The following is a 111403-nucleotide window of genomic DNA, read 5'->3' on the forward strand; positions in this document are numbered from 1 at the left end:
TTCAGGTCGACGACGACGTCGACGACACCCGGCAGCGCCTTCGCCCCTTCGGCATCGATCGAGGTGATCTTACCCGCCGGGAAGGTCGCGCGGACCAGAAAGCCGTAGGCGAGGTTCGGAAAATCGTACTCGGCCGAATAGGTCGCCTGTCCGGCGACCTTCAGCGGGCCATCGATCCGCTCGATCCCCTTGCCGATAATCCCCTGTACGGCTGAATCGAGCAGGCTTTGCTCGACCGGCTTGTCCATGCGCAGTGCGTTGGTGGTCATGCGGTCAACTCCCGCAGCGTCGCGATCAGCGTGCGCCGGGTCAGAGGGATCTTGAAATCGTTGCTGCCAAAGCCCTTGGCATCGCGCAGTAACAGGTCGGCAACCTCGCCGAACAGCGTGTCGGACGGTGCCTGTCCAATCAGCGCGTTCTCGACGGCGGTGTCGCGCCACGGCATGGGCCCAAGTCCCCCGAACGCCAAACGGGCCGAAGCGATCTTCCCGTCGTCGACCGAAACGATGCCGGCGACCGAGACCAAGGCGAACGCGTAGGAGGCGCGGTCGCGCACCTTGCGATAGGTCTGCTTGCCCGCCGGCGCCGGTGGCAGTTCGACATGGGTGATGAGTTCGCCGGCGCGCAGCACATTCTCGATATCGGGCGTGTCGCCGGGCAGGCGATAGAAGTCACCGATCGGAATACGCCGCCGCTCGCCATCACCGCCCAGCGTTACGATCGTCGCGTCGAGCGCGCGCATCGCCACCGCCATGTCGCTCGGATGCGTCGCGATGCAATGCTCGCTGGTGCCCAGCACGGCGAGGATGCGGTTGAACCCGTCCTGCGCGTCGCAGCCCGACCCCGGCACCCGCTTGTTGCAGCGTGCCGCCGTCTCGTAGAAATAATAGCAGCGGGTGCGTTGCAGCAGGTTGCCGCCGGTCGACGCCTTGTTGCGCAACTGCCCCGATGCGCCGGCCAGCAGCGCGCGGCTGAGCACTTCATAGCGTTCGCGGATGATCGGATCGGCCGCGAGGTCGGAATTGGGCACCAGCGCGCCGATCCGCACCCCGCCGCCATCGATCTCCTCGATATCGGTCAGCGGCAGGCGGCTGATATCGACCAGCCGTGCGGGCGTTTCGACCTGCAGCTTCATCAGGTCGAGCAGGTTGGTCCCGCCGGCGATGAATTTGGTGTCGCGGACCGCGCCTTCGCGCGTGGCGGCTTCGGCGCTGTCGGCCTTGGCATAGTCGAACAGTTTCATTCCGCTGCCTCCGCCTGTGCCGGTTGCTTGGCGTCGGCGACCTCGCGGATCGCATCGACGATGTTGGGATAGGCCGAACAGCGGCACAGATTGCCGCTCATCCGTTCGCGGATTTCGTCATCGGTGAAATCGGGATCGTCGAGCGTGGCGCTGACATGGCTCGGCCAGCCCTTCTCGACTTCGTCCAGCATGCCGACCGCCGAACAAATCTGCCCCGGCGTGCAATAGCCGCACTGGAACCCGTCATGTTTGACGAACGCTGCCTGGAGCGGGTGCAGCTTGTCAGGCGTACCCAATCCCTCGATCGTCACGATCTCGTCATCCTGATGCATCACGGCGAGCGTGAGGCAGGAATTGATGCGGCGGCCGTTCACCAGCACGGTGCACGCCCCGCATTGGCCATGGTCGCAGCCCTTCTTGCTGCCGGTGAGCGAGAGATGTTCGCGCAGCAGGTCGAGCAGGGTGGTGCGAATATCCACCTCCGCCTGATGCGGCTGGCCGTTGATGGTGAAATGCATGGGTCGGCGCTCCGTTGGTCAATGCGGCTAACGTTCGCGATCGAAACCGTTTCCTCTTGCGAAGGGATCGCAGATGCTGGGAATGATGTTGGCGGCGGTATTGGGAGCAGGTGCGATGGCAGACGAACGACCGCTCGACGCGACACCGATCGTGATCGCACACCGCGGCGCCAGCGGATCGCGCCCCGAACACACGCTCGCCGCGTACGAACTGGCGATCGAACAGGGCGCCGACTTCATCGAACCCGATCTGGTGCTGACCAAGGACGATGTGTTCGTTGCCCGCCATGAAAACGAGATTTCGGGCACCACCGACGTCGCCGACCATCCCGAATTCGCCGCCCGCCGTACGACCAAGACGATCGACGGCGAACAGGTCACCGGCTGGTTCACCGAGGATTTCACCCTTGCCGAATTGCGCACGCTGCGCGCGAAGGAACGCCTGCCCCAGCTTCGCCCCGACAACACCCGCTATGACGGGCAGCAGCCGATCCCGACGCTGGCCGAGGTGATCGCCCTCGCCAAGCGTGCCAGTGCGCAGACCGGGCGTACGATCGGCATCTATCCCGAAACCAAGCATCCCAGCTATTTCGCCTCGATCGGCCATCCGGTGGAGGCGCGCCTCGTCGCCGAACTGTGCGCCGCCGGCTGGGATCGCGTCGACGCCCCGGTGTTCATCCAGTCGTTCGAGGTGAACAACCTGAAGGCGTTGAAGAAGCTGACCGGCATCCGCCTGATCCAGCTGATGGATGCGGAGGGCGGCCCGGCCGACCGCGCCGTCGACAGCTATGCGACGATGGCGACCCCGGCGGGGCTTCGGACGGTTGCGACCTATGCCTTCGGGATCGGGCCGAACAAGTCGATGGTGGGGGCGGGCAAGCCGCTGGTCCATGACGCGCATGGTGCGGGCCTGCGCGTCCACCCATGGACCTATCGTGCCGAAAACACCTTCCTGCCCGAAGCCTATCGCGTACCCGGCGGTCCGGAAGTCCATGGCCGGGTGGGGCAGGAGATCGCCGATGCGGTTGCCGCCGGTGTCGATGGTTTCTTCACCGATTTCCCGCTAATCGGGTCGCAGAACCGCGACAAACCATATTGAAGGACGACGCATGCGATTGGGGTGGGTGATGCTGGCGCTGGCGCCGCTGACCGGGGGCTGTGTCAGCACCGTATGGAACGTCGCGACCGCGCCGGTCCGTGCCGGTGCGCAGGTGGTCGACTGGACGACGACCAGCCAGTCGGAAGCCGACCGCAATTACGGCCGCAAGATGCGCAAGAAGGAAGCCCGCGAAGGCCGCGAGATGCGCAAGGAAGAAGCGCGGCGTCGGCGCGAGCGCGACCGCGACGACGATTGAGTCCGTGCTATCGCGCAAGTAACGTCACCCCAGCGCAGGCTGGGGTCTCCCGATAGCAGGTCGGGACAGGAGCCGCGAAAGACCCCAGCCTGCGCTGGGGTGACGTAGATGTGGCGAGCCGAACCCTACCGATTGCCCGCCAGCGCCTCCGCCACCTTGCGCAGCACCACCAGCCGGGTCTGCACGCCATAATGGCTGCTCACCACCTCGACCGCGCGGCAGCCCGGTTCGCCCGGTACATGGCAACCCATGCCGTTGACCAGCCCGTCGCTCGCGCTCCAGATCGCGGTGGCGGGGACGGGCAGGGGGCGGCGGACCTCCTCTGCCAGCGCCAGCACCGCCGGATCGTCGACCGATTCACCGCTGATCCATTCGTACAGCCGCCAGACGTGCGTCGACCGCGCCGGCCCGGCATAGGGGCTGGCGACGGTCACCACCTGTTCGACCAGGTCGGGGCGGCGGTGCGCGGCGAAGCGCGCCATGATCCCGCCCAGGCTGACCCCGACCAGCGCCACCGGCCGCCCGCTCGCCTGCGCGACGGCATCGATCCGCGCGAACAGGTCGGCGCCGTCCGGCCCGATGCTGCGCTGCCCGAAATTGCGCCCCAATTCCCAGCCATGCGCATCATGGCCGAGCGCCCGCAGGTATCGGCGCAGGAGGGTGTTCGACCGGTCGCTGTTGAACAGTCCGGGCAGCAGCATCACCGGCTCGCCATTCGCCCGCGGCGCCCCCGCCAGCGCCCGTCGCCACCCGAACGGCACGCCGGCCAACGCGATCGCGGCACGCGGCGTTTCGATCACGAAGCGTCCGATCGGCGGCGGCGTGAGGCTGGTCATAGCCACGACGTAACCGTCACCGGGAACGGCGTCCACGCCCCCATCGGCACGCCTGCCGCCCTGAGCGCCGCACCGGTCCACGCATTGCAGGTGTTGACCGCGCTGTATCGCCCGCGCGCGACGTAGAAGGCATCGCTCGGGCCATAGCCATGCACCGGCTGCCCCTTGGCGAAGCTCGCACGGATGAACGCGACCAACCGCCGAAACTGATCAGGCGACAGCGTCACCGGATAGACGCCGGGCTCGCCGACCGGCTCGGGGAGATGCCCGACATGCATCACCACCGCATCGCTGCCGGTCGCGGCGGCAAGGATCGTGGCGGGCTTCACATCGGCCCATGTCGGCGTGCCGAGATAGAAGCCCCGCTCGCCCCAGCCGATCGACAGCCAGCCATGGCCGGCATAGCGCGGATCGGCCAGATCGCCCGCCCGTACCAGATCGTCGAACGACTGGCCGGCGGCATGTTTGGGCAGGACGATGCCGGTATGGATGCCATTATCCTCGACATAGATGCGGATGCCCCGTTCGGGCAGCATCGCGCTTGATCCGGCGGGAACCGCCCCGCCGATCAGCCCGGCCGCGAAATAGCCGAGCACGACCAGCAGCACGGCGCCGACCAGACCGCACAATCGAAGGGACCATTTCCGTAGCATCGTTTCCCATGCTACTATCTGTGGATGGCCAGCGATACCCATGTGCTCGACCGCCCGCCCGAGGGCGCCAATGCCGACTGGACGATCCCGCAGGGCTGGGACGCCTATAGTGCCGAGGATCACGCCACCTGGGACACGCTGTACGCGCGGCAGATGCAACTGCTGCCCGGCCGCGCGTCGGATGCGTTTCTGCGCGGGCTGGATGCGCTGAAACTGTCCGAATCCGGCATTCCCGATTTCGAGGAACTGTCGGACCGGCTGGAGGCGCTGACCGGCTGGCGCGTCGTCGCGGTGCCGGGGCTGGTCCCCGACGACGTGTTCTTCACCCACATGGCCAATCGCCGCTTCGTCGCCGGCAACTTCATCCGTCGCCCCGACCAGCTCGATTATCTGCAGGAACCCGACGTCTTTCACGACGTGTTCGGCCACGTGCCGATGCTCGCCGATCCGGTGTTCGCCGATTACCTCGCGGCATACGGCCGCGGCGGCCTGCGCGCGCTCGAACTGGGGTCGCTCAAGCAACTGGCGCGGCTCTACTGGTACACGGTCGAATTCGGGCTGGTGCAGGAGGCGGAGGGCTTGCGCATCTACGGCGCGGGCATCGTGTCGAGCGCCTCCGAAACCCGTTTCTCGCTGGACGATCCCAGCCCCAACCGGATCATGCTCGACCTCGCCCGGGTCATGCGCACCGATTACCGGATCGACGATTTCCAGCAAACCTATTTCGTCATCCCCAGCTTCGACGAACTGCTGCGCCTGACCGTCGAGACCGACTTCGCCCCGGTGTACGAAGCGATCCGCGACCAGCGCGAGATCGCGGTCGACGAAATCCTGCCCGAGGACATCGTCCTGACCGAAGGCACGCAGGAATATGCAAGGTCCTAAATCCTCCCCGGCACGGGGAGGGGGACCGCCGCGAAGCGGTGGTGGAGGGGGATCGCCTCGCAACGCGACCGCTCCGTGTGCCGACACCCCCCTCCACCAGCTTCGCTGGTCCCCCTCCCCGCGAGCGGGGAGGATTTTACAAATCCAACGCCCAGCCGTCGCGGCCCTTCGGATCGATCGGCCCGCTCGGCACGAACCGCGCCGCCCCCGCGCGCAACCGTAGCACGCTCCAGTCGCCGCGCCGGTCGACTTCCTCGAGCGTACAGCCGCACGCCGCATAGGCCGCGACCACATCCTCCCGCTGCGTCTCGAGCAGTCCCGCCAGCACGATCGTCGCCTCGGACGTGGCGATCGCCGCCACCTCGGGTGCCATCGAGATCAGCGGCCCCGCCAATATGTTGGCGATCAACAGGTCATAGGGCGCCGCCGCGGTGATCGCGTCGGACAGGGCACCGTCGGCGACCACCAGTTCGACCCGCTCTACCCCGTTCAACCGCGCATTCTCGGCGGTCACGTCGATCGCCACCGGATCGATATCGGTCGCGACCACCCGCGCCTGCGGCCACAATTCGCGCGCGGCGAAGGCCAGCAATCCCGTACCGGTGCCCAGGTCGATCGCATTGGCGAACGTCTCGCCCGCCAGCCCGTCGAGCATCGCCAGACAGCCGCTGGTCGTCTCGTGATGCCCCGTCCCGAACGCCCGCCCGGCATCGATCAGGAACGCCCGCTTGCCCGCCGGCACGTCCCCCACCTGCGCGGCGGTGTGGACATAGAATCGCCCGACCGACAGCGGCTCCAGCCCTGCCTGGCTCATCGTCACCCAGTCCTCGTCGCCCAGCGCCTCGATCCGCGGCGCCTGTCCGGCGGCACTTGGCACCAGCGCGGCGATCGCGGCGACGGCGGCATCGTCCGGCTCCGCCTCAAAATAGGCGTCCAGCCGCCACGTCTCGGTATCGTCCTCGACCGTCTCGGTCGTCATCAGCACCGGTGCGGGATCGATGCCGAAATCCTCGGCCGCGTCGATCGCCTCTGCCTCGGCGCGGGTGCAGGGCAGGGTCAGTTTCCAGCTCATCGGACATAGCTCGCGCCGTTGACGTCGAGCACCGCGCCGGTCATCGATTCGGGCGCCTCGGTCGCGCAGAAGGCCGCCATCACCGCCACCTCGTCGGGCATCGCCACCCGGCCGAGCGGAATGTCGGCAAGCAGCTTGTCGCCCCCGCGGCTCGCGACATAGTCCTCGGCCATGCCGGTCATGGTGAAGCCGGGACAGATGGCAAAGGCGAGGATGCGGTCCCGGGCATAGGCGCGGGCGATGGTCTTGGTCATCGCCACCATGCCCGCCTTGGCCGCGGCATAATGCCAGTGGGCGGGCGAATCGCCGCGGTGTGCGGCGCGGCTGGCGATATTGACGATCCGCCCCGGCATGCCCTGTTCCCGCCAGTGGCGCACCGCCAGCCGGCTGAGTTCGGCAGCCGCAGTCAGGTTGATGCGCAGGCTGCGTTCCCAGCCCGCGACCCACTCCGCATCGGGCCGGTCGATCGGGTTCGCCTCGAACACGCCGGCATTGTTGACGAGCACATCGATCCGCCCGTCCAGCCGGTCGAGTGCACGCGCCCACAGATCGGCGGGCGCGGCGGGATCGGCGAAATCGGCGGGCAGGTCGCCGCCGGTCGACTGGACGGCAAGGGTGTGGGCGTCGCGCAGCCGGTCGGCGATCGCCGCACCGATCCCGCGCGATCCGCCGGTCAGGAGAATATGGGCCATGCCGCCGTGTAGGCGGCAGCGCGCCGGGGGGCAACGGGCGGGGCGGCCACGCGGCGGGAAAGCCGCTTTCAAAAGCGCGTCGAGCGCCGCTACAAGGCAGCCGATATTCTTTCCGGGAGCCTCCATGGTCCGTTCGCCGTTCGCCGCCGCCCTGCTCGCTTCCACGATCGCGCTTCCCGCGCTGGCGCAGACCGCGCCTGCTCCCCGCGATCCCGGCACCGCGGCGAAGGTGCGCTACGACGTGTCGTTCCCGCAGGTCGCGCATCACCGCGCACGGATCACCGCGACCTGGACCGGGGTGCCGGCCGGGCCCTTGCGCGTGCAGATGTCGCGCTCGTCGCCGGGGCGCTATGCGATCCATGAATTCGCCAAGAACGTCTATGACGTCAGCGCCACCGATGGCGCCGGGCGGCCGCTCAAGCTGACGCGCAGCGACCCCTATGGCTGGAGCGTCGCCGGGCATGACGGCACGGTCGTCGTCACCTACACGCTGTTCGCCGATCATGGCGACGGCACCTATGCGCAGATCGACACGACCCACGCGCATCTGAACATGCCCGCCACCTTCCTATGGGCAGCCGGGTACGACGCGCAGCCGATCCGCGTCCGCTTCCAGAGCCCCGACCCGACATGGAAGGTCGCGACCCAGTTGCCGGAGAGCGATACGCCCGGCACCTATTGGGCGCCCAACCTGCAATATTTCATGGACAGCCCGACCGAGCTGTCGAACCACATGGTCCGCGAATGGCAGGAGGGCGGCAAGACCTATCGCCTCGCGCTGCATCACGACGGCAGCGCCGCCGACATGGACCGTTTCACCGAAAAGGCGAAGCGGGTGGTGCGCGAACAGATCCGCATCTTCGGCGCGCCCGCCCCCTATGATTTCGGCCCCTATACCTTCATCGCCGATTATCGTCCGTCGGTGGTGGGTGACGGCATGGAGCATCGCAACTCGACGATCATCACCAGCACGCAATCGCTGGCCGACGCGAAGGACGACCAGCTGGGCACGCTGGCGCATGAATTCTTCCACAGCTGGAACGTCGAGCGCATCCGCCCCGCCGAACTCGAACCGTTCGACTTCACCCGCGCGAACCCGACGCCGTCGCTATGGCTGGCCGAGGGCTTCACCAGCTATTACGGCCCGCTGTCGATCCGCCGCGCCGGCCTTGCCAGCGTCGACGAGTATCTGGATGAGATGGGGCCGATGCTGAGCGGCATCGTCAACAATCCGGCGCGGATCGCCGCGCGGATCAATGCCTCGCCGCAGGAGATGAGCCTGCGCGCGCCGTTCGTCGATGCGGCGCGTTCGATCGATCCGGTCGATCCCAATATCTTCGTATCCTATTACCCCTATGGCGCGATCATCGGCATGGCGCTCGACCTCGAATTGCGGCAGCGGTTCGCGGGCAAGAGCCTCGACGATTTTATGCGCACGCTGTGGACGCGGCATGGCAAGGGCGAGAAGCCCTATACCCCCGCCGACCTCCGCGCGGCGCTCGCCGAGACGACCGGGGACCAGGGCTTTGCCAATGCGTTCTTCGCGCGGTCGATCGACGGCAGTGCGCTCCCCGATTTCTCGCCACTGCTGGCACAGGCGGGGCTGGTGCTGCGCCCCGCTGCGCCGACCCGCGGCTGGATCGGGCGGACGGCGGCGAGCGACGAGGCGGAGGGGGTGACGCTGACCTTCCCCCCGGCGCAGAATTCGCCGCTGTTCACCGCCGGGCTCGACCGCGGTGACGTGATCGTTGCGCTCGGCGGGCAGGCGATCGCCAATGCCGCGGCGTGGAACGCGGCGGTCGGGGCGCTGAAGCCCGGCACGCCGACCGAACTGCGCTATCGCCGCTTCGGGAGCGAGCTTACCGCGACGCTGACCCCGGCGGCCGATCCGACGCTGGAGATAGTGCGCGGCGAGACCGTCGGGCAGGCGCCGACCGCGCAGCAAAAGGCGTTCCGCAGGAACTGGCTGGGCGCCGAATAACCATGCGGCTGTGCGCCGATGTCGGCGGGTCGTTCGTCGACATCGCCGCGTTCGACGATGCCGGCGCGATCGGCTGGCGGCGGAAAGTACCGACCCCGGTCGACGACTGGACGGCGTTCGTCGCCCTGTTCGCCGATGCGCTGGCGGCGGTGGCGTGCGATCGGGTGTCGATCGCCACCGCCGGGCTGGTTGATCCGCTGTCGGGCATCGTCACCAGCGCCAACATCCCCTGCATCGACGGGCGGCGGCTGGCCGCCGAACTGGGCGCAGTGCTCGCGGTACCAGTGCGGGTGGTGAACGATGCCGATGCCTTCGTACTGGCGGAGGCGGCGCGTGGCGTCGCGGCCGGGCACGACCGGGTGTTCGGCATCATCCTCGGCACCGGGGTCGGCGGCGGGCTGGTCGAACATGGCCGGATCGTGAGCGGCGCCGGCGGGATCGGTGGCGAATGGGGTCATGGGCAGGTCGTGCACGACAGCCGCACCGCACCGGGAGCCAATCCGGTGTTCGCCTGCGGCTGTGGCCTTGTCGGGTGCCTCGACACGATCGGCAGCGCCCGCGGGCTGGAGCGGCTGCACCGGTTTCTGCACGGGATCGATGCCGACAGTATCGCGATAACGCGCGGCGCGCAGGCCGGTGACCCGCTGGCGGCAGCGACGGTCGATTACTGGTGCGAACTGGTCGGCGGGCCGCTGGCGATGCTGCTCCACGCCATGTCGGCGACGATCGTCCCGGTCGGCGGCGGGCTGGCCAATGCCACTGCGCTGATCGCCGCGCTCGACGCGCGGGTGCGGGCGAACCTGCTGACCCCGGCGACGACGCCGATCGTCGTGCCGGGGCGGCTGGGTCAGGATGCCGGGCTGATCGGCGCGTTCGTCGCCGGGGCCTAGGTCTTACCGCCGATAGCCGGGGCGGTTGTTGCGGTCGCGCTTGTCGACCCGCACCTTGTACGCCAGCGCGTCGAAGCGGCGGTCGAGGTCGCGGCGCTCCTGCACCGACAGGCCGTTCGAGCGGCGATACCGCTGTTCGAGCTGTGCGATCTGGCGGAATTCGGCGCGCAGGTTGACGGCCTCGCGCCGGCTCAGCGCGCCGCTCCGTATGCCCTGGTCGATGCGGCGCTCGATCTGCGCCTGGCGCTGGTTGACCGATGGCTGCGCGGCGGCGGGCAGCGCGGTCATGGCGACGCCGAGGCCGGCGAGCATCAGTGCGAACTTCTTCATCAGTCTTCTCCTGTTCGAACCTCTTGGGCTGAAGCAGAAGATGGGGGCGCCATGTCGCAGGCGTTTGTCGCCAACGCCCGAAATTGTGTCGGATTGTCGCGGCGGCGACGGCTTCGTTCAGCTTGGCCGCCGGCCGCCCGCCTCAGATATCTTCTACCCCCCGTTCGAACAGCACGTCGCCCGCGCGCACCCGGTCGCCGGTCGCCACCCCGTCGGCAATGTCGAACGACGCCGGCACCAGCATCACGATCGTCGATCCATGTTCGAACCAGCCCATCTCCTCCCCCTGCGCGACCGGCGTCGCCAGCGTCGCGACCGGATCGGGCCGTTCGCGCAGCAGCCGGTCGGTGTCGAGAAAGGTCAGCCGGATCGCCGCGACCAGGATCGCCGCGACCGGCACCAGCAGCACCGGCGTCCCGTCGCCCAGCCGCAGCCGCACCGTCGCGCGTTCGTTGCGGCAATACAGCCGGTCGACCCGTTTCAGTGCCGGCGGATTGACGTTGAAACAGTCGCCCGGAAAATAGCGCACGCGTTCGACCACCGCATCCTGCGGCGCATGGAAGCGGTGATACATGCCCGCCGTCAGCCTGAGCGTGACGAACCGCCCGCCGATATAGGCGTTGCCCTCGCCCCCGGTCAGTTCCGCAATTGAATATCGTCGTCCCTTGGCCTGCACGATGCTGTCACTGTCGATCCGCCCGCTGGCGACGATGATCCCGTCCGACGGTGCCGCCAGTTGCTGCGCCTGCGCCCGGAACTGCCGCGCACCGGGGCGCAGCCGCCGGATGAACGCGGCGTGCAGCGACGGCCAGCGCGTCTCCGCCGCATCGGACAGGTCGACGTCGCAGAAGGCCCGCCACAGCGCGATCGACGCCCGCGCCACCAGCGGCTGCTCGATCTTGCTCAGCCACCCCATCGCCCGCGTGGCGCTGCGCCGCGGCAGCCAGTTGGTCAGCGCGTAATTGACCGATTCGATGTCGGTCAGCTTCGCGATCCAGCGGGGCAAAGCGGGGGCGGCGGGCGCAGGCGGCGCCGGGCGGATATCGTCCATGGCCGTCATCAATATTTCCCGATCGCGTCATATTCGCGTCAGTCATGACGCCACTCGCCATCGTCCTCGCCGCCGGCACTGCCGGTCTCGTCGCTACCAAGGGCCGCGCCCGTTTGGCCCTCAGCCGCGCCAAGCACGGCTCGCTGACCGGCCATGTCCGCTGGGGCCAGCGGATCGCGAGGGCGATTGCCTTCTACGACTATGACGACGTCCGCTTCTTCGCCGCCGACGATGCGCCTGCCGAGATCGCCGCAAAGCGCCGCGCCGGTTTCGACCGCCTGTCGGCGCTCTACGCGGCCCGCTTCGCCAAGACCGTCGCCGCGACGAAGGAACTCCGCGAGGGGCTGTCCGACCTGCAATTCACCGGCCGCTACCGCGTGCCGTTCCAGTTCAGCCGACTGGTCCGCGAACGCCTCGCCACCGGCGCCTTTTACGTATCGTCCTCGGGCGTCACTGCCACCGACCTCGACGGCAATGTCTTCTACGACCTCGCCGGTTCCTACGGCGTCAACCTGTTCGGCCATGATTTCTACAAGGAGTGTATTGCCGAGGGCAGCGCCCGCGTCGCCGATCTGGGGCCGGTGCTCGGCACCTATCACCCGGTCATCGCCGCCAATGTCGCCCGCCTGCGCACGATCAGCGGCATGGACGAGGTGTCGTTCCACATGTCCGGCACCGAAGCGGTGATGCAGGCGGTGCGCCTCGCCCGCTATCATACCGGCCGCCGCCGGGTGGTGCGCTTCGCCGGCGCCTATCATGGCTGGTGGGGCGATGTGCAGCCGGGCATCGGCAACCCGACCCCGGCCGACAATACGCTGACCCTGTCCGAACTGTCCGACCGCACGCTGCACGTCCTCGCCACCCGCAAGGATATCGCCTGCGTGCTGGTCAACCCGTTGCAGGCGATGCACCCGAACCGGGGCGCGCCGTCGGACGGCACGCTGATCGACAGCAGCCGCAGCGCGCATGTCGACCGCGCCGCCTATCGCGACTGGCTGGTGCGGTTGCGCGAGGTGTGCACCAAGGCCAACATCGTCCTGATCTTCGACGAAGTCTTCATGGGTTTTCGTCTGGCGAAGGGCGGCATGGCCGAGGCGTTCGGCGTGCAGCCCGACATGGTGACATACGGCAAGACGCTGGGCGGCGGCCTCCCGGTCGGTGCCGTTTGCGGCCGGGCCGACCTGATGAAGCGCTTCCGCCCCGAACAACCCGCCGACATCTGCTTCGCCCGCGGCACCTTCAACGCGCACCCCTATGTGATGGGGGCGATGGACGTGTTCCTCGAACGCCTCGACAGCGTGGAAGTGCAGGCGATGTACGCCGACGTCGACGCCCGCTGGGACGCGCGGCTCGCGCAGTTCAACGCGGCGATGGCGGCCGCCGACCTGCCGGTCCGCGCGGCCGGGATGCAGACGGTGTGGACGATCCTCTACACCCTGCCCTCGCGCTACAACTGGATGCTGCAATATTATGCCCGAGCGGAGGGCCTCGCGCTAAGCTGGGTCGGCACCGGCCGCCTGATCTTCAGCCTGAACTATGACGACGCGGCCTTCGCCGAGGTCGTCGCCCGCTTCGTGAAGGCGGCACAGGCCTGTGCCGCCGATGGCTGGTGGTGGAGCGCGCCCGGCACCACCAACAAGCTGCTGCGGCGACAGGTGCTTCGGGAAACGCTGGCGCGGCGGCTGGGGCGGAGATAGGCGACCCCGCCGCTATCGGTCGCGGGCGGTACAGGCCGCCTGCAACGCGTCGATGATCGCCCGGTTCGCCACCGGACCCGCCAGGTCCTGCGCAAGGCTGGTATAGCCTCCGCGGCGCAGCGCCTGCCGGATATGGTTCACCGAGATATACTCACCCGTCGCGGCGAGTTCGATCGCCCGGGCCAGCGCCGGGGTATCGCGGGTCATGCGATGCGGTCCGTCGGTTCAGCCGTTCCGCACCCACGGCGTTCGCACCACCGTGCCGGCCATGATCTTCTTGCCGAACGCCTTGCGCATCGTCTCGGCCGCTTCGTTGTTCTGCAGCACGACGCGCGTTCCGCCCGAATGCAGCGGCTCGATCGCACTGATCGACGCGGCGTGCTTGTTGCACAGCGCCACCACTTCGGCTTGTGCGATGCTGACATTCATCGCCCGCGAAGTCGTAACCGAGGGCGCAACGCCCCGTCGCCAATCGTCCTGCATGCAGATCCGTTCATTTTTTCGAGCATGCGGACCAGCCGGGTCACGCGGATAGGGTCGACCGGCCGGCGCCGGTAGCAGGGCCGTTCGACGGGTGTCGGCAGGCCGAATCCTATATGGGGTTCCGGCGTCGGCAAACCAGATGGTCGCGGCGGGTTTATGCTGTCCTACACGGGCAGCGACTGTCATTCTGTCGGTCGTTCTTTCTCTCCGTCCGACTGCCCCCGAAACGCAACGACCGGTCCGCTGATGCGCAAACCGGTCGCGAGTGTGAACTTAGTGAACTTATTCTGGAAAAGCGTTTGTTTTCAGTGGCGGGCGGCTTCCTGCAAATCGGTATCGATCCGCGCACCCTTCAGCAACTGCACCGGCGCTTTCCGATACAGGATGAAGTCGTTGAACGGATCGGTCACGATCTTCGTCGCCCAGACCAGCCCGGTCATCACGTCGCGCTGCACGAACAGCTGCACCACCCGGAACAGCAAGCCGCCGACCGCGAACGCCAGCCACAGCAGCGCCAGATGCCGCAGGAACCCGACAAACCCGACATGCGGTTCGAACACCCCGAAGAAGGTCGGATCGATCAGTAGCGGGATCGGCGTCGCCGCCCACAGGCCCATGAACACGACCTTGCGGAACAGATTGTAGCCGACCTTGATCTCTTCCTTGTGCGCATGCGTCGCCTGGTTCACATGGTCGTAGGTCTTGGGTTCGAAGAAGAAATGCCCCGATTGCCGCGCGGTCATCGCCACCAGCCAGCCGAGCAGGCTGGCGACCGCCGGGTCGATCCACACCACGACATAGGCGATCAGGAACGTCGTCGCGCTGACGAAGTGCAGCGCCTGGTTGATGATGCTGTGATGATAATAGCGATGATCGTCCCACCGCTGTTCCTTCAGCGCTTCCTTGAATCCGGGCATCGAATAAACCTCTGATGGAAAGGGGTTTTCAGGCGGTCGCGCCGAGCGCGGGCGTCGGGTGATTGTCCTGCGCGTCCGCCGCGCGCCGGAAACAGACCAGCGAGAAATGGCCGAGCGGCGGCAGCGGGCGCCGCTCGATCAGCTCCGCCTGCGGGTTGCGCGCCGCCCAGTCGCCATAGATCGACCAAGGAAAATCGGTCCGCCAGCCAAGCCGACTGGTGATCGGCATCAGCGCGCGTTCGATCTTGGCGCGCATGCCGGCTTCCGCGCCCAGTCGCGTCGCGATCACGATCATGCCGCCCGGCCGCACCACGCGCAGGAACTCACTCAAGGCGCGGTCGGGATGCGGCACCGCCGACACGACATATTGCGCGACGACCACGTCGAACGATGCGTCGGCGAAATCGAGCGCCTCGGCATCGCCGATCGCGATCCGCTCGACATGGTTGAGCTTCAGCCGGCGGACTCGGTCGCGCGCCTTGTCGAGCATCTGGTCGGCGATATCGATGCCGGTGATGCGGCTGTCATGACGGTAATGCGGCAACGAAATGCCGGTGCCGACGCCGACCTCGAGGATGCGCCCGCCGACCGTCTCGGCGGCATCGATCGCCGCCCGCCGCCCGCGGCGGAACACCGGCCCGAACACCAGATCATAGATCGGCGCCCAGCGATCATAGGCGCTCGCCACGCCGAGGCGGTTCAATTCCTGAGCCAATCCGAGAGTTTCCTTGTCCAGTGCCGCGCCAGGCTTGTCTGGCCAGCTAAAATGACGCCGGTCGATGACACGGCAATGTCGCGCCCATGTCAGCAAGGTTTCAGTTTGATGAGAATCGCCGTCACACGCGCGCAATACTATTGTCGCGCGACCTGGTTACAGCACCGCCATCGCAAGGACGAACGTCCGGTCCACTGGTGTGGAGAAATACGATGACGACGGCATTTGTATCCCGGAATGATCGACAGACTTCACCGGCATCGACCGTAAAGTCACTCGCCCGCAAGATTCCGGACTGGATCAACGACCCGCAAAGCTATCGTGCCGAGGGTCCGAAAAAGTCCTATCGCACCGTGTTCATCTCCGACGTCCATCTCGGCACGCCGGGATGCAGTGCCACGCAACTGGTCGACTTCCTCCATTCCTTCGAATGCGAGACGCTGTATCTGGTCGGCGACATCGTCGATGGCTGGCAGATCCGCCGCGGCTGGTACTGGCCGTCGAGCCATAACGACGTGATCCGTTCGATCCTGAAGTTCGCGCGCCGGGGCACCCGCGTCATCTACATCCCCGGCAACCATGACGAGGCGTTTCGCGACTATGTCGGTCTCGAGTTCGGCGGGGTCGAGATGGTCGAGGAGGATATTCACGAAACCGCCGATGGCCGCCGCCTGCTGGTGCTGCACGGCGACAAGTTCGACGGCGTGGTGCTCTATGCCAAATGGCTCGCCTTCCTCGGCGACCATGCCTATACCGCGCTGCTCAAGGCCAATAGCGTGTGGAACTTCGCGCGGCGCAAGCTCGGCCTGCCCTATTGGTCGCTGTCGGCCTATGCCAAGCACCGCGTCAAGAACGCGGTCAACTTCATCGGCCGGTTCGAGGAAACCGTGGCGCATGCCGCCGCCGAACACGGCGTCGACGGCGTGGTGTGCGGCCATATCCACACCGCCGAGATCCGCCAGATCGGCGACATCATGTATTATAACGACGGCGACTGGGTCGAAAGCTGCACCGCGCTGGTCGAGGATCATGCCGGCGCGCTGTCGCTGATCGACTGGCGTGCCGAGACCTGGGAAAAGGAACTGGCAATGGCGAACGGCAAGGCCGCCGATGCCGGCCGGGCGGTCGCCACCGCGTGAGGATCGCGATCGTCAGCGACGCATGGAGTCCGCAGGTCAACGGCGTCGTCCGCACGCTGCAAACGACGATCGGCCGCCTGCAGCAACGTGGCCATGTCGTCGAAACCTTCACCCCCGACGGTTTCGTCACCCGGCCCTGTCCCGGCTATCCCGAAATCCGGCTGGCGTTCGGCTGCGGTCCCGAACTCGGCCGTCGCATCGCCGCCTTCCACCCCGATGCGATCCATATCGCCACCGAAGGACCGCTCGGCTGGGCGGCGCGGCGTTGGTGCAGGCTGAAGGGCGCGCGCTTCACCACCTCGTTCCACACCAATTTCGCCGAATATCTGGCGATGCGCACCCATCTGCCCGCCGGCCTCTTCTGGCCGTTCCTGCGCCGTTTCCATGCCGCGGCCAGCGGGGTGATGACCGCGACTGCGCGCGTCGCCGGATCGCTCCACGACCATGGCATCGCCCATACCAAACGCTGGTCGCGCGGCGTCGACCTGTCGCTGTTCAAGCCCGATGGCGCCCGGCTCGACGTCGCCACCCTGCCGCGCCCGATCCTGCTCCACGTCGGTCGTATCGCGGTCGAAAAGAATATCGAGGCGTTTCTGGCGCTCGATGTGCCGGGCACCAAGTTGCTGGTCGGCGATGGCCCGGCGCGCGCCGACCTCGAACGCCGCTATCCGCTGGCGCAGTTTATCGGCGTGAAGCAGGGCGCCGGCCTCGCTGCCGCCTATCGCGCCGCCGACGTGCTGGTCTTCCCCAGCCGCACCGATACCTTCGGCCTGGTGATGATCGAGGCGCTGGCCTGCGGCACCCCGGTCGCGGCCTATCCGGTGCCGGGGCCGCTCGACGTGATCGGGCTGGATGGCATGGGCGGCGGCAGCGCGCGTATCGGCGCGCTCGACCCCGATCTGGCGACGGCCGTCGCCCGGGCACTCACCGCCGACCGCGACGCCTGTGTCCGCATCGGCACCCATTATTGCTGGTCGCACTGCACCGATCAGTTCGTCGACAATCTGGTCGATGCCGGCCTCGCGTCACCGGGGGTGGTGGCGACGGCATAGGCGCTACATCGCCTTCCATTCGACGATCGCCGTAGTCCCAGCACCACCGCATCGTCGACGTCGCGAAGGCCGCCGGGGCGGCGGACATATTGCACATCTGGTTGCAGCGTCAGGAACGGCGCGATCCGGTCGCTATAGGTCAGCTCGACCATCCCCTCCGCCCCGCTCAGCGCCGGTTCGCCCACCGGATTGGCGCGGCGATAGGGCGTGCTGAGATCGGCGCTGGCGATGCCGATCGACAATTGGCTGTCGGGCCGCGCGCGTATGATGCCGCGTCCGGTGACGCCGACCTGAAATCCGCCGGCAAAGGGCGTCGTCCGCCCGTCGGACAGTCCGGCGCGGGCAAAGGCGCGCCAATGGCCCGGCTGGTCAGCTTCCCCGGCCAGATCCTGTTCGATCAGCACGTACACGCCGTGCGACGCCGCCGTCCCCTCGGCCAGCGTCACGCCCGGCGGCGCGATGCGCGGCTGGCGGCGGCTATAGGCCCAGCCGCCGATGCCGATCGCGGTGGACCCGTGCAATCCGCCCTCGGTGACGAACAGCGTCGATCGCACCCGCCCGGTATCGGCGGTGCCGCGCGGTGCGCGGATCGCCACCGCCTGCACATAATGGCGTTCGTCGCCCGCGCGCAGGCGGACGGCCAGGTCGGTGCGTGGAAAGATCGACGGCCCGTTCGGCCCGGTCGCGGCCAGTTCCGACCCGATGCCGAATGCCGGCGCGATCAGGTGCGCGGCGGCCTCCCCCGAATAGAATTCGCTGTTCAGGTCGTATTTCCCGACCAGCACCGACAGCCGATCTCCGGCAAAGCTCTGCTGGAACCATGCCTGATAGAGATGCAGGTCGGGCGTTCCGACCTCGATATTGTCGATGCCCTGCAACGTGCCCGCCAAGTCGTTCGGCCGCCCGCCCAGATTGTTCAGCAGGCTGACGACCGCACTGCCGCCCTGCCACCCGGCCGCGCGATCGAGGTCGAGTGCGGCGATCAGGTCGATATTGTCGAGATAGCGCGCGCCCCGCGTCTCGCCCGCCGCCACCCCGACGACATCGCCCTTATAGGCGAAATCGATCGACAGCGCGGACGCCGGTTCGGTGTCCTGCGCGCGAACGGCGGTAGGAATGCTGGCAAGGGCGAGGGCAGTCAGGCCGAGGATCGTCGGGCGGAACATAGCGGTTGCTCCTGTCGGTAGGCGTCGCCACCCGCCCCCACGGGTGGCGATCTGCGCAATGGGTCAGGCGGCGTTGCGGAAGGCGGCGTCGTCGCCGTCCGGCCCGCCCTGCATCAGGTCGAGCGCGAAGCCGCGGGCGCGGGCCTGCTGGTCGGCGACCGAATTCGGCTTGGCCTTGGGCGCGGCGGCCGCCTTGGTCTTGGCTGGCTTGCGGGCGGCGGGGCGCTTGGCCGTAGCGACCGAGCCGGTATCGACGCGGAAGAAGGCGATGCTCGACTGCAACTCCTCCGCCTGTCCGGCCAGTTCCTCGGAGGTCGAGGTGATCTGTTCGGAGGCCGATGCGTTCTGCTGCGTCACCTGATCGAGCTGTTGCAGCGCCTGGTTGATCTGCGAAGCACCGATATCCTGTTCGCGGCACGCGGCGCTGATTTCCGACACCAGTTCGGCGGTACGACGGATGTCGGGCACCAGCTTGGTCAGCATCTCGCCGGCCTGCGCCGCTGCCTGCACCGTGTCGCCCGACACTGCGCTGATCTCCGCCGCCGCCGTCTGGCTGCGTTCGGCCAGCTTGCGGACTTCGGACGCCACGACCGCAAAGCCGCGACCATGTTCGCCGGCACGTGCCGCCTCGACCGCCGCGTTCAGCGCCAGCAGGTCGGTCTGGCGCGCGATTTCCTGCACGATGCCGATCTTTTCGGCGATGGTGCGCATCGCGCCGACCGCCCGTTCGACCGCCACGCCGCTCGCCTCGGCATCCTTCGACGACTGGCGCGCGATCTTTTCGGTCTGGGCGGCATTGTCGGCATTCTGTTTGATGTTGGCCGCCATCTGCTCCATCGAAGCCGACGCTTCCTCGGCCGCCGCAGCCTGTTCGGTCGCGCCCTGGCTCACCTGTTCCGACGAAGACGACAGCTGCTGGCTGCCGCTCGCGACATTGCTCGCTGCCATCGACGCATCGCCGACCACGCCGCGCAGCCGCTCGACCATCGACACCAGCGCATGGCCCAGCTTGTCCTGCTCCGACAGCGGAGTGTGATCGACGGTCAGGTCGCCCTGCGCGATCGTGTCGGCCAGCGTCGCCGATTTGCGCAGCGCGACCGTCATGCGGTTGACCGTGTCGACCAGATCGCGAATCTCGTCGTTGCTGGTCACATGGACGTCCTGGTCGAGGTCGCCGATCGCCACCGCGTCCAGCGCGACGGCGACACGCTTCAGCCCGCGCGACACCAGTTTGCTGATCCAGACCGCACCGGCAATGGCGATGGCGATCGCGACCGCGGCGATGGCGATCAACCAGAAGCGCGCATCGGCATAGACGACATCGCCTTCCTCGTTCGCCGCCTTCATCTCGGCCCGCTGCCGCGCCACCGTCCGGTCGACCAGCTCGCCCATTTGCACGGCCGAGGTCCGCGCCGCACCCAGCGAAATCTGTCCGGCTTCCAGATTCTTGTTCTGGACCGCCAGTTCGATCGCCTTGTCGGCATTCGCCTTGTACGCGTTCCACTGTTCGCGGATCTTCACATAGTGCTGAAGATCGGTTTCGTCGGACAGCGGCGGTGCGGTGGCGATCAGCTCGTCGGCGCGCGCCCGCTGCTGACGCAGCTCCCGCATCTGCGCCGCCATCATGTGCGGATCGTTGGTCAGCGCGAGGTTCTTTTCGGCGACGACCGCCGATGTCGACGCGTCGTTGAACTGCTGGATGCGGTCGAGTGCGGTGGCGGGATCGTCGACCAGCCTGCTCATCGAATCGTTGATCGCCGACATTTTCGAAACGCCGAGCGCGACGATTCCTGTCAACAACAGCAGGACGACCGCAAAAGTCGTTCCCAATTTCATCCTGATCGTTGCGCGCATGCCGTCTTTCCGATGTTGAGAATATGACATCGATCGTGCAGACACGTGTTTAACAATCGGTTGGGCGCGCGTTAGGATTGCCGACAGCAAGATTAACACTGCTCATCCGATTTGGCAGTTGCCGGAAATATTTGGAAATATTACCGCGGACGACATCGATCGTCGTTGCGGAAAAGGGTGCGTGGCCAACGGTTTGACGACCTGCCGTCCCGAACGCCGCAACCGGCGGCGCGGCGGAGAGGTTAACGCTACCACCGCCATCATCCCTTTGGTGGATGTCGAAAAAAAGGGGCAGCGTCCGCTGCCCCCGATGCTCGTCCCGTCCTCCGAACGTCGCCCGTCCAGTGGCGACCGCATGGCTCAGGCGGCGCGACCGAACGCCGCGTCGTCGCCGTCCGGCCCGCCCTGCGTCAGGTCGAGCGCGAAGCCACGAACCCGTGCCTGCTGATCGGCGACGGTGTTGCGCTTTCCGACCGGTTTGCGCGGCGCCGGTTTGCGCGCGGCGGGGCGCCTGTTCGCCGCCATCGATCCGTCATCGACCCGGAAGAAGGCGATGCTCGACTGCAACTCCTCCGCCTGTCCGGCCAGTTCCTCGGAGGTCGAGGTGATCTGTTCGGAGGCCGATGCGTTCTGCTGCGTCACCTGATCGAGCTGTTGCAGCGCCTGGTTGATCTGCGAAGCACCGATATCCTGTTCGCGGCATGCGGCGCTGATTTCCGACACCAGTTCGGCGGTCCGGCGGATATCGGGCACCAGCCGGGTCAGCATCTCGCCGGCCTGCGCCGCCGCCTGCACCGTGTCGCCCGATACCGCGCTGATCTCGGCGGCCGCCGTCTGGCTGCGCTCGGCCAGCTTGCGGACTTCGGACGCCACGACCGCGAAGCCGCGACCATGTTCGCCGGCGCGTGCCGCCTCGACCGCCGCGTTCAGCGCCAGCAGGTCGGTCTGGCGCGCGATTTCCTGCACGATGCCGATCTTTTCGGCGATGGTGCGCATCGCGCCGACCGCCCGTTCGACCGCCACGCCGCTCGCCTCGGCATCCTTCGACGACTGGCGCGCGATCTTTTCGGTCTGGGCGGCATTGTCGGCATTCTGTTTGATGTTGGCCGCCATCTGCTCCATCGACGCCGACGCTTCCTCGGCCGCGGCGGCCTGTTCGGTCGCGCCCTGGCTTACCTGTTCCGATGAGGCCGAGAGCTGCTGGCTGCCGCCCGCCACGCTGTTTGCGGCATTCGTCGCGTCGCCGACCACGCCGCGCAGCCGCTCGATCATATGGTTGGTGGTATCGATCAGGTCCTTGATCTCGTCGTTGCGACGAACGGTGATATTCTGGGTCAGGTCGCCGCTCGTCACCGTATCCAGCGCCACCGACAGCTGCCGCAACCCGCGCGAAACGATCAGGCTGACCCACAGCGCGCTGCCGATCGCGATCAGGATCGCGGCGATCGCCACGCCGATCAGCACCGACCGGGCGTTTTCATAGCTGCTGTTGGTCGCGGCCTTTGCCTCGCGCATCAGCGTCGTGTTCAGTGCGACGATACCCTCCAGATCGGCATACATCTTCTTGACGATCTCACGGCTGCGGGTGATCGAACGGTCGCCCGCCTGTGCCCGGTCACCGGCCAATGCCAGCGTGCGTACCTCGCGATTGGCGTCCTTGAACGCGTCCCATGCCGCCGCGATCGCCGTCCAGCCCGGCTTGGCGCGGGGCGATGCGTTGTTCAGCGCGTCGCCGATCAGATCGCCGGTCGCGGCGATCTTGGCGTCCGATTCCTCGTCCAGCTGCCGTACCAGCGCCATGTCGGGCGAAATCACCATGTTCTTTTCGAGGCGGATGACCTCGTTCAATCCGACCTGTACCCGCAACGACCGTACCTGTCGCGCCGCCGGACCGTCGATCACCTCGGTGATGTCGGTATTCATCTGGGACATGCGACTGACCCCGATCGCGACGATCGCGACCAGCATCGCGACGACGACGGCAAATGTCATTCCCAGTTTCGCCTTGATGGTCGAACGCATCTTTCCCTCCCGCGAATCATGATTTGCCGTGCGCCGCCCCCAGCGGCGCTTCGGATCACTTCGTCGTTTCGGGGTAGGAATGATTGATGTATTTTGTGTTGTCCGGTTGTTCAGGATTTTCCAAGGAGTCTTAATAGCTTCCGCCGATCGGGCCGGGGCCGGTCGCAACCTGCAGCCGAACCGGTGCGGCATTGGGCGCGCGGCATCAGCCAAGTCCCGAGGATCGCACGCAATTGTACGTTTCGCACCTCCGGTCGGCATGCCGCCGGTCCGGGTTCGATCCGTCCAGCCCAATCAAGGCGTTAACACGTAAAATCCGACATTCTTACTTTTCGTGGCTTTGTCATCCGCCTGCCGCTACCGATCGAGCAACGATATTGGGGATTGGCGATGGCTGGTGGATTGGTGGCACTGCTCGACGACGTCGCGGCGATCGCGAAGCTGGCGGCGGCGTCGCTCGACGACGTGACCGCGGCGGCCAGTCGCGCGGGGGCGAAGGCGGCGGGCGTGGTCATCGACGATGCGGCGGTCACCCCGCGCTATGTCGTCGGCCTGTCGCCGGCACGCGAACTGCCGATCATCGGCAAGATCGCGCTGGGGTCGCTGCGCAACAAGCTGCTGATCCTGCTGCCGGCCGCGCTGCTGCTCAAGGTGTTCGCACCCTGGGCGATCACGCCGATCCTGATGGCGGGCGGCGCGTTCCTGTGTTTCGAGGCGGCGGAAAAGATCCTTGCCCCCTGGCTCGGCGGGCATGCGACCGACGAAGCGGCCACCACCACCGACCCCGCCGAACTGGAGCGTGCGCAGGTCAGCGGCGCGATCCGCACCGATCTGATCCTGTCGGCCGAGATCATGATCATCGCGCTCAACGAACTGCCCGACATGGCGGTGTGGATGCAGGCGCTGGTGCTCGCGGCGGTCGGCATCGCGATTACCGTCGGCGTGTACGGCGTCGTCGCGCTGATCGTGAAGATGGACGATATCGGCCTCGCGCTCGCCCAGCGTTCCAGCGCCGCGGCGCAGGCGATCGGCCGCGGGCTGGTAAAGGCGATGCCGGTGCTGCTGAAGGCGTTGGCGCTGATCGGCACCGCGGCGATGCTGTGGGTCGGCGGGCAGATCATCGTCCATGGCATGGAGGAATTCGGCCTCGTCACCCTGCCGCACCTGATCCACGACACCGCCCACCACGCCGCCGAAGCGTTGCCCGTGATCGGCGGCGTCGTGAACTGGATCGTCAACGCCGCGCTCTCGGCGGTGGTCGGCATCGTCATCGGCGCGATCCTCGCCGGCGTGCTCCACATGATCCCGCGCAAACATTGACGGGCAGGGGAGGGTAATTCCTCCCAAATATAAAACCAAAACCGTTCGGTTCGAGCAGCTTCGAGCCTGTCGAGAAGCGCCCGTCGAGAACGCGCCACCGCCCCCTACAACCCCGCCGCCACCGCCACCAACGCCGCATCCATCGCCGCCGTCGCCGAAGCCCCCTCCGGCACGTCATTGGCGTACATCGCAAAGGTCAGCGTCTGCCCGCTGGCCGCGGTCATCGTCCCCGCCAGCGCCGACGTCCCTGCCAACGACCCGGTCTTGGCGTGCAGCCTGCCCTCCAAAGCCGTGCCCTTGAACCGTCGCGCCAGCGTCCCGTCGACGCCCGCGACCGGCAGCGTCGCCAGCCACGCCGCTCCCCAAGGTTGCACCTGTGCCCAGCCGAGCAGCGCGACCATCGCCCGCGGGGTGACCCGGTTATAGGTCGACATGCCCGACCCGTCGGACAAATCCCATGCCGTGCGCGGCACGCCCGCCAGCGTCATGATCGCGCTGACTTTTTTCAGTCCGTCGGCGATCGACCCGCTTCCCTCGATCGCGCCGACCCGGCGCAGCAGCAACTCGGCGTGCAGGTTCTGGCTGGCCTTGTTGGTCACCAGAATGTCGCCGCGCAGCGGTTCGGGCTGGGTCCGTGTCAACATCGGCGGCGAAACGCCACGCTCGACGACCGCCCCGTCCTCCGCCGCCCGGTACGGCCGGTGCCGCGCCACCACCCGCCCGGTCACCCGGACCCCCTTGCTACGTAACACCTTCGCCAACTTCCACGCGGCATAATGCGCCGGGTCGTCGATCCCGACCCGGATGCGCTCGCTCGTCCCCGCCGCGACCGTCCCAGACACCCTCAGCAGGTCGCTGCCCGGCATCCGGTCATAGGCGATGGCGGTGCGCGGTCCCACCGTTACCCGATTGTCGATCCGGTAATAATCCGAAGCGCTTACCACCGCTTTGCCGCCCTCGACCCCCACGGTCAGCGCCAGTTCGTTGTCGTCCAGCGTCAGTGCCGAGATACCGGTGCCGTAACGGGTGACGATGTTGTTCCACCCCATGCCCGGCGACCAGCGCTGGTCGGGAAAGGCACTGTCGTCGCCGATCACATCGCCCACCACCCGCGTCCGCGCCGCCACCGCATCGGCCAGCGTGGCTAGGCAATCGCTTGTGCAGTCCTCTGCCGACGACAGCCGCGCATCACCCGCGCCGACGAGCACCACGTCGCGCCCCTCGATCCGCACCCCCGTCCGCGCGCCGTCCGGTCCGTCGATATCGAGGTTGGCGAAGGCAGCGATGGTCGTGAAAATCTTGGTATTCGAAGCAGGTACGAAGCGCTGGTCGGCATCGATCGCTACGCGCTCCACGCCGCCGGCATCGCGCACCACTAGCCCGAAGCGCGTGCCCGCCGGTGCCTGTGCCAGCGCCGCACGCACCGCCGCCTCGACACCGGGATCGGGCGCCGCCGCCGTCAGCCACCATGCCGCCCCCGCCAACACCGCCCGCCCGTATCGCATCTGCCCTTCCTATGCCGCGGGCCTCCGCATCGCCAGCGCGAACGCCAGCACCACCGCGAACGCCACGCACGGTATTAGCATCGCCGTCTGGATCGACAGGATATCGTGGCTCAACAACCCCATAGCCGGCGGGAATAGCGCGCCGCCGATGATCGCCATCACGATCAGCGGCGCGCCCAGCGTCGCCTGCGGCCCGAGATCGCGGACCCCCAGCGAAAAGATCGTCGGGAACATGATCGACATGAAGAATCCGGTCAGTAGCAGCGCCCCGATCGCGACCATGCCCCCGGCCAGCGCCGCGACCAGCGTCAAGACGATGTTCGCCAAGGCAAATCCCGCCAGCAGCCGCGTCGCCGGGATCTTCTGCATCAACAATGTTCCGACCAGCCGCCCGGCGAGGAACAGTGTCAGGCTGATCGACAGCAGATAGGCGGCCTGCCGCTCGGGCGTCGCCGGGCTGACCGCTTTCACGAAGTCGACGAAGAAGCTCCACACCCCGACCTGCGCCCCGACATAGAAGAATTGCGCGACCACCGCCCAGCGCAGCGTCCGCACGCCGATCACCGATTTCAGGCTCGCCAGCGTGCTCCCGCGTGTATCGTGCGCAATATCGGGAAGACGGACGAGCGCGACCGCAAGGGCGATCACCACCACGACCGCGGCCAGCGCCAGATAGGGCAGCTGGACCATCTGTGCCTCGCTGGCCCGATAGGCTTCCAGCGCCGCCGGCGTCATCGCGTCGATCGCGGCGCGATCATGCTCGACCCCCGAGAAGATGAAACGCGCGCCGATCACCGGGGCGATCGCGCCGCCCAGCCCATTGAACGCCTGCGCCAAATTGAGCCGCTGTTCGGCGCGCGCCGGATCGCCGAACGCGACGATGTACGGATTTGCCGCGGTTTCAAGGAACGCCGCCCCCGCTGCCAGTACGAACAGCGCAGCCAGGAACCCGGCATATTCGCGCCACTCCGCCGCCGGATAGAACAGCAACGCCCCGGCCGCATAGAGCCCCAGCCCGGCGAGGATGCCGGCGCGATAGCCGAATCGCCGCATGATGATCCCGGCGGGCAGCGCCATCAGGAAATAGCCGAGATAGAAGACGAACTGGATGAACCCTGCCTCCGCCCGGTTCAGCGCCAGCGCCTTTTGAAACTGGCGGATCAGGATGTCGTTGAAGTTGTTGGCGATCGCCCAGAGAAAGAACAGGCTGACCACCACCGCGAAACCGACGCCGAAACCCGACGTGATGAAGCGATTCCCGCCGCGGTCGTGGGCGGCATCGGATGGCGGCGGGGCAGTGATCGTCGGGATCGGCATGGCTTCCTCTCTGCCCGGAAATTTCCGGGTTCATTCTTGTCGTTGTTAGCGTTAACGGTAGTCATAGACGCACGGTGATGCGTCCTAGATGTCAGGAGAGTCGGACAGTGACAGGCCCCACCCCCGCGTCGTGCGGACCGCTTATCATCCGCGACGCGCGCGTGATCGTCACCTGTCCGGGGCGCAATTTCGTCACGCTGAAGATCGAGACCGATCAGGGCATCTACGGCATCGGCGATGCGACGCTGAACGGGCGTGAATTGTCGGTCGCGTCGTACCTGACCGATCATGTCGTGCCTGTGCTGATCGGCCGCGATGCGCACCGGATCGAGGATATCTGGCAGTATCTCTATCGCGGTGCCTATTGGCGGCGCGGGCCGGTGACGATGACCGCGATCGCTGCGGTCGATACCGCGCTGTGGGATATCAAGGGCAAGGCGGCCGGGTTGCCGCTGTACCAGTTGCTCGGCGGCCGCTCGCGCGAGGGCGTGCTGGTTTATGGCCACGCCAATGGCGCGGACATCGAACAGACGGTCGAGACGGTCGGACGCTATCGCGAGGCCGGCTACCGTGCGATCCGCGCGCAATCGGGCGTGCCAGGGGTGAAGGGCGCCTATGGCGTCGGGTCGGGCGCGGGCAAGATCTACGAACCCGCCGATACCGCGCTGCCGCAGGAAACCCTGTGGTCGACGCCCGCCTATCTGCGCCATGCGCCGAAACTGTTCGAGGCGATCCGCGTCGCGCATGGCGAGGAGATCGAGCTGCTCCACGACGTCCATCACCGCCTCACCCCGATCGAGGCGGCGCGGCTGGGCAAGGCGCTGGAGGAATATCGCCTGTTCTGGATGGAGGATGCGACCCCGGCCGAGAATCAGGAGGCATTCCGCCTGATCCGACAGCATACCACGACCCCGCTGGCAGTCGGCGAAATCTTCAATTCGATCCACGACTGCCGGACGCTGATCCAGGAGCAGCTGATCGATTTCATCCGCACGACGGTCGTCCATGCCGGCGGCATTACCCATTTGCGCCGTATCGCCGATCTGGCCGGCCTGTATCAGGTCCGCACCGGCAGCCACGGCGCCACCGACCTGTCGCCGGTCTGCATGGGCGCGGCGCTGCATTTCGATACCTGGGTCCCGAATTTCGGCATCCAGGAATATATGGCTCATGCGCCGGAAACCGACGAGGTCTTCCCGCACGACTACCGGTTCGAGGACGGCTATCTGAAGGTCGGCGACACCCCCGGCCACGGCGTCGATATCGACGAGGCGCTGGCGGCGAAATATCCGTACAATCCCAAGCAGCTCCCCGTCGCGCGGCTGGAGGACGGGACGCTCTGGCATTGGTAGGGTGCGGCCTAGCCCGCTGTGCCTAGGCAGGCCGGATCGCATCATGCGTGGTCGGTCAGGCGGAAGATGCGCGTCATCGGCGTCCAGCGGCTGCCGTCGGTCGCCTGCGGCAGCGCGCGCTGGAACTGGCCCATCCGCGCCTCCCATGCGACGACATCCGGGTTGGCGAGGTCGGCGGCGGTCTTCGCCGCCGGGTCGAACGCCTCGGTCACCGTCATCGTCATCACCAGCCGGTTGCCAGTCCGGAAAATCTCCATTTGGGTGATGCCGGCATCGCGGATCGATGCCAGCACCGGCGCGGGGACATTGCCCGGCCGGTGCCAATGCTCGTACTCGGCGATGGCGGCGGCATCGTCGGCGAGGTCGAGGGTCAGGACGTGGATCATGCGTTCGACCATCCGCCATCGATCACATGCGCGACCCCGGTCGTGTAGGACGATGCATCGGAGGCAAGGTACAGTGCCAGCTCGGCAATCTCCTCCGCCCGGCCCAGCCGCCCCATCGGCTGGCGCGCGGTGAAGGAGGCACGCGCCGCCTCGGCATCGCCGGTCGCCGCCATGCGTTCCTCGAGCGAGGGCGACTGCACGGTGCCGGGGCAGATCGCGTTGCAGCGGATGCCCTGTCCGACGAAATCGAGCGCGACCGATTTGGTCAGCCCGATCACCGCCGCCTTCGACGCAGTGTAGACGAAGCGGTTGGGCACCGCGATGACATGGCTGGCGACCGACGACATGTTGACGATCGAGCCGCCGCCATTCGCGATCATCGCCGGCAGCAGCGCGCGGATCAGGCGATATTGGGCACGGACGTTCAGGTCGAAGCTGAAGTCCCAATCGGCCTCTTCGGTGGTCAGGATGGTGCCGGCATGGACGAAGCCGGCACAGTTGAACAGGATTTCGACCGCGCCGACCTTGCTTGCGAAGTCCTTGATCGCCTGTCCGTCCAGCAGATCGACGACATGCGCCTCGCAGCCGTCCAGCGTCGCCAGCGCCTCGGCATTAATATCGACCGCCAGCACCCGCGCGCCTTCGCGGGCGAACAGCTCGGCGGCGGCACGCCCAATTCCTTGTGCGGCGGCGGTCACGATGGCGGTCTTACCGGACAGGCGGGTCATGCGGTCTCCGAGGAAGGAACGGGGGCGTCGGCACGGACCAGACCTGCTTCGATCAGGTCGTGCCACAGGGCAGGGGGCAGGGGCATGGCGGCAAGCGCCACTGACTGGGCGACCTCGTCCGCATCGGCCATGCCGGGGATGACGGTGTCGACCGCGGGATGGGCCATGGCGAATTGCAGCGCCGCCGCCGCCATCGGCACGTCGTGGCGCATGCAAATCGCGGCGATCGCATCGATCCGGCGCACGATATCGGCGGGAGCCGCCTCGTAATTATAGCGCGCATCGCCGCCGGTGCCGGTGGCGAGAATGCCCGAATTATACGGCCCGCCCAGGATCAGCCGAACGCCCATCGCCTGACAGCGCGGCAGCAGCGTGTCGAGCGCGCCCTGTTCGAGCAGCGTATAGCGCCCGGCGAGCAGGATCGCGTCGAGCTCGACCCGATCCAGCAGTTCCTCGCACACCGCGATCTCGTTCACGCCGATGCCGATCGCACCGATTGCACCCGCATCGCGCAGGTCGCGCATCGCCGGGTAGCCACCGTCGAGAAACGTCGCCATTCGGGCGCCGGCATCGGCACCATGGGTCATCGCGCCCAGATCATGCGCCAGCAGCAGGTCGATCCGGTCGCGACGCAGCCGGTCGAGGCTTTCGTCGAACGAGCGCAGCACGCCGTCGCGCGAATAGTCGAACGCGCTCTCGACCGGTTCGGATGATACGAACCCCTGCCGTTCACTGGCGAGGTCGCGGTCGGGCACCGGTCGCAGCACGCGGCCGACCTTGGTCGACACGAACGCCGTGCCGCTCGGATCGCGCTCGGCTAGCGCCGCGCCCAGCCGCCGTTCGGACAGGCCGAAGCCGTAATGCGGCGCGGTGTCGAACGCGCGGATGCCGTAATCCCATGCCGCGTCGATCGTCGCCCGGGCGGCATCCTCGCCGACCGGACGATATAGATTGCCGATCGCCGCCCCGCCGAAGCCGAGCTTGGCTGTACGCTGCCTAACGGTCATTGCGTGTCCTCTCTTCGCGTATATTTGCGAAGAAACTTTCACCTGTCAAAACTAAATCAGTAAACGACGACCGATCGGATGCTCTCGCCGGCATGCATCAGGTCGAATCCCTTGTTGATCTCCTCCAGCGACAGGACATGGGTAATCATCGGGTCGATCTCGATCTTGCCGTTCATGTACCAGTCGACGATCTTCGGCACGTCGGTCCGCCCCTTCGCGCCGCCGAACGCGGTGCCGCGCCAGTTGCGCCCGGTGACCAGCTGGAACGGGCGGGTGCTGATCTCCTTGCCGGCCTCGGCCACCCCGATGATGATGCTGGTGCCCCAGCCGCGATGGCACGCCTCCAGCGCTTGGCGCATGACGTCGGTATTGCCGGTACAGTCGAACGTATAGTCCGCGCCGCCATCGGTCAGCGCGACCAGATGCTGGACCAGATCGCCGCCGACTTGCCTAGGGTTGACGAAATGGGTCATGCCGAAGCGGCGGCCCCATTCCTCACGTGCCGGATTGATGTCGACGCCGACGATCATGTTCGCGCCGGCCATCTTCGCACCCTGCAGCACGTTCAGCCCGATGCCGCCCAAGCCGAAAACGATGACATTGTCGCCCGGCGCGACCTTGGCGGTGTTGACCACCGCGCCCACGCCGGTGGTGACGCCGCAACCGACATAGCAGCTGGTCTGGAACGGCGCGTCCTCGCGGATTTTGGCGACGGCGATCTCGGGGAGAACGGTGAAGTTCGAAAAGGTCGAGCAGCCCATATAATGATAGATGGGCTGGCCCTTGTAGCTGAAGCGGGTGGTGCCGTCGGGCATCAGCCCTTTCCCTTGCGTCGCGCGGATCGCGGTGCACAGGTTCGTCTTGCCCGACAAGCACGATTTACACTGGCGGCATTCGGGGGTGTAGAGCGGGATGACGTGATCGCCGACCGCCACGCTGGTCACGCCCGCGCCGACCTCGCGCACGATGCCCGCACCCTCATGGCCGAGCACCGACGGGAAGATCCCCTCGCTGTCCAGACCGTCGAGTGTGTAGGCGTCGGTGTGGCAGATGCCGGTCGCCATGATCTCGATCAGCACTTCGCCGGGCTTCGGCCCTTCGAGGTCGAGTTCGACGATTTCGAGGGGGCGCTTCGCTTCGAATGCGACGGCGGCACGGGTCTTCATGGGGCGTCTCCTTGGGTCGTGCCGGCCTAGCGGGCGCGGACGGGGGTCGGCAAGGGGGCGGTGCTGCGCTAGGGAGCGTCGCCATGGTTTTGCGTTCGATCCTGCCCTGTGTCGCCCTGCTGCTGTCGGCCTGTGCCGGCGGCGATTATCGTCCGGTCAGCGATGCAGTGGTCAAGATCGGCACGCCCTACCAAGTGCGCGGCGTCACTTATGCGCCGGCGGCCGATCCGGCCTACGACATGCTGGGACTGGCGAGCTGGTACGGCAATGAGTCGGGCAGGCGAACCGCCAATGGCGAGCGGTTCCGTCCTGGCTGGGTGACCGCGGCACATACCACGCTGCCGTTGCCGAGCTATGTCGAGGTGACCGCGCTCGACACCGGGCGGCGCATTCTGGTGCGGGTCAACGATCGCGGGCCGTTCACCGGGCGCGGGCGCATCCTTGACCTGTCGCGGGGTGCGGCGGAGGCGCTGGGGGTGCAAGGGGCGGGCGTCGTGCCGGTTCGGGTGCGGGTGGTGACGCCCGACGAGCGCGACCGGGCGCGGCTGCGCAAAGGCAAGGGCGCGCGCGAACTGCCGCCGGTCGACGAGCGCACACGGTCTAATCTGCGCGCGCAGTTGCGGGCGAGCGGGCTGTAGCGCGGGCCAAAGTTCACGAAGTTCACACTCGTGCGCAGTGCGTGTCGCGCTGGTTTTGAGGGTTCGGCGGGGTCAAGGAGCGGCGGGTTTGGCGGACCCGGTGTGATCCTGACCGGCGGGCAAGGTGTAGGAAAGCGGTTATTTCGCCGCGGTCCGTTCGGCCTGCATTTCGGCGAGGTCCTTATCCTGTTTGGCGAGCACCGGCACGCCGAGCGCAGTGCGCAGGCTGTCGGGGATCAATTCGCGGTCATAGGGCTCGCGACTGGGCGGAGCGTCGTTCGGCCAACGCCACTGCGTACCGTATATCTGTTTCTGGCCGACATTCTGTAGGTAGCGGTCGAGCGTCGCAGCCGCGATCCAGCTCGCCTTGGCATTGCCGCGCGCGACCGCGGCAAGCGCCAACGAATGGGCGAGTAGATAATCCTCCGGCTTTTCGCCGTGCTGGAACACGAATGCGGCGGCGTAGTAATCGTCAGCGGTCGTCAGCTTGCCTTCGTCGAGCAGCGTTCGCGTACGGCTACGACGAGCAGCATCGTCGGCCCACATTTTCTCGACGAACGCCATGTCCTGCATCTTTGCGTGCGGGACGTTTTCGCGGATCGCCTGATCCTCGGCGAACAGTTTTGCCATTTCCGTATTGTTTGCCGGCGGCGTCTGGGCGAGCGCGGGAGTGGCCAGGAGCGACAGGGCGAGAAGATGACGCATGGGACCTCACCGGTTGGGAGGCGGCAGCGTGTCGCACGATAGGGCGCGCGTAAAGTGGATACGAAAAAGGGCGGCCCGTTGCGGGGCCGCCCTTTCGGTTTCTGCCAGCGCCATGGGCAAAGCCCATGGCGTCGAACGGGGCTTTGGCCCCGCCGGCCGCTCGCGCTGAGGATGCGCCTCGGTCCAGCTTCGCTGGACCTTGGCTCAGCGCGAGATCAGCGCGAGTAGAATTCCACAACCAGATTCGGTTCCATCTTCACCGGATAGGGCACTTCGTCCAGCGTCGGAACACGGTTGAAGGTGACCTTGGTGCCGTCGGCGCCGATGTACTCGGGGATGTCACGCTCGGCGAGGGTCTGTGCTTCGAGGACCAGCGCCATTTCCTGCGCCTTGGTGCCCAGCGAGATTTCGTCGCCGACATAGCAGCGGCGCGACGCGATGTTGCACTTCACGCCGTTGACGCGGACATGGCCGTGGCTGACCAGCTGACGCGCGGCCCAGACGGTCGGCGCGAACTTCGCGCGGTACACGATCATGTCGAGACGCTGTTCGAGCAGGCCGATCAGGTTCTGGCCGGTGTCGCCCTTCATGCGCGACGCTTCTTCATAGGTGCGCTTGAACTGCTTCTCGGTGACGTCGCCGTAATAGCCCTTCAGCTTCTGCTTGGCGCGCAGCTGGGTGCCGAAGTCCGACATCTTGCCCTTACGGCGCTGACCGTGCTGGCCGGGGCCATATTCACGCTTGTTGACCGGGCTCTTGGGACGACCCCAGATATTCTCGCCAAGGCGGCGATCGAGCTTGTACTTGGCGCTGGAGCGCTTCGACATGTGTATTCCAATGCAATTGCAGTAACGTTTGACCATCCACCAAGTGGACGATCGCGGCTCCCGGTATTCGCCGCCGGTCTCGCGACCGGGGCCACCGCTTCACCGGGAATGCGGGGCCGAATTGCGAAGCGGCGCGCCTAGCCGGACGGGGGGCGTGAGTCAAGCTGGACAAGCGGCGGGACTATCGCCACAGCGCGGGCCATGACGATCCTGCCCGGCCCCGACTGCACCACCATGACCGACGTCCGTGCCGGGGTCGACAGCCTCGACCGCGAACTGGTGGCGCTCCTGGCGCGGCGCTTCGCCTATATGGACGCCGCCGCCCGGATCAAGCCGGGCCGCGAGGCGGTCCGCGACGAGGCGCGCAAGGCACAGGTAATCGCCAATGCGCGGGCGGCGGCGGCGGAGGCCGGGGTGCCTGATGCGGTCGTCGCCGATCTGTGGGAGCGGCTGGTTGAGGCGTCGATCGCGTACGAACTGGCCCGGTTCGACGCGACGCGGGGGTAGGGGGCGGGCGGGCCGCTCGCGTTTTCTATCGTCCCCCGGGCTTGACCGGGACCTTGGCGAACGGCCGACTCTTCACCCTTTGCCGTACCCCCGCGCAGGCGGGGGTCCAGGGTCACAAACGCAAGCCGTTGTTTTGCTTAGCTCTGGACCCCCGCCTGCGCGGGGGTACGGAGTGCTTGATGGATCGGCTTGCGCTTCTCGCAAACGTCTCGGCTTGACCCGGAGCGACGCGGTGGGTGCGGCGGTCGCTGACCGCCGCCCCATATGGCTCAATGGTTGTCGCGCGGCAGGCCGCGGGTCTGGGCGATCTTCTGATACGCCTCCGCGCCTTCGAGGATCGCACCGGTCGCCATCTGCCCGACGACCGAACGCTGGATTTCCTGCCACGGGGTCTGCGACGCGGGATACTGGTAGCCGCCCGCCGCTTCGAGTTCCTGCCGACGTTGCGTCAACTCCTCGTCGGACAGCAGCACGTCGGCGCGGCCCTTGCCCAGATCGATGCGGACCCGGTCGCCGGTGCGCAGCAGCGCAAGGCCGCCACCCGCCGCCGCTTCGGGCGAGGCGTTGAGGATCGAGGGCGAACCCGACGTGCCCGACTGCCGCCCGTCGCCGATGCACGGCAGCGCGCTGACGCCTTCGGTGATCAGGTATGCGGGCGGACGCATGTTTACGACCTCTGCCGCGCCCGGATAGCCGATCGGCCCGGCGCCGCGCATGAACATCAGCGTTTCGGGAGTGATGCCGAGCGCCGGATCGTCGATGCGGTGGTGATAATCCTCCGGCCCATCGAACACGACCACCGGCCCTTCGAATGCTTCCGGGTCCGCGGGGTTGGAGAGATAGCGTTCGCGGAATTCGGGGCCGATCACGCTGGTCTTCATCACCGCCGCGTCGAACAGATTGCCCTTCAGCACGATGAACCCGGCCTCTTCCTTCAGCGGCTGTCCGAACGGACGGATGACCTTCTCATCCTCGATCACCGCGTCGCGGCAATTGTCGCCGATCGACTTGCCGTTCACGGTCAGTGCGTCCTCGGCGATTAGGCCCTGGCCCATCAGCTGGTTGACGACCGCCGGCACGCCGCCGGCGCGGTAATAATCCTCGCCCAGATATTCGCCGGCGGGCTGCAGGTTCACCAGCAACGGCACCTTGTGTCCCTGTTCCTGCCAATCCTCGATCGGCAGGTCGACGCCGATATGGCGGGCGAGTGCCGCCAAGTGGATCGGCGCGTTGGTCGAACCGCCGATCGCCGAATTGACCTTGATCGCGTTGTGGAACGCATCCTTGGTCAGAATGTCGGAGGGCTTGAGGTCTTCGCGGACCATGTCGACGATGCGCAGGCCGGTGCGATAGGCAACTTCCTGCCGATCGCGATAAGGGGCGGGGATCGCGGCCGAGCCGGGCAGCTGCATGCCCAGCGCCTCGGCCAGCGAGTTCATCGTCGTCGCCGTGCCCATCGTGTTGCAATAGCCGGTCGAGGGGGCGGAGGACGAAACGAGGCGGATGAATTCCTTGTTGTCGATCTCGCCTGCGGCCAGCATTTGCCGCGCCTTCCACACGATCGTGCCCGAACCGGTCCGCTCGCCCTTATGCCAGCCGTTCAGCATCGGCCCAACCGACAGCGCGATGGCGGGGATATTGACCGTCGCCGCCGCCATCAGGCAGGCCGGGGTCGTCTTGTCGCAACCGATCGTCAGCACCACGCCGTCGAGAGGATAGCCGTACAGCACTTCGACCAGACCCAGATAGGCGAGATTGCGGTCGAGCCCGGCGGTCGGGCGCTTGCCGGTTTCCTGGATCGGGTGGACCGGGAATTCAAGGACGATGCCGCCCGCTTCGCGAATGCCTTCCCGCAGCCGCTCGGCAAGCACCAAGTGGTGGCGGTTGCAGGGCGACAGGTCGCTGCCGGTCTGGGCGATACCGATGATCGGCTTGCCCGACTGCAGTTCCTCCTGGCTGAGCCCGAAGTTCAGATAACGCTCGATATAGAGCGCCGTCATGTCGATGTTGTCGGGGTTGTCGAACCAGGCGCGGCTACGCAGGGGGGGCATGTCGGTCATGAAAATTCCGGTGCAGCAAGTGGACGGACGAATGGGCAATCGCGGTGCAGGCGACGCGGACGGACGAACCGGGCGCGGACACGCGAGTCGGACATATTGCCCGTCATCTGCCTGGATCCTCCCCGTATCAAGCGCCGTTGACGCCATGCGTTGGCCCATATAGTCAGACAAAATCGAATTGGGCAAGCGACGCGACGGACCAAACCGTCCCGCCAGCCGTAAAATGGGAGAAGACGAGGATGCCGGCCCCAATATCCGCGCGCACCGGCGCGGTGCCCCAAGGCGCGTCAGGCGCCAGTTATGCGCCCGCGCTGACGCTGTTGGCCAGCCTGTTCTTCATGTGGGGGTTCATCACCGTCATCAACAACACGCTGCTGCCGCATCTGCGCAGCGTGTTCGACCTCAACTATACCCAGACCACGCTGATCGAAAGCGTGTGGTTCATCGCCTATTTCTTCGCATCGATCCCCTCGGCCAAGCTGATCGAGCGAATCGGCTATCAGAAGTCGCTGGTCATCGGCCTGCTGGTCATGGCGGCAGGCGCGCTGGGCATGGTGCTCGCCGCCAGCCTGCCTTCCTATGGCGTGACGCTGGTCATGCTGTTCGTGATCGCTAGCGGCATCACGCTGCTACAGGTCGCGGCCAACCCCTATGTCGCCGTGATCGGTCCGTCGAACACGGCGTCGGCCCGGCTCAATCTGGTGCAGGCGATGAACTCGGCGGGCACGATGCTCGCCCCGCTATTCGGTGCCTATTTGATCCTCGGCCGGTCGAAGGGCGGCACGTCGGAGGCCGGCACGGTGCTGACCCAGGCCGAACGGCTGGCCGATGCGCAGTCGGTGATCCTGCCCTATGTCCTCGTCGCGGTCGTGCTGGTCGTGCTGGCCATCATCATCGCCCGCTTTCCGCTGCCGGCGATGGGATCGGCGACCAGCCGCGTGGCGAAGGAAGAGCGCAAGAAGCATTCGCTGTGGAACCACCGCAACCTGGTGTTCGGCGTGCCGGCGATCTTCATCTACCTGATCGCCGAGATCGGCGTCGCCAACCTGTTCGTGAACTTCGTCAGCCAGCCCGATATCGCCAACGTCACCAACGAACTGGCCGGGCGCTATCTGACCTTCCTGTGGGGCGGCATGATGGTCGGCCGCTTCGTCGGCAGCTTCGTGATGCAGAAGGTCGACGCGGCGAAGGTGCTGGCGTTCTTCTCGATCGGTGCGTTCATCGTGATGCTCGGCGCGACGTTCCTGTCGGGGCCGGCGGCGATGTGGTCGCTGATCCTCGTCGGGCTGTTCCATTCGATCATGTTCCCGACGATCTTTACCCTCGGTATCAAGGGGCTGGGGCCGCTGACCGAGGAAGGATCGGGGCTGCTGATCATGGCGATCGCCGGCGGTGCGCTGGTGGTGGTGCAGGGCTGGCTGGCCGACAGATATGGCCTGCAATGGTCTTTCCTGCTGACCGCCGCGTGCGAGCTCTACATCCTGTTCTATGCCGTGTGGGGATCGAAGGTGACCAACCCGATCGACGACGTCCCCGCCGACACCGACGTCTTTGCATAAGGAATCCGTGATGACTCTCCGTCTGTTGCAGCGCGTCGCCCCGTCGCGCGCCGTGATCGCCGCGACCGACGCCGGTGCGCATATCGTCCCCGGCGTCGACAGCGTCCGCGCCCTCGCGCTGCGCGCGATCGATGCCGGCCACAGCATCGCCGACGAGATCGCGGCGCTGGGGCAGGGCGAGGCGGTCGACGTCGCCGCGTTGCTCGACGCCGGTGCGATCGGATCGCCGATCGATCATGCGGATCCGGCGCACGTCATCATGACCGGCACCGGACTGACGCATCTCGGTTCGGCCGAAGGGCGCGACAAGATGCACCGCGCCGCCGCCGAAGCCGCGACCCAGACCGATTCGATGCGCATGTTCCTCGAAGGCGTCGAGGGCGGCAAGCCGGCCGAGGGCCAGGTCGGGCAGCAGCCCGAATGGTTCTACAAGGGCGATGGCGGGCAGATGGTGGCGCCGGGCGGCGACTTCACCATGCCGCATTTCGCACAGGACGGCGGCGAAGAGCCCGAACTCGCCGGCATCTATGTCATCGGCTCGGACGGCACGCCGCACCGCATCGGCCTCGCGCTCGCCAACGAATTTTCGGACCATGTGACCGAACGCCACAATTATCTGTGGCTGGCGCACAGCAAGCTGCGTCAGGCATCGGTCGGCCCCGAACTGCTGGTCGGCACCCCGCCCGAGCATATCGAGGGGACGAGCCGCATCGTCCGGGGTGGCGAGACGATCTGGGAAAAGCCGTTCCTGTCGGGCGAGGCGAACATGTCGCACAGCCTGTCGAACCTCGAACATCACCACTTCAAATACGCGCTGTTCCGCCGGCCGGGCGACATTCACGTCCATTTCTTCGGCACGGCGACCTTGTCCTTCTCGGACGGGGTGCGCACGCAGGAAGGCGACATGTTCGAGATCGAAGCGGCACCGTTCACCCTGCCGCTGCGCAACCGGCTGACGCGGGCGGCGGAAGAAGCGGTCAAGGTGAAGCTGCTCTGACCTTCCCGCCGTCCGTTCGCTTCGAGCGGAGGTTCGAGCCTGTCGAGAACCGTCGTCGAGAAGGGGTTGCCGCGAACGGCCCTGTTCTCGACGGGCGCTTCTCGACTTCGCTCGAAGCTGCTCGAACCGAACGGATTAGTTGTGGCAATATCACCCCAGCAACGGTTCGATCCGGTCGAGCAGCGGAAGCTGACTCTTCAGCATCAGCGTCCGCGCCTCCTCGACCGGCATCCACCGTGCCGCATCGACCTCGGGAAAGGTGCGGCGGCGGCCGCTGCGCGGGGGCCATTCTATCTCGAACAGGATGCTGGTAATAGCGCCCGTATCGACATCCTGTTCGGCGGCGAAGGCGGAGACCGACTTGCCGCCCGCCTGCCGCACCATGCCGAGCGGTTCGAGCGGACCGGTGACGGTCACGCCAAGTTCCTCCGCCACCTCGCGGCGCGCAGCATCCTCGACCGCTTCGTCGGGTTCGACCTGTCCCTTCGGGATTTGCCACGCACCGACATGCCGCCGCGCCCAGAACGGGCCGCCGGGATGGACGAGCAGCACGGCGGGCGCGGGCGTTCGACGATAGAGCAGGATGCCGGCGCTGTGCTGTGGCATGAAGGGGTCCCCGATTTTCCGGGCGATCATATCCGTCGCCCCTGATTGATGGACAGACGCCGCTTCCCCATGTTGCGTTCCATCGATGCCGCAACTCGACCTCTTCGCCGCCGAACCCGCACTGCCCGGGCTGACCCATGCGTCGGCGTTGATGGCCGATAATGAACTGCCCGCGCTGGCGGCGGCGATCGATGCCGCGCCGCTCGCCCCCTTTCGGTTCCAGCAATGGACCGGGCTGCGGCTAACCGCGTCCTATGGCTGGCATTATGATTTCGAGCAGGGCCGGGTGGGGCGGGCCGAACCGATGCCCGACTGGCTGCTGGCGGTGCGCGCGCGGGCGGCGGCGTTCGCCGGGCTGCGGGCGGAGGCGCTCGTGCAGGCGCTGCTGATCCGCTACGATCCCGGTGCGGGCATCGGCTGGCACCGCGACCGGCCGGTGTTCGAGCATGTCGTCGGCCTGTCGATCGGCGCGCCGGCGACGCTGCGTTTCCGGCGGCGGCGCGAGGGTGGCTTCGATCGGTTCGCGCTCCCGCTGGTCGCGGGCGGTGCCTATCACCTGAGCGATGAGGCCCGCTGGGACTGGGAACATGGTATCGCACCGATGGCCGAACCGCGCTGGTCGATCACCTTCCGCAGCCTGACCGATCGGTTCGCACGGAGTTTGCGCGATGCGTGAGTTGAGCCTGCACGTCGTTGGCGCCGACCACCCCAATCGCGGCGGCGGCAATCGCCGGTTCGAAATCCTGCTATGTGCGCCCGGCGAGGCGGTGACGCTGGTCCCCGAACCGCGCAATCCGGTCGATCCCAATGCGGTGATGGTCATGAGCGCGCGCGGGGTGCAGATCGGCTATCTGACCGCCGACCGCGCGGCATGGATCGTCGGCATGTTGCGCAGCGGACGCGTGGTCGCGGGCGTCTTTCAGCAGGTGACGCCGATGGGCGCGGCGATCCGGGTGGCGTTCGACGGCGCGGTGCCGGCGCTGCCGGAACCGGTCGTGGAAGATCGCGACCCCGAGCCCGACTTCTGGCCCGACGAACTCCCGCCCGACGATTGAGCTTCGGGCGCTACCGCCCGATCCAGTGTTTGCGCACGAACCATGCGACGATGCCTGCGCTCATGGCGATGCACAGCCCGACGACCCCGGCGAACGCCCACGGTTCGTCGGCAAAGGGAATGCCCTTCACATTCATGCCGAGCAGGCCGGTGACGAAGGTCAGCGGCAGGAACACCATCGCCACGATCGCGATCTGGAGCGAGCGCTGGTCGAGCTGTTCGGCGCGCAGGTCGGTGAGCGTTTCGTGGATCAGCGCGGCGCGTTCGCGGATCGAATCGACCTCCTCCGCCATGCGCGCGGCACGGTCGGCGGCGGCGGCGAGGTGCAGGCGATCGTCCTGTTGCAGCCAGTCGCCGGGCAGCTGTCCCAGCTTTTCGAGCGCGGAGCGCTGCGGAACGAGGAAGCGGCGATAGCCGATCGCGCGGACGCGGGTGTGGGTCACGGCACGGCGCTGTTCGAAGATGCGGGTCGGGTCGAGCGCCTCCTCGCATTCGTCGAGCGTGTCGCCCAGGTCGGCGATCAGCGGGTCGAGCTGTTCGGTGATCGCGCTGGCAAAGGCGACGATCAGGTCGCCAGGATCGGCGACGTCACCCGCCTCGACCCGGTCGACCACGGTGTGGAACGCGGTCAGCTTGCGCCGGGTGACCGAATGGACCCGCCCGGCGCTGGCATAGAGCCGGACCGAGGCGAGCGGATCGGAACTGGTCAGCACATCGTCGGACAGGCCGCGCAGGTTGACGAATGCGCCCTTGCCGATCGCGTCGCAGCGCGGACGCGTCTCGACGGCGGTCAGCGGGTCGATGACGTATTCGGGCAGATGGGCATGGTCGCGCAGCCACGCGGCGACCGCGTCTCCCTCACCATGCAGGTGGATCCAAGTGAAGCCACCGGTCGTATCGACCGCCGCCAGCGGATCGACCGGAGTCACCCGGCCCCCTTCGATATGCCAGGCGCGACAGGTCATGCGAGGTCGATCGTCAGGCCGGGAAGCGGTTCGGCGGGCACCGGCCCCATGATCCGCACCGCATCGGCACGCGCGCGGTCGAGGATCGCGGCTGGCACGTCGGGCGCGTGATGGATGCGGTCGGCCTGTCCCAGCCAGCGGGCCTCGCGCAATGTCAGCTCGTCGGGATCGACGGAGCGCAGGCGAATGACCTCGACCCGCCCGGCGACCGGGGCGGCACCTTCGAGCCAGGCAGCCACGGCGTCTTCGGCATGCCGCACCATCGGATCGAGCGGACCACCGGCGGCGATCGCCGCGCCAATGGCTCGACGGCGGTCGCCTCCGTCGGGAAAGCGTGCACGAAGCGAAGCGCGGGCGGCGCCGAGTCCCTCGGCCAGTCGCCCGACCCCGGCGGGGAGGATCGCCTCCAGCCGCTGTCGGATCGCCGCCGCCAGCCCTGCCGATACGCCGCCGGTCGAGATCGCGATCAGGATCGGCGAGCGGTCGACGATCGCCGGCAGGGTAAAGTCGCAATCGGCGGGGCGATCGACCGCGTTGACCAGGATGCCGCGCACCTTCAGCGCATCGATCGCGGCGCGCGCTTCCGCATCGTCCTCGACCGCGACCACGGCGATGCGCGCGTCGGCGGCATCGGCGACGACGCTCAGCCCGCTGCGTTCGAGCAGGCGGCGCTTGGCGTCGGCGGCTTCACCCTCGCCGATCAGGATCACGCTGCGCCCGGCGGTGCGCAGCAGGACCGGCAGCCCGTTCACAGCCAGGGCGGCAGGCGGTCGGCCTGCGCCAGCGCCTCGATCGGCGGCCGTTCGCGCACCACCGCGAACTGTTCGCCCGACACCAGCACCTCGGGCACCAGCGCGCGCGAATTGTAGGTCGACGCCATGGTCGCGCCGTACGCACCGGCGGTCATGAACGCGACCAGATCGTCGGCTGCGACCACGTCCATCGCGCGGCCCAGCGCAAAGGTATCGCCGGTCTCGCACACTGGGCCGACAATGTTGGTCACGGCGCGCTCCCCGGTCGGGGTGACCGCGCGGATGTCGTGATAGGCGTCGTAGAGGCTGGGGCGCAGCAGGTCGTTCATCGCCGCATCGACGACGACGAACGGCGCGGTCGCGCCCTGCTTCACGCGGATCACGCGCGACACCAGCACCCCGGCATTGGCGACGATCAGCCGGCCGGGTTCGAACATCAGCCGCGCGTCCCAGCCCGCGGTCGCCCGCGCGACCATCGCGCCATAATCGGCGGGGGAGGGCGGCAGCGGCTTCGCCGGATCATAGGGGACGCCCAAGCCGCCGCCGAGATCGGCATGGGTAATGTCGTGGCCGGCGGCACGCAGGTCGCGGATCAGCGCGCCGACCCGGCCGAACGCGGCTTCGAGGGGCAGCAGGTCGGTCAGCTGGCTGCCGATATGCACCGCGACACCGCGCACCCCTATGCCCGGTAGCGATGCGGCATGGGCATAGGCGGCGGGGGCGGCGTGGTAATCGATGCCGAACTTGTTCTCCTTGCCCCCGGTCGAAATCTTCGCATGGGTGCCGGCGATCACGTCGGGGTTCACCCGGATGGCGATCCGCGCGACCTTGCCCAACGCGCAAGCCACCGCCGACAGCATGTCGAGTTCGGGTTCGGATTCGATGTTGAACTGGCCGATGCCGGCGTTCAGCCCCTGCGCCATTTCGTCCGCGGTCTTGCCGACGCCTGAAAACACGATCTGGTCGGGGTCCATGCCCGCGTCGAGCGCGCGGTACAGCTCGCCGCCCGACACCACATCGGCACCCATGCCGGCGCGGGCGAGCGTCGCCAGCACCGCCTTGTTCGGATTGGCCTTTACCGCAAAGGCGACCAGCGGCTCGCCCGTGCCCAGTCCCGCCACCGCATCGCGGAACACGCGGACATGGCGTTCCAGCGTCGCGGTCGAATAGACATAGACCGGCGTGCCGACCGCATCGGCGATGGCGGGCAGGCTGACATCCTCGGCATGGAGCGTGCCGTCGCGCAAGGTGAAGCAATCCATGCGCCCGCCTTTAGAACGGCCCGCGCGCAATGAGAATGGCCGAACGTGTCGATGGCCGTTGAGTCCGATCCGGAAAGGCCGGTGCCGTTTCCACGCAAGTGGATCAGCCCCTACCGCGCGACGAAGCCGATCATCTGTTCGACCATCAGCCGCAACTGCGTATCGGCCTTGTCGATCGCACCGTCCTCGACGGTGTTGATCGCGACCCCGATCGGGGTCGGCCAGCCGCGCAGCGCATGCGCCACGGTGCGCAGCGTGCCGAGCGTCGCCACCGCCGCCTGCCACCCCGCCGCCGTCGCGACCAGGCCGACGGGCATCCCGTCGAAATAGACGCGGTCGTCGCGGCGCAGCATCTCGACATGGTCGAGCGCATTCTTGACCAGCCCCGACAGCGTGCCGTGATAGCCCGGCGACCCGATGATGATCCCGTCGGCATCGCGCAGCGCGCGCAGGAACGACTGTATCCGCGCGTTGCTGCCCGCCGTTTCGGGTTCGTAGTTCGGAAAGTCGATCGCCGGCCCGGTCAGCAACGTAGTACGCGCGCCCAGCATCTTGGCATGGCCCAGCGCGCGTTCCAGCGCGGCGGCGGTCCCCGAAGTCGGGCGCAGCGTGCCCCCCAGCGCGACGATGTGCGGTTGCTTCATGCGCGCACCGCTAGCGGATCGGGCGCGGCGATGCCACCATCAACGCGGGCGGACCGCTTCCCACGCCTCGGCGATATCGGTCAGCGACGCGGCGGCATTCAGGAACGGCCGCGAATCCTGTCCGATGCTGGCGTTGACGATCTGTTCGCGCAAACCGGTATAAAGCCGCGACAGCGTCTGCGACAGGTCGCCGCCCTTGTCGAAATCGAGCCCGGCCTCCAGCGCGAACAGGATCGCGGTCGCGCGGGTCACGCGGTCGCCCTTCATCGCATATTGGCGGTTGTCGGTCGCCCATGCCGCGGAGCGGAGCGCACGGATCGCTTCCTCGTACAGCAGCGACACCAGGGCATGCGGGTCGGCGCCACCGGTGCGGGCGGCCAGGTCGACCGATCGATAGGTCTGGGCGGGATCGCCCGCCAGGGCGGTGGCATAGCGGGTCATTTATTCGCTCCGCGTCCACATCTTGATCTGGTTTTCCATGAAGGTCTGCTGGGCCTTGTACGCGGCGACACGGGCTTCGGACGCCGCGAACTGCTGCGTCATGCGGGTGGAGGTGGTTTCGGTCTGTTCGGCGACCTTGGCCTGTTCCTTGGCCAGCACCGTCTGCGCCTCGGCATAGCGCTTGTCGCTGGCGCCGAGGCCCAGCGTCGTGCTCTTGGCATTGGCGGCGATGCGGTTCAGCGCGGCGGGCAGGCTGGTGCCGGTGGTCTTGTCGGTGCCGGTGCCGGCCGCGAACATCGCCTCGACCGCATCGGGATTGGTGGCGAGCGCGCGGGTCAGCATGTCCTTGTCGACGCGCAGCGTGCCGTCATTGTTGGTGGCGATGCCGATCGACGCCAGCGTGGTAGGGCTGCCGTCCTTCGCGCCGGTCAGGTCGGCGATGCTCAGCTTCTGCAGCGACCGTTTGAGCGACTGCGCCGCCGGGTCGGCACGCAGGTCGCCGGTGATCGCATCGGTCGCCTTGTTCACCGATGCCAGCATCTCGTTATAGGCGGCGACGACATTGTTCACCGCCTCGGTCAGCGCCTCGGTCGGCTTGGACGACGACAGCGTCACCGGCCCGTCGGTGGTCACCGCCTTGAGTTCGAGGTTCACGCCGGGCTCGCCGGTCACCTTGTTCGACGCGCTGACCATCGGCACGCCGTCGATGCTGAAGACCGCATTGCCCGCGCGGGTCACGACGTCGGCGCCGCCATTGTCGGTGTCGAAATCGACGTTCAGCCGCTCCAGCCCCGGCACCGCGCTGCCGCTGGCGGGGGTCGCGGTCAGGGTGAAGGCCTGGTTCGCACCCTCGGTGCTGCGCAGCACCAGCCGCTGACCGTTGGCGTCGGTCACGACGCTGGCGGTCACCCCGGCCTTCGCGGCGGTGATCTTGTCGGCGACGCCCTGCAACGATGCGGCATCGCTGGCGGTGATCGTGATCGGCGGGATGGTCGTGCCGTTGGCGGCAAAGGTGCCGTCGGCCCCGACGCTGCCGAGTTTGAGTTGCAGCGTGCCGGTGCCGATCGACCCGGTCGTCGCGAACGTGTCCTTGGTCACCGCGACCTGCGGCGTGGCGAGGCGGGCGACGCTGACGCTGGCGTTCAGGCTCGCTACCTTCGATCCGGTCGCGACCGACACCTTGACCGCCGCGCCGCTGCTGCTCAGCTGCGTCGACAGCCCGCCGGTTTCGGCCAGCGTCGACAAGGCGCTGGCAAAGCTGGAAATGCCCGATTTCAGTTCGGACACCGCCGAGATCTGCGCGGTCAGCGTCTCCGACTTCTTGGTCAGCTGCGCATTCTTGTTGGCGAACTGCGCCTCGACCAGGCTCTGGACCAGCGCGGTCGTGTCGACGCCCGACCCGGCGCCCAGCGCGTTGGCAAGGTTGGGGGTCGTCGCCTTGGTCGTCGTGGTCTTGGGGGTGGTGGTCGACGCGGTCGCCGTACTGGTCGTGATCGCCATCGTGTGTTCCCCGCGCGAATGCTTACCCCATCAAACGGCACAATCGCCGGAATCTTTAGGACGCTTTAAGCGGAAATCTTGCCGTTTTCGTCGAAGCGCGCCTCGGGCGGCACGGTGACCGGCGGCTGGATGCCGCCCGCCTGCCGGTTGACGCCGAACACGAACGCCAGCACCGTCGCGATGGCGAGGTACAGGTCGTCGCGGATCTCCTGGCCCTGCTTGCTGGTGTAATAGACGGCACGCGCCAGCTGCGGATATTCGAGCATCGGGATCTTTGCTTCCGCCGCCAGTTCGCGGATCGCCAGCGCGGTCGCACCGCGTCCCTTGGCGACCACCACCGGCACCTGATCGCGCCCATGGGCGTAGCGCAGCGCGACGGCGAAATGGGTCGGGTTGGTCAGCACGACATGCGCCTCGCCCACCGCGGCCTTGAATCCGCCCTTCAGTATCTCGTGGCGGCGCTGGCGGATCTGCGCCTTCACATGCGGATCGCCGTCGCTTTCCTTATGCTCGTCGCGCACTTCCTGCTTGGTCATCTGCAGGCGCTGCATCCGCTGGAAGATCGCGAGCGGCACGTCGAGCCCGGCGATCAGCACCAGCCCGCCCGCCATCACGAACAACAGCGTCAGGAACGTGCCGCCGAGGTCCGAAATCGCCTGTTCGACGTTCGACGACACCAGCCCCATCGAGCTGACCGCCGCCGATTTGAGCATCACATAGCCGATCGCGCCGAGCAGGATGACCTTCAGCAGCGACTTGCCGAGTTCGATCCACCCCTGCGGCCCGAAGATGCGCTTCAGCCCCGAGGCCGGGTTGATCCGCGACCCCTTGGGCGCCAGCGCGCCGCCGTTGAACTTGATGCCGGTCAGCCCGGCTTGCGTCACGATGCCGGCGACGACCGCGAAGATCAGCACGCTGCCGACCGGCATCGCCAGCTTCCACCCCGCCTCGACCAGCGGGCGCCATGGCTGGAAATCCTCGACATCGGCACGGCCGAAGCGGAAGCTGGCGGTCATCACCGCCTTGCACGCCGCGACCAGCGACGGCCCGAACATCGCCAGCCAGCCGCACCCGGCCAGCACCACCAGCGCGGTACCCAGTTCCTTGGATTTGAGGATGTCCCCGTCTTCGCGCGCCTTGTCGAGGCGCTTCTGTGTCGGGCTTTCGGTTTTATCCTCGCTCATCCCAGCACCAATCGTTGTGCGGCGTCGAGCGCCTCCTGGACGATGACCAGCATATAGTCGGTCATCGCCGGCAGCGCGACGAACATTGCGACGACGCCGACGAACAGGCTGGCGGGCATGCCCACCGCGAACAGGTTCAGTGCGGGGGCGGAGCGGGACAACATGCCCATGACGAGGTTCAGGCAGAGCAGCAGGAACCCGACCGGCAAAGCCAGCAACAGTCCCGACAGAAAGGCGTAACCGCCGAAGATCGCGATATTCTCCAGCTTGGCGGGGGACAGCCACGCCGCCCCCGGCGGCAGCAGTTCATAGGATCGCACGATCAGGTCGATCAGGATCAGATGCCCGTCGAGCGACAGGAACAGCAGCGTCAGCAACACCGACAGGAAGGTGCCGAGCGCGGGGCTTTGCGCGCCGTTCTGCGGATCGACCATCGCCGCAAAGCCGATGCCCATCGACATGCCGATGACTTCGGCGGCGATCAACGGCGCGGCGAAGGCGATCTGCAGGACGAAACCGATGGCGAGGCCGACCAGCCCTTCGGCGGCGATGGCGAGGAAGGTGGCGAGCGAAAACACTTCCGTCGGAATGGCGAAGGCCTGCGCGTGCAGTACCAGCACCGCGATCGCCCCCGACAGCAGCACCCGCACCTGCACCGGCATCGCCACCGCGCCGAATACCGGCGCGACGATGAACGCCGCCCCGACCCGGACCATGGTGAAGAGCAGTGCCCAGAGCTGCGGCTCGACCGCGAGGCCGAAACCTAGCATGGGAGGATCTCCCTACGCCGTACCCCCGCGCAGGCGGGGGTCCAGGGCCACGAGCGCCAACGCCCGGTACCCTGGACCCCCGCCTGCGCGGGGGTACGCCATGCGGGAACGGCCCCCGTCATCGCCTACCGGACCAGATCCGGAATCCGCTCGAAGATACTGGTCGTGAAATCGCTCAGCAGGCCGAGGATCATGCCCCCGAACACCGCCAGGCTGATGCCGACGACCGCCAGCTTCGGCACGAACGACAGCGTCTGTTCGTTGATCGACGTCGCCGCCTGGATCATGCCGAGGATCAAGCCCGACACCAGCGCCGGGATCAGGATCGGTGCCGCGACCAGCGCCAGCACCCACATCGCCTCGCGCGCGACGGTCATGAAATAGCCCGCGTCCATCGGCCTAACTCACGAACGACGCGGCGAGGCTGCCCATGGTCAGCGCCCAGCCATCGACCAGCACGAACAGCAGCAGCTTGAAGGGCAACGATATGATCGTCGGCGACAACATCATCATGCCAAGCGACATGAGGACCGTCGCCACCACCAGATCGATGACGATGAACGGCAGGAAGATCAGGAACGCGATCTGGAACGCGGTCTTGAGTTCGCTGGTGACGAACGCCGGCAGCAGGATCGAGAAGGGCGTGTCGGCGGGCGAGGCGATCGGGCCGCTCTTCGCCATCTGCGCGAACATCGTCACGTCCTTGGTCCGGGTCTGCTTCAGCATGAAGGCGTGCAGCGGCAGGCTGGCATTCTGGATCATCTGCGTCGAGCTGATCTGGCCGGCGGCATAGGGTTTGATCGCCGACTCGTTGATGCGGCCGATCACCGGCGACATCACGAACAGCGACAGGAACAGCGACAGGCCGATCAGCACCTGGTTGGGCGGCGTCTGTTGCAGGCCCAGCGCCTGGCGCAGCACCGCCAGCACGATGATGATGCGGGTAAAGCTGGTCATCATCAGCAGGATGCCGGGCAGGACCGACAACAGCCCCATGATGATGAGGATCTGCAGCGACAGCGCCATCGGCGCGTCGTTCGCCCCGCCCAGTTGCCCCAGCGCCCGGTCGAGCGCGTCGGCGGCACCGGGGGCAGGGGCGGGGGCGGCCGGCACCCCTTGCGCCATCGCCGGCACCGCAAGGAACAGCATCAGCGCGACGCCGATCGCGGCGAGCACCAGTTCGAACCGCCAGTCCGCGCGCGCGCGCGACGGACGGGGAACCCGCAGGGGAGCGGTGATCCGCCCGGCCACCGCAATCGGCCTCGCCAGCCCGGTCACTTGTCGCCCCGGTCGAGCAGCGTCACGCCGTTGCGGCTGACCGACACCAGCAATTGCCGCCCCTGAAACTCCAGCACCGCGATCTTGGTGCCGGTCGATACCATCATCGTCTCGCGCACCTTGACCAGCCGTTCACCCTGGTTGCCGGGCATCCGCGCTTCGAGCCGGCGCCACAGATATAGGCAGCCGATCATCAGCCCGCACACCAGCGGCAGGAGGATGACGAGCTTCAGGATGTACGACCACATCATCAGCGGCTGACCCGCTTGTCGGGGCTGACCAGTTCGGTCATGCGCACGCCGAACCGGTCGCCGACGGTCACGACCTCGCCCCGGCCGATCAGCGTGCCGTTGACGAACACGTCGAGCAGTTCGTTGGCGCCGCGGTCCAGCTCGATCACGCTCGATTCGCTCAAGGCCAGCAGTTCGCGCAGGCTCAGCTGCGTCGACCCGATCTCGACGGTCAGGCGGACGTCGACATCCTGCAACAGCTTGAAATTGGCGGCGAGCGACGCTTCGGCGGGGAAGCCGCCGGTCATCTCGTTCATTGGAATTCCTCTTCGAAACCGGGGTCGATGGAGTTCAGCTTGATCGCGGCCTGCCCGTTGGCGGTGCCGACCGTGCCCGTGCCCAGCCGCCGGTTGGACACCCATACCGGCACCTGCGGCCCGAAATTGATCGGGATGATGTCGCCTTCCTTGAGTTCGAGCAAGGTGGCGAGCGACACGACCGGTTCGGCCAGTACCGACCGCACCGGCAGCTTCACGCCCATCACCGCGCGGGTCAGCCCCGACCGCCATTTCAAATCGGGTTCGCTGCGACCATGGACCTTGGTCGACAATTGCGGCGCATGGGGTTTGAGCGCCGCGACCGGATAGAGGATGTCGATATAGGTCGGCAGCATCGCATCGCCGACCTCGAGCGCGAAGCGGGTGGCGATCACCGCATCCTCGCCGTCGATCGCGCCCATCATCGCCGGATTGGCCTCGGGCGTGCCGGGTTCGAACGCGATGCCGGCCAGCGGCCCCCATGCCTCGCCGAGCGGCGCGGCGATGGCCGTCGCCAGCCGGCGCAGCATCGCTTCAGCGGCGGGCGAGAATTCGACCGGCATCGGATTGGGCGCCTCGCCGAACCCGCCGAAGAAGATGTCGAGCGTTTCGAGCAGGAAGGTGCCGTCGATGACCACGATCGCCGGGCTTCCCCCGGTCGACAGCGTCAGCGGCACCCACCCGGTCAGCCCGTGCGCGCGGCGCGCGGCGCAATAGCCCGCGAACCGGTCGACCTCGACCGGCTCGGCCCAGCTCTTGACCCCGCGCCGGAGCAACGGTTCGAACACCTGCCGCAGTGACCGCGCCATGCGGGCCGACAGGTGTTCGAGCGCACGCAGGTCGCCAAAGGGATTTAGGTTCGCCGCCCCCAGGCTCGGCGCATGCGACGCAGCCGCCGTACGGCGACTCCGTGCGCTGCCTTCGGGCGCGGTGGACGAGCTGTTAACCATGCGCGTTTACTGAACCACAAACGTGGTAAAATAAACGTTACCGATGCCGCCAAAGCCTTCCTTTTGCTCCAGCGTGTCGTTGATCGCCTTCTTGATGCGGAGCGACAGCTGCTTCTTGCCCTCCGGCGTGAACACCTGATCCTCGGTCGTCTCGCCCAGCGCGAGCAGGATCGCCGAGCGAATCGCGATCTCGTGGGTCTTTAGATTCTCGATCACCTTGTTGTCGTACGAGGTCGAGATCGCGACGCCTACCTGAATGAAGTGCGTGCTGTCGGACAGGTTGGAGGTGAACTCCTTTTCCATCGCATAATAGGTCGATGCCCAGCGATCGCCGCCCTCCATTTCGGGCGTCGGCCGGCTGTTTTCGTCGCCATGTTCGGCCGATCCGCCTTCGCCGCCGCCGCCATGACCGCCACCTTCGCCGCCTTCACCGCCGGCGCCGGCCTTCACCTCTTCGGACTTCGGGACCAGCTTGGGCAGATCCTTCTTCTCCTCGGGCGGTTCCTTCTCACCATGGCCGCCGCCGCCGCCGATCAGGCCCGACGAACTGGCATACAGCCCGGCACCGACGCCCCCGCCCAGCAGGGCGACGACGCCGACGACCATGACCAGTATCTTGACCAGCTTGCCTTTCTTCTTCGCCGGCTTTTCCTCCGGCGTCTCCTTGTCGCTCATGTCGTGGTTCCTTAGGCGATACGATTATCGGTTCGGGTGGAGGGCGCCTGCGCGTCGGCAAAGGCGGAGCGGGGCGCGCGCGGCTGCGGCGATCCCTGGTCCTGTGCCTGGCGCTGCGATGGCTGTTGCTGCGTGCCGACATCGACCTGCATACCACCCAGTTTCAGCCCGCGCGCCTCGGCCAGCTGCACCAGCCGCGGCTGCGCATCGGCGAGCAGGCGGCCGGCATCGGCATTGTCGCTGCTGAAATGGACATGGACGCGGCCGTCCTCGGACGTGCGGAGCGCGATTTCGACATCGCCCAGCGCATCGGGTGACAGGCGGATGCGGGTCTCGCCCTGCGTCGGCGATGCGTCGCGCAGGGTCTCGATCCGGTCGATCATCCCCTCCATCCATTGCGGCTGGCGGGTGTCGAGATGCGGCTGCTGGGCGGTGACCGGCGCGGATACCGGACGCAGCGTCGCGGCGTCGATCGCCGGGGCGGCCAGCGTCGGCAGCGGCGGCGCATCGTCGTCGCGACGCGGGCGCGGGGCAGGGCCGTCGGCCAGCACGGCCTCGGCCACCGCTTCCGGGGCGGGCGCGGACGCGACGCGGGTGACCGGCGGTGCCTTGGGCTGCGCGGTCGGTGCAGCGACCGACACGACCGGCGCGCTCGCCTCACCCGCAATCGTCTGGCGATTGGCGGTCAGCGGTTGGGCGACCGGTTGCGCCGGGATCGCCCGCCCGGTCGGCAGCGTGAAGGCGACCGCCGGCTGATCGATCACGACCGGATAGGCCGGACGCGGCGCAGCATCGGCGATCGGCGCGCGAACGGGCTCGGCGATTGACGCGCGTTCGGCCGGACGGGCGACCGGATCCGCCACGGGCACGCTCGCATCGGCGACGGGGGCGCGCGATGTTTCGGCGACAGGCCCCTCGATCGGGACAGCGCGCGCGGTGGCGATCGGTGCGGCGCGGCGGGGGGCGGCCTGCACCACCGGCGGGATCGCGACCGGCGCGACCGTCTCCGGCTGGACGGGCTGGGGCTGCATGGTGGGCGGCAGCGCCTGCGCCACGACCGGCGGCACCGGCTGGGCGACCTGCGCAACCGGATCGTTGGGCGCTATCGACACGTCGCCGATGATCGGGTCGGCTGCCGCCGGCGCGACTACGGGTTGCGGCTCAGTCGTGACAACCGCCACGGGAGCGTCGGGCGTTCCTACCTGCCAGGCCGGCCGGACCGGATCGACGATCGGCGCACCGGGCTGCGCGCCACGGTCGACGGGCGCGAAGCGCGGCGCGGGCGCCGCCGTGGGAATGGTCGGAGTCGCTGCAGGCTGGTCGGAGCGACGGATATTGCCGATGCCGACCGGAGGCGCGGGCGGGCGACCCGGCACGTCGGGCGCGACCGGCTGGTCGGCGCGCGCGATCTTGTCGATGACGACCGGAGCCGGAGCGACGGGCCGGCCACCGCGCAGGTCGGGCATTACCGGCTGAGCGGAAGATGCGTCCCGACGTGCCGTCGTTTCGGCGTTCGCAGCCTGGCGCGTCGCTGCGGTCCGCACCGGCCGGGCGGCGGTCGGCATCGTCGCTACGGGGTCGGCGACGGGCGCCTCCGGCGTGTCGCTGGGGGTATGCGGTGCATCGATCGCGGCTTGGGCAGACGGGGCAGGGCGATTGGGCGCGACCTTGCCGTCACCTTGCAGCGTCGGGCCTGCAACGACGGAGGGCGGCATCGTCTCCGCGACCGTTGCGTCCGCCACCTTCGGCCCGATCACCTTCATTTCCGGCGCGCTGTCCTCTGGCACCGGTGCCAATGCGTCGGCGGGTATCGCCACCATCGGCGGCAGGTCGATCCGCGGTGCATCGTTCGCCACGACCAGGATCGGCGCGTCGCCATCCTCGACCGCTTCGGCATCGTCACTGTCGGGCGTCGGCAGCGCCGGTTCGTCGGCCACGCGCCGCGCGCGCACTGGCAGCGGCGGCGCGAACCGGGCGGGCGTCGGCTGGATCACGGGCTCAGGTTTGGGATCGGGTTGCCGGACCGTGACCGGCGCGTCGTCGGGCAACAGTTTCAGCGCACCCACCACCGCGGCGGCGACCACCACCGGCACCGCATCGCGGACGGCCGGCGCTGGGTTCGGTTCGGCCGGCACCATCGCGATCGCCTCGCTGGCCGATACCGGCAGCACCGGCGCGACCACCGGATCGGGCGCGACCGGCGCAAGGACCGGAGGCGCAGCAACCGCAACCGGCGGCACCACCGGCAACGCCTTGCCGCCCTCGGCAGCCGCCTGCCGCCCGTCGCCCGCGTCCGGCACGATCCCGGCGAACAGCGCGGCGAACGCGTCTGCCGCGACGCCGGCCATTGGCACGGCCTGCATCGCTAATGGGGAAGCGGTACTGGATAGGGCGGAGAGAAGCTGCATAGGTCGATCCGTCAAGCGTTCGACCGGTCGATCAGCAAGGATCGTGCCGATTGGGTCGGCGCACCGGCGGTGCATTTTCCATCGCGCGCAATTCGCGCAAGGCGCGAGCGGCATGGGCGCGCTCGAGCAGCTTTTCGACCGCGCTCTGGTCGCGCTTGGCGGTCATCGTTGCCGATCGCGCGCGTTCCAGCCCCTGATCGGCCTGTACCACCCGCTGTTCGACGACCTGCGCCGTCGCATGCAGCCGTTCGCGATAATGGGCGGCGGCGCCCAGGGCGGCGGCGGTCGCGCTGGGGGTCGGCACCGGTGATACCGCGTCGGCCAGCGTGCGGATCCGGTCGCGCAGCGCGATCTCGTCGGCGACGCGCGCGGCGGCGCGGGCCTCCTCGGCCTGCGTCAGGTTCAGCTGCATGGTGCGCACGCGCAGCACCCGCGACAGCCGCTTCGCCTTGTCAGCCACCGAACACGCCCACCAGTTCGGCGACCGCATCGTCGAGCGATACGATCTCGTCCGAATCCTGCTTCACATATTCCATGACCGCCGGATGGGCGGCGAGCGCCCCGTCGATCGCGGCATCGGTGCCGGGGCGGTACGCGCCCATCAGCACCAGATCGCGATTTTCCTCATACGTCGCCAGATGACGGCGCAGCACGCGCGCGGCGGCCAGATGCGGCCGCTCGGCGATATCGGTCATCACCCGGCTGACCGACGGCCCGAGGTCGATCGCCGGATAGACGCCGCGCTCGGCCAACTGCCGGCTGAGCACGATATGCCCGTCTAGGATCGACCGTGCGGAGTCGACCACCGGGTCGCTATTGTCGTCGCCATCGGCCAGCACGGTATAGATCGCGGTGATCGACCCGCCGGTCCGCACGCACGTGCCTGCGCGCTCGATCAGCCCCGGCAGCATCGCAATTGCCGAGGGCGGGTAGCCACGTGCCGACGCCGGTTCGCCTAGTGCCAGACCGATCTCGCGGCCCGCATGCGCGACGCGGGTCAGCGAATCGATAATGAGCAGGACCTTCTTGCCCTGTTCGCGAAACGCCTCGGCGATCGCGGTCGCGCGCAGCGCGCCGCGGATACGCAGCACCGGCGAATGATTGGCCGGCACCGCGACCACGACCGAGCGCGCCCGCGCATCGCCCTTCAGCTTGGTTTCGAGGAAGTCGGACACTTCGCGGCTGCGCTCGCCGATCAGGCCGACGACGATCACATCGGCCTTGGCGGCGCGGACCATCATGCCGAGCAGCACCGACTTGCCGACGCCCGACCCCGCCATGATGCCGACGCGCTGGCCCTGACCGATCGTCAGTAGCCCGTTGATCGCGCGGACGCCGACGTCCATCGGCTCGAGCACGCGACCGCGGTCGAGCGGCGACTGGATACGGCCGGCCAGCGGCCAGCGGCCGGCACCGCGGATCGGCCCCTTGCCGTCGATCGGCTTGCCCGCACCGTCGACGACCCGGCCCAGCATCGCCTCGCCGACCTCGGCCTCGCCCGGCTTGTCGCCCGGCCGCACCAACGCTCCGGGAAGGAGGGGGGCGGGACCGCCCAGATTCATCATCAGCGTCTTGCCGTTGCGAAAGCCGATCGCCTCCGCCTCGATATGGCCGCCATCGCCGGTACCGACCTGGCACACGGTCCCGACCGGCAGCGACAGCCCGACCGCCTCCATCAACAGTCCGTCATAGGACGACAGCCGCCCCGCGACCCGCGCGCGCGGGCGGAATCCGGTCGGGGCCAGCGCCCCCAGATAATCGTCGGCGAAGCGGTTCAGCATGATACGGGCACCGGTACGGTTTCGATGGCGGCACCCAGCTGCTCCAGCCACAGCGACGGGCCGTCCTCGACCACCGTCGACGCGCTTTCGAGAATGAAGCCGCCGCGTTCGACCGCCGGATCGGCGACAGGGAACACCGCCTTGGGCAGTTTGCCCTCGACCAGCGGGATGTCGGTTTCGTGCATGCGCAGGATCGCCGATTCGGCGCTGTCGGCCAGCAGTTCGGCGGCGGCGTCGATCCGTTCGGCCAGATGGTTGGCCGACACGCCGACCTCGCCGACGATCTGGCGGACCAGCGTCAGCACCGTCTGGCGCAGCCGCGTCGCCATCGCCTCGCGGTCGATGTGCGTCGCGGTGCCCAGCGCCTCGGCCAGCCGCGCCAGCAGCGCATGGTCGCGCGCGTGATCGGACTGGCTGGCGGCGGCGGCAGCGGCCAGACCCTCGGCATAGCCGGCGGCATGCGCCTCGGCGACCGGGTCTAGCGTCGTCGCTGCGACGTCGCCAGCACTGGCGCAGAACGGGTCCCAGCCCTCGGTCGGATTATGGTCGGGATCGGCTGGGCGGAAATGCTTGGGGCCGCCCGGCATCGGTGCCTCTGCCGGGGCCGCCGCGCCGAAGTCGGCGGGGCGCACCGGTACGACGCCCGTCTCGGCGAACGGATCGGGCGCACCGAAGGCGCGGGCGAGGATGTCGGCGGCGGCGACATGGCGGCTGGCGAAGCCGGCGACGAAGCCGCCCGGCGCGCCGCGTGGCGGGGCGCTCTCAAACATAGTCGTCGTCGCCGCCGCCCATCATGATCGTGCCGTCCTTGGCCAGCTGGCGGGCGACGGTGATGACGCCCTTCTGCGCGTCGAGCACCTCGGCAAGCTTCATCGGACCGCGCGCCTCGATCTCGTCGCGGATGCCGTCGGCGGCGCGCGCCGACATGCAGCCGAGGAAGCGGTTGCGGCCGGTCTCGTCGACGCCCTTGAGCGCCCGCACCAGCAGGTCGCTGTCGACGTTGCGGATCAGCACGCCCAGATTCTTGTCGTCCATCTCCAGCAGGTTGTCGAAGACGAACAGCTGGTCCTCGATCTGGCGCGCGATGTCGCGGTCGATCTTGGCCAGTTTCGGCATGACCCGGTTCTCGGTCGCCTTGCGCCCCGACGACAGGATCTTGGCCGCGTCCTTCGCCCCGCCCAGCTGCACGCCGGTACCGCTGGTCCGCCCGGACGAACGGCGCGACAGCATCGACTTCAGCGTGTCGATCGCCTCGGGCGTGATCGGGCCCAGCTTGGCGATGCGGTGCAGGATCTGCGGCTGCACCACTTCGGGCAGCCCCTCCAGCACCTGCGCGGCGACGGCGGGGTCGAGATTGGCGAGCAGCACGGCGGCGATCTGCGGATGCTCGTCCTTGATGAGGCCGACGATCTCGCCCGCGTCCATCCAGTCGAGCAGTTCGATCTGGCACGCGGTCTCGATCGGCGTGATCTTGGCCAGCACGCTCTCGGCCTTGTCGGCGCCCAGCGCCTTGTTCATCACCTGCTCGATATGCGGGCGCGGATCGAAGCCGACGGTGGTCCGCTCGCGCGCCTTCTCGACGAAATCGTCGAGGACTACGGTCACCTCGTCCTCGCTGACATCGGCGACGGTGAACATCGCCTTGCCCAGCTGCTGCACCTCTTCGGGGTCCAGCTTCTGCAGGATCGCGGCGGCTTCCTCCTCGCCGACCAGCATCATCAGGACGGCGGCGCGTTCGACACCGCTATGGATACGGGTGGGGGCGTTCACTGCTTGGCATCCGACTGGATCATGTCGCGGACGGCGAGCGCGGCGCGCGCCGGATTGTCGCGGGTGAAGCCGCGGACCAGCCCGACCCGGTCGTCATAGCTGCGCGCGCTCTCCAGCATCTCCATGCTCACCGGCTCGGGCGCGGCCGGTTCGGCGGGCCCGGCCAGCGCGGCCTGCGCGGCGGCTTCCTGGGCGGCGATGCGCGCGGTCTCGGCGGCGGCCTCGGCCTTGCGCTTCTCGTTGATCGCCTTGACCATCGGGCGGACGCCCATGAACAGCACCAGCAGCGCGATGACCAGTGCGGTGCCGTTGCGCGCCGCCATCGGCACCCAGTCGGCATCGTACCATGGCCGCGCCACTTCGCCGGCGACGGCATCGGGCGAGAATTTGCGGCTGATGACGGTGACCGTGTCCTGGCGCTGCTGGTTGAAGCCGACCGCCGCCTTCACCAGGTCGTTGATCTGCTGGATCTCAGCCGGAGTGCGCGGCTTGCCGCCTTCGGGTTCGCGCAGCAGCACCGCCACCGACAGCCGCCGGATCGATCCGGGGGCAGCGCGCGTCACCGACACTTCCTTGCCCAGGTCATAGGCGCGGTTGAAATTCTCGCTGGTCTTGACCGGCGGGGTGGCACCCGGCGCCGTACCCGGCTGCACGGTTGCCCCGGCCGGACCCGGCGTCGCGGTCGCCAGCGTCGATGCGGCGGGCGCGGTGTTGCTCAGCGCACCGGGAATGCCGCCGGGCGTCGTCTCGCCGGGGGTATTGCCCTGCCAGTTACCCTGTTCGGCACGGACCACGCCCTGCTTGTCATAGCTTTCGCGCGTCGCCTGGCTCTCGTCCAGATCGACGTCCGCCTGGATCTCGGCCGAGAAATTGCCGGCGCCCAGCAGCGGGGTCAGCAGCGTGTTGAGCTGCGCGCGATACTTGTCCTCGATGCGGCGCTGATAATCGATCCGCTCGTCCGACAGGGTGCTGGCATCGCTGCCGTCGCTCGGCTTGCTCAGCAGCGCACCCATCTGGTCGATGATCGTTACCTGATCGGGCTTCATCCCCGGCACCGAGCTGGCGACGAGGTTGACGATCGAGCGGACCTGCGCCTGCGTAAGGCTGCGACCGGGTTCGAGGCGGACGATGACCGACGCCGATGGCTGCGCATTGTCGCGCACGAATACCGAGCTTTCGGGCATGGCGAGGTGGACGCGCGCGTCCGCCACCGACTCGATCTCGCCGATCGACTTGGCCAGTTCGGTCTCGCGCGCCTGGCGCAGCCGCTCGCCCTCGACGGCGCGCGACACGCCCATCGGCAACTGGTCGAGGATGGCATAGCCGCCCGGCGCCGCCTTGGGCAGGTCTTGGCCCGCCAACAGGATGCGGGCGCGGTGATAATCGTCCTCGGCGACGGTGATCCCGCCCGAATCGTCGACGCTGCTGTCGATCTTCGCCGCGGTCAGCGCGTCGACCACCGCCTGCTTGTCGCTGTCGGGCAGCTGCGGGAACAGCACGCGCTGCGGCGGGGTGGCCAGCGCCATCCATGCCAGCGCCGCCGACAGGACGAGCCCGACGATGAAGATCATTGGCAGGCTGCGCTTGACGGCGGGGTTCTTCATGATCCCGCCGATCTGGGTCAGCGGGTTGGCGAACTTGGCGGAGGCGGGGGCAGCGGGGGCGGGAACGCCGCCTGCGCCGGTGGTGGCGAGTGCGTTTTCCATATCAGACCGGCATGCTCATGATGTCCTTGTAGGCGGACAAGAGTTTGTTCCTGACCTGCATCGTCGCCTCGAAGCCGACCGATGCCTGCTGGCGCGCCATCATCACCTTGGCGATGTCCACGGTCTCGCCGCGTTCGTACATCGCCGACAGGTCGCTCGCCTTGTTCTGTTGCGCGTTGACGCCCTTCAGCGCCTCGCCCAGCGTATCGGCGAAGCTGGCCGGCTTGGCCGGTTCCGCCGCCGGGGCGGGGGCCGCCGCGACCTGCGCATTCGCCTTCGACAGCGCCTGGTTGCGCTCGAGGATCTGCGCGCGCAGCTGCATCACCCGGTCGACGCCCATCGCGCCGCCGACACCCCCGACGCTCATGCCGACGCCGCCACGGCTTGCGCGGGCGTCAGCATTTCGCCGGCCTCACGCGCCTTGGCGAGGCGGTAGCGGAGCGTCCGCTCCGAAATGCCCAGCCGCCGGGCGGTCTCGATCCGGTTGCCGCCGCATTCCTCCAGCGTCCGGCGGATCGCGGCGAATTCGTGGATTTGCACGATGTTGGTCAGCGTCGCCGCGACCGGTTCGGCCACGCGCGGGGCGGCGGCCGGGCCGGCGCGATCGAAAACGATGTCCTGCGCCTCGATCCGGTCGCCCATGCCCAGCAGCAGCGCGCGCTGGATCACATTCTCCAGCTCGCGGGCATTGCCTGGCCAGTCGTGGCGCACCAGCATCGCCAGCGCCTCGTCCGAAATCCATGGCAGCGTCGCCCGACCGGCGGCATGGCGCACGACCATCGCCGCCGCCAGCGCCGCGACGTCGCCCGGCCGATCGGCGAGCGCGCGGGTCGACAGCGGGAACACGCTCAACCGGTAATAGAGATCGGCGCGGAAGCGGCCGGCGGCGACCTCTTCCTGCAAATCGCGATTGGCGCAGGCGACGACGCGGACGTCGACCGCCTCGGCCTGCGTCGCGCCGATCGGCACGACTTCGCGTTCCTGCAACACGCGCAGCAGCTTGGCTTGCAGCGGCAGCGGCATCTCGGCAATTTCGTCGAGCAGCAGCGTGCCGCCATGCGCCGCGCGAAAGAAGCCTTCGCCCGCCGCGCCCGCGCCGGTGAACGCGCCCTTCACATGGCCGAACAGCATCGCTTCGAGCATGGTTTCGGGCAGCGCGGCGCAGTTGATCGCGACGAACGGGCCGGCGGCGCGGCTGCTCTCGGCATGGATGGTGCGCGCCAGCACTTCCTTGCCGGTGCCGGTCGGGCCGTTGACCAGCACGGTGATGTCGGCAGCGGCGACGCGGCGGGCCAGCGCCTGCAGCGCAAGGCTCTCGGGATCGGCGGCGACTGCCACATGCCGGCCGCACAGCAGCGCCGCGGCAAAGGCATGGGCCAGTTCGGTATCGGCATGAGTGTAGCACAGGCGGGCGGGGCGGCCATCGGCGAACGGCGTCGCGCTGACCGGTCCCTCGGCCAGCACCAGCGTGCGCGACGCGATCGGCGGCACTTCGCCTTCCATGATCAGGAACACATCGGCCGGGCCCGGCTTCTGCCCGGCATTGGCCAGCACGAACCCCTGCGCGCGCAGCGACGACACGAGCGTGAACTTCGAAGCGAGGACGGCAGCGGATGGATAGATCGAGCGCATCGGTTGATGATTCCCCTGTACGGCACCTCTTTGCCGGCAGGCTGGTTAACGCCCGGTAAAATGCTGCCCGATTCGGCTCTGTATGCCGCGTGCGCTCCCCCGCGCGCGCGAGGGGCCAATTTTTTCGCTTAAACCCGGCTTGGGCGTGCCGTTTCTCCGGGCAGCAGCTTCGTTCCCGTACGCTTCATCAAGGGGGGACCACGGGGCGCTGGAAGTCAGACTGGAGGACACACCCAATGACCGTTATCGGATCCAACATCGGATCGCTCCGCGCCGCCAACGCCTCGTCCGCCGCGAACGATGCCCTGAAGGCGTCGATGGAGCGCCTGTCGACCGGCAAGCGCATCAACTCGGCCAAGGACGACGCCGCCGGCCTCGCCATCGCCACCCGCATGACCAGCCAGATCAAGACCATGGCAGTCGCGGCGCGCAACGCGAACGACGGCATCTCGATGGCGCAGACCGCCGAAGGCGCGCTGGGCGAAGTCACCAACATGCTGCAGCGCATGAAGGAACTGGCAGGGCAAGCCGCCAACGGCTCGCTGGGCGCCTCGGAACGCAAGGCGCTCCAGTCGGAAGTCGGTCAGCTGACCGCGCAGATCAACGACATTTCGACCAAGACGAACTTCAACGGCATCAACCTGCTTGACGGCACCGTCAAGAGCGTCAAGTTGCAGACCGGCTCGCAGGCCGGTCAGACGACCTCGGTTTCGCTTGCCAACACGTCGGCGACTGCGCTCGGTCTGAACGGCTACCGGGTCGAGGGCGAAGCGACCACCGGTCGCATCAACAACGCGACTGTCGCGGTGGGCGACATCCAGTTCAACGGCAAGAACGCGCTCGGTACGGCGCTGACCACCGGCGGCGCGGAGGAAGCTGCTGCCGCGATCAACGCGAACACCGGTCAGACTGGCGTGTCTGCCAAGGCGTACAATACCGTTGGCGGTGGTCCCATCGCCCAGGGCGGCGTGACCAGCGCGACCGGCTTCACCATTGCCGTCGGCGGCGGTGCCGCTGTCAATATCACTGGCGCGAATGGCCAGGAACTGGTGGACAAGATCAACCGCGACGTGGGCGGCATCAGCGCCCAGCTCGACAGCGAAGGCAAGATCGTTCTGTCGAACGACACTGGCAAGACCATCACGATCGGCGGCGCTGACTCCGGCAAGGCCGGCTTCACCAACGGGACCTATGGCGGTTTCGTAGCGCTGAGCAGCTCGAATGGTCAGCCGATCGATATCAAGCGCGGAACGAGCGGCGTCGCTGGCGATCTCACGGCGATCGGCCTGAACGAAACGACCGGCACGGACAAGGTGAAGGGGTCGACCACTGGAACCGGTCTTCTCGATGGCACCGACGACGTGAAGATCAATGGGGTGGCAATCGGTTCGTCCAACGACGCGTCTGCGGCTTCGAAGGCGGCTGCAATCAACGCAAAGAGCGCTGAAACCGGCGTCACTGCGACTGCCAGCACGAAGGCGATCGTTGCGCTCGACGCTACGAAGATCACCGCTGGCCAAGACCTGTTCATCAACGGTGCACAGGTGACGTTTGCGGACACCGACGGTGCGACGGGCATGTCGATGTCCGACGTCGTTAAGAACATTAACGATGCGGGTATCAGCGGCCTGGTTGCTTCGAGCGACGAAGCCGGCAACCTGATCCTGACGTCGTCGACCGGTAACGACATCAAGCTGGCGGAAGACGCCACGGGTACCGCGCCGACCACGGTCCTGTCGATGAAGGGCGACGACGGTACCGCTGCTACCGCCTTCACGCTGCGCGGTCGTATCGAACTTAAGTCGGATACCGGGGCCGAAATCCGGGTCGAAGGCAAGTCGGCATCGCTGGACAAGGTCGGTCTCGCTGCCCAGGGCGGCGTGAAGGACATGGTCGGTGGCGCGCTGAACGTCTCGACCCAGGCAAATGCGTCGGTGGCGATGGAAGCGATCGACAAGGCGCTTGACAAGGTCTCGTCGATCCGTGGCGATCTCGGTGCGGTGCAGAACCGTCTGCAGGTTACCGTCAACAACCTGACTACCACCTCGTCGAACCTGCAGGAAGCCCGCAGCCGCATCGAAGACACCGACTTCTCGTCGGAATCGACCGCGCTCGCCAAGGCGCAGATCCTCGGCCAGGCATCGACCGCGATGCTGGCGCAGGCCAACCAGTCGCAGCAGGGCGTGCTCAAGCTGCTCGGCTAATCTCGGCTCCGCTGCCGTCGTTCCCCCTTGTATGAAGGCGGCGGCAGCGGTCCTCCCGGTAACGGGACCAGCCCCCGACGGCCCACCGGCCGCCGGGGGTTTTCGGCGTCCGGCATCCAAAGACGGACTCTATATATCGCAGGCCCCAAATCCTCCCCGCCCCGCGGGGAGGGGGACCGCCGCGAAGCGGTGGTGGAGGGGGCTGGCCACAGGCGGACCGGCAACGGATTGCCGCCAGCTAAAATCCTCCCCGCCCGCGGGGAGGGGGACCATCCGCAGGATGGTGGAGGGGGCTGGCCACGCGCGGGACGGACGGGGGAAGCGAACCGTGTCGGCTGCCCCGATCGCCTACCTCGTCTCCTGCTACGATGTAGGCCGGCGCACAGTTTGGGACATTCGTAAGATACCGAGAAGTCTTCCCAACCGGACCCCGGCCTTCGCCGGGGCACGCGCTGTCTCCAGTTGCGCGTGCGGCTCCTTCCCCGGCGCGAAAGGGACGGAGCATCGTCAGAGCCGAACGTACCGCTTTCCTACAGGCAGGCGCTCAACCTAACCTCGCAATCCGGATCTCTCTCATTGCCAGACCACCGACCCCGCGCCGCCAGCGCATCGGGCCACGCGAAAAACGCGGCGAGTGTGAACTTAGTGAACTTTGGACAAAAAACGGGGCCGGACCCAAGCCCGACCCCGCCCAACCATCAGCAATAGCAGGACTTTATCCCGCCGCCCGCATCAGCGCCTTCTTCAGCTTCTCATGCGCCGATTTCTTGATCTGGCAGATGCGCGCCGCACCGACGCCCAGCACCTGCCCGATTTCCTCGAGGTTCAGTTCCTCGACATAATAAAGCTGGATCACCTGCGCCTCGCGTTCGGGCAGCGCGGTGATCGCGGCGATCAGGGTCTCGCGCAATTCCCCTTCCGCCAGCGCCTCGAACGCATCCGGGCCGTCGTCCATGAACCACGGCGCCTCGTCGGTATAGACGTCGTCGATCGAATCGAACTGCACCGACTGGACATCGGCATAGTCGCTGCGCAACTTGCCGAGCGGCACGCCCAGCCGGTCGGCAATCTCGGCCGGCACCGGCGCGCGGCCCAACTCCTGCGTCAGCACCGACACCGTCTTCGCATAATCGCGCCGCCGCTTCATCGCGCCGCGGCTGATCGTCGCCTGCCGCCTGAGTTCGTCGATCATCGCCCCGCGCAGCCGGGTGCTGAGATACTGCTCGAACGTGACCGATCCGCGATCCTCGAACATCGGCACCGCCTCTACCAAGGCGACGAGGCCGACCTGCACCAGGTCCTCGACATCGACCATCGTGCTCATATGGCCATGGACGTGCCACGCGATCCGCCGGACCAGCGGCAAATGCTTGCGGACCAGCGCATCGGCATCGTTCGGTCGCGCCCGCCGCGTATAGGTCGCGGCGGCGTTCAGCGCGGGTTGGGGAAAGAAGGGGGCGTTCATGCGGGGATGGCCTCCGGGGCGCCGATCACGGCGACGACTTCGACTGCCTTGTCTTCGGGAACTTCGAAGAAGCTCATGACCGGGGTGTCGGGCAGGCAGGTCTTGACCAGCTTGCGCACGGCAACGCGGATCGACGGCTGCACGACCAGCGCGAACGGCTTGGCTTCTGCCATCAGCGGCTGCGCGGCATGGGTCAGCGCGTCGACGATCCGCCGGCCAAGATCGGGCTCGATCGCGTTGCGCCGCGACGGATCGCCGCGCATCGCCTGCCCCAGCAGCGCCTCCAGCTGCCCCTCGAGCGTCATCACCCGCAGCGGCTCGCGCACGCCGCACAGCTTCTGAATGATCAGCGCCCCCAGCTCGGGCCGGATCAGTTCGACGATTTCCTCGGCATCCTGCGTCCGCTGCGCGGTGACGGCGATGGCGGCGGCGATGCGGCGGAATTCCTTCAGCGGGATATTCTCGGCCAGCAGCGCGCGCAGCACCTGCGTCAGCGTGGTCAGCGTCAGCGGCTGCGGGCACAGCGCCGCCACCAGGCTCGCGGCACGGTCCTTCAGGCCGTCGAGCAGCGCCTGTACCTCGTCGGGACCCAGCAGCTCGGTCGCATTGACGGTCAGGACATGGTTCAGGTGCGTCGCAATCACCGTCCCGGCATCGACCACCAGATAGCCGGCGCCAGTCGCGGCATCGGCATCGCCCGGCTGGATCCAGATCGCGTCGAGGCCGAAGGTCGGGTCCTTGGCGGTCTTCCCCTCGAGGAAACCGCCGACCGCCTGACCGGTGTCGAGCGCCAGCATCTCGGTCGCCGATGCCATGTCCTCGCCGACGACCACGCCACCGATCGAGATGCGGTAGGTATAGGGGGCAAGGTTGATGTCGTCGCGCACCTTCACCTGCGGCACGACGAAGCCCAGATCCTTGGACAGCTGGCGGCGGACCCCGGTGATCCGGCTCATCAGCGGCGCGCCCTTGCGCTCGTCGACCAGCGGGACCAGCCCGTAACCGATGTCGAGCATGATGTGGCAATTGTCGTTGACCTCGTCCCAGCCGATCTTCGACAGGTCGGCCGGTTCGGGCAGCGCCTCGACCGGCGGGGCGGGGGGCGGCGCGTTCTTCATCTTGCCGAGCTTCCACGACGCGAAGCCAGCGATGCCGGCGGCGGGTGCCAGCACGAGGAACGGCATGCCCGGCAGCATCGCCAGCAGGCCGAGGATGCCGGCGACCGGTGCCCAGGTGCGGTGCGAAGCGAACTGCGTCCCGATCTGCCCGGCAAGGTCCTGCGAAGAGGTCGAGGTGACGCGGGTGACGATGGCGGCGGCGGCGATCGACAGCAGCAGCGAGGGCACCTGCGCGACCAGCGCGTCGCCGATCGCCAGCAGCACATAGGTCTGTGCCGCCTGTCCGACCGCCATCTGATGGCTGACGACGCCGAGGATCAGGCCACCGACGATGTTGATGGCAAGGATCAGCAGGCCGGCGACAGCGTCGCCCTTCACGAACTTCGACGAACCGTCCATCGCGCCGTAGAAATCGGCCTCGGCGCCGGTCTCGATCCGCTTGGCGCGGGCTTCGTCGGGGGTGATCAGGCCGGCATTCAGGTCGGCGTCGATCGCCATCTGCTTGCCGGGCAGGGCGTCGAGTGTGAAGCGTGCCGACACTTCGGACACGCGACCCGCACCCTTGGTCACCACGATCATGTTGATGATGATCAGGATCGAGAAGACGAAGAGACCGACGACATAGTCGCCGCCGATCAGGAAGGTGCCGAACGCCTCGATGACATGGCCCGCCGCCGCTTCGCCCTCATGCCCGTGGACCAGCACGACGCGGGTCGATGCGACGTTGAGGCCCAAGCGGAACAGCGTCGCGAACAGCAGCACCGTCGGAAAGGCGGAGAAGTCGAGCGGCTTCTGCGCGTTCAGGGCGACCATGAGCACCGCGATCGAGATCATGATGTTCATGACGAAGAAGATGTCGAGCATGAACGCCGGGATCGGCACGACCATCAGCAGGACGAGCAGCAGGATCGCGGCGGGCAGCGCCGACCCGCGCAAGGCGGGCAGGATGCTCTTGGGATTGCTCAGGATCGCCTGCATCATGCGGCTCCCAGATTGGCGAGGATCGAATAGGCGAGCCGCGCCGATTCAGGGGTCGGGCGATACAGCGACGCCATCTGCGCCGGGTTCGCCGTTACGTCGCCGCCACGGCTGCGCACGACGTTCAGATTGGCGATGGTCGATGCCAGCCATGCCTCGTCGCCGCCCTGCGCCTCGTTGCCCATGGTGACGTCGCCGCCAAAGCCGTTCAGCATTACCGCCGGTTGCTGCATCCGGTTGACCGGGAAGCCGCCATCCTCGACGCCGCTGCCGCCGACGGCCTTCGCCCCGCGGTCGAGCTTGGCGCTCATCCGTTCGTAGATTTCGCCGAGCGAACGCGGCTGGCCGCCGGGTGCAAAGAAGATCGACCGGTTGGCGCGGGCGGCGGCGGGGAACATCGCGGCGGCCGACCGGTCGGGATTGGCCTGCATCGACGTCAGGAACTGGCGCGCACCGCCCAGCCCCAGGAAATGCGCCATATACAGGTCGGTGCCGGTCGCGCTGCGGCCCAGCGCACCTTCGAGCGACGCCTTGTTGTCGGCGGCATGTTCGGCGGCCATCAGCGACGATGCCTGCGGATCGCTACGCAGTTGCAGGATCGCGCGGCGCGTGGCCGGGTCGGCGACATAATAGCGGCCGTTGCTGCCCTGGCGGATGCTGTCGGACGCCCAGCCCATGCCATGCTCCGCGCCATGCGCCTTGACCACGCCCAGCCAGCTTTGCTCGACGAACTGGTACAGGCCGGTGGCGGACGAGGTCGCGGCGCGCGCATTGGCGTGCAGGCCGCTTTCGACCTGCGCCTGTCCCAACAGGTAATTGAAATCGATGCCCGTCCGCGCGCTCGCCGTCGCGATCGCGCTATGGACGTTGGATCGGGCTTCTACCGGAACGACATTCATCGGGCTGTGCTTCGCTTCCCCTGTTCGGGGGACCACTCAGCAAGCGGCGTGCCAGTTTTGCGTTTGCTGCGTCCTCGCTGCGAAGCACGCGCCATCCGCCCCGCCCCGAACGTCATCCCAGCGCAGGCTGGGATCTTGGGGTTATAGCGCGCAGCAAGCGCCGCATGAGACCCCAGCCTGCGCTGGGGTGACGTGCCAGACTGCTGGTGCAGCGATCACCGATACGCCGCCGCCGCCATACGCTGTGGCGTGGCGGCAATCCCCGGCCGGTAGGCCGGCAAACCGCCGCCGGTCAGCTGCTCGATCCGCCGCCGGACATTGGCCGACATCAGGTTGACGTAGATGCGCGCGGTCTCGTTCAGCCGCTGCGCTTCTCTCGCGAGGGTTTCCAGCTCGGCGTCGAGCGGCACGTCGTCATTGGCAGCGACCGCCTCGATCCCCTGCAGCTTCATCGCCGTCGCGGTTTCCAGCGCGGTGACGTCGTTCGCCTGCATCGCGGCGATTTCCGCATGCAGGCTGTCGATGATCTGGATCAGCGCATCACGCCGGTTCATTGCTGTTCCAATCGAGTTTCAGGGCGATGAGCCGGTCGGCGATGGTGGCGGGCGATAGAGGGAAGCGGCCTTCGGCAATCGCCTTGCGGATCGTCGCCACCCGGTCGGTATCGACCGGCGGCGATGCCGACATGGCGGCGGCGGTCGTGCCGCCCGACAGGAGCGCGACGCCGGTCTTGGGCGCACCCTCCGCCGGCGGTGTCGCCGCAGCGCGCGTCTGTCCCTCGGCGCGTGCGATGGCACGCTGCCCGATCGAACTTACCGGCCTTGAACCGACTGAATCCACCATGTCTCCGTCCTTCGCGAACTGCTGACATGAGGAGAAACGGCCCCTTCCCGAACTTCTTTAGCAAAAATTACTGCGGATCGATTTTTGATCGATTTCGGTGCGTCACCGCCCGAAGCCGGGAAGGGCGGCACGACCCGATTCCAGTGCGATCGCCTGGATCGGCGGCTTGGCCGGGTCGACCTTGACCATCAACCGCCCGCCGACCGGCGCGTCGCTCATCGCCACGCCGTCGCGGGTGATCGAGAAGCCTTCCGCCCCGGCTTCGATCATGATCGGGTCGCCGCGGCGGATTACCGGTTCGGGCTTGGCGGCGGCGGCGGCGACTGCCGGGGCGGCACGCTCGGGGACGATACGGGCCAGGCGGCGGACCGGTACATAGACTTTCCATGCCGGCGCCATGCAACTGATGACCACCGCATCCTGCCGTTCGGACAGCCAGTTGAATTGCGGCATCGCGCATTTCGCCAGCTTCAGGCGCGGATCGACCGGCATCTGTGCGCCGCCGTCCATGCCGATGCTGGCGCCGGTGAACTGCACGACCGCTTCGTCCAGTTGCGCGGTCGACTGGAAATTCTGCGCCGCGACGGCGGGGGCGGCGGTCAGCGACAGGATGGCAAGGATCGAACGGATCATTGGTCGGCTCCATGGATGGGGGCGGCAACCGGCGCCTGCCGGTCGGCAACGGCTTGCCGGTCGCCGGCAAAGCCAAGGTCGATCTGGACGCCCCGGCTGCCGGTCGCGGGCGGGGCAAAGGCGAGTTGGTCGGGCTGCACGGCGCCGTCGGCGACCAGTGCGGTTGCGACGGTCCGAGCGCGGTCGCTGGCAAGGATCGCGGCGCTGCCGGTCAGCGGGTCGACATCGCCGTCGGTACCGCCGGTCAGCGTCACCTTGACCCGCGGATCGGTAGCGGCGGCGCGGACGAAATCGAGCGTGCGTGCATAGCTGGCCGGCATCGCCGCCGATCCCTGCGCGAACCCGTCGACGATGCCGCGGTCGAGCGTCATCGGCGCGGCATCCGCATCGAAGCCCGCGCGGATGCCGGCGGTCAGCGCCTGCCGGTCGACCGTCTGCGACGCCTGCAGAAACACGAAGAACCCGACCAGCAGCAGCGACAGGTCGGCCAGCGTCGTCAGCCACAGCGGCCGGCCGGGCGCAACGTCGAAACGCGACATCTTCATTCCGCCGCCTCCCGGAACTGCGGTCGCTCGCGCCGCGCCAGCGCCACCAGTGGCCCTTCGAAGCGGCTGCGCTCGAACGCCTCGATCCGCGCCATCCGCCGCAGCCGTCCGGCGATCGGCATCCCGATCAACGCGGCGACGATCGCGCCGTACAGCGTCGATAGCAGCGCCACCGCCATCGCCTTGCCGATCGCGGTCGGATCGGTCATCGCCATGAACATCTGCACCAGCCCGACCAGCGTGCCGATCATGCCCAGCGCCGGGGCCAGCTCGGCGACCGCCGCCCACATGTCGGCGGCGGCGAGATGGCGTTCGGCGCGCGCGGCGTTGCGGTGGCTCAGCGTCTCGCCGACCGCATCGGGCCCGGCGCCGTCGACGATCGCGGCGATGGCTTCGGCGATATCGGGATCGGCGATCTGCGACCGGTCGAGCGTCAGTACCCCGTGCCGCCGCGCGATCCGTGCCAGCGCCGCGATCTGTTCGATGCCGGTATCGGCCGAAAACGGGCGGCGCGGCAGGGTGGCGAGCGCGCGCACGGCACGGCCCAGATCGGCACGCGGCGTGCGGATCGCGATGGTCAGGATGGTCCCGCCGATCACGAACAGCGCGGCCAGCGGATCGGTATAGGGGGCAAGCAGCGACAGGTTCATGCCCGCTCTTCTGCAAGGGTGATGCCAGTTTGGTGGCGGCAAGCGCTTGCCGGGCGGCGGCGGGCGGTTGCCGCGATCATGGTTAAGGCCGGACATATCTCGTTCGCTCAGCCCGGTCCGGCAAAATTGGCACGCGCTTTGCTGTGATCCGTGGGGACGCGCATCCGGCGCGCCGCTCAGGAGATTTCGGGCCGATGGCCGACAACGCTCTGTTCGGGATACATGGGGCCGCGCTGGAGGTGCGGGCGCAGCGCATGGGGATGCTGGCGTCGAACATCGCCAATGCGTCCACCCCCGGTTTCAAGGCGAAGGACGTCGATTTCCGCGCGGCGCTGGCCGGGGCGGAGCGCGGCGGCAATGTCGACGGCGCGATCGATCGCAACACGCTCTATCGCCTGCCGGTCCAGCCCTCGATGGACGGCAACACCGTCGAACTGGCGACCGAACAGACCGCCTTCGCCGAAAACGCCGTGGCGTATCAGACGACGCTGGCGTTCCTGAACGGTCGCATCTCCACCATCACCCGCGCGCTGAAGGGGGAATAAACGATGCCCGCGCCGATGAGCATCTTCGAAGTATCCGGCCGCGCCATGTCGGCGCAGCTGGTGCGGATGAACACCACCGCGTCGAACCTCGCCAATGCCGGCGCGGTCGCGACGACGCAGGACACCGCCTATCGCACGATGAAGCCGGTGTTCCGCACCAGCTTCGACAACGCGACCGGTCTCGCCACCGTCGACGCACGCGAAATCGTGCAGGCGGGCGAGGCCCCGGCCAAGCGCTACGATCCCAGCAACCCGCTCGCCGATGGCGAGGGCAATGTCTGGGAAGCCGCCGTCGACGAACCGCGCGAGCTGGTCGACATGCTCGATGCCGCCCGCACCTATCAGAACAATGTCGAGGTGATGTCGACCGCCAAGTCGCTCATCACCGAAACCCTCCGTCTGGGACGCTGACCATGGCCACCACTTCGGTCCAGAATCTTCCGCAACTCGATGCGGTCAAACAGGCGGCGGCGAAGTCGAAAATGGGCCAGCGTTCGCTGGGCCAGGACGATTTCCTCCGCCTGATGACCGCGCAGCTTCAATATCAGGATCCCTTCAACCCCACCGACAACGGCCAAATGGTCGCCCAGATGGCGCAATTCTCGTCGCTGTCGGGCATCACCGAGATGACGTCGACGCTGAAGACGATGGCGGCCAAGATGGGCGGCAACGGCACCAGCGACGCGGTGTCGTGGATCGGGAAGGCGGTGCTGACCGACAGTCCGACCGCCAGTGCCGACAACAACGACAACGTCAACGGCGCGGTCGAGCTCGACGGCGATGCCGCCAAGGTCCAGCTCGAGATCCGCGACGCCAGCGGCGCAGTCGCGCGCACCGTGTCGATGGGCGCACAGCCCAAGGGGCTGGTCGATTATCAATGGGACGGCACGACCGACAGCGGCCTTCCCGCCGGCGCCGGCCCCTACACCATCTCGGTCGCCGCATCGGATGCGAGCGGCGTCGTGGTCAAGGCACGCAACCTCGCCTGGGCGGGCGTGTCCTCGGTCATGCCCAATGGCGGCAAGCCGACGCTGACGCTGTCGAACGGGTCGCAGGTCGCCGCCGACACCGTCCGCAAGATCGCCTGATCCCTCTTCTACCGAATACCCGCAGGAGCTTAGCATGTCCTTCTATACCTCGCTCTCCGGCCTCAAGGCCTCGCAGGTCGACATGGCGTCGATCTCGCACAACCTCGCCAACGTCGGCACCACCGGCTTCAAGAAGAGCCGCGCCGAATTCGCCGACGTGATCGCGTCGAACCTCGCCGTCGCGCCGACGCAGATGGTCGGTTCGGGTACGGTGGTGAAGGGCAACCGCCAGCAGTTCGGCGAAGGCAATCTCGTCCAGTCGTCCTCTTCGCTCGACATCGCGATTGCGGGCGACGGCTTCTTTGCGCTCAAGCCCGATCCTAACAAGCAGGGTCTGGCCTTCACCCGCAACGGATCGCTGCGCGTCGATGCGAACCAGTTCGTCACCGATGCGCAGGGCGCGCGGCTGCAGGTCTATCCGGTCGACGGCAACGGCAACGTCATCGCCACGACGCGCGCGTCGCTCACCGACCTCGTGCTCAACGGCACCTCGGGCAAGCCCAAGGGCACCGACAACGTGACGCTCGGCATGAACATGAACGCCCGATCGGTCGTACCGTCGACCACCCCGTTCAGCCGCTTCGATTCAAGCAGCTACAATGAAGCGGTTTCGACTACCGTGTATGACGGCGCCGGCAATCCGATGACGATGACCACCTACATGGTGCGCACTACCGCCCCTGATACCGATGCGACGGACCTGACGAGCACGTGGCAGGCATACAGCTTCGTCGGTGACCAGGCGATGACGTACGGCGCCGGCAATACGCCCTCGGTCACCGTTCAATTCGGCGCGGACGGCAAACTTGCTGCCCCGGTCGAGCAAGACTTCAACTCGTTTATGCCGGCCAGCGGCATCGCCCAGCAGCAGATCAAGCTGACCATCCCGACGACCACGGTCTCGACGACCAAGCCGTTCAAGGTGGCGACCCAGCTACAGGACGGCGTCGAGGTCGGCCGCCTGCAAGGCGTGACGATCAACGAAAAGGGCATCGTCACCGCCAGCTATTCGAACGGCGATACCAAGCCGCTCGGCCAGGTCGCGATCGTCAACTTCTCGAACGCGTCGGGCCTGCGCCAGATGGGCAACAGCAACTGGCAGGCGACCGGCCTGTCGGGCGATCCGAGCTTCGCCAGCTCGGGCGAAAACGGCGCGGGTTCGCTGATGTCGGGCATGATCGAAGGGTCGAACGTCGACATCACTGAGGAACTGGTCGGCCTGATCGCCGCACAGCGCAACTTCCAGGCGAATTCGAAGGCGCTCGACACCTCGAACCAGATCACGCGCTCGATCCTCGACCTGCGCGCCTGATGAAACTGGCATGGCCTTTGCTGTGAAGCAGGGGTCATAACACGGAGGCTTCGATGGACCGGCTGGTCTATACCGCGATGTCGGGACTGCGCGGGCACATGGCGTCGCAGGCGACGATCGCGAACAACATCGCGAACGGGTCGACGATCGGATACCGCGCGGACAAGGTCGATTTCGAACAGTTGTTGCTGAAGGGCAAGAACGGCGAACTCGAATCGCGCTTGCCCTCTTCGGAGGAGGTTCGCGACATGGACCGCCGGGCCGGGGCGATCCTCGCCACCGGCCGCCCGCTCGACGTCGCGGTCGAGGGCGATGCGTGGATCGCGGTCCAGGGCCCCGACGGCACCGAAGCCTATACCCGGCGCGGCGACCTGCAAATCACTGCCGCCGGCACGCTGGAGACCGGCGATCGCTTGCCGGTGATGGGCGTCGGCGGTCCGATCACGATACCGCCGGCCCAGTCGATCAACATCACCGCCGATGGCCGGGTGATGGTCGTGCCGCAGGGATCGCCCCCCGGCACGCCCGATCAGGAGGTCGGCCAGATCAAGCTGGTCAGCACCGCGGGCAGCGACACGGTCAAGGGCATCGACAATCTGCTGCACGTCCGCGGCGGCGGCGCGCTGCCGGGTGACATGACCGCGAAGGTGCGCGGCGGTTCGCTCGAACAGTCCAACGTCAACATGACGCAGGCGCTGGTCGACATGATCGAGAACCAGCGGTCGTACGAAGTGCAGGCGGGCATGCTGAAACAGGCGAAGGAAATGGATGAAGCCTCCGCCAACCTGATGCGCGTCCAGAGTTAAGGGGAACAGGACATGGCAAACGCCGCACTGCATATCGCGCGCACCGGGCTGGATGCCCAGGACACGCGGATGCGCGTCATCTCGAACAACCTGGCGAACGTCAACACGACCGGGTTCAAGCGCGACCGCGCCTCGTTCGAGGCGATGAGCTACCAGATCGTCACCGCACAGGGAGCCGCCTCGACACAGGAATCGCGCTATGCGACCGGCCTGAACCTCGGCACCGGCGTCCGTATCCAAGGTACGGCCAGCATCCAGACGCAGGGTTCGCTCGCCACCACCGGCAACGCGCTCGACATGGCGCTGGAAGGCGACGGCTTCTTCCAGGTGCAGTTACCCGGCGGTCAGCTCGGCTATACCCGCGCCGGCAACTTCACCCGCTCGGCCGAAGGGATGCTGGTCACGACCGAAGGCTATCAGGTGATGCCGGGCATCACCCTGCCCGAAGGGGCGACGTCGATCACCATCGGCAATGACGGCACCGTCAGCGCGACCATCCCCAACCAGACCGAGGCGACCGCCATTGGCCAGGTCCAGGTCGCGCTGTTCGCGAACCCGGCGGGCTTGATGCCGGCCGGTGACAATTTCCTGACCGAAACCGCCGCCTCGGGCGCGGCACAGCTCGGCGTCGCTGGCCTCGATGGCCGTGCCCGCATCCGGCAGGGGATGCTCGAAAGCTCGAACGTGAACGTCGTCGAGGAACTCGTCGACATGATCGAGACGCAGCGTGCGTACGAGGTCAATTCGAAGATGATCTCGGCCACCGACGAAATGCTGAAATATGTCAACCAGAACATCTGACGCCGTGCGCGCCGTCGCGCTCGCCCTGGTGGTGGTTTCGGCCATGCCGGCCGAAGCCCGTCCGCTGTTCGGCCTCGGCCGGAAAACGCCGCGCGAATCCTATGCCGCGACGCCACCCGCCGCGCCGGTCGTGCCCGTGGTCGCCACCGGCGCGATCTTTCAGGTCGAACAGGGCTATGCCGCGCTCTACGAGGGATGGCGCGCGCGCAAGGTCGGCGACCCGCTGACCATCACCCTGGTCGAGCGCACCAGCGCGTCGAAATCTGCGGGATCGAAGCTCGACAGCAATGGCGGCTTCTCGATCACGCCGCCTTCGGTCGGGCCGCTGTCGTTCGACCCGAACATTGCCAAGGCATCGGGCGGCCGCAATTTCGGCGGCACCGGATCGGCCGACCAGACCAACGCGCTGTCGGGCGAACTCTCGGTCACCGTCGCCGAAGTCTATCCCAACGGCACGATGTTGGTGCAGGGGCAGAAGCGCGTGACCTTGAGCCGCGGGGACGAGGTCGTCGCGATCAAGGGCATCGTTCGCATCGCCGATGTCGACGCCAACAACCGCGTGCCGTCGACCCGCGTCGCCGATGCCCGCATTTCCTACACCGGCAAGGGCGATGTCGCCCGCGCCAGCCGGCAGGGGTGGCTCAGCCGCTTCTTCCAGGTCGTCAGCCCGTTCTAGGTTCCGCCCATGCGCTTCCTGCTCGCCATTCTCATCGCCTGCCTGATGATCGCGCCCGCCTCGGCGGAGCGGGTTAAGGACCTCGGCCGTTTCCAGGGCATCCGGTCGAACCAGCTGACCGGTTACGGCATCGTCGTCGGCCTGCCCGGCACCGGCGACGACAATCTCGAATATACCGTGCAGTCGGTGAAGGCGATCGCATCGCGTATGGGGCTGCAACTGCCGCCCGGCGCCAATCCGGGGCTGAAGAACGCCGCGGTCGTGCTCATTACCGCCGAACTGCCGCCCTTCGCCAAGCCCGGCCAGCGGCTTGACGTGACGGTTGCGTCGATGGGCAAGGCCAAGTCGCTGCGCGGCGGTGCGCTCATCATGACTCCGCTGCTGGGTGCCGATGGGCAGATCTATGCCATGGCGCAGGGCAATCTCGCGGTCGGCGGGCTGGGGGCCGAAGGTGCCGACGGGTCGAAGATCGTGGTCAACATCCCCTCGACCGGCCGTATCCCCGAGGGGGCGACGGTCGAACGCATGGTCGATACCGGTTTCGCCACCGCGCCGACGCTGACCTTCAACCTCGCCCAGGCCGATTTCACCACGGCGCAGAATGTCGCCGGTGCGATCAACCGCCGCTTCGGTGCCGGCACCGCGACCGCGATCGACGCGGTGTCGGTCGCGCTGCGCGCCGCACCGGGTGCCGATACCCGCGCGATGCTGATGAGCGAGGTCGAGAACCTGCCCGTCGAAGCGGCCGAAACGGCGGCGCGCGTCATCGTCAACGCCCGCACCGGTACGGTCGTCATCAACTCGGCGGTGCGCGTCGCGCCTTCGGCGGTGACGCATGGCAAGCTGACCGTGAAGATCGACGAGAACCAGCGCGTCAGCCAGCCGGCCCCGCTCAGCCAGGGCCAGACCGCCGTCGAACAGAAGAGCGGCGTGACCGTCGAGCAGGAGGTCAAGCCGATGTTCGTGCTCGCGCCCGGGCCGAAGCTCGCCGATGTGGTGAAGGCGATCAACGCCATCGGCGCATCGCCCGCCGATCTGGTCGCGATCCTCGAGGCGCTGAAGGAATCGGGTGCGCTCAAAGCCGAGCTGGTGGTGCTGTGAGCGTGATCGGCGCGACGACCGGCATCGGGGTCGACACCAGCCGCATCGGCAACAAGGACAATCTGAAGGCTGCCGGGGAGCGCTTCGAATCGGTCTTCACCGGCATGATGCTGAAATCGATGCGGCAAGCGAAGCTGGCCGACACGCTGTTCGACAACAAGGCCGCCGGCCAGTTCCGCGACATGTGGGATCAGAAGGTCGCCGAAAACATGTCTGTGACCACCCCCCTCGGCATCGGCAAGGCGATGACCGAGTTTCTGGCTCGGTCACAGATGGTTAACGTGGCGGATGCCAATAATCCCGCTCAAGCCCGGACCGATTCGGCCGTTACCCCGGGTGAAGGGAAGAGCGGATGAGCGACCTGCTGTCGATCGGGGCAAGCGGGGTCCGGGCCTATCAGTCGGCCCTGACCACGACGTCGGATAATATCGCGAACGCCGGCACCACCGGGTACGTTCGGCGGACGACGTCGCTTGCCGAGGTCGGCGTGGGTTCGTCGCGGCAGATCACGGGCAGCGGCGTGACCGTGACCGGGGTCGCGCGTTCGGCAGATATCTTCCGCTCGCAGGAGGTCCGCCAGTCGACCTCCGACGTATCGCGCAGCGACGGCGGCATCGTGTGGATGACGCGGATCGAGGATGCGCTGACCAGTCGCGCGCTGACCGATCGCATGACCGCCTTCTTCAACAGCGGCACCGCGCTGTCCGCCGATCCGTCGGCCGATGCGCCGCGCCGGTCGATGCTGGAGGCGGCGGAAAGCGTCGCGCAGTCCTTTTCGGGCACGATCGGCGCGCTCGACGAAACCGCCGCTAATCTCGACCTCAATGCCGAGAACTCGGTCCGTAAGCTAAGCAACAATGCCGCGGTGCTGGCGCGAATCAACGACGGCCTGTCGCGCGTGTCGAAGGGATCGGCGGGCGAGGCGCAACTGCTCGATCAGCGCGACCGGATGCTCGACGAAATGAGCGAGATGACCGATGTCGACGTCAAGTTCGATACGACCGGTCGCGTGACGGTGCGCGCGGGCGGCGCCGACGGCCCGCTGCTGGTCCACGGGATCGAAGCGTCGACCGTCCGCTTCGAACGCGACGAGGACGGCGCGCCGGTGTTCACGACGATGCGCGGCGGCACCGAAACCATCCTGCTCCCGCGCGGCGGTTCGCTGGCCGGGATGGTCGATGGCGCCAAGCGGATCAGCGACATGCGCAAGGAAGTGGTCGCGGTCGCCAGCGATTTCGTGCTCGACGTCAACGGCGCCTTTGCCGCCGGTGAGGATCTGAACGGCGATGCCGGCGCCGCGATGTTCGCGATGGAGCCGACCGGCCGCGTTACCCGTACGCTCGGCGATCCCGCCAAGATCGCGGCGGCGACTCCGGGCGAGGGGGCACGCGACAGCGGCAACCTGTCGAAGCTGTTCGACGCGCGTCGTAACGGCCTGTTCGAACAGCGCGTCGTCGCACTCCAATCGAGCAACGGGTCGGCGCTGAACGCCCGCAAGACGATCGCGGAGGCACAGGGCGCGATCCGCGATTCGGCGGTCGACGCGCGCGATTCGGCGGCGGGCGTGAACCTCGATCAGGAAGCGGTGAACCTAATGCGCTTCCAGCAGGCCTATCAGGCGTCGAGCCGCGTGATCCAGGTCGCGCGCGAAACCTTCGATACGCTGTTCGCGATCCGATAGGACCAGCCATGCAGATCTCCACGGCCAACTTCTACAATCGCGCGACGAACCAGATGACGCGGCTGAATGCCGACCTCAACCGGTTGAACACCGAATTGTCGACGCAGAAGCATCTGAAGGTCGCGTCGCAGGATTCGGCATCGTGGATGATGCTGGGCGGTATCAAGAAGGAGGAGGCGGATTCGAACGCCTTCCGCTCCAACATGACCCTGTCACGCGGGTTGCTGGCACAGGCCGATACCGCGCTCGGCAATGTCGACGAACGGCTGGTGCGCGTGCGCGAACTGACCGTGCGGGCCGGCACCGATACGCTCAATGCCAAGGACAAGGTGGCGATCGCCACCGAACTCGACCAAATTCGCGAAGGGTTGATGGCGATCGCCAACACCCGCGACGTGCGCAACCATCCGGTGTTCGGCGGAACCGGCGACGTGGCCTTTACCAAGGACGATACGACCGGCGCGATCAGCTATACCGGCAACGCATCGGTCGCGAACGTCCGCATCGGCGAAGCGAGCCAGATGCAGGTCGGCATCGACGGCAGCCGCGTGTTCACCGGTGCCAATGGCGGTGTCGATATCTTCGCGCTGATCGACGATCTGAAGGCGGCGATGGAAATGCCGACCGAGGCACCGGCGGTCGACCCGCTGGCGCCCGTCGATCCGGACGCGCCGGTCTTCGACGTCGATGCCGCGCGGAAAGCCTATACGACCAAAATCAACACCGCGCTCGGCAAGCTCGATACCGCCGAAGCACAGGTGACCTCGGCGCGTGCCGCCAATGGTGCCCGCGCCGCACGGCTGGAAATCGAATCGAGCCAGCTCGAAAATATCGGCATCGACCGCGAGGAAGCGCGCAGCGCGCTCGAAGATACCGATATCTCGACGACGATGGTCGAATTTCAGAAGACGCTGACGATTCTCAGCGCAACGCAGGCGAGCATTTCGAAATTGGCGGGCATGTCGCTGTTTAACTATCTGAAGTGACGTTGACCGCCCGATCCGATGGTAAATTGGCTGGCGGTAACGATTTCTCGACGTCTATCGGCGAAAAGGGACGGGTGATGCGACGCGGACAGCGCCGCAACGGTTCGTAACCCAGGGGCAAGCGCCATATGTTTCCCGCGATCGGCTTCGTCGTCCTCATCGCCATGGTGTTCGGCGGGTTCGCCTTTACCGGCGGCGACCTCGGCCCCGTGCTGCACGCGCTGCCGCACGAAATGCTCATCATCGGCGGCGCGGCGGTCGGCGCGCTCATCATCGGCAATTCGGGCCGTGAATTGAAGGGCATGGGCGGCGGCTTTATGAAGGTCCTGAAAGGGCCGAAATACAAGAAGCAGGATTATCTCGACGCGATCTTCCTCGTGTCGAAGCTGATGAAGATGCTGCGCGCCGAAGGGCCGATCGCACTCGAACCGCATGTCGAGGATCCGAAATCGTCGTCGGTGTTCAGCGAATATCCGCGACTGGTGAAGGACCATACGCTGGTCAACCTGATCGCCGATACGCTGCGCCTCGTCGTCGTGTCGTCGGGGACGCTCGACGTGCATGCGGTCGAGGAGGTCATGGATAACGCCATCAAGACTCATCACCATGAGGAACAGGGACCGCAGGCGACGTTGCAGGGCCTTGCCGACGCGCTTCCCGCGCTCGGCATCGTCGCCGCCGTGCTGGGCGTGGTGAAGACCATGGGCTCGATCGACAAGCCGCCCTCGATCCTGGGCGGCATGATCGGGTCGGCGCTGGTCGGCACCTTCCTCGGCATTCTGCTCGCCTACGGTCTGGTCGGGCCGCTCGCCGGGCGGTTGCAGCAGGTGATCGATGCCGATGCCGCCATCTATCACACCGTCAAGCAGATCATCATCGCCTCGCTCCACGGCCATCCGCAGCCGCTGGTGATCGAAGCCGCGCGTTCGGGCATTCCGCACCACAACCAGCCCGGCTTCGCCGAAGTCTTCGACGGCCTGCGCGGACGCTGATCCCATGGCGAAGGCACCGCACGGCAATAACCAGCCGCCCCCCGTCATCATCGTCAAGAAGATCATCGCCGAGGGCCATGGCGGCCATCACGGCGGTGCGTGGAAGGTCGCCTATGCCGACTTCGTGACGGCGATGATGGCGTTCTTCCTGCTGATGTGGCTGCTCGGCGCCACGACCGAGAAGCAGCGCAAGGGGTTGGCCGATTATTTCACGCCGTCGCTGGTCGAGGTGAAGGCGGGGTCGGCAGGATCGAACGGGCTGTTCGGCGGCGAATCGATCGTCGACAAGGACAGCTATCCGCACCGCGCCGCGCAGACCGGTACGCGGTCGCTGACCATCCCCGTCGACGCCAATGGCGGCGCACAGGTCGGATCGGGCGAGAAGGGCCGGTTGAAGAACAAGGCGGAGATGGCCGAGGCCGATCGCAAGGCGTTCGAGCGGATCAAGCGCGAGTTGCGGCAGAAGCTGGAATCGAGCCTCGAGCTGCGCAAACTGGCCAAGAACGTCCGCATCGTGCCGACGCATGACGGGGTGCGCATCGACCTGGTCGACAATGCCGATTATTCGATGTTTGCGCTCGGCACCACCGCGCTCGCCCCCGAAGCGTCGAAGCTGATGGCGCTGATCGCGGAGACGGTGAAGGACCTGCCGAACACGATCATGATCCGCGGCCATACCGATTCGGTCGCCTATGGCCGGCGTGAGACGATGAACAACTGGATGCTGTCGTCGGGCCGGGCGGAAGCGACGCGCCGCCGCCTCGCCCTCTCAGGGGTGGGCGAGCGCCGCTTCGAACGGATCGAGGGCGTTGCCGATCGCGAGCCGATGGTGGCCAAGGACCCGTTCGACCCGCGCAACCGCCGCGTCGCGATCACCCTGCTGTATCAGGAGACCGCCGGCTTTGGCGGGCGCCGCATGGCCAGCACCGACAGCGCCCCGCCCGAGCGCGCCGACGTGCCGCGCCCCGGTGCCGAACGCTCCGGCGGGGAGCATTCGGACGCGCATTGATCGGACGGGATCAGAAGAAGAGCTTGCGGAACGTCAGCCGGACCACGCGCCCGGTCGCATCGCGATAGGCGGGCTGATAGTTGATCGGCACCACGCCATTGGCGTCGGTCACCCGTTGTCGCGCGTTGAACAGATTATCGACGCCCAGGCTGATCCGCGCCCCGCGCAGCCAGCGATTGTCGCGCACCAGTCCCGGCTGCTGGCCCAGTTCGATCCACGACCGCAGCCCGACGCGGGCCAGCCCGCCGAAATTCAGCGTCTGGCCGGTGCCGCTGGCGCCGCCATTCACCTCGGTCCCCGATTGCCAGTTCACGGTAACGCGCGCGCCCAGCCCGTCGCGGACATAGCCGCCGTTGAAATCGAGCTGGTGGCGCGGCGTGCCGCCATTGTCATCGACTGCGTCGCCGTCGAGCAGGTTCAGTTGCGGCAGCCCGTCGCGGATCACGATCGTGTCGGTCAGGTTCACGCTGTGGTACAGGCCGAACCACAGCCGGCCCCCACCGCCGCCGCCGCCGAAACCGCCGCGACCGCCACCCGGTCCGCCGAACCCGCGACCACCGCCGCCGCCGCCACCACCACCGCCGCCGGGGCCACGGCCAGCACCGGGACCGCGTCCCTCGCCGGGCGGGGGCAGTGGCGTGCCGGCGGCCTCCGCCGCCTCGCGCTCGGCCCGACGCCGTTCCATGAACGCCTGCCGCGCGGCCTCCGCCGCCCGCGAGCGCGCGGTGGTGATCCGCTTGGCGAAGTTGATGCCGTAGCGCAGCACGCTGCTGTCGGCGCGCGCGAAATTGACCGGACGATTGTCGACGCGGGTCAGCACCCCGCTCACCGGATCGCGGGTGAAGCGATCGGGGAAGGCGTCCTGAATCTCGGCGGTGATCGTCGGGAAGGTGCGGATCGGGTTGTCGGTATGGTTGTTGGTGTAATCGAACTGGAACGAGATATCGCGCTCGCTCCACGGCTTTAGGTTGACGCCCAGCTTCAGCACGCGGCTGTCGCTCTGCACCAGATCGGGGTTGCCGCCGCTGATCGAGGTCACGTCGACCGTCTGCCCCAGCACATAGTCGAAGCGGCGGACGAAGGGGGTGGTGATGAGCGGGTTGCCAAGCTGCTGCTGCGACGGCGCATTCTGTTCGTGGCTGACCGACGCCAAGACGCGCAGCGGTGTGATCGGCTGCCAGTTGAGGCCATAGCCATAGGAGGTGAGCGTGCCGAAGTCGGACAGCTCCTCCACCTCGGCATTGCCGTTCAGCGACAGCCGCCCGAGCGCCGAGAGGACTTCGCGCGAGGCGTTGGCGATCGGCAGGTCGATATTGGCACGCACCGACCCGCTGTCGCGGCCCAGATCGGCGGCACTTGCCTCTCCGGCGCGCACCGAATCGCTGCTGAAATCGCTGGTCGTCCCGGCGATGCGGATGCTGGTGCTGGCATCACCGGCGGGTAGCGAGAAGGGCGATCCGGCGACGAGGCCATTGATGCCGGCGATGCTCGACACCGACTTCGCGCGATCGGTGGTGCGGATCAGATTGCCGAGGTCACCGAACGGGCTGAACGTGCCGGCACGGACCGCCGCCTGGATATCGGTCACGTCGACGCCGCGTTCGGTGCGGGTACTGGTTTCGACCCGGTCGTAATTGCCGTTCACCGTCCAGCGCCAGCGGCCGATATCGCCGTTCAGCGCGAAACCGGCATTGGCGGTCGTCGTCTCGCCATTCTGGACCAGCGGGCTCGCCTCGGCATAGCGGCGGACGATCACGTCGCTGGCGAAGGGCGAGAAGGGGGTGTTGCCGGGCAGCGTCAGCGAGATGGCGGGCAGGCCGAGCAGCGATTCGGTGCGGTTATGCTCGATCCGCCCGGTCACCGTCGCCGCGACATTGCCGAAGATGCTGCGCGCATAGACGCCGTTGGCCGAGAAGCGATCGACCGCGCCCGACAGCGTGCGGTACGGCGTGGTGTCGGTGACGCGAGGCGCATTCACCCCGGCGGCGAACCCGGCCAGCGTCGGCGTGCCGTCGGGCACCGCCGCGACGGTGACCCGGGTGCCGGCCAGCGCGCTCAACGCCGGATCGATCGGCACGCCATTGGTGGTGCCGGTGACGTTGCCGATCAGGTCATAAGGCGTGCCCGACGTGTTCGGGATGATGCCGCGTTCGCTCTCCAGCAGATTGCTGGTCGTTTCCGCCTGCAGGTTCAGGTTGAAGCGCTTGTCCTGATCGATGCGGACGAGGCCGCCCTCCGCCTCGATATTGCTCGATCCGCCTTCGGTCGGCACGCTGCCCTGCAACTCCCCGGTATAGCTGCGGAAGCGCGGGCGCAGGACGAAGTTGATGACCTTCTGATCCGAGCGATAGCCATATTTCAGCGCAACTTCCTCGGGCAGGATGTCGACGCGCAGGATCGCCTCGGTCGGCAGGTCGCGGATTTCCTGGAAACCCGCCGAGCGTCGTCCGTTGACGAGGAACACCGGCTGCCCACCGCGCACCGATTGCAGCTGCGGTGCGAGTTCGGCGACCAGTTCGGCGACCGAGCTGACGCCGTAGGAACGGATATCGGCCGGCGACAATTGCAGTTCGGGCTTGATGTCACCAGGCACCGATCCGGGGGGCGGGCGGCCGGTGACGACGATCTCTTCGGCTTCGCTTTCGGTGTCGGTGCCGCCCGCGCCCGCCGGATCGGCCGGTTCACCCGGTTGCGGCGTCGTCGGCGCCTGCGCGGACGGAGTCTGGGTGGTCCCCGCTACCGGGGCGGTTGGGGCAGTCTGTGCCGCCAGCGCCGCCGGTGCCGTTCCCAATGCCAAAACCGCCAATGTCCACCGCGCCATGCGACACCCTTTTGAAACCAAAGCCGCATTGTCGCGGTCGAGGGTTGCTACGTCCCGAATGTCGCACAACTATCGCAGGTCTTGAAAATATCCGGGCCGGGTCAGCGCCGTAGCAGATAGTTCAGCCGCGCCGCCGCGATCGGCTGGTCGCGATCGTCCTGCCATGCGGTCGCGGCCACATTGGCGATGCGCGCGCCCAGCCGGGTGACGCTGCCCGCCGCCCAGATCGTCCGCTCGCGGCCGCCGCGCATATAGTCGATCGTGACGTTGATCGGCTTGATCGTCGCCGCGTCGCTGCCCAGTGCATGGCGCAGCGCGATCCACGCCGCCATCTCCAGCATGCCGCCGATCGCGCCGCCATGGACGAAGCCGGGGCGGCCGAGCAGGTCGTCGGCAAATGCCATCGCCACGATCGGATGGCCGGCATCGTCGGTGTCGAGCGTCAGCCCGAGTAGTTCGGCATAGGGCGGCAGGGTCATGCGGCGTCCAGCAGCATGAAGGTGCCCGCGACATGCGCCACCGGATCGCCCGGATCGCCGTCATGGGCGATGCCGCGCACGAACGCGACCTGCCGCGCGACGCGGTAGCATTCGCCGCGCCCGACCACCGGCGATCCGGGCGTGGCGGGCCGGAGATAGTCGAGCCGCAGGTCGAGCGTCGCCTGTGGCAGGAAGGCGCCGCGCTTCAGCCAAACGCCGACGCTGGTCGCCATGTCCATCAGCGTCAGGATCGGCCCCGATGCCAGCACGCCGCGCGCCGGATCGCCGATCAGGTCGTCGCGAAACGGCAGCAGCAGCTCGCACCAGTCCGCCCCATGCGCGCGGTAGCCGATGCCCAGCCGCGCGCCATGGCCACCAACGCGCGCCGAAAAGAAGCGGGCCGGATCGAAGCCGGGCGGAAGCGAGAAGGCGGTCATTCCACCCGCAATAGAGCCATTCGCCCGCCGGTTGAAGCATGGGCGTTCAGTTGAGCGCGATCTCCGTGACGTAGAAGGGGGCGATCGGCTTGTCGGTGGCGTTTTGCACCCACAGCCCGTCGATCTGCTTCTTGTCGGCGCCGATCCGCGCGAGCGGCAGTTCGACCTTCTTCCACCCGCTCTCGGGCAGCGTCACCGGATAGGCCTGCGCGTCGAGCGGTTTGCCGTCGACCACCGCGACGATCCGCAGCTGCTGCGTGCCGCCGTCCATCCCCTGGATCAGCATCGCGACCGACTTGTACGGCGTGGTGTCGAACGGCGCATGGTGGAGGTAGAGCGCCTGATAGGGACCGGCCTCGACCCGGATCGGCTTGCGCTGCGATCCTTGCACCTCGCTCGACAATTCGACCTTCGCCCAGCTCCAGTTTTCCCATCCGCTGCCCAGCGCCGTGCCGTACACATTGCCCACGCCCGCTTCCTGCGCGACGGCCGGAACCGCCAGCAGCGCCAGGGCAACCCACCAAGGACGCATCTTTCCTCTCCTCTCCCCTGCCGGTATCGTCCGGCTACCCCCATGCTACGCGCGCCGCGCCGGTTGAAAAGGGGGAAGTTGGGGAGTGGGATCGATGCGGGTGACGACCACGATCGCGGACGGGGTGGCACAGGTCCGCCTGACCCGCCCCAACAAGATGAACGCGATCGATCCGGCGATGTTCGACGCGCTGATCGACACGATCGAGACGCTGCGCACGTCGGCGGCGCGCTGCGTGGTGCTGTCGGGCGAGGGGCGGGCCTTTTGCGCCGGGCTGGACATGGCGAGCATGGCTGCAGGCGCGGCGGGCCTTGACCTCGCGACGCGGACGCACGGGCCGGCGAACCGGGTGCAGCAGGTGGCGTGGGGATGGCGGACGCTGCCGATGCCGGTGATCACAGCGGTCCATGGGCTGGCGTTCGGTGGGGGCTTGCAGATCATCGCCGGCGCCGATGTACGCATCGCCGCGCCCGATACCCGGTTCGCGATTCTGGAGGCGAAATGGGGGTTGGTCGCCGACATGGCGGGCTTCGCACTGTGGCGCGACACGCGCGGCGACGTGTTGCGCGAACTGGCTTTCACCGCGCGCGAGTTCGATGCGGTGGCGGCGCAGGCGGCAGGGTTCGTGACGCGGCTATCCGACGATCCGCTCGCGGCGGCGCAAGCGCTGGCCCGGTCGATCGCCGAGCGCAGCCCCGATGCGGTCCGCGCGGCCAAGCGGCTCGCCAACCTCGCCGACGATGCCGATGCCGCGACGATCCTCGCCGCCGAAAGCGCCGAACAGATCGCGCTGCTCGGCACCCCTAATCAGGTCGAGGCGGTCCGCGCCGGCATGGAGCGGCGCGCGCCGGACTTCAGCGACTGAGCCGCCAAAATCGTCGCCCCAGCGAAGGTTGGGGCCTCAAGCGGCTCTTTTCCCATGCCTCCGCCGGGAGATCCCAGCCTTCGCTGGGATGACGTCCGGTTCGGTGAAACCGGGTCAGATATCCTGGACCAGCCGCCCGTACAGTTCCGGCCGGCGATCCCGGAAGAAGCCAAACGCGGCGCGGTGGCGCTTCACCCGGTCGAGGTCGAGGGTGGCAACGATGACGCCCTCTTCCTCGCGGTCGAGTTCGGCCAGCACGTCGCCCCGCTCGTCGACGATGAACGACGTGCCGTAGAAGGTCTGACCATGTTCGGTGCCGACACGGTTGGCGGCGACCACCGGCACGACGTTCGAAACGGCATGGCCGACCATCGCGCGGCGCCACAGCCGCGCGGTGTCGAGGCTGGTGTCGTGCGGTTCGCTGCCGATCGCGGTCGGATAGAACAGCACTTCCGCCCCCATCAGCATCAGCGCGCGCGCGGTTTCGGGATACCATTGGTCCCAGCAGACGCCGACGCCCAGCTTGGCCGGGCCGTCCCATACCTTGAACCCGGTATTGCCGGGGCGGAAATAGAATTTCTCCTCATATCCCGGACCGTCGGGAATATGGCTCTTGCGATAAACGCCTTGGATGCGGCCATCGGGGTCGATCATCGCGAGGCTGTTGTAGTGATGCGGACCATCGGCTTCGAAGAAGCTGGTCGGGATATGCACGTTCAGCTCGGCGGCCAGCGCCTGCATCGCCAGCACCGCCTTATGCTCGGCCACCGGCTTGGCATTGACGAACAACCCCTCATCCTCGACGCGACAGAAATATTCGCCCTCGAACAATTCGGGCGGCAGGATGACTTGCGCTCCCTGCGCCGCCGCTTCGCGCACCAGTCGCGAGACATTGGCGATGTTGCGGTCGATATCGGTCGAGAAGCCGAGCTGGAGCGCGGCGACGGTGATCTCGGTCATGAACAGTCCTACAGCGTGACGCCGAAGCGGGCGGCGACGGGGATAGTGGCCAGATACAGCAGGATCGTGACACCGCAACCCGCCAGCAACGCCCACCAAAAATGGAGGCCGTGCCGCAACAGCGCGGGCACGATCAGGAACATGGGCAGCGAGGGCAGCACATACCAGAAGGTCGCCTCCGCATGATCGGCCAGCCGCGCCGCATCGCCGGTATCGCGCCACAGCCAGATCATGCCGAGCAGCGATACCAGCGGCAGCGATGCGACCAGCGCCCCCGCCGCCGGACTACGCCGGGCGATCAGCGCGACCGCTGCGACGATCAGCCCCGACAGCGCGGCGCGGACGGCGAACGCGATCAAGCCGCCGGAATCTGCTGGCTGATGCAGTGGAAACTGCCGCCGCCGGTCAGGATGTGATCGGCGCGCAGCCCCACGACCTGACGATCGGGGAAGATTTCGGCAAAGGCGGCGATGGCCGCGTCGTCGGTACCGGTGCCGTATAGCGGCACGACCACCGTCGCATTGCCGATATAGAAGTTCATGTGGCTGCCCGGAATGATCTCTTCGTCGGGCGACAGCACGCGGCCGGGGGAGGGGACCAGCACGACCTCGACGCCGAACGCCTTCGCCCGTGCCGCCGCATCCTGATAGATGCGCCAATTGGGGTCGTTCTCGGCCGCCTGCGGGATCGCCAGCCGGTTGGGGCCGACGAAGCGGGCGAGATTATCGACATGGCCATCGGTATGGTCGTTGAGCAGCCCGTCGCCCAGCCACAGGACGCGGTCATAGCCCAGATCCTCCCGCAGCCGCGTTTCCGCCGCCGTCTTGAAGAAGCCGGTGTTGCGATTGGGGTTCAGCAGGCATTGCTCGGTCGTCACGACAAGGCCGGTGCCGTCGCCGTCGATCGCGCCGCCCTCGACGATCCAGTCATGTTCGGCGACAGCCATGTCCCGCCCGTGGGCAAGGCGCAGGCCGATATCGTCGTCGCCGGGCAGGTCGTATTTGCCGCCCCAGCCGTTGAAGCCGAAGCGATGCGCGGTGCCGTCGCCGCCGATGATCGGGCCGGTATCGCGCAGCCAGATGTCGCCGAACGGCTCCATCGTCACCTCGGCAAAGGGGGCACGCGCGCGCGCGTCGTCGGCCGCCTCGACGGTCGCGGCGACCAGGATCACCGTCTCGCCGCGTCCCTCTGCATGGACGGCCCGGGCAAAGGCGACGACTTCGTCACGGGCGGGATCGAGGTCTTCCAGCCACAATTCGGCATGGCTGGGATAGCCGATCCATACGGCGGCGTGGGGGGCCCATTCGGGTTGCGGCGCGGTCATGCGCGCGCAGATAATGGATCGGTGCGCGCAGGAAAAGGCCCCCGATCTTGCCCGAACCGCGCCGATGGGCGATGGGGCGCCATCGCATCCCGACCCGCGCAGGAACCGAGTCCCATGAAATTCTTCGTCGATACCGCCGATACCAACGACATTCGCGAACTGGCCGAAACCGGCCTGCTCGACGGCGTCACCACCAACCCGTCGCTGATCCACAAGTCGGGCCGCGACTTTCTCGAGGTCGTGCGCGAAATCTGTTCGATCACGCCGGGCCCGGTCTCGGCTGAGGTCGTGGCGCTCGACCATGCGGGCATGATGCGCGAGGCCGAAATCCTGCGCAAACTGGCCGACAATGTCGCGGTGAAGGTGCCGCTGACCATCGACGGCCTGAAGACTTGCAAGGCGCTGACCGATGACGGCACCATGGTCAACGTCACCCTGTGCTTCTCCGCCAATCAGGCGCTGCTGGCGGCAAAGGCCGGTGCGACCTTCGTCTCGCCCTTCGTCGGGCGGCATGACGATATCGGCTTCGACGGCATGGGGCTCATCAGCGATATCCGCCTGATCTACGACAATTACGATTTCGGCACCGAAATCCTCGTCGCCAGCGTCCGTCACCCGGTCCATGTCCTCGAATCGGCCAAGCTTGGCGCCGACGTGATGACCGCGCCGCCGTCGGTGATCCGCGCGCTGGTCAAGCATCCGCTGACCGACAAGGGGATCGAAGGCTTCATGGCCGACTGGGCCAAGTCGGGCCAGACGATCGGCTGATCGGGGGGGCAGGGGCTGCGATGGACCAACTGACGCAGCCCTTGCCGCTCGCTTTCGCGACGCATTTGGCGCGCGACCGGCGGCGATCGGCGCACACCGTGCGCGCCTATGCCGCGACCGTCGAACGGCTGATCGCATTTCTGCAGGGCCATTGGGGCGGGGCGGCTGATGCCGCTGCCTTGGGTCGGATCGGCGCGGCCGACCTGCGCGCCTTCCTCGCCCGTCGGCGCGGGGAGGGCCTCGCCAATACGTCCGCCGCGCGCGAATTGTCGGCGGTGCGCGCCTTTCTCGACTTTCTCGACATCGACGCCCCCCGCCTGCGCGGTCCACGCACCGGCAAGGGCATACCGCGGCCGATATCCCCCGACGAAGCGGTCGCGCTGGCCGAGGACGTCGCCGACGAGGCCGCCGAACCATGGATCGGCGCCCGCGACTGGGCAGTGTTGCTGCTGCTTTACGGCGCGGGGCTGCGCATCGGCGAGGCGCTGTCGCTGACCGGTGCGATCCTGCCGCTGGGCGAAACGATCATGGTCACCGGCAAGCGTGACAAGACGCGGGTCGTGCCGCTGCTGCCCCCGGTCCGCGCCGCGATCGACGCCTATGTCGCGCAGCAGCCCTGGGGCACGGCGCGCGATGCCCCGTTGTTTCGCGGGGCGAAGGGGGGGCCATTGTCGGCCGGCGTGATCCGCCGATCGGTCCGCGCGGCGCGGGCGCGGCTGGGGCTGGGTGACCGCACCACGCCGCATGCGCTGCGCCACAGCTTCGCGACGCATCTCCTCGGGCGCGGCGCCGATCTGCGCTCGCTACAGGCGTTGCTGGGCCATGCCAGCCTGTCCTCGACGCAGATCTACACCGCGGTCGACGCGGCGCATCTGCTCGATGTGTATCGGAATGCGCACCCGCATGGGTAGGGTGGTGTCCGTTGCCCGGAGACGCCTGGGCAGGCGAGACCTTTGCGAAAGTTCACCAGCTATCCCCGGACCGATCCGTACCCCAGCGGAGGCGGGGGTCCAGAGCCAAGCAAAACAACGGCTGGCGCATATGGCCCTGGGTCCCCGCCTTCGCGGGGACACGGTGCGGCGGACTTCTGCAAGCGTCCCCCCGGAGGCTGGGGTCCCCGGAACGCTTCGACGCCAAACGAAAACGCCGCACCGAACCTCGGTCCGGCGCGGCGTCTCGTGGAACGCAAGGAGTCGTCGATCAGCCGGCCTGTTCGGCGAGGATCGTCAGCCCCTTGGGCGTTACCTCGGCGAACCCGCCACGGATCGCGATCCGCTCGGCCTCGCCCTTTTCGTTCCGCTGGACCAGCAGGTCGCCGTCGCGGATCGTCGACATGAACGGCGCATGGCCCTCCAGCACGCCGAAGTCGCCTTCGGTGCCCGGCACGGTGACCATGTAGACCGATTCCGACCGCACCAGCTTTTCGGGGGTCACGAGTTCGAAGTGCAGCATAATTAGAACCTCACTCCCTCTCCCCTTCAGGGGAGAGGGCAGGGGAGAGGGGGTTTCGGCCGAGAGGTTCCGACTGCCCCTCTCCCCGACCCTCTCCCCGCAGGCGGGGAGAGGGAGATGAAATTACGCGTCCTGCGCCATCTTCTGCGCCTTGGCGACGACTTCGTCGATGCCACCGACCATGTAGAAGGCCGATTCGGGCAGGTGATCGTACTCACCTTCGACGACCGCCTTGAACGACTTCACCGTGTCTTCCAGCGCGACGAACTTGCCGCTGATGCCGGTGAAGACTTCGGCGACGTGGAACGGCTGGCTGAGGAACTTCTGGATCTTGCGGGCGCGGGCGACCGTGACCTTATCCTCTTCCGATAGTTCGTCCATGCCAAGGATGGCGATAATGTCCTGCAGCGACTTGTAGCGCTGGAGCAGCGACTGGACGGCGCGGGCCGTGTCGTAATGCTCCTGGCCGACGGTGCGCGGTTCGAGAACGCGGCTGGTCGAATCGAGCGGATCGACCGCCGGATAGATGCCGAGTTCCGAGATCGCGCGGTTGAGCACGGTCGTCGCGTCCAAGTGGGCGAACGACGTCGCCGGCGCCGGATCGGTCAAGTCGTCGGCGGGGACGTAGATCGCCTGCACCGAGGTGATCGACCCCTTGTTGGTCGAGGTGATGCGTTCCTGCAGCGCGCCCATGTCGGTCGACAGCGTCGGCTGATAGCCCACTGCCGACGGGATGCGGCCGAGCAGCGCCGACACTTCCGAACCCGCCTGGGTGAAGCGGAAGATGTTGTCGACGAAGAACAGCACGTCCTGGCCTTCGACGTCGCGGAAATATTCGGCGATCGTCAGGCCGGACAGCGCGACGCGGGCACGCGCGCCCGGCGGCTCGTTCATCTGGCCATAGACCAGCGCGACCTTCGAACCCTCGCTGGTCGGATTGCCGTCGGCATCCTTGGCGATGACGCCCGCGTCGAGGAATTCGTGATAGAGGTCGTTGCCCTCGCGGGTGCGTTCCCCCACGCCCGCGAACACCGAGGTGCCGCCATGGCCCTTGGCGATGTTGTTGATCAGTTCCTGGATGAGCACCGTCTTGCCGACGCCCGCGCCGCCGAACAGGCCGATCTTGCCGCCCTTGGCATAGGGGGCGAGCAGGTCGATGACCTTGATGCCGGTGACGAGGATCGCGCTCTCGGTCGACTGGTCGACGAACAGCGGCGCCGATGCGTGGATCGGGGCGGTGGTTTCGGCGCCGACCGGGCCACGCTCGTCGATCGGCTCGCCGACGACGTTCAGGATGCGGCCGAGCGTCTTGGGACCCACCGGCACGCGGATCTGCGAGCCCGTATCGCGTACCGCCTGACCACGGGTCAGACCCTCGGTCGCGTCCATGGCGATCGTGCGGACGGTGTTCTCCCCCAGATGCTGCGCGACTTCGAGGACCAGCCGGTTGCCGTTATTGTCGGTTTCGAGCGCCGACAGGATTGCCGGCAGCTCGCCGTCGAACGCGACGTCGACGACGGCGCCGATGACCTGCGCGATCCGGCCGGTATTGTTGGTGCTGCCCTGGGGCGCGTAGGTGTCTGCGGCGGTTGCCATCACTGCTTCCTCGGTTCGGTCCCCGTCGCGGGGCGGGTAAAGGTCACGATCAGGCGGCGTCCGCCGTCGATCGGAGTACGGGTTATAACATAATCGGCACCGGGCACGCTGCCCTTGGCCGGACTTTCGGTCATGATGCCGCGCTTGACCTCGTCGCGGCCGGGCAGGCCGAGGCTGGCGAGCGGGCGGTCGACCCAGCGCACAAACTGCTCCTTCGCAAACGGGCTGGAATCGAGGTTCACAATGTCGAGCGAGAAGGCCAGCTTCTCGATCCGCTGCGCGTCGCCGGTCACCGTCAGATTGGCGGTGTTGACCGGCTTGATCGACGGGTCGGCCATCGGCGTCGGCTGTGCCGTTGCCTGCATGCCCCCCGTGGCCGCTGCGTACGGCGACAGGCGGAAGCCCATGCCGTTCAGCAGGTCGATCGTCTTGGGCGCATCGCCGAACACCGTCGCCCAGCCGCCGGTGACGAACGGCGTCGGCGTCGCGCGCGGCCGATCCGCCGCCTTGTCGGCAGCGGGCTGACCACAGCCGGCCAGCATGGCGACGAGCGCCAGCAGGACGGCGCCGCGAATCACAGCGCTTCGGCGCCCGAGATGATTTCGACCAGCTCGGTCGTGATCGCGGCCTGGCGGGTGCGGTTATATTCGATGGTCAGACGGTTGATGAGATCGCCCGCATTGCGCGTGGCGTTGTCCATCGCCGTCATCTTCGAACCCTGCTCCGACGCCGCGTTTTCGCGGATCGCCCGGTAGATCTGTACCGCGATATTGGTCGGCAGCAGACTGTCGAGGATCGCTTCCTCGCTCGGCTCATACTCGACGACCGCGTCGGCGGAAGGTTGCGAAGTTGCCAAGGAGGGAGTGGGAATCTTGACCGGAATCAGTTGTTGTTCCGTGGGTTCCTGCGTCAGCACCGTCTTGAAGGTTGCATAGAACAGGTGCGCGACGTCGAATTCGCCCGCTTCGAAGCGGCGGATCAGATCGTCGGCATAGCCCTTCGCATCGGCAAAGGTCAGCTTGCCTAGATCGCCCGGTTCGACCGCATGGACGAAGCCGTCGCGGAACTGGCGTGCCAGCACCGCGCGGCCCTTGCGACCGATCGTCAGGAACTTGACGGTCTTGCCCTGCTCCTGAAGCTCGAGCGCACGGCGGCGGGCGAGACGGGCGATGTTCGAATTGAACGCGCCGGCCAGCCCCTTGTCCGACGTCGCGACGACGAACAAATGGACCTGATCGCTGCCGGTGCCGGCGAGCAGCGGCGAGCTACCTTCGGTGACCTGTACCTTGCTGGCGAGGCTGGCGACGACCTGTTCGACGCGGCTCGCATAGGGACGACCGGCCTCGGCCGCCTCCTGCGCGCGGCGCAGCTTGGCGGCGGCGACCATCTTCATCGCCTTGGTGATCTTCTGCGTCGACTTCACCGAGCCGATGCGCAGTTTCAGGGCCTTGAGACTAGCCATTTGTCTTCCCTACTCCCTCCCGGCTTGCACGGAGAGGGTGGGGAAGAGCGGAAGTGGCAACTTCGGCCGTTCCGCTCTTCCCCTCTCCCAACCCTCTCCCCTGAAGGGGAGAGGGCTTTTGGTTATGCGAAGTTCTTTGCGAACTGGTCGAGCGCGGCCTTCAGGCCCGACTTCGCCTCGTCGCCCAGATCCTTGGTATCGCGGATCTTGGCGAGCACCTGCGGGTGGTTCGCCTTCAGGTCGGCGAGCATCGCCTGCTCGTAGCGGGTCACGTCGTTGACCGCGACCTGATCGAGATAGCCCTGCGTGCCGGCGAAGATCGAGGCGACCTGTTCCTCGAACGGCATCGGCGAGAACTGCGCCTGCTTGAGCAGCTCGGTTAGGCGCGCACCGCGGTTCAGCAGCTTCTGCGTCGAGGCGTCGAGGTCCGAGCCGAACTGCGCGAAGGCGGCCATTTCGCGATACTGGGCGAGCTCCAGCTTGATCGACCCTGCGACCTTCTTCATCGCCTTGGTCTGCGCGGCCGAACCGACGCGGCTGACCGAGAGGCCGACGTTGATCGCGGGGCGGATGCCGGCGAAGAACAGGTCGGTTTCGAGGAAGATCTGGCCGTCGGTGATCGAGATCACGTTGGTCGGGATGTAGGCCGACACGTCGCCAGCCTGGGTTTCGATGATCGGCAGCGCGGTCAGCGAGCCGCCGCCATTGGCGTCCGACATCTTGGCGGCGCGCTCGAGCAGGCGGCTGTGCAAATAGAACACGTCGCCAGGGTACGCTTCGCGACCCGGCGGACGACGCAGCAGCAGCGACATCTGACGATAGGCGACCGCCTGCTTCGACAGATCGTCGAACACGATCAGGCCGTGCATGCCGTTATCGCGGAAATATTCGCCCATCGCGGTGCCGGTGTAGGGCGCCAGATACTGGAGCGGAGCCGGGTCCGACGCGGTCGCGGCGACGACGATCGAATATTCCATCGCGCCGTTTTCTTCGAGCGTGCGCACCAGCTGGGCGACGGTCGAGCGCTTCTGGCCGACCGCGACATAGACGCAGTACAGCTTCTTCGATTCATCCGAGCCGGCGTTCGCCGTCTTCTGGTTGATGAAGGTGTCGATCGCCACCGCCGACTTGCCGGTCTGACGATCGCCGATGATCAGTTCGCGCTGGCCACGGCCGACCGGCACGAGCGCGTCGATCGCCTTCAGGCCCGACTGCATCGGCTCGCTGACCGACTGGCGCGGGATGATGCCCGGGGCCTTCACGTCGACGCGGGCGCGCTGTTCGGACACGATCGGACCCTTGCCGTCGATCGGGTTGCCGAGACCGTCGACCACGCGACCCAACAGGCCCTTGCCGACCGGCACGTCGACGATGGTGCCGGTGCGCTTGACGGTGTCGCCTTCGCGGATCGACGAGTCCGAGCCGAAGATCACGACGCCGACATTGTCGGCTTCGAGGTTCAGCGCCATGCCCTGAATGCCGCCGCCGAACTCGACCATTTCGCCCGCCTGGACGTTGTCGAGCCCGTGGATGCGGGCGATGCCGTCACCGACCGACAGGACCTGTCCGACTTCCGAAACCTGCGCTTCGGTGCCGAAATTGGCGATCTGGTCGCGGATGACCTTCGAGATTTCTGCGGCGCGGATATCCATGTTCAGCCTTTCATCGCGTGCGCGAGCGTGTTCAGTCGGGTCTTGATCGAGCTATCGATCATCTGGCTGCCGATCTTCACGACCAGTCCGCCAAGGAGAGAGGGGTCGACCTTCAGGTCGATCGCGACGTCGCGGCCGACCCGGTGGCGCAGCTGCTGGCGCAGCGCGTCGACCTGCGAATCGTCGAGCGGATGCGCCGAGACGACCTCTGCATTGGTTTCGCCACGGCTGCGCGCCGCCAGTTCGCGAAAGGCGCGGATGATCGCGGGCAGATCGCCCAAGCGACGATTCTGCGCCAGCACGCCAAGGAAGTTGGCGGTCAGCGGGTCGAGACCCAGCACCGGCACCAGCGCCGCGATGGTCCGCGCGGCATCGGTGCGGCCGATCAGCGGGCTCTTCACCAGTGCCGCCAGATCGGGCGACTCGGCAATGCCCTGCGACAGCGTCTTCAGGCTCGATTCGACCGCGGTGAGCTGGCCCTGCTGCTGGGCGAGGTCAAACAGCGCGGTCGCATAGCGGCCGCCCAGGCTCGCCTGGATCATGCCGCCGCCAGTAGTTCCGCCGGATGTCTCCACGCGCGCGTCCTTGTCAGGGGTCAATTCTACGTCCCATGCCGATGAGGAAGCTGCATCCCAACCGCCGTCGCGACCAAAAGTCGCGCCGCTGACCGGCCCATGCGCCCCCGATGGGTCGTGGGGGCCGCTAGCATCGGTGTCACGATTTCGCAAGCTTTGTGGGAGGCGCCGCGGTGGGTTGCGATTCGAGCGGAAGCTGAACGGGGGATTATCGGGCGGCAAGAAGAACGAAAACGGGTTCGCGCGGAGGGATTCGATTTGTCCCGCTCGCAACAAGTGTCATCCCAGCGAAGGCTGGGATCTCCCGGTGATGCACGCGGCAGGAACCGCGGGAGACCCCAGCCTTCGCTGGGGTGACGTGGTGGGAGACGGAGCTTCGCGCGGAACGCAACCATTCCGCGAAATCCCCGAAACTACTTGGCCGCCGTACACCGATAGACCAGCCGTTCGTTGACCTGCCCGGGCAGCGAGGTGCGAATCGCCGATTGCTGGGTCGCCAGCGCCGCGCGTGCGCCGGTGTCGGCGGCGCACGCCTTTTGCTGCACCTGTCCGCGCAGCGTACGGGCGCGTTCCATCGATTCGGCGGACAGCAGATAGCGGCTGTTGGTGTAGCTGCCGCTGACCGGATCGAAGCGCAGCACGGAGACGGTCGCGTCCTCATTCGGGACGAGGATGCGTTCCCAGCCGCCGCCCGGTGCCTCGGCATATTGGGTGCGGCCGTTCATGCAGCCATCGGCGCGCCAGTCGAAGCGCACGGTTTCGACCGGCGACAGGATGATCCGGCTGCGTTCGGGCACCAGCGTGCATTCGAGCGGCCCCGACAACGGCGTGACGCGGGTCGCGGCGGTATCCCCCGATTCGTCGGCGGCGGCGATCGCGGCCGGATCGAAATCGGGCCGCAACAGGAAGGTGGCGATCGCGCCGACGAACAGCACGGCCCCGCCGATCGCCGCCCACTTCGCCTCGCGCGTCTGTCCGCGCGAGACCAGCAACCCAGCACCGCCCGCCGCCAGCACCGCCAGCGCCAGCAGCAGCGCGGCGGCGGCGATCATGTTCTCGCGGCGTTCGGCATTGTCGGCGCGCGCCTGTTCGAGCGCGGTCGCGCGTTCCTCACGCGCGCGTTCGGCGGCGGCGCGGGCGCGCTCGCGATCCTCGATGCTCTGACGTTCGGCATCGGCGCGGTCGCGGGCATCGGCATCGGCCAGCGTCAGGCAGGGGGTGGCGATGGTCGCGACCGGCTGCTCCGCCTCACGCAAAAACGCGATCAGTTCGGCATCGGAAATGGCGAAGGCGAAGCTGGCATCGCCCTCCTCTCCGCGGGTCAGCGCCGAATTGACGCCCAGCACCCGGCCGCACGCGTCAAGCAGCGGTCCGCCCGAATTGCCGCGCGCGATGTTGGCGGTGTGGACCAGCACTGCCGTGCCCTCCAGCGTGCGATTGCCCGACAGCACGCCCTGCGAACGGACCGGCGATGTCGGCGTCACGAAATCGTCGACCGACCGTGCGGTGGCGAGGTCGACATTGCCGGGATAGCCGAGCGCGATCGCCGCATCGCCTTCGCCGACGCCGCCGGTATAGAGGGTGAGCGGCGGCAGGCGGACGCCGCTTACCTCGATCAGCGCAAGGTCGCGCGACTTGTCGATGCGCACCACGCGCCCTTCGAACGACCGGTCGCCTTCGGACGGGACGACGCCGACGACGGTATCGCCGGGATAGCGTTCCATCAGTTCGACGACGTGCGCGTTGGTGACGACGCGATTGGGCGCGACCGCAAAGCCGGTGCCGTGTTCGACATCGACCATCTCGCCATCGACCGTCGCGATCACGACGACGCGCACGACCCCACGCGCCGCCGCCGACACGTCGTCGGCGCGGGCGGGGGCGGACAGGACCAGCAGGGCGGCAAGCGCCGTCAGCCAGAGCGTCAGCCAGCGATGGAGCGAAGTCGCATTGGTAACCATGACCGCCGCCGTTTCGGCCAAAGCGCCGGGCGGCACAAGGGGTCAGGCGGTCTTGCCGTCCTTGTCCTTGTCGTCCTGGTCGTCATCGTCGTCGCTGTCGCTCGTCGTCGGTTGCGGCTTCCCGCGCCAATGGTCGAGCGCCGCCTTCGCCCCGCCATTGTCGATCAACGCGATCAACTGCTGGGCAAGGACGGCGCTGCGCCCGCCATGCGGCGAATAGGCGACCGGCCCCAGCACGCGGCGGGCCTCGTCGAGGCGGTCGGTTTCGAGCAGGACGCGGGCCGCCTGCATCCGCAGCCCGCGGTCCTGCGGCGCCAGCAGATGCGCGCGCAGCAGCGCGTCGCGGGCATTGGCGGTCGGCACCTGACCCGGCACCTGATAGGTCTGGTAATAGAGCAGCAGCGGTTCGGGGTCGTCATTCTCGATCGCGTTGGCGGCGAGGAACGATTTGCGGACGGCGCGCCACCGCTCGGGGGTCGTATCCCGCGCGGCGCGGGCCTGTGCCATCTGCGCCCTGCCGAGATAGGTATGGCCGTCGACCGATTTCGGATCGGCGGCGACGGCGCGGCGCGCGGCGGCTTCGGCGGCGGCGAAGTTGCCCGCATCATATTCGACCTCGGTGAGCAGCGCCTGCGCCGTCGCGTCGTTCGGATAGGGGGCGGCGGCCCGCTGGGCCAGCGGGAGCAGCGTCAGCGCCTGTGCCCGGTCGACGCCGCGCTTGGCACGGATGCGGACCGGCATCATCGCCGCTTCCGCCCGGGTCAGCGCGCGGACGGTGACATCGGCCTTGGTGATCGTCCCCGGCGGCATGATCGAATAGCGCAGACCCGAGCGGACATAGCGCGCCAGATCGCGGTCGAGCTGTGTCAGGTCGCCGAACACCGCCGCGGCCTTGGTCGCGCTTTCGCCGCTAGCGACCGCGCGCATGAACTGGTCCATCTGTCCCCGGCGGGCCGAATCGAGCAGCATCATATGGGTCAGCGCCCAGCCGCCGGCATAGAGCGCGCCGCGATCGATCTTGTTCGCATCGCCGGTCAGCAGCGTCGTCGCCGACACCGGCATCCCGGTCTGGAACTGGCGCGCCCGGTACATGGGCGGGCGTGCGACCTCGATCGATCCGTCGTCGCGCAGCCGCGTCGGCGCGAAGAATTCGGCGAAGCCCTCGACGAACCAGCTCGGAAACGCCGCTTCGGCCCAGTTCGACAGCATGAAGTGATGGGTATATTCGTGGAACAGCACCTGTTGCGGATCGATGCCGGTCGTGCTGATGCCGCTATATTCGGGCACGAACGCGACCGATCCGGCGGCACGCGGGATGTAAAAGCCCGCGACATTGCGCTGCCCGACCAGCTTGGTGATCGTCGACAGGTCGCCGGTGACGTACACGTTCACCCGGTTCGGCACCGCGATCGGTTCGGCCGGCATCTTGGTCAGCAGGCGCAGCACCCGGTCGAACCGTTCGAGCCGTTCGGCATAGCGGGCGACCTCGGCCGCCGGATCGTCGGCATAGACGATGAAATGGTCGGAGCGCGCCTCATGCCATTCGGCCTGCGCCGCAACCGGCCACAGCGCCATCAGCGCCGCCAACGCCACGCGAATCATACGCCACTCCCACGCCGTTCGTCCGTATGGGGTAGCGAGGCTCCATGACCGCGCCAAGACGGCGGATCAGACGAAACTATAGGGATCGATATCGACCGCGACGCGGACCTTGGCGCTCCAGTCCACGCCGTCGAGCCAGTCGCGGATCACGTCCTGCACGTCGAGTGCGCGAGTGGCGTGGACCAGCAGGCGGAAGCGGTGACGCCCGCGCAGCATCGCCAGCGGGGCGGGGGCGGGGCCGTAGACGTGGCAGCCCTCGACCTGCGGCGCGGCGCGGCCGATCGCGCGGGCGGTCGCCTCCGCCGCGCCCTTGTCCTCCGACGACACGATGATCGCGGCATAGCGGCCGAAGGGGGGCACGCCCGCTTCCTCGCGCGCCTCGGTCTCGGCGGCATAGAAGCTGTCGGCATCGCCCGAGATCAGCGCCTGCATCACCGGGGCGGAGGGCTGGGTCGTCTGGATATAGACATGGCCGGGCTTGGTCCCGCGGCCCGCGCGCCCCGCGACCTGTGCGATTTGCTGGAAGGTACGTTCGGACGCGCGCAGGTCGCCGCCCTGCAGCCCCAGATCGGCATCGATCACCCCGACGCAGGTGAGGTTGGGAAAGTGATAGCCCTTCGTCACCAGCTGCGTGCCGACGACGATGTCGATGTCGCCGGCCTCCATCCGCCCGACGAACTCCGCCGCCTTGGCCGGGGACCAGATGGTGTCGGAGGTGACGATGGCGATCTTGGCGGTCGGCCACAGCGCGGCGGCTTCGTCGGCAATCCGCTCGACGCCGGGGCCGCAGGCGACCAGCGCATCCTCGGCCTGGCATTCGGGGCAGGCGCGCGGGGTGGGGATGACATGGCCGCAATGATGGCAGGACAGCCGGTGGATCAGCCGGTGCTCGACCATCCACGCGGTGCAATTGGGGCATTGGAAGCGATGCCCGCATGACCGGCACAATGTCAGCGGCGCATAGCCGCGCCGGTTGAGGAACAGCAGCGCCTGTTCGCCGCGCGTCAGCGTCTCGTCGATCGCCTTGACCAGCGGCGCGGCGATCCAGCGGCCACGCTCGGGCGGTTGCTCGATCAGGTCGATCGCTTCGATCGTCGGCAATTGCGCCTTGCCATAGCGGCCGGGCAGCTTGACCTCGGTGTAGCGGCCCTGCGCGACCTGTTGCCGCGTCTCGATAGCCGGGGTCGCGCTGGCGAGGATCACCGGGCATTTCTCGAACAGCCCGCGCATCACCGCCACGTCGCGGGCGTGGTAATGCACGCCCTCTTCCTGCTTGAAGCTGGTCTCGTGCGCCTCGTCGACGACGATCAGCCCCAGATCGGCATAGGGCAGGAACAGCGCCGAGCGCGCGCCGACCACGACCTTTGCCTGTCCCGACGCGATCGCGCGCCACGCCCGGCGGCGCTGAGTCGAGCGCAGGTCGCTGTGCCACGGCACCGGTTCGCAGCCGAAGCGTGCGGTGAAGCGTTTTAGGAACGGTTCGGTCAGCGCGATTTCGGGGAGCAGCACCAGCACCTGTCGCCCCGCCGCGATCGCCGTCGCTACGCCCTCGAAATACACCTCGGTCTTGCCCGATCCGGTGACGCCGTCGAGCAGGAAGGGGTGGAAGGCGTGCGCCTCGACCGCCCCCGTCAGCATGTCCGCCGCCGCGCGCTGGTCGGCGGACAGTTCGGGGCGGTGATGGTCGGGATCGGGTTCGCCATAGGGCTGGTCGATATCGACCGATACCGCCTCGATCGCGCCGAGCTTGACGAGGCCGCGGATGACCGCATCGGACACATCGGCGATGGCAGCCAGTTCGCGCACCAGCCCGCGCCGCTCGCCGATCCGCTCCAGCGCCTGTTGCCGCTGCGGGGTCAGCCGGTCGGGTATCTCGCCGGTCGCGCGATATTCGATGGCGAGCTTCGCCCCCTCCAGCGCGGAGTTCGACGCGAGGCACATGCGCAGCACCGATGCCGGCGCCGCGAGGTAATAGCCCGCCGTCCACTCGACGAGCCGCCGGAGCGGCGCGGCGATCGGCGGCACGTCGGCAACGCCCAGCAACGGGCGCAGGCGGTTGTCGCCAACCTCCTCGGTCGCCAGCCGTTCGGCATCCCACACCACGCCCAGCAGCTGGCGGGGGCCGAGCGGGGCGGTGACGATCGAGCCGGGCTCGACGGCCATGCCGTGCGGCACGCGGTAGTCGAGCGGCCCGAGCGCGGCATTGAGCAAGAGAACGCGGGCGCGGGACATGGCGCGCTAGATAGGGTGGGCGGGGGCGGATGGAAATCCATCACGCCCCGCCCGCAAGCGGGGAGGCGGTTACAGCGCCAGCCGCGCGGTCACCCGGATGTCGCGCCCGGCGAGCGGCGCATAGTCCTTGAGGAAGCTCGCATGGCGGCGCGCCTCGACGTCGAAGAGGTTGTTCGCCGACACCATGAACGTCGTCTTGCTGTCCTGCCCGAACGGCCGCAGCGATACCGACGCGTTGACCATCGTATAGGCCGGCGTCGTCGTCTCCAGATCGGCGACGCGGTCCTGTGCGGTCACATGCTCGACCTCGCCGCGCAGCTGCACCAGCCGGCCCTGCGCCTCTATGCCGCCCAGCACGCGCAGCGGCGGGATGCGCGGGGCGGGGCCGCGATCGACGATCGTCGCGCGGGTATAGTCGGCCAGACCGTCGAGGTTGATCGCTGTCTCCCCAATCCTCGCCAGCCGCGCCGACGCCTCCGCCTCGAAGCCCCATAGCCGGGCATCGGCCTGTTGATACTGGAACACCGGCAGTTCGTCCTGCTCGGCACCGGTCGGGTTCTCGTAGATGAAGTTGCGGAACCAGTTGTGATAGGCCGACAGGCCGAAGCTGTAGCCGTCGCCCGATCCCTTCAGCGTCGCTTCCAGCCCGTCGCTGATTTCCTTGGCAAACAGCGGATTGCCGATCTCGAACGCCTGCGTGCCGGCATGCGGGCCGTTGGCGAACAGTTCCTCGGCCGAGGGCGCACGTTCGGTATGGCTGGCGTTCAAGCCGAAGCGGACATTGTCGGCCAGCCCGACACTGGCGCCGAGCGAGCCGGAGAAGCTGTTGAAGCGGCGGCGGATATCGTCGGTGCCCAGATCGATATCGGCGGCGGCGCGGGCGGTCGAATATTCATAGCGTCCGCCCGCTTCGGCGCGGAATGCGCCCAGATCGAACGATTGCAGCGTGAACAGGCCGAATTGCTGCGTCTCGCTCTTGGGAATGAATTTCTCTTCGCCGACGATGTTCAGGTCGCGGATATACATCTGCCCGCCGAACGCGCCGCGCCATGCGCCGCGTGCCGCCTGCACCGCCTCGACCCGCGCTTCCAGCCCGCGATTGTAGAAGCTGGTGCCGATCTCGCCGGTGTCCTCGATCTCGTCATGGCGGTAATCGGCGATGCCGCCGCGCACGCGCAGCCGCTCGACAAAGCCGTCGCCGGTATCGACCTCGGCGCGCATGTCGGCGCGGGTCTGGCGGACGTGCAGCGTCACCTGTTCGTGGCTGTGGCCTTCTTCTTCGCCCTCTTCTTCGCCTTCATGGTCGTGGTCGGCGACGTCGAACCGCTCGGGCACGCCGTAGCGATTGTCGAGATGGCTGACCGAGAAGCCGAGATTGCCGGTCTCGGTCACGATCGCCGCACCGCCGGCCACTTCCCACATCTTCGACTGCGAATTGGGCAGGCGGCCGCGCAGGTCGGCCAGCTCGCGCACCTCCGCCTCGTCGCTGGCCGCCGCCTGTTGGCGCAACGGCCGCGACAACAGATAGCCGCCGGTGCGCAGATCGTCGGTCTGTCCGAAGGTGCCGTCGAGGTGGAACACGACCCTGTCGGTCACCGGCACATCGACCGCCGCCGATCCGGTCCGCTCGTTCGCGGCCGATCCATAGGTGCCGATCGCGTCGACATGGATCGGTTCGGTCGGCACCCGGCGCGGGATGCGACTGTCGATGACGTTGACCACGCCGCCGATCGCCGACGATCCGAACAGCAAAGCGGAGGGGCCGCGCAACACCTCGATCCGGTCCGCGGTCAGCGGGTTGATCGCGACGGCATGGTCGACCGAGGTGTTCGACACGTCGAAGCTGCCGATGCCGTCGGTCAGCACGCGCACGCGTTCCCCTTGCAGACCGCGCAAGACGGGGCGCGAAGCGTTGGGGCCGAAGCTGGTCGCCGAGACGCCCGGCTGGCGCGCCAGCGTCTCGCCAATGGTCGGGCGCAGTTCGCGGGTCAGTTCCTCGCCGCTCAGCACGCTGGTGCCCGACAGGATGTCGGCCTGGTTGCGGGCATAGGGGGCGGTGATGATGATCTCGGGCGGGGCGTCGCGGTGATAGTCGTCGCCGGTCGCCGGCGTGGCGGTCGTCTGGGCGAAGGCGGCGGCGGGAACGAACAGGGCGGCGCTCGACAGCCACAGGGCGGCACGGACCATTTGATACGACTCCGAAGTACAGTGATCCGTGCCGCTACCGCAATATGATACAACGTATCAAGTGTCTTGTGCGGTGCAACGGCGGCTCGCCAGCCATCGGCTTGCACGGCATGGCGTTTTTGACGAAGGTCGTGGTCATGACCATCGACGCCTCCGACCAAGCCTCAGATACCGACACCGGCGACGATCGCCGTTACCGGGCGCCCGCGCTCGAAAAGGGGCTCGATATCCTCGAACTGCTCGCCGGCTGTGCGACGCCGCTGACGCTGACGCAGATCGTGCAGCGGCTGGGGCGGTCGCATGGCGAATTGTTCCGCATGGTGCAGGTGCTCGAATATCGCGGCTATCTGACCAGCGAGGCGGGCGGCGAGGGCTATAGCCTGAGCGACCGGCTGTTCTCACTCGGCATGAACCAGCCGCGCACCCGCTATCTGATCGAGGTCGCGCTGCCCGAAATGCGGCGGTTGGCGCAGGAGACCGGCCAGTCGTGTCATGTCGCGGTCCATACCATGGGCGACATGGCGGTGGTCGCGCGGATGGAATCGGCCGAACAGCTCGGCTTTTCGGTGCGCGTCGGCTATCGCCGGCCGTTGTTGCAGGCGGCGTCGGGGGCGGTGCTCTATGCCTTTCAGCCCGACGACGTCCGCGCCCGCTGGGAAAAGCTGCTCGACCCGCAGCCTGATGCCGAGACGCTGGCCGCGTTCCGCACGCATGCCGACGAAATCCGTCAGCGCGCGGTCGAACGCACCCCCAGCCGCTTCGTCAGCGGCGTGACCGACCTGTCGGCGCCGATCCTGCGCGGCGGTGCCGCGGCAGCGGCGCTGACCATGCCCTATCTGGCGAAGCTCGGCGAACCCGATGCGATCGACGCGGCGGCGGCGGCGGTGCAGGCGGCGGCGGCGCGGATATCGGCGCAGTTGGTGGACGACGACCATCATCCTTGAGGGGGATCGGCCTCGTCGGCAGCCATGATGAGACGCTTTCCGGTTGCAAGCGAAAATCCGTTCATATATGAAAACGTCTACGGCACCCGATAGGCGGTGACCGGGACGGGGCGGATCGATCATCACCACCGATGCCCCCATGGGGGCTGCGCATGACGATCATCACCCGGTTATCGGTCCATGACATCCGGTTTCCGACCTCGACCTTCCTCGACGGGTCGGACGCGATGAACCCGGAGCCGGACTATTCGGCGGCCTATTGCATCCTTGAAACCGATACGCCGGGCCTCGAAGGCCATGGCCTGACCTTCACCATCGGGCGCGGCAACGACCTGTGCTGCGCGGCGATCGCGACGCTGGCGCCGCTGGTCGAGGGACTGTCGCTCGACGATATCCGCAACGACGGCGCGGGCTTCTGGCGGCGGATGACCGGCGACAGCCAGCTGCGCTGGGTCGGCCCGGAAAAGGGGATCATCCACCTCGCCACCGGTGCGGTCGTCAATGCGGTGTGGGACCTGCTCGCCAAGGCGGCGGGCCTGCCGCTATGGGACTATATCGGTTCGATGTCGGCCAGCGAGATCGTCGGCCTGATCGACTTCCGCTACATGACCGACTGCATCACCCCCGACGAAGCGGTCGCGCTGCTCGAGGAACGCGCGATCGGCAAGGCGGAGCGGCGGGCGACGCTGCTGACGGAGGGCTATCCGGCCTATACCACTTCGCCCGGCTGGCTCGGCTATTCGGACGAGAAGCTGGTCCGGCTGTGCCGTGAGGCGGTGGCCGATGGATTCACCCATATCAAGCTGAAGGTCGGCGGCGATCCCGAAAACGACCAGCGGCGCGTGGCATTGGCGCGCGAGACGATCGGGCCTGACATCGACCTGATGATCGACGCCAATCAGGTATGGGAGGTGTCCGAGGCGATCGAGCGGGTCAACGCGCTTGCCTTCGCCAAACCGCGCTTCATCGAGGAGCCGACCTCGCCCGACGATGTCGAGGGGCACCGCGCGATCCGCGAAGGGGTGAAGCCGGTCCAGATCGCGACCGGCGAGATGTGCCAGAACCGCATCGTCTTCAAACAGTTCATCATGCGCCACGCTCTCGACGTGGTGCAGATCGACGCCTGTCGCCTGGGCGGCGTGAACGAAGTGCTCGCGGTGCTGCTGATGGCGGCGAAGTTCAACCTCGCCGTTTGGCCGCATGCCGGGGGCGTCGGGCTGTGCGAATATGTCCAGCATCTGTCGATGATCGACTATCTGTGCTTTTCGGGCGTGAAGCACGACCGCGCCGCCGAATTCGTCGATCACCTGCACGAACATTTCGTCGACCCCTGTGTGGTCGAGAAGGGCGCGTATCGCGCGCCGAGCCGGCCCGGCTATTCGATCGAGATGAAGCCAGAATCGAGGGAAGCGCATCGCTGGCAGCGGGCCTGACCGGAAGCTCTCCGCCTTGACGAGGGAGGGGCGTCCCAGCCCCGCGACAAATTGCGACAACTCACGCATTGCGTCGCGCGACGCCAAGCGTATGAAAACGGTTCACGAAACTTTCGGGTGTCCGGTCGGTGATACGGTCGGCGCATCCGTGTCGTATTCCGTCGTAAAGGTTGCCGCCTTGATCCGATCCGCGTCGTCGCGCGTTCGCCCGTGCCTGTTGCTGCTGTCGTTCGCCCTGCTCCTGTCGGGTTGCGGCAGCGGCGGTGACCAGAAGGACAAAGGCAAGAACGGCCGCGGCAATCAGGGGCCGGCTGCGGTCGGCTTCGTCGTGGTCCAGCCGACCAGCGTCGCCCAGACCGCCGACCTCGCCGCGCGGGTCGTCGCCTTCCAGCAATCCGAAGTCCGTCCGCAGGTCGCGGGGCTGATCCGCCGCCGCTTCTTTACCGAAGGCGCGCTGGTCCGCGCCGGACAGACGCTCTACCAGATCGACCCGCGCCTCTATCGCGCACAGGCCAACGAAGCGGTCGCGAACCTGAACAGCGCACAGGCCAATGCCGAGGCGACGCGGGTCCGCGCCGAACGCTTCCGCCCGCTGGCCGAGATCGAGGCGGTGAGCCGCCAGGACTATACCGACGCCGCCGCACAGGCGCGTCAGGCCGCCGCCGCCGTCGAACAGAGCCGAGCGCAGCTCGAAACCGCCCGCGTCAACCTGTCCTTCACCAACGTTCCCGCGCCGATCACCGGGCGGATCGGGCGCAGCTATTTCACCGAAGGCGCGCTGGTCACCACCAACCAGACCGATCCGCTGGCGGTGATCCAGCGGCTCGACCCGATCTTCGTCGATATCCAGCAATCGGCCGCCGACCTGCTGGCGCTGCGGCGGCAACTGGCGAGCGGCGGGGCGGTGCCGGCATCGGCAGCGGTGCGCCTGACCCTCGAAGACGGCAGCGATTTCGGACAGACCGGCACCGTCCAGTTTGCCGAGGTGATGGTCAATGCCCAGACCGGAACGGTGACGCTGCGCGCCCGCTTCCCCAACCCGCAGGGGGTGCTGCTGCCCGGCATGTTCGTCCGCGCCAAGTTCGCGCAGGCGATCGACCAGCGCGCCATCCTCGTGCCCCAACAAGCGGTGAAGCGCGATCCGCGGGGCCAGGCGACGGTCTTCGTCGTCGGCCCGAACGACACCGCCGTGCAGAAGACGGTGCAAGCCGATCGCACACAGGGCCAGTTCTGGGTCGTGACCGCGGGCCTCAATCCCGGCGACAAGGTGATTACGCAAGGCACCGCCAACCTGCGCCCGAACGCGAAGATCAAGCCGGTCCCGGCGAACGCGCCGCAACGAATCCAACCGAAACCCGCCGGCGACCCTGCGTCCGCGCCCGCCAAGGCCGGATAAGCCATGTCCCGCATTTTCATCGATCGCCCGATCTTCGCTTGGGTGATCGCGATCATCACCATGCTGGCCGGGCTGGGCGCGATCCTGTCGCTGCCCATCGCGCAATATCCCGACGTCGCCCCGCCGCAGGTCAACATCCGCGCCACCTATCCCGGCGCCAATGCCGAGACGATCCAGAATTCGGTGACGCAGATCATCGAACAGCAGCTGACCGGCATCGACGGCCTGCTCTATTTCAGTTCGCAAAGTTCGTCGCGCGGGCAGGTGACGATCAGCGCCACGTTCGACAAGGGCGTCGACCCCGACATCGCGCAGGTGCAGGTCCAGAATCAGGTGCAGCAGGCGCTGTCTCGCCTGCCGCAACAGGTCCAGCAACAGGGCATCCGCGTCACCAAGTCCAATCCCGACTTCCTGATGATCGTCGGCATCTTCGACGAAACCGACCAGCGCACCAATGGCGATGTGTCGGACTTTATGGAGGCGAACCTGGTCGAGCCGCTGGCGCGGATCAACGGCGTCGGCGAAACCAACGTGTTCGGGTCGCAATATGCAATGCGCATCTGGCTCGATCCGGCGAAGCTCGCGTCCTTTTCGCTGATGCCAGGCGACGTCATCACCGCGATCCAGAACCAGAATACCGAAGTCGCCGCGGGCGAACTGGGCGGCCAGCCGTCCGGCCCCGAACAGCAGCTGAACGCGACGGTCACCGCCCAGTCGCGGCTCCAGACGCCGGCGCAGTTCAAGGCGATCATCCTGAAGACGCTGCCCGACGGATCGACCGTCCGCCTGTCGGACGTGGGGCGGATCGAACTAGGGCAGGAAAATTACGCGGCGCTGAGCCGGGTCAACGCCCATCCCGGCGCCGGCCTCGCCATCAGCCTCGCACCCGGCGCCGACGCGCTGGAGACCGCCGAACTGGTCAAGGCCGAGGTCGAGCGGCAATCGGCCAACTTCCCCGCCGGCCTGACCTATGCCTATGCCAACGACACCACCGCCTTCATCAAGCTGTCGATCGAGGAAGTGGTCAAGACGCTGGTCGAGGCGGTCATCCTGGTCGTCATCGTCATGTTCGTGTTCCTGCAAAGCTGGCGCGCGACGCTGATCCCGACGATCGCGGTGCCGGTCGTGCTGCTCGGCACGTTCGGCGTCTTCTATCTCGCCGGCTTCTCGATCAACACGCTGACACTGTTCGGCCTCGTCCTCGCCATCGGCCTGCTGGTCGACGACGCGATCGTCGTGGTCGAGAATGTCGAGCGGTTGATGGAGGAGAATCCCGACCTCACCCCGCGCGAAGCCACCATCAAGTCGATGGAGGAGATTCAGGTCGCGCTGATCGCGATCGGTATCGTCCTGTCGGCGGTGTTCCTGCCCATGGCGTTTTTCGGCGGGTCGACCGGCGTCATCTATCGCCAGTTTTCGGTGACGATCGTCGCGGCGATGATCCTGTCGGTGCTGGTCGCGCTGATCCTGTCGCCCGCGCTCACCGCGACGCTGCTCAAGCAGAAGAAGCGCGGCGAGGACGGCAGCCTCGAAGGCGGCTGGCTGGAGCGCAAATTCCCGCGCGTCGCGCATGTCGGCGAACGGCTGCGCAACGGCTTCAACACCCGGTTCGATCGCGGGGTCGAGAAATACGAACGCGGCGTCGTCCATGTCATCGACCGGAAATGGCTGTACCTGCTGCTCTATGCGGCGGTGCTCGCCATCCTTGTCCTGCTGTTCGTCCGCCTGCCGACCAGCTTCCTGCCAACCGAGGATCAGGGCGCGGCGCAGATCCGCTTCCAGCTGCCCGCCGGTTCGACGCGCGGCCGTACCGAGGAGGTGCAGCGCTCGGTCGAACAATATCTACTGACCCATGAGAAGAACAATATCCGCACGATCCTGACCGTCGCCGGCGGGGGTGGCGGCACCTCGGGTCAGAATACCGGACAGGGCTTCATCAACTTCACCGACTGGGCCGATCGCAAGGGCAAGGAAAATGGCGCCGACGCGATCGTCGACCGCGCCTCGTCCGCCTTCCGCAACTTCCGCGATGCACAGGTCTTTGCGCTGCTGCCCGCCGCCATCCGCGGGCTGGGGCAGTCGAACGGCTTCACCATGGAGCTGCAGAATGCCAGCGGCATGAGCACCGCGCAATTCGCCGAGGCGCGCGACAAGCTGCTTGCCGCCGCCAACGCCGATCCGATGCTGACCGGCGTACGCCTGTCCGAACTGCCCGACATCGCGACGCTGAACGTCGATATCGACCAGCAGCGCCTGTCGACGCTGGGGCTGACGCAAGGCGACGTCAACAACACGCTGTCGACCGCATGGGGCGGGCGCTACGTCAACGACTTCATCGACCGTGGCCGGGTGAAGCGCGTGTTCGTACAGGGCGACGCCCCCTATCGCAGCGAACCCGGCGACCTGTCGCAATGGTTCGTGCGCGGCAGCAACGGTCAGATGGTGCCCTTCTCCTCCTTCTCGCGCACCGGCTGGACGGTCGCGCCGACCACCCTCTCGCGCTTCCAGGGTCTGCCCTCGTTCGAATTTCAGGGGCAGGCGGCGTCGGGCGTCAGCTCGGGCGAGGCGATGGACCGCATCGCCGAACTCGCCTCGCAAATCCCGGGGACCAGCGTCGCCTGGGCCGGGCTGTCGTTCCAGGAACGGCTGTCGTCGGGACAGGCGCCGCTCCTGTACGGCCTGTCGATCCTCGTCGTGTTCCTGTGCCTCGCCGCGCTCTATGAAAGCTGGTCGATCCCGATCGCGGTGCTGCTGGTCATCCCGCTCGGGCTGATCGGCGCGATCGCGTTCGTGACGCTGCGGGGTCTTGAGAACGACGTCTATCTCCAGATCGGGTTGCTGACGACGATGGGGCTTGCCGCCAAGAACGCGATCCTGATGATCGAATTCGCCGAACAGGCCGAAAAGAAGGGCGCGCGCGTCATCGATGCCGCGCTGGAGGCGGCGCGCATCCGCCTGCGCCCGATCCTGATGACCTCGCTCGCCTTCATCTTCGGCGTGTTGCCGCTCGCCATCTCAACCGGCGCGGGCGCGAACAGCCGCATCGCCATCGGCACGGCCGTGATCGGCGGCATGTTCACCGCGACGGTGCTGGCGATCTTCTACATCCCGCTCTTCTTCGTGCTGGTCCGGCGCGGCGTGCGCGACGGCCTCGCCAAGCTGCGTGGCAAGAAGCAGGCGGAGGCGTCGGCATGAAGCGGCTGACCCTCGCGTTGCCGGCGCTGCTGCTGGCGGGCTGTTCGATGACCCCGGCCTATGAACGGCCACAGGCGGTAGTGCCGCCCTCGTGGCCGGTCGGCGACGCCTATCTGCGGCAGAGCGAGGCGGCGCTGCCGGCGCTCACCTTCGAACAGGTGTTCACCGATCCGCGGCTGCGCACGCTGGTCGGGCAGGCGCTGGTCAACAACCGCGATCTGCGCATCGCTGCCGCCAATATCCGCGCTGCCCGCGCGCAATATCGCATCCAGCGCGCCGACCTGTTCCCGCAGGTCGATGCGTCAGGCCGCTACAGCTATCGCGGCACCGGCAACGGTGCCACGACCGTCGCCATCCCCGGTACGGGGACGGGCGGCACCGGGACCAGCCAGCCAGGCACGGGCACCGGCACGGGGGGAACCGGCGGCACCGGCGGCACGATCGTCACCAGCGGCCGCTCGCCAAGCAGCTTCTCGCTCGACCTCGGCGCGACCGCGTTCGAACTCGACCTGTTCGGCCGCATCCGGTCGCTGACCGAGGCCGAACAGAATCGCTATTTCGCCACCGAGGCCGGCGCGCGCGCGACCCGCCTGACGCTGGTCGGCGACATTGCAGAGGCATGGGCGGCCTATGGCGCCGATCGCAGCC

111 protein-coding genes (2 of these 111 cut by a window edge) are annotated in these 111403 nt (G+C 67.4%); 38 read left to right on the forward strand and 73 right to left on the reverse strand.

The genetic code is table 11. The annotated features are described in order from the left end of the window. The 3 genes in view from ACTHQV_RS14370 to ACTHQV_RS14380 are tightly spaced (each overlapping or abutting the next) and all read right to left on the reverse strand, a layout consistent with a single transcriptional unit that may run on beyond the window. A protein-coding gene (locus ACTHQV_RS14370; protein ID WP_440491206.1) for a molybdopterin cofactor-binding domain-containing protein crosses the window boundary here: on the reverse strand, window positions 1-269 show its beginning. The gene continues 1951 nt to the left of window position 1, outside the view; only the first 269 of its 2220 coding nucleotides appear in the window; the start codon lies at window positions 267-269; its stop codon lies off the left edge, out of view. Beyond that, on the reverse strand, window positions 266-1243 hold the full coding sequence (locus tag ACTHQV_RS14375; RefSeq protein ID WP_440491208.1) for an FAD binding domain-containing protein: 978 nt from the start codon (window positions 1241-1243) through the stop codon (window positions 266-268). The genes ACTHQV_RS14370 and ACTHQV_RS14375 overlap by 4 nt, the downstream gene beginning before the upstream one ends. Then, complete coding sequence (locus ACTHQV_RS14380) at window positions 1240-1761, reverse strand: 2Fe-2S iron-sulfur cluster-binding protein (RefSeq protein ID WP_440491210.1); 522 nt, start codon at window positions 1759-1761, stop codon at window positions 1240-1242. Before ACTHQV_RS14380 ends, ACTHQV_RS14375 begins: the two co-directional genes overlap by 4 nt. Before the next feature lie 115 nt (window positions 1762-1876). On the opposite strand from ACTHQV_RS14380, the gene ACTHQV_RS14385 reads away from it, so the two are divergent. After that, entirely contained in the window at window positions 1877-2860 is a 984-nt protein-coding gene (locus ACTHQV_RS14385; RefSeq protein ID WP_440491211.1) for a glycerophosphodiester phosphodiesterase, read from the forward strand. Between the two features lie 28 nt (window positions 2861-2888). After that, complete coding sequence (locus ACTHQV_RS14390; RefSeq protein WP_440491379.1) at window positions 2889-3116, forward strand: hypothetical protein; 228 nt, start codon at window positions 2889-2891, stop codon at window positions 3114-3116. 125 nt (window positions 3117-3241) lie between these two features. Here ACTHQV_RS14390 and ACTHQV_RS14395 read toward each other — a convergent pair whose 3' ends face one another. Both ACTHQV_RS14395 and ACTHQV_RS14400 read right to left on the reverse strand, forming a co-directional pair. Beyond that, window positions 3242-3952 carry an alpha/beta hydrolase gene (locus ACTHQV_RS14395; RefSeq protein ID WP_440491213.1) on the reverse strand — a complete coding sequence of 237 codons (711 nt, stop codon included), beginning with the start codon at window positions 3950-3952 and terminating at the stop codon, window positions 3242-3244. Next, complete coding sequence (locus ACTHQV_RS14400; RefSeq protein ID WP_440491214.1) at window positions 3949-4581, reverse strand: TIGR02117 family protein; 633 nt, start codon at window positions 4579-4581, stop codon at window positions 3949-3951. The genes ACTHQV_RS14395 and ACTHQV_RS14400 overlap by 4 nt, the downstream gene beginning before the upstream one ends. 48 nt (window positions 4582-4629) lie before the next feature. On the opposite strand from ACTHQV_RS14400, the gene phhA reads away from it, so the two are divergent. Further along, a complete protein-coding gene (phhA, locus tag ACTHQV_RS14405) occupies window positions 4630-5490 on the forward strand; it encodes a phenylalanine 4-monooxygenase (RefSeq protein ID WP_440491215.1) in 861 nt (286 codons plus the stop codon). A gap of 136 nt (window positions 5491-5626) precedes the next feature. Here the strand turns inward: phhA and ACTHQV_RS14410 are convergent, their stop codons facing one another. Continuing rightward, on the reverse strand, window positions 5627-6562 hold the full coding sequence (locus ACTHQV_RS14410) for a 50S ribosomal protein L11 methyltransferase (protein WP_440491217.1): 936 nt from the start codon (window positions 6560-6562) through the stop codon (window positions 5627-5629). Further along, the gene (locus tag ACTHQV_RS14415; protein WP_440491219.1) at window positions 6559-7254 is read right to left on the reverse strand and encodes an SDR family NAD(P)-dependent oxidoreductase; all 696 of its coding nucleotides are present in this window, start codon (window positions 7252-7254) and stop codon (window positions 6559-6561) included. Before ACTHQV_RS14415 ends, ACTHQV_RS14410 begins: the two co-directional genes overlap by 4 nt. Window positions 7255-7378: 124 nt before the next feature. Between ACTHQV_RS14415 and ACTHQV_RS14420 the strand changes: the two genes are divergently transcribed. After that, window positions 7379-9235, forward strand: a complete 1857-nt coding sequence (locus tag ACTHQV_RS14420) for a M61 family metallopeptidase (RefSeq protein WP_440491221.1) — start codon at window positions 7379-7381, stop codon at window positions 9233-9235. A 2-nt stretch (window positions 9236-9237) separates the two neighbouring features. Next, window positions 9238-10125, forward strand: a complete 888-nt coding sequence (locus tag ACTHQV_RS14425) for an ROK family protein (protein ID WP_440491223.1) — start codon at window positions 9238-9240, stop codon at window positions 10123-10125. Window positions 10126-10128: 3 nt separating this feature from the next. On the opposite strand, the gene ACTHQV_RS14430 is transcribed toward ACTHQV_RS14425, so the two are convergent. Further along, window positions 10129-10455: a hypothetical protein gene (locus ACTHQV_RS14430; RefSeq protein WP_440491225.1), complete on the reverse strand. Its 327-nt coding sequence runs from the start codon at window positions 10453-10455 to the stop codon at window positions 10129-10131. 142 nt (window positions 10456-10597) lie between these two features. Then, window positions 10598-11515 carry an archaetidylserine decarboxylase gene (gene asd, locus ACTHQV_RS14435; protein WP_440491226.1) on the reverse strand — a complete coding sequence of 306 codons (918 nt, stop codon included), beginning with the start codon at window positions 11513-11515 and terminating at the stop codon, window positions 10598-10600. A 35-nt stretch (window positions 11516-11550) separates the two neighbouring features. Here asd and ACTHQV_RS14440 point away from each other — a divergent pair, with 35 nt between their 5' ends. Then, window positions 11551-13203: an aminotransferase class III-fold pyridoxal phosphate-dependent enzyme gene (locus ACTHQV_RS14440; RefSeq protein WP_440491228.1), complete on the forward strand. Its 1653-nt coding sequence runs from the start codon at window positions 11551-11553 to the stop codon at window positions 13201-13203. A gap of 12 nt (window positions 13204-13215) precedes the next feature. On the opposite strand, the gene ACTHQV_RS14445 is transcribed toward ACTHQV_RS14440, so the two are convergent. From ACTHQV_RS14445 to ACTHQV_RS14460, 4 genes are all read right to left on the reverse strand, one after another. Continuing rightward, entirely contained in the window at window positions 13216-13410 is a 195-nt protein-coding gene (locus tag ACTHQV_RS14445; protein WP_440491230.1) for a hypothetical protein, read from the reverse strand. An 18-nt stretch (window positions 13411-13428) separates the two neighbouring features. Continuing rightward, complete coding sequence (locus tag ACTHQV_RS14450) at window positions 13429-13632, reverse strand: hypothetical protein (RefSeq protein ID WP_440491232.1); 204 nt, start codon at window positions 13630-13632, stop codon at window positions 13429-13431. Window positions 13633-13991: 359 nt separating this feature from the next. Continuing rightward, window positions 13992-14603, reverse strand: coding sequence for a hypothetical protein (locus ACTHQV_RS14455; RefSeq protein ID WP_440491233.1), 612 nt, complete (start codon window positions 14601-14603; stop codon window positions 13992-13994). Between the two features lie 28 nt (window positions 14604-14631). Beyond that, window positions 14632-15318: a methyltransferase domain-containing protein gene (locus ACTHQV_RS14460; RefSeq protein ID WP_440491235.1), complete on the reverse strand. Its 687-nt coding sequence runs from the start codon at window positions 15316-15318 to the stop codon at window positions 14632-14634. 212 nt (window positions 15319-15530) lie between these two features. On the opposite strand from ACTHQV_RS14460, the gene ACTHQV_RS14465 reads away from it, so the two are divergent. Together ACTHQV_RS14465 and ACTHQV_RS14470 are read left to right on the forward strand one after the other, a co-directional pair. Beyond that, window positions 15531-16457, forward strand: coding sequence for a UDP-2,3-diacylglucosamine diphosphatase (locus tag ACTHQV_RS14465; protein ID WP_440491237.1), 927 nt, complete (start codon window positions 15531-15533; stop codon window positions 16455-16457). After that, window positions 16454-17509 carry a glycosyltransferase family 4 protein gene (locus ACTHQV_RS14470; RefSeq protein WP_440491238.1) on the forward strand — a complete coding sequence of 352 codons (1056 nt, stop codon included), beginning with the start codon at window positions 16454-16456 and terminating at the stop codon, window positions 17507-17509. The genes ACTHQV_RS14465 and ACTHQV_RS14470 overlap by 4 nt, the downstream gene beginning before the upstream one ends. Here ACTHQV_RS14470 and ACTHQV_RS14475 read toward each other — a convergent pair. From ACTHQV_RS14475 to ACTHQV_RS14485, 3 genes are all read right to left on the reverse strand, one after another. Then, the gene (locus ACTHQV_RS14475) at window positions 17446-18675 is read right to left on the reverse strand and encodes a carbohydrate porin (protein WP_440491240.1); all 1230 of its coding nucleotides are present in this window, start codon (window positions 18673-18675) and stop codon (window positions 17446-17448) included. The genes ACTHQV_RS14470 and ACTHQV_RS14475 overlap by 64 nt on opposite strands. 63 nt (window positions 18676-18738) lie before the next feature. Further along, a complete protein-coding gene (locus ACTHQV_RS14480) occupies window positions 18739-20511 on the reverse strand; it encodes a methyl-accepting chemotaxis protein (RefSeq protein WP_440491242.1) in 1773 nt (590 codons plus the stop codon). A gap of 378 nt (window positions 20512-20889) precedes the next feature. Then, a complete protein-coding gene (locus ACTHQV_RS14485) occupies window positions 20890-22551 on the reverse strand; it encodes a methyl-accepting chemotaxis protein (RefSeq protein WP_440491243.1) in 1662 nt (553 codons plus the stop codon). Between the two features lie 390 nt (window positions 22552-22941). Here ACTHQV_RS14485 and ACTHQV_RS14490 point away from each other — a divergent pair, with 390 nt between their 5' ends. After that, window positions 22942-23871 carry a DUF808 domain-containing protein gene (locus ACTHQV_RS14490; protein ID WP_440491245.1) on the forward strand — a complete coding sequence of 310 codons (930 nt, stop codon included), beginning with the start codon at window positions 22942-22944 and terminating at the stop codon, window positions 23869-23871. Between the two features lie 104 nt (window positions 23872-23975). Here ACTHQV_RS14490 and dacB read toward each other — a convergent pair whose 3' ends face one another. Together dacB and fucP are read right to left on the reverse strand one after the other, a co-directional pair. Next, window positions 23976-25376 carry a D-alanyl-D-alanine carboxypeptidase/D-alanyl-D-alanine endopeptidase gene (dacB, locus tag ACTHQV_RS14495; RefSeq protein WP_440491246.1) on the reverse strand — a complete coding sequence of 467 codons (1401 nt, stop codon included), beginning with the start codon at window positions 25374-25376 and terminating at the stop codon, window positions 23976-23978. Window positions 25377-25385: 9 nt separating this feature from the next. Then, window positions 25386-26693: an L-fucose:H+ symporter permease gene (fucP, locus tag ACTHQV_RS14500; RefSeq protein WP_440491247.1), complete on the reverse strand. Its 1308-nt coding sequence runs from the start codon at window positions 26691-26693 to the stop codon at window positions 25386-25388. Between the two features lie 107 nt (window positions 26694-26800). Here fucP and manD point away from each other — a divergent pair, with 107 nt between their 5' ends. Continuing rightward, window positions 26801-28045: a D-mannonate dehydratase ManD gene (gene manD / locus ACTHQV_RS14505; RefSeq protein ID WP_440491248.1), complete on the forward strand. Its 1245-nt coding sequence runs from the start codon at window positions 26801-26803 to the stop codon at window positions 28043-28045. A gap of 41 nt (window positions 28046-28086) precedes the next feature. On the opposite strand, the gene ACTHQV_RS14510 is transcribed toward manD, so the two are convergent. From ACTHQV_RS14510 to ACTHQV_RS14525, 4 genes are read right to left on the reverse strand one after another with little or no spacing between them, the layout of a single operon-like run. Further along, window positions 28087-28443, reverse strand: coding sequence for an L-rhamnose mutarotase (locus ACTHQV_RS14510; RefSeq protein WP_440491249.1), 357 nt, complete (start codon window positions 28441-28443; stop codon window positions 28087-28089). Beyond that, window positions 28428-29159, reverse strand: a complete 732-nt coding sequence (locus ACTHQV_RS14515; protein ID WP_440491251.1) for an SDR family oxidoreductase — start codon at window positions 29157-29159, stop codon at window positions 28428-28430. Before ACTHQV_RS14515 ends, ACTHQV_RS14510 begins: the two co-directional genes overlap by 16 nt. Further along, window positions 29156-30166, reverse strand: coding sequence for an aldo/keto reductase (locus ACTHQV_RS14520; protein ID WP_440491253.1), 1011 nt, complete (start codon window positions 30164-30166; stop codon window positions 29156-29158). The genes ACTHQV_RS14515 and ACTHQV_RS14520 overlap by 4 nt, the downstream gene beginning before the upstream one ends. 56 nt (window positions 30167-30222) lie before the next feature. Then, window positions 30223-31332, reverse strand: a complete 1110-nt coding sequence (locus ACTHQV_RS14525; RefSeq protein ID WP_440491254.1) for an S-(hydroxymethyl)glutathione dehydrogenase/class III alcohol dehydrogenase — start codon at window positions 31330-31332, stop codon at window positions 30223-30225. Window positions 31333-31415: 83 nt separating this feature from the next. Here ACTHQV_RS14525 and ACTHQV_RS14530 point away from each other — a divergent pair, with 83 nt between their 5' ends. Next, window positions 31416-31970 carry a septal ring lytic transglycosylase RlpA family protein gene (locus tag ACTHQV_RS14530; RefSeq protein ID WP_440491256.1) on the forward strand — a complete coding sequence of 185 codons (555 nt, stop codon included), beginning with the start codon at window positions 31416-31418 and terminating at the stop codon, window positions 31968-31970. A 138-nt stretch (window positions 31971-32108) separates the two neighbouring features. Here ACTHQV_RS14530 and ACTHQV_RS14535 read toward each other — a convergent pair whose 3' ends face one another. Together ACTHQV_RS14535 and rpsD are read right to left on the reverse strand one after the other, a co-directional pair. Further along, window positions 32109-32600, reverse strand: coding sequence for a hypothetical protein (locus ACTHQV_RS14535; protein WP_440491258.1), 492 nt, complete (start codon window positions 32598-32600; stop codon window positions 32109-32111). Between the two features lie 290 nt (window positions 32601-32890). Next, entirely contained in the window at window positions 32891-33502 is a 612-nt protein-coding gene (gene rpsD / locus ACTHQV_RS14540) for a 30S ribosomal protein S4 (RefSeq protein ID WP_242120630.1), read from the reverse strand. Between the two features lie 201 nt (window positions 33503-33703). On the opposite strand from rpsD, the gene ACTHQV_RS14545 reads away from it, so the two are divergent. Further along, on the forward strand, window positions 33704-34009 hold the full coding sequence (locus tag ACTHQV_RS14545) for a chorismate mutase (protein WP_440491260.1): 306 nt from the start codon (window positions 33704-33706) through the stop codon (window positions 34007-34009). Window positions 34010-34278: 269 nt separating this feature from the next. On the opposite strand, the gene ACTHQV_RS14550 is transcribed toward ACTHQV_RS14545, so the two are convergent. Beyond that, entirely contained in the window at window positions 34279-36069 is a 1791-nt protein-coding gene (locus ACTHQV_RS14550) for an IlvD/Edd family dehydratase (RefSeq protein ID WP_440491262.1), read from the reverse strand. Between the two features lie 239 nt (window positions 36070-36308). Here ACTHQV_RS14550 and ACTHQV_RS14555 point away from each other — a divergent pair, with 239 nt between their 5' ends. Together ACTHQV_RS14555 and araD1 are read left to right on the forward strand one after the other, a co-directional pair. Next, the gene (locus ACTHQV_RS14555; RefSeq protein ID WP_440491263.1) at window positions 36309-37628 is read left to right on the forward strand and encodes a sugar MFS transporter; all 1320 of its coding nucleotides are present in this window, start codon (window positions 36309-36311) and stop codon (window positions 37626-37628) included. A 10-nt stretch (window positions 37629-37638) separates the two neighbouring features. Continuing rightward, window positions 37639-38625: an AraD1 family protein gene (gene araD1, locus ACTHQV_RS14560; RefSeq protein WP_440491265.1), complete on the forward strand. Its 987-nt coding sequence runs from the start codon at window positions 37639-37641 to the stop codon at window positions 38623-38625. Between the two features lie 150 nt (window positions 38626-38775). On the opposite strand, the gene ACTHQV_RS14565 is transcribed toward araD1, so the two are convergent. Further along, window positions 38776-39261, reverse strand: a complete 486-nt coding sequence (locus tag ACTHQV_RS14565) for an NUDIX domain-containing protein (RefSeq protein ID WP_440491267.1) — start codon at window positions 39259-39261, stop codon at window positions 38776-38778. Window positions 39262-39316: 55 nt separating this feature from the next. On the opposite strand from ACTHQV_RS14565, the gene ACTHQV_RS14570 reads away from it, so the two are divergent. Both ACTHQV_RS14570 and ACTHQV_RS14575 read left to right on the forward strand, forming a co-directional pair. Next, window positions 39317-39907, forward strand: a complete 591-nt coding sequence (locus tag ACTHQV_RS14570) for an alpha-ketoglutarate-dependent dioxygenase AlkB (RefSeq protein ID WP_440491268.1) — start codon at window positions 39317-39319, stop codon at window positions 39905-39907. After that, window positions 39900-40286, forward strand: coding sequence for an HIRAN domain-containing protein (locus tag ACTHQV_RS14575; protein ID WP_440491270.1), 387 nt, complete (start codon window positions 39900-39902; stop codon window positions 40284-40286). Before ACTHQV_RS14570 ends, ACTHQV_RS14575 begins: the two co-directional genes overlap by 8 nt. A gap of 10 nt (window positions 40287-40296) precedes the next feature. On the opposite strand, the gene ACTHQV_RS14580 is transcribed toward ACTHQV_RS14575, so the two are convergent. The 22 genes from ACTHQV_RS14580 to ACTHQV_RS14685 all read right to left on the reverse strand — a co-directional run bounded on the left by ACTHQV_RS14580 (window position 40297) and on the right by ACTHQV_RS14685 (window position 60550). After that, complete coding sequence (locus ACTHQV_RS14580) at window positions 40297-41250, reverse strand: zinc transporter ZntB (protein ID WP_440491272.1); 954 nt, start codon at window positions 41248-41250, stop codon at window positions 40297-40299. Continuing rightward, window positions 41247-42002 (reverse strand): precorrin-2 dehydrogenase/sirohydrochlorin ferrochelatase family protein, encoded by a 756-nt coding sequence (locus ACTHQV_RS14585; protein ID WP_440491274.1) that lies wholly within the window; start codon window positions 42000-42002, stop codon window positions 41247-41249. Before ACTHQV_RS14585 ends, ACTHQV_RS14580 begins: the two co-directional genes overlap by 4 nt. Next, the gene (lysA, locus tag ACTHQV_RS14590) at window positions 41999-43264 is read right to left on the reverse strand and encodes a diaminopimelate decarboxylase (RefSeq protein ID WP_440491276.1); all 1266 of its coding nucleotides are present in this window, start codon (window positions 43262-43264) and stop codon (window positions 41999-42001) included. Before lysA ends, ACTHQV_RS14585 begins: the two co-directional genes overlap by 4 nt. Window positions 43265-43374: 110 nt before the next feature. Then, entirely contained in the window at window positions 43375-43908 is a 534-nt protein-coding gene (locus tag ACTHQV_RS14595; RefSeq protein WP_345877032.1) for an NADPH-dependent FMN reductase, read from the reverse strand. A 39-nt stretch (window positions 43909-43947) separates the two neighbouring features. Continuing rightward, a complete protein-coding gene (locus tag ACTHQV_RS14600; protein WP_440491278.1) occupies window positions 43948-44349 on the reverse strand; it encodes a flagellar export chaperone FliS in 402 nt (133 codons plus the stop codon). Next, window positions 44350-45849 (reverse strand): flagellar filament capping protein FliD, encoded by a 1500-nt coding sequence (gene fliD, locus ACTHQV_RS14605; RefSeq protein WP_440491280.1) that lies wholly within the window; start codon window positions 45847-45849, stop codon window positions 44350-44352. Between the two features lie 65 nt (window positions 45850-45914). Then, a complete protein-coding gene (locus tag ACTHQV_RS14610) occupies window positions 45915-47033 on the reverse strand; it encodes an EscU/YscU/HrcU family type III secretion system export apparatus switch protein (RefSeq protein WP_440491282.1) in 1119 nt (372 codons plus the stop codon). Further along, a complete protein-coding gene (fliR, locus tag ACTHQV_RS14615; RefSeq protein WP_440491283.1) occupies window positions 47030-47803 on the reverse strand; it encodes a flagellar biosynthetic protein FliR in 774 nt (257 codons plus the stop codon). The genes ACTHQV_RS14610 and fliR overlap by 4 nt, the downstream gene beginning before the upstream one ends. A 125-nt stretch (window positions 47804-47928) precedes the next feature. After that, the gene (gene fliQ / locus ACTHQV_RS14620; protein WP_056453084.1) at window positions 47929-48198 is read right to left on the reverse strand and encodes a flagellar biosynthesis protein FliQ; all 270 of its coding nucleotides are present in this window, start codon (window positions 48196-48198) and stop codon (window positions 47929-47931) included. 4 nt (window positions 48199-48202) lie between these two features. Then, window positions 48203-48952: a flagellar type III secretion system pore protein FliP gene (gene fliP / locus ACTHQV_RS14625; protein ID WP_440491380.1), complete on the reverse strand. Its 750-nt coding sequence runs from the start codon at window positions 48950-48952 to the stop codon at window positions 48203-48205. Window positions 48953-49077: 125 nt separating this feature from the next. Then, window positions 49078-49332 (reverse strand): FliO/MopB family protein, encoded by a 255-nt coding sequence (locus tag ACTHQV_RS14630; protein ID WP_056002736.1) that lies wholly within the window; start codon window positions 49330-49332, stop codon window positions 49078-49080. Continuing rightward, window positions 49332-49628, reverse strand: a complete 297-nt coding sequence (fliN, locus tag ACTHQV_RS14635; protein WP_056453091.1) for a flagellar motor switch protein FliN — start codon at window positions 49626-49628, stop codon at window positions 49332-49334. Before fliN ends, ACTHQV_RS14630 begins: the two co-directional genes overlap by 1 nt. Continuing rightward, window positions 49625-50578: a flagellar motor switch protein FliM gene (locus tag ACTHQV_RS14640; protein ID WP_440491285.1), complete on the reverse strand. Its 954-nt coding sequence runs from the start codon at window positions 50576-50578 to the stop codon at window positions 49625-49627. The genes fliN and ACTHQV_RS14640 overlap by 4 nt, the downstream gene beginning before the upstream one ends. Before the next feature lie 6 nt (window positions 50579-50584). Further along, a complete protein-coding gene (locus tag ACTHQV_RS14645; protein WP_440491287.1) occupies window positions 50585-51253 on the reverse strand; it encodes a flagellar basal body-associated FliL family protein in 669 nt (222 codons plus the stop codon). An 11-nt stretch (window positions 51254-51264) separates the two neighbouring features. Then, window positions 51265-53616, reverse strand: a complete 2352-nt coding sequence (locus ACTHQV_RS14650) for a flagellar hook-length control protein FliK (RefSeq protein ID WP_440491288.1) — start codon at window positions 53614-53616, stop codon at window positions 51265-51267. A 76-nt stretch (window positions 53617-53692) separates the two neighbouring features. Beyond that, window positions 53693-54121, reverse strand: coding sequence for a hypothetical protein (locus ACTHQV_RS14655; protein ID WP_440491290.1), 429 nt, complete (start codon window positions 54119-54121; stop codon window positions 53693-53695). Continuing rightward, entirely contained in the window at window positions 54114-55442 is a 1329-nt protein-coding gene (locus ACTHQV_RS14660; RefSeq protein ID WP_440491291.1) for a FliI/YscN family ATPase, read from the reverse strand. The genes ACTHQV_RS14655 and ACTHQV_RS14660 overlap by 8 nt, the downstream gene beginning before the upstream one ends. Further along, window positions 55436-56212: a FliH/SctL family protein gene (locus ACTHQV_RS14665; RefSeq protein WP_440491292.1), complete on the reverse strand. Its 777-nt coding sequence runs from the start codon at window positions 56210-56212 to the stop codon at window positions 55436-55438. Before ACTHQV_RS14665 ends, ACTHQV_RS14660 begins: the two co-directional genes overlap by 7 nt. Beyond that, a complete protein-coding gene (fliG, locus tag ACTHQV_RS14670) occupies window positions 56205-57212 on the reverse strand; it encodes a flagellar motor switch protein FliG (protein WP_440491294.1) in 1008 nt (335 codons plus the stop codon). The genes ACTHQV_RS14665 and fliG overlap by 8 nt, the downstream gene beginning before the upstream one ends. Beyond that, on the reverse strand, window positions 57209-58918 hold the full coding sequence (gene fliF, locus ACTHQV_RS14675; protein WP_440491295.1) for a flagellar basal-body MS-ring/collar protein FliF: 1710 nt from the start codon (window positions 58916-58918) through the stop codon (window positions 57209-57211). The genes fliG and fliF overlap by 4 nt, the downstream gene beginning before the upstream one ends. 1 nt (window position 58919) lies before the next feature. Continuing rightward, the gene (gene fliE, locus ACTHQV_RS14680; RefSeq protein WP_440491296.1) at window positions 58920-59285 is read right to left on the reverse strand and encodes a flagellar hook-basal body complex protein FliE; all 366 of its coding nucleotides are present in this window, start codon (window positions 59283-59285) and stop codon (window positions 58920-58922) included. Next, window positions 59282-60550 (reverse strand): sigma 54-interacting transcriptional regulator, encoded by a 1269-nt coding sequence (locus ACTHQV_RS14685; protein WP_440491298.1) that lies wholly within the window; start codon window positions 60548-60550, stop codon window positions 59282-59284. The genes fliE and ACTHQV_RS14685 overlap by 4 nt, the downstream gene beginning before the upstream one ends. Window positions 60551-60786: 236 nt before the next feature. On the opposite strand from ACTHQV_RS14685, the gene ACTHQV_RS14690 reads away from it, so the two are divergent. Further along, window positions 60787-62754 carry a flagellin N-terminal helical domain-containing protein gene (locus tag ACTHQV_RS14690; protein WP_440491300.1) on the forward strand — a complete coding sequence of 656 codons (1968 nt, stop codon included), beginning with the start codon at window positions 60787-60789 and terminating at the stop codon, window positions 62752-62754. Window positions 62755-63469: 715 nt separating this feature from the next. On the opposite strand, the gene ACTHQV_RS14695 is transcribed toward ACTHQV_RS14690, so the two are convergent. The 8 genes from ACTHQV_RS14695 to ACTHQV_RS14730 all read right to left on the reverse strand — a co-directional run bounded on the left by ACTHQV_RS14695 (window position 63470) and on the right by ACTHQV_RS14730 (window position 69885). Then, entirely contained in the window at window positions 63470-64219 is a 750-nt protein-coding gene (locus tag ACTHQV_RS14695; protein ID WP_440491301.1) for a sigma-70 family RNA polymerase sigma factor, read from the reverse strand. Continuing rightward, complete coding sequence (gene flhA, locus ACTHQV_RS14700) at window positions 64216-66315, reverse strand: flagellar biosynthesis protein FlhA (RefSeq protein WP_440491381.1); 2100 nt, start codon at window positions 66313-66315, stop codon at window positions 64216-64218. Before flhA ends, ACTHQV_RS14695 begins: the two co-directional genes overlap by 4 nt. Then, complete coding sequence (locus ACTHQV_RS14705) at window positions 66315-67214, reverse strand: lytic transglycosylase domain-containing protein (RefSeq protein ID WP_440491302.1); 900 nt, start codon at window positions 67212-67214, stop codon at window positions 66315-66317. Before ACTHQV_RS14705 ends, flhA begins: the two co-directional genes overlap by 1 nt. A 215-nt stretch (window positions 67215-67429) precedes the next feature. Then, window positions 67430-67768 carry a hypothetical protein gene (locus tag ACTHQV_RS14710; protein ID WP_056453126.1) on the reverse strand — a complete coding sequence of 113 codons (339 nt, stop codon included), beginning with the start codon at window positions 67766-67768 and terminating at the stop codon, window positions 67430-67432. Then, complete coding sequence (gene flgM / locus ACTHQV_RS14715) at window positions 67755-68057, reverse strand: flagellar biosynthesis anti-sigma factor FlgM (RefSeq protein WP_440491303.1); 303 nt, start codon at window positions 68055-68057, stop codon at window positions 67755-67757. The genes ACTHQV_RS14710 and flgM overlap by 14 nt, the downstream gene beginning before the upstream one ends. A gap of 102 nt (window positions 68058-68159) precedes the next feature. After that, window positions 68160-68690 (reverse strand): flagella basal body P-ring formation protein FlgA, encoded by a 531-nt coding sequence (locus tag ACTHQV_RS14720; protein ID WP_440491304.1) that lies wholly within the window; start codon window positions 68688-68690, stop codon window positions 68160-68162. Further along, window positions 68687-69235 carry an OmpA family protein gene (locus tag ACTHQV_RS14725; RefSeq protein ID WP_440491305.1) on the reverse strand — a complete coding sequence of 183 codons (549 nt, stop codon included), beginning with the start codon at window positions 69233-69235 and terminating at the stop codon, window positions 68687-68689. The genes ACTHQV_RS14720 and ACTHQV_RS14725 overlap by 4 nt, the downstream gene beginning before the upstream one ends. Next, the gene (locus ACTHQV_RS14730) at window positions 69232-69885 is read right to left on the reverse strand and encodes a motility protein A (RefSeq protein WP_440491307.1); all 654 of its coding nucleotides are present in this window, start codon (window positions 69883-69885) and stop codon (window positions 69232-69234) included. The genes ACTHQV_RS14725 and ACTHQV_RS14730 overlap by 4 nt, the downstream gene beginning before the upstream one ends. A gap of 194 nt (window positions 69886-70079) precedes the next feature. Here ACTHQV_RS14730 and flgB point away from each other — a divergent pair, with 194 nt between their 5' ends. The 13 genes from flgB to ACTHQV_RS14795 all read left to right on the forward strand — a co-directional run bounded on the left by flgB (window position 70080) and on the right by ACTHQV_RS14795 (window position 80882). Beyond that, on the forward strand, window positions 70080-70430 hold the full coding sequence (flgB, locus tag ACTHQV_RS14735) for a flagellar basal body rod protein FlgB (RefSeq protein WP_440491308.1): 351 nt from the start codon (window positions 70080-70082) through the stop codon (window positions 70428-70430). A gap of 3 nt (window positions 70431-70433) precedes the next feature. Then, window positions 70434-70841, forward strand: coding sequence for a flagellar basal body rod protein FlgC (flgC, locus tag ACTHQV_RS14740; protein WP_440491310.1), 408 nt, complete (start codon window positions 70434-70436; stop codon window positions 70839-70841). Window positions 70842-70843: 2 nt separating this feature from the next. After that, a complete protein-coding gene (locus ACTHQV_RS14745) occupies window positions 70844-71518 on the forward strand; it encodes a flagellar hook assembly protein FlgD (protein ID WP_440491312.1) in 675 nt (224 codons plus the stop codon). A 34-nt stretch (window positions 71519-71552) separates the two neighbouring features. After that, window positions 71553-72830 carry a flagellar hook protein FlgE gene (locus tag ACTHQV_RS14750; RefSeq protein WP_440491314.1) on the forward strand — a complete coding sequence of 426 codons (1278 nt, stop codon included), beginning with the start codon at window positions 71553-71555 and terminating at the stop codon, window positions 72828-72830. 53 nt (window positions 72831-72883) lie between these two features. Then, window positions 72884-73636, forward strand: a complete 753-nt coding sequence (locus tag ACTHQV_RS14755; RefSeq protein WP_440491316.1) for a flagellar basal body rod protein FlgF — start codon at window positions 72884-72886, stop codon at window positions 73634-73636. Between the two features lie 12 nt (window positions 73637-73648). Continuing rightward, a complete protein-coding gene (gene flgG, locus ACTHQV_RS14760) occupies window positions 73649-74437 on the forward strand; it encodes a flagellar basal-body rod protein FlgG (protein WP_440491317.1) in 789 nt (262 codons plus the stop codon). Next, on the forward strand, window positions 74418-75113 hold the full coding sequence (locus tag ACTHQV_RS14765) for a flagellar basal body L-ring protein FlgH (RefSeq protein ID WP_440491318.1): 696 nt from the start codon (window positions 74418-74420) through the stop codon (window positions 75111-75113). The genes flgG and ACTHQV_RS14765 overlap by 20 nt, the downstream gene beginning before the upstream one ends. 9 nt (window positions 75114-75122) lie before the next feature. Beyond that, the gene (locus tag ACTHQV_RS14770) at window positions 75123-76214 is read left to right on the forward strand and encodes a flagellar basal body P-ring protein FlgI (protein WP_440491320.1); all 1092 of its coding nucleotides are present in this window, start codon (window positions 75123-75125) and stop codon (window positions 76212-76214) included. Further along, window positions 76211-76570 (forward strand): rod-binding protein, encoded by a 360-nt coding sequence (locus tag ACTHQV_RS14775; protein WP_440491321.1) that lies wholly within the window; start codon window positions 76211-76213, stop codon window positions 76568-76570. Before ACTHQV_RS14770 ends, ACTHQV_RS14775 begins: the two co-directional genes overlap by 4 nt. After that, entirely contained in the window at window positions 76567-77895 is a 1329-nt protein-coding gene (gene flgK / locus ACTHQV_RS14780) for a flagellar hook-associated protein FlgK (protein WP_440491322.1), read from the forward strand. The genes ACTHQV_RS14775 and flgK overlap by 4 nt, the downstream gene beginning before the upstream one ends. Window positions 77896-77903: 8 nt before the next feature. Next, window positions 77904-78881, forward strand: coding sequence for a flagellar hook-associated protein FlgL (gene flgL, locus ACTHQV_RS14785; protein ID WP_440491323.1), 978 nt, complete (start codon window positions 77904-77906; stop codon window positions 78879-78881). Window positions 78882-79009: 128 nt separating this feature from the next. Further along, window positions 79010-79873 carry a flagellar motor stator protein MotA gene (gene motA / locus ACTHQV_RS14790; protein WP_056453182.1) on the forward strand — a complete coding sequence of 288 codons (864 nt, stop codon included), beginning with the start codon at window positions 79010-79012 and terminating at the stop codon, window positions 79871-79873. Between the two features lie 4 nt (window positions 79874-79877). Continuing rightward, the gene (locus ACTHQV_RS14795; protein WP_440491325.1) at window positions 79878-80882 is read left to right on the forward strand and encodes a flagellar motor protein MotB; all 1005 of its coding nucleotides are present in this window, start codon (window positions 79878-79880) and stop codon (window positions 80880-80882) included. 10 nt (window positions 80883-80892) lie between these two features. Here the strand turns inward: ACTHQV_RS14795 and ACTHQV_RS14800 are convergent, their stop codons facing one another. From ACTHQV_RS14800 to ACTHQV_RS14815, 4 genes are all read right to left on the reverse strand, one after another. After that, on the reverse strand, window positions 80893-83703 hold the full coding sequence (locus ACTHQV_RS14800) for a TonB-dependent receptor (protein ID WP_440491327.1): 2811 nt from the start codon (window positions 83701-83703) through the stop codon (window positions 80893-80895). A gap of 101 nt (window positions 83704-83804) precedes the next feature. Continuing rightward, window positions 83805-84182, reverse strand: a complete 378-nt coding sequence (locus ACTHQV_RS14805; RefSeq protein WP_440491329.1) for a PaaI family thioesterase — start codon at window positions 84180-84182, stop codon at window positions 83805-83807. After that, window positions 84179-84619 (reverse strand): PaaI family thioesterase, encoded by a 441-nt coding sequence (locus ACTHQV_RS14810; RefSeq protein ID WP_440491331.1) that lies wholly within the window; start codon window positions 84617-84619, stop codon window positions 84179-84181. The genes ACTHQV_RS14805 and ACTHQV_RS14810 overlap by 4 nt, the downstream gene beginning before the upstream one ends. Before the next feature lie 46 nt (window positions 84620-84665). Beyond that, window positions 84666-85151: a hypothetical protein gene (locus ACTHQV_RS14815; protein WP_440491333.1), complete on the reverse strand. Its 486-nt coding sequence runs from the start codon at window positions 85149-85151 to the stop codon at window positions 84666-84668. Between the two features lie 94 nt (window positions 85152-85245). Between ACTHQV_RS14815 and ACTHQV_RS14820 the strand changes: the two genes are divergently transcribed. Beyond that, window positions 85246-86016, forward strand: coding sequence for a crotonase/enoyl-CoA hydratase family protein (locus tag ACTHQV_RS14820; RefSeq protein ID WP_440491335.1), 771 nt, complete (start codon window positions 85246-85248; stop codon window positions 86014-86016). A 114-nt stretch (window positions 86017-86130) separates the two neighbouring features. Here the strand turns inward: ACTHQV_RS14820 and aguB are convergent, their stop codons facing one another. From aguB to ACTHQV_RS14835, 3 genes are read right to left on the reverse strand one after another with little or no spacing between them, the layout of a single operon-like run. Next, complete coding sequence (aguB, locus tag ACTHQV_RS14825; RefSeq protein WP_440491337.1) at window positions 86131-86976, reverse strand: N-carbamoylputrescine amidase; 846 nt, start codon at window positions 86974-86976, stop codon at window positions 86131-86133. An 8-nt stretch (window positions 86977-86984) separates the two neighbouring features. Then, window positions 86985-87335, reverse strand: a complete 351-nt coding sequence (locus tag ACTHQV_RS14830; RefSeq protein WP_440491338.1) for a DUF3147 family protein — start codon at window positions 87333-87335, stop codon at window positions 86985-86987. Next, window positions 87332-88300 (reverse strand): agmatine deiminase family protein, encoded by a 969-nt coding sequence (locus ACTHQV_RS14835; RefSeq protein WP_440491340.1) that lies wholly within the window; start codon window positions 88298-88300, stop codon window positions 87332-87334. Before ACTHQV_RS14835 ends, ACTHQV_RS14830 begins: the two co-directional genes overlap by 4 nt. Window positions 88301-88414: 114 nt before the next feature. Between ACTHQV_RS14835 and fsa the strand changes: the two genes are divergently transcribed. Then, window positions 88415-89068 carry a fructose-6-phosphate aldolase gene (gene fsa / locus ACTHQV_RS14840; protein ID WP_242119163.1) on the forward strand — a complete coding sequence of 218 codons (654 nt, stop codon included), beginning with the start codon at window positions 88415-88417 and terminating at the stop codon, window positions 89066-89068. Window positions 89069-89088: 20 nt separating this feature from the next. Further along, complete coding sequence (locus ACTHQV_RS14845) at window positions 89089-89979, forward strand: tyrosine recombinase XerC (RefSeq protein WP_440491342.1); 891 nt, start codon at window positions 89089-89091, stop codon at window positions 89977-89979. A gap of 289 nt (window positions 89980-90268) precedes the next feature. Here the strand turns inward: ACTHQV_RS14845 and ACTHQV_RS14850 are convergent, their stop codons facing one another. The 10 genes from ACTHQV_RS14850 to ACTHQV_RS14895 all read right to left on the reverse strand — a co-directional run bounded on the left by ACTHQV_RS14850 (window position 90269) and on the right by ACTHQV_RS14895 (window position 103787). Next, window positions 90269-90523 carry an ATP synthase F1 subunit epsilon gene (locus ACTHQV_RS14850; RefSeq protein ID WP_440491382.1) on the reverse strand — a complete coding sequence of 85 codons (255 nt, stop codon included), beginning with the start codon at window positions 90521-90523 and terminating at the stop codon, window positions 90269-90271. 120 nt (window positions 90524-90643) lie between these two features. After that, entirely contained in the window at window positions 90644-92116 is a 1473-nt protein-coding gene (gene atpD, locus ACTHQV_RS14855) for a F0F1 ATP synthase subunit beta (RefSeq protein WP_056453217.1), read from the reverse strand. Further along, window positions 92116-92694, reverse strand: coding sequence for a hypothetical protein (locus ACTHQV_RS14860; protein WP_440491344.1), 579 nt, complete (start codon window positions 92692-92694; stop codon window positions 92116-92118). The genes atpD and ACTHQV_RS14860 overlap by 1 nt, the downstream gene beginning before the upstream one ends. Next, on the reverse strand, window positions 92691-93578 hold the full coding sequence (locus ACTHQV_RS14865) for a F0F1 ATP synthase subunit gamma (protein ID WP_440491345.1): 888 nt from the start codon (window positions 93576-93578) through the stop codon (window positions 92691-92693). The genes ACTHQV_RS14860 and ACTHQV_RS14865 overlap by 4 nt, the downstream gene beginning before the upstream one ends. 122 nt (window positions 93579-93700) lie before the next feature. After that, the gene (gene atpA / locus ACTHQV_RS14870; RefSeq protein WP_345879634.1) at window positions 93701-95230 is read right to left on the reverse strand and encodes a F0F1 ATP synthase subunit alpha; all 1530 of its coding nucleotides are present in this window, start codon (window positions 95228-95230) and stop codon (window positions 93701-93703) included. Between the two features lie 2 nt (window positions 95231-95232). Next, window positions 95233-95805 (reverse strand): F0F1 ATP synthase subunit delta, encoded by a 573-nt coding sequence (locus ACTHQV_RS14875; protein WP_440491347.1) that lies wholly within the window; start codon window positions 95803-95805, stop codon window positions 95233-95235. A 413-nt stretch (window positions 95806-96218) separates the two neighbouring features. After that, window positions 96219-97766, reverse strand: coding sequence for a S1C family serine protease (locus ACTHQV_RS14880; RefSeq protein WP_440491348.1), 1548 nt, complete (start codon window positions 97764-97766; stop codon window positions 96219-96221). 42 nt (window positions 97767-97808) lie between these two features. Next, the gene (locus ACTHQV_RS14885; RefSeq protein WP_440491349.1) at window positions 97809-99368 is read right to left on the reverse strand and encodes a hypothetical protein; all 1560 of its coding nucleotides are present in this window, start codon (window positions 99366-99368) and stop codon (window positions 97809-97811) included. A gap of 66 nt (window positions 99369-99434) precedes the next feature. Continuing rightward, window positions 99435-101600, reverse strand: a complete 2166-nt coding sequence (locus ACTHQV_RS14890) for a primosomal protein N' (RefSeq protein ID WP_440491351.1) — start codon at window positions 101598-101600, stop codon at window positions 99435-99437. 69 nt (window positions 101601-101669) lie between these two features. Next, on the reverse strand, window positions 101670-103787 hold the full coding sequence (locus ACTHQV_RS14895) for a TonB-dependent receptor (RefSeq protein WP_440491352.1): 2118 nt from the start codon (window positions 103785-103787) through the stop codon (window positions 101670-101672). Window positions 103788-103897: 110 nt separating this feature from the next. On the opposite strand from ACTHQV_RS14895, the gene ACTHQV_RS14900 reads away from it, so the two are divergent. From ACTHQV_RS14900 to ACTHQV_RS14920, 5 genes are all read left to right on the forward strand, one after another. Further along, window positions 103898-104731, forward strand: coding sequence for an IclR family transcriptional regulator (locus tag ACTHQV_RS14900; protein WP_440491354.1), 834 nt, complete (start codon window positions 103898-103900; stop codon window positions 104729-104731). Window positions 104732-104883: 152 nt separating this feature from the next. Next, window positions 104884-106164 carry an L-fuconate dehydratase gene (locus ACTHQV_RS14905; RefSeq protein WP_440491355.1) on the forward strand — a complete coding sequence of 427 codons (1281 nt, stop codon included), beginning with the start codon at window positions 104884-104886 and terminating at the stop codon, window positions 106162-106164. A gap of 181 nt (window positions 106165-106345) precedes the next feature. After that, window positions 106346-107560: an efflux RND transporter periplasmic adaptor subunit gene (locus ACTHQV_RS14910; protein ID WP_440491383.1), complete on the forward strand. Its 1215-nt coding sequence runs from the start codon at window positions 106346-106348 to the stop codon at window positions 107558-107560. 3 nt (window positions 107561-107563) lie between these two features. Continuing rightward, window positions 107564-110755: an efflux RND transporter permease subunit gene (locus ACTHQV_RS14915; RefSeq protein WP_440491357.1), complete on the forward strand. Its 3192-nt coding sequence runs from the start codon at window positions 107564-107566 to the stop codon at window positions 110753-110755. Beyond that, window positions 110752-111403: the start of an efflux transporter outer membrane subunit gene (locus ACTHQV_RS14920; protein WP_440491358.1), read on the forward strand. It continues 887 nt past the right edge of the window; 652 of the gene's 1539 nt are visible here — the first part of the coding sequence; the start codon lies at window positions 110752-110754; its stop codon lies beyond the right edge, outside the window. Before ACTHQV_RS14915 ends, ACTHQV_RS14920 begins: the two co-directional genes overlap by 4 nt.

The organism is Sphingomonas sp. SAFR-052, from assembly GCF_051965015.1.
In the GTDB taxonomy this organism is placed as follows: Bacteria; Pseudomonadota; Alphaproteobacteria; order Sphingomonadales; family Sphingomonadaceae; genus Sphingomonas.

Bases quoted from the DNA above. Each gene is read 5' to 3' on its own strand.
- ACTHQV_RS14375 (WP_440491208.1), bottom strand. From the start codon at position 1,243: ATGAAACTGTTCGACTATGCCAAGGCCGACAGCGCCGAAGCCGCCACG.
- ACTHQV_RS14380 (WP_440491210.1), bottom strand. From the start codon at position 1,761: ATGCATTTCACCATCAACGGCCAGCCGCATCAGGCGGAGGTGGATATT.
- ACTHQV_RS14385 (WP_440491211.1), top strand. From the start codon at position 1,877: ATGGCAGACGAACGACCGCTCGACGCGACACCGATCGTGATCGCACAC.
- ACTHQV_RS14390 (WP_440491379.1), top strand. From the start codon at position 2,889: ATGCTGGCGCTGGCGCCGCTGACCGGGGGCTGTGTCAGCACCGTATGG.
- ACTHQV_RS14395 (WP_440491213.1), bottom strand. From the start codon at position 3,952: ATGACCAGCCTCACGCCGCCGCCGATCGGACGCTTCGTGATCGAAACG.
- phhA (WP_440491215.1), top strand. From the start codon at position 4,630: ATGGCCAGCGATACCCATGTGCTCGACCGCCCGCCCGAGGGCGCCAAT.
- ACTHQV_RS14410 (WP_440491217.1), bottom strand. From the start codon at position 6,562: ATGAGCTGGAAACTGACCCTGCCCTGCACCCGCGCCGAGGCAGAGGCG.
- ACTHQV_RS14415 (WP_440491219.1), bottom strand. From the start codon at position 7,254: ATGGCCCATATTCTCCTGACCGGCGGATCGCGCGGGATCGGTGCGGCG.
- ACTHQV_RS14420 (WP_440491221.1), top strand. From the start codon at position 7,379: ATGGTCCGTTCGCCGTTCGCCGCCGCCCTGCTCGCTTCCACGATCGCG.
- ACTHQV_RS14425 (WP_440491223.1), top strand. From the start codon at position 9,238: ATGCGGCTGTGCGCCGATGTCGGCGGGTCGTTCGTCGACATCGCCGCG.
- ACTHQV_RS14430 (WP_440491225.1), bottom strand. From the start codon at position 10,455: ATGAAGAAGTTCGCACTGATGCTCGCCGGCCTCGGCGTCGCCATGACC.
- asd (WP_440491226.1), bottom strand. From the start codon at position 11,515: ATGACGGCCATGGACGATATCCGCCCGGCGCCGCCTGCGCCCGCCGCC.
- ACTHQV_RS14440 (WP_440491228.1), top strand. From the start codon at position 11,551: ATGACGCCACTCGCCATCGTCCTCGCCGCCGGCACTGCCGGTCTCGTC.
- ACTHQV_RS14445 (WP_440491230.1), bottom strand. From the start codon at position 13,410: ATGACCCGCGATACCCCGGCGCTGGCCCGGGCGATCGAACTCGCCGCG.
- ACTHQV_RS14450 (WP_440491232.1), bottom strand. From the start codon at position 13,632: ATGAATGTCAGCATCGCACAAGCCGAAGTGGTGGCGCTGTGCAACAAG.
- ACTHQV_RS14455 (WP_440491233.1), bottom strand. From the start codon at position 14,603: ATGCCCGGATTCAAGGAAGCGCTGAAGGAACAGCGGTGGGACGATCAT.
- ACTHQV_RS14465 (WP_440491237.1), top strand. From the start codon at position 15,531: ATGACGACGGCATTTGTATCCCGGAATGATCGACAGACTTCACCGGCA.
- ACTHQV_RS14475 (WP_440491240.1), bottom strand. From the start codon at position 18,675: ATGTTCCGCCCGACGATCCTCGGCCTGACTGCCCTCGCCCTTGCCAGC.
- ACTHQV_RS14480 (WP_440491242.1), bottom strand. From the start codon at position 20,511: ATGAAATTGGGAACGACTTTTGCGGTCGTCCTGCTGTTGTTGACAGGA.
- ACTHQV_RS14485 (WP_440491243.1), bottom strand. From the start codon at position 22,551: ATGCGTTCGACCATCAAGGCGAAACTGGGAATGACATTTGCCGTCGTC.
- ACTHQV_RS14490 (WP_440491245.1), top strand. From the start codon at position 22,942: ATGGCTGGTGGATTGGTGGCACTGCTCGACGACGTCGCGGCGATCGCG.
- dacB (WP_440491246.1), bottom strand. From the start codon at position 25,376: ATGCGATACGGGCGGGCGGTGTTGGCGGGGGCGGCATGGTGGCTGACG.
- fucP (WP_440491247.1), bottom strand. From the start codon at position 26,693: ATGCCGATCCCGACGATCACTGCCCCGCCGCCATCCGATGCCGCCCAC.
- ACTHQV_RS14510 (WP_440491249.1), bottom strand. From the start codon at position 28,443: ATGGTCGAACGCATGATCCACGTCCTGACCCTCGACCTCGCCGACGAT.
- ACTHQV_RS14515 (WP_440491251.1), bottom strand. From the start codon at position 29,159: ATGACCCGCCTGTCCGGTAAGACCGCCATCGTGACCGCCGCCGCACAA.
- ACTHQV_RS14520 (WP_440491253.1), bottom strand. From the start codon at position 30,166: ATGACCGTTAGGCAGCGTACAGCCAAGCTCGGCTTCGGCGGGGCGGCG.
- ACTHQV_RS14525 (WP_440491254.1), bottom strand. From the start codon at position 31,332: ATGAAGACCCGTGCCGCCGTCGCATTCGAAGCGAAGCGCCCCCTCGAA.
- ACTHQV_RS14530 (WP_440491256.1), top strand. From the start codon at position 31,416: ATGGTTTTGCGTTCGATCCTGCCCTGTGTCGCCCTGCTGCTGTCGGCC.
- ACTHQV_RS14535 (WP_440491258.1), bottom strand. From the start codon at position 32,600: ATGGCAAAACTGTTCGCCGAGGATCAGGCGATCCGCGAAAACGTCCCG.
- rpsD (WP_242120630.1), bottom strand. From the start codon at position 33,502: ATGTCGAAGCGCTCCAGCGCCAAGTACAAGCTCGATCGCCGCCTTGGC.
- ACTHQV_RS14545 (WP_440491260.1), top strand. From the start codon at position 33,704: ATGACGATCCTGCCCGGCCCCGACTGCACCACCATGACCGACGTCCGT.
- ACTHQV_RS14550 (WP_440491262.1), bottom strand. From the start codon at position 36,069: ATGACCGACATGCCCCCCCTGCGTAGCCGCGCCTGGTTCGACAACCCC.
- ACTHQV_RS14555 (WP_440491263.1), top strand. From the start codon at position 36,309: ATGCCGGCCCCAATATCCGCGCGCACCGGCGCGGTGCCCCAAGGCGCG.
- araD1 (WP_440491265.1), top strand. From the start codon at position 37,639: ATGACTCTCCGTCTGTTGCAGCGCGTCGCCCCGTCGCGCGCCGTGATC.
- ACTHQV_RS14565 (WP_440491267.1), bottom strand. From the start codon at position 39,261: ATGATCGCCCGGAAAATCGGGGACCCCTTCATGCCACAGCACAGCGCC.
- ACTHQV_RS14570 (WP_440491268.1), top strand. From the start codon at position 39,317: ATGCCGCAACTCGACCTCTTCGCCGCCGAACCCGCACTGCCCGGGCTG.
- ACTHQV_RS14575 (WP_440491270.1), top strand. From the start codon at position 39,900: ATGCGTGAGTTGAGCCTGCACGTCGTTGGCGCCGACCACCCCAATCGC.
- ACTHQV_RS14580 (WP_440491272.1), bottom strand. From the start codon at position 41,250: ATGACCTGTCGCGCCTGGCATATCGAAGGGGGCCGGGTGACTCCGGTC.
- lysA (WP_440491276.1), bottom strand. From the start codon at position 43,264: ATGGATTGCTTCACCTTGCGCGACGGCACGCTCCATGCCGAGGATGTC.
- ACTHQV_RS14595 (WP_345877032.1), bottom strand. From the start codon at position 43,908: ATGAAGCAACCGCACATCGTCGCGCTGGGGGGCACGCTGCGCCCGACT.
- ACTHQV_RS14600 (WP_440491278.1), bottom strand. From the start codon at position 44,349: ATGACCCGCTATGCCACCGCCCTGGCGGGCGATCCCGCCCAGACCTAT.
- fliD (WP_440491280.1), bottom strand. From the start codon at position 45,849: ATGGCGATCACGACCAGTACGGCGACCGCGTCGACCACCACCCCCAAG.
- ACTHQV_RS14610 (WP_440491282.1), bottom strand. From the start codon at position 47,033: ATGAGCGAGGATAAAACCGAAAGCCCGACACAGAAGCGCCTCGACAAG.
- fliR (WP_440491283.1), bottom strand. From the start codon at position 47,803: ATGCTAGGTTTCGGCCTCGCGGTCGAGCCGCAGCTCTGGGCACTGCTC.
- fliQ (WP_056453084.1), bottom strand. From the start codon at position 48,198: ATGGACGCGGGCTATTTCATGACCGTCGCGCGCGAGGCGATGTGGGTG.
- fliP (WP_440491380.1), bottom strand. From the start codon at position 48,952: ATGCTGTTCCTTGCGGTGCCGGCGATGGCGCAAGGGGTGCCGGCCGCC.
- ACTHQV_RS14630 (WP_056002736.1), bottom strand. From the start codon at position 49,332: ATGATGTGGTCGTACATCCTGAAGCTCGTCATCCTCCTGCCGCTGGTG.
- fliN (WP_056453091.1), bottom strand. From the start codon at position 49,628: ATGAACGAGATGACCGGCGGCTTCCCCGCCGAAGCGTCGCTCGCCGCC.
- ACTHQV_RS14640 (WP_440491285.1), bottom strand. From the start codon at position 50,578: ATGGTTAACAGCTCGTCCACCGCGCCCGAAGGCAGCGCACGGAGTCGC.
- ACTHQV_RS14645 (WP_440491287.1), bottom strand. From the start codon at position 51,253: ATGAGCGACAAGGAGACGCCGGAGGAAAAGCCGGCGAAGAAGAAAGGC.
- ACTHQV_RS14650 (WP_440491288.1), bottom strand. From the start codon at position 53,616: ATGCAGGCCGTGCCAATGGCCGGCGTCGCGGCAGACGCGTTCGCCGCG.
- ACTHQV_RS14660 (WP_440491291.1), bottom strand. From the start codon at position 55,442: ATGCTGAACCGCTTCGCCGACGATTATCTGGGGGCGCTGGCCCCGACC.
- ACTHQV_RS14665 (WP_440491292.1), bottom strand. From the start codon at position 56,212: ATGTTTGAGAGCGCCCCGCCACGCGGCGCGCCGGGCGGCTTCGTCGCC.
- fliF (WP_440491295.1), bottom strand. From the start codon at position 58,918: ATGGAAAACGCACTCGCCACCACCGGCGCAGGCGGCGTTCCCGCCCCC.
- fliE (WP_440491296.1), bottom strand. From the start codon at position 59,285: ATGAGCGTCGGGGGTGTCGGCGGCGCGATGGGCGTCGACCGGGTGATG.
- ACTHQV_RS14685 (WP_440491298.1), bottom strand. From the start codon at position 60,550: ATGCGCTCGATCTATCCATCCGCTGCCGTCCTCGCTTCGAAGTTCACG.
- ACTHQV_RS14690 (WP_440491300.1), top strand. From the start codon at position 60,787: ATGACCGTTATCGGATCCAACATCGGATCGCTCCGCGCCGCCAACGCC.
- ACTHQV_RS14695 (WP_440491301.1), bottom strand. From the start codon at position 64,219: ATGAACGCCCCCTTCTTTCCCCAACCCGCGCTGAACGCCGCCGCGACC.
- flhA (WP_440491381.1), bottom strand. From the start codon at position 66,315: ATGCAGGCGATCCTGAGCAATCCCAAGAGCATCCTGCCCGCCTTGCGC.
- ACTHQV_RS14705 (WP_440491302.1), bottom strand. From the start codon at position 67,214: ATGAATGTCGTTCCGGTAGAAGCCCGATCCAACGTCCATAGCGCGATC.
- ACTHQV_RS14710 (WP_056453126.1), bottom strand. From the start codon at position 67,768: ATGAACCGGCGTGATGCGCTGATCCAGATCATCGACAGCCTGCATGCG.
- flgM (WP_440491303.1), bottom strand. From the start codon at position 68,057: ATGGTGGATTCAGTCGGTTCAAGGCCGGTAAGTTCGATCGGGCAGCGT.
- ACTHQV_RS14720 (WP_440491304.1), bottom strand. From the start codon at position 68,690: ATGATCCGTTCGATCCTTGCCATCCTGTCGCTGACCGCCGCCCCCGCC.
- ACTHQV_RS14725 (WP_440491305.1), bottom strand. From the start codon at position 69,235: ATGAAGATGTCGCGTTTCGACGTTGCGCCCGGCCGGCCGCTGTGGCTG.
- ACTHQV_RS14730 (WP_440491307.1), bottom strand. From the start codon at position 69,885: ATGAACCTGTCGCTGCTTGCCCCCTATACCGATCCGCTGGCCGCGCTG.
- flgB (WP_440491308.1), top strand. From the start codon at position 70,080: ATGGCCGACAACGCTCTGTTCGGGATACATGGGGCCGCGCTGGAGGTG.
- flgC (WP_440491310.1), top strand. From the start codon at position 70,434: ATGCCCGCGCCGATGAGCATCTTCGAAGTATCCGGCCGCGCCATGTCG.
- ACTHQV_RS14745 (WP_440491312.1), top strand. From the start codon at position 70,844: ATGGCCACCACTTCGGTCCAGAATCTTCCGCAACTCGATGCGGTCAAA.
- ACTHQV_RS14750 (WP_440491314.1), top strand. From the start codon at position 71,553: ATGTCCTTCTATACCTCGCTCTCCGGCCTCAAGGCCTCGCAGGTCGAC.
- ACTHQV_RS14755 (WP_440491316.1), top strand. From the start codon at position 72,884: ATGGACCGGCTGGTCTATACCGCGATGTCGGGACTGCGCGGGCACATG.
- flgG (WP_440491317.1), top strand. From the start codon at position 73,649: ATGGCAAACGCCGCACTGCATATCGCGCGCACCGGGCTGGATGCCCAG.
- ACTHQV_RS14765 (WP_440491318.1), top strand. From the start codon at position 74,418: ATGTCAACCAGAACATCTGACGCCGTGCGCGCCGTCGCGCTCGCCCTG.
- ACTHQV_RS14770 (WP_440491320.1), top strand. From the start codon at position 75,123: ATGCGCTTCCTGCTCGCCATTCTCATCGCCTGCCTGATGATCGCGCCC.
- flgK (WP_440491322.1), top strand. From the start codon at position 76,567: ATGAGCGACCTGCTGTCGATCGGGGCAAGCGGGGTCCGGGCCTATCAG.
- flgL (WP_440491323.1), top strand. From the start codon at position 77,904: ATGCAGATCTCCACGGCCAACTTCTACAATCGCGCGACGAACCAGATG.
- motA (WP_056453182.1), top strand. From the start codon at position 79,010: ATGTTTCCCGCGATCGGCTTCGTCGTCCTCATCGCCATGGTGTTCGGC.
- ACTHQV_RS14795 (WP_440491325.1), top strand. From the start codon at position 79,878: ATGGCGAAGGCACCGCACGGCAATAACCAGCCGCCCCCCGTCATCATC.
- ACTHQV_RS14800 (WP_440491327.1), bottom strand. From the start codon at position 83,703: ATGGCGCGGTGGACATTGGCGGTTTTGGCATTGGGAACGGCACCGGCG.
- ACTHQV_RS14805 (WP_440491329.1), bottom strand. From the start codon at position 84,182: ATGACCCTGCCGCCCTATGCCGAACTACTCGGGCTGACGCTCGACACC.
- ACTHQV_RS14810 (WP_440491331.1), bottom strand. From the start codon at position 84,619: ATGACCGCCTTCTCGCTTCCGCCCGGCTTCGATCCGGCCCGCTTCTTT.
- ACTHQV_RS14815 (WP_440491333.1), bottom strand. From the start codon at position 85,151: ATGCGTCCTTGGTGGGTTGCCCTGGCGCTGCTGGCGGTTCCGGCCGTC.
- ACTHQV_RS14820 (WP_440491335.1), top strand. From the start codon at position 85,246: ATGCGGGTGACGACCACGATCGCGGACGGGGTGGCACAGGTCCGCCTG.
- aguB (WP_440491337.1), bottom strand. From the start codon at position 86,976: ATGACCGAGATCACCGTCGCCGCGCTCCAGCTCGGCTTCTCGACCGAT.
- ACTHQV_RS14835 (WP_440491340.1), bottom strand. From the start codon at position 88,300: ATGACCGCGCCGCAACCCGAATGGGCCCCCCACGCCGCCGTATGGATC.
- fsa (WP_242119163.1), top strand. From the start codon at position 88,415: ATGAAATTCTTCGTCGATACCGCCGATACCAACGACATTCGCGAACTG.
- ACTHQV_RS14845 (WP_440491342.1), top strand. From the start codon at position 89,089: ATGGACCAACTGACGCAGCCCTTGCCGCTCGCTTTCGCGACGCATTTG.
- atpD (WP_056453217.1), bottom strand. From the start codon at position 92,116: ATGGCAACCGCCGCAGACACCTACGCGCCCCAGGGCAGCACCAACAAT.
- ACTHQV_RS14865 (WP_440491345.1), bottom strand. From the start codon at position 93,578: ATGGCTAGTCTCAAGGCCCTGAAACTGCGCATCGGCTCGGTGAAGTCG.
- atpA (WP_345879634.1), bottom strand. From the start codon at position 95,230: ATGGATATCCGCGCCGCAGAAATCTCGAAGGTCATCCGCGACCAGATC.
- ACTHQV_RS14880 (WP_440491348.1), bottom strand. From the start codon at position 97,766: ATGGTTACCAATGCGACTTCGCTCCATCGCTGGCTGACGCTCTGGCTG.
- ACTHQV_RS14885 (WP_440491349.1), bottom strand. From the start codon at position 99,368: ATGATTCGCGTGGCGTTGGCGGCGCTGATGGCGCTGTGGCCGGTTGCG.
- ACTHQV_RS14890 (WP_440491351.1), bottom strand. From the start codon at position 101,600: ATGTCCCGCGCCCGCGTTCTCTTGCTCAATGCCGCGCTCGGGCCGCTC.
- ACTHQV_RS14895 (WP_440491352.1), bottom strand. From the start codon at position 103,787: ATGGTCCGTGCCGCCCTGTGGCTGTCGAGCGCCGCCCTGTTCGTTCCC.
- ACTHQV_RS14900 (WP_440491354.1), top strand. From the start codon at position 103,898: ATGGCGTTTTTGACGAAGGTCGTGGTCATGACCATCGACGCCTCCGAC.
- ACTHQV_RS14905 (WP_440491355.1), top strand. From the start codon at position 104,884: ATGACGATCATCACCCGGTTATCGGTCCATGACATCCGGTTTCCGACC.
- ACTHQV_RS14915 (WP_440491357.1), top strand. From the start codon at position 107,564: ATGTCCCGCATTTTCATCGATCGCCCGATCTTCGCTTGGGTGATCGCG.